The sequence below is a fragment of the Phenylobacterium sp. P4_E10 genome (assembly GCF_056401675.1).
In genome coordinates this window covers 1-112,672 of the sequence record NZ_JBFUIW010000013.1, presented here as the reverse complement: position 1 = coordinate 112,672, position 112,672 = coordinate 1, and the positions used below count along the sequence as shown (strand labels likewise).

Annotated in this window: 99 protein-coding genes and 1 tRNA gene (1 of these 100 cut by a window edge); 49 read left to right on the top strand and 51 right to left on the bottom strand. The window is 67.4% G+C overall.

The features are described from left to right. Nucleotides 1–296, bottom strand: the 5' end (the start) of a protein-coding gene (locus AC1DQJ_RS15800) for a flagellar hook assembly protein FlgD (RefSeq protein WP_477604965.1). It extends 463 nt beyond the left edge of the window; 296 of the gene's 759 nt are visible here — the first part of the coding sequence; its start codon is at nucleotides 294–296; its stop codon lies beyond the left edge, outside the window. A 10-nt stretch (nucleotides 297–306) separates the two neighbouring features. After that, nucleotides 307–1,752 (bottom strand): flagellar hook-length control protein FliK, encoded by a 1,446-nt coding sequence (locus tag AC1DQJ_RS15795; RefSeq protein ID WP_477604963.1) that lies wholly within the window; start codon nucleotides 1,750–1,752, stop codon nucleotides 307–309. A gap of 419 nt (nucleotides 1,753–2,171) precedes the next feature. On the opposite strand from AC1DQJ_RS15795, the gene flgK reads away from it, so the two are divergent. The 4 genes from flgK (at nucleotide 2,172) to AC1DQJ_RS15775 (ending at nucleotide 7,712) form a co-directional block, all read left to right on the top strand. Then, nucleotides 2,172–4,262 carry a flagellar hook-associated protein FlgK gene (flgK, locus tag AC1DQJ_RS15790; protein ID WP_477604961.1) on the top strand — a complete coding sequence of 697 codons (2,091 nt, stop codon included), beginning with the start codon at nucleotides 2,172–2,174 and terminating at the stop codon, nucleotides 4,260–4,262. A gap of 13 nt (nucleotides 4,263–4,275) precedes the next feature. Next, nucleotides 4,276–5,208 (top strand): flagellin, encoded by a 933-nt coding sequence (locus AC1DQJ_RS15785; RefSeq protein WP_477604959.1) that lies wholly within the window; start codon nucleotides 4,276–4,278, stop codon nucleotides 5,206–5,208. Between the two features lie 102 nt (nucleotides 5,209–5,310). Beyond that, on the top strand, nucleotides 5,311–6,468 hold the full coding sequence (mnmA, locus tag AC1DQJ_RS15780) for a tRNA 2-thiouridine(34) synthase MnmA (protein WP_477604957.1): 1,158 nt from the start codon (nucleotides 5,311–5,313) through the stop codon (nucleotides 6,466–6,468). 59 nt (nucleotides 6,469–6,527) lie between these two features. Continuing rightward, on the top strand, nucleotides 6,528–7,712 hold the full coding sequence (locus AC1DQJ_RS15775; protein ID WP_477604955.1) for an acetyl-CoA C-acyltransferase: 1,185 nt from the start codon (nucleotides 6,528–6,530) through the stop codon (nucleotides 7,710–7,712). Between the two features lie 48 nt (nucleotides 7,713–7,760). Here the strand turns inward: AC1DQJ_RS15775 and AC1DQJ_RS15770 are convergent, their stop codons facing one another. Next, nucleotides 7,761–8,384, bottom strand: a complete 624-nt coding sequence (locus AC1DQJ_RS15770) for a DUF3617 domain-containing protein (RefSeq protein ID WP_477604953.1) — start codon at nucleotides 8,382–8,384, stop codon at nucleotides 7,761–7,763. Nucleotides 8,385–8,456: 72 nt separating this feature from the next. Between AC1DQJ_RS15770 and AC1DQJ_RS15765 the strand changes: the two genes are divergently transcribed. After that, nucleotides 8,457–8,732, top strand: a complete 276-nt coding sequence (locus tag AC1DQJ_RS15765) for a GNAT family N-acetyltransferase (protein WP_477604951.1) — start codon at nucleotides 8,457–8,459, stop codon at nucleotides 8,730–8,732. Here AC1DQJ_RS15765 and AC1DQJ_RS15760 read toward each other — a convergent pair. The 4 genes from AC1DQJ_RS15760 to AC1DQJ_RS15745 form a co-directional block, all read right to left on the bottom strand. Next, entirely contained in the window at nucleotides 8,729–9,016 is a 288-nt protein-coding gene (locus AC1DQJ_RS15760; protein WP_477604949.1) for a hypothetical protein, read from the bottom strand. The two genes, AC1DQJ_RS15765 and AC1DQJ_RS15760, sit on opposite strands and share 4 nt — an antisense overlap. A 69-nt stretch (nucleotides 9,017–9,085) precedes the next feature. Then, nucleotides 9,086–9,370 carry a hypothetical protein gene (locus AC1DQJ_RS15755; RefSeq protein ID WP_477604948.1) on the bottom strand — a complete coding sequence of 95 codons (285 nt, stop codon included), beginning with the start codon at nucleotides 9,368–9,370 and terminating at the stop codon, nucleotides 9,086–9,088. A 247-nt stretch (nucleotides 9,371–9,617) separates the two neighbouring features. Next, a complete protein-coding gene (uvrB, locus tag AC1DQJ_RS15750) occupies nucleotides 9,618–11,861 on the bottom strand; it encodes an excinuclease ABC subunit UvrB (RefSeq protein ID WP_477604946.1) in 2,244 nt (747 codons plus the stop codon). A 33-nt stretch (nucleotides 11,862–11,894) separates the two neighbouring features. Then, nucleotides 11,895–12,992 carry an alpha/beta fold hydrolase gene (locus AC1DQJ_RS15745; protein ID WP_477604944.1) on the bottom strand — a complete coding sequence of 366 codons (1,098 nt, stop codon included), beginning with the start codon at nucleotides 12,990–12,992 and terminating at the stop codon, nucleotides 11,895–11,897. Between the two features lie 77 nt (nucleotides 12,993–13,069). Between AC1DQJ_RS15745 and AC1DQJ_RS15740 the strand changes: the two genes are divergently transcribed. Genes AC1DQJ_RS15740 through AC1DQJ_RS15730 form a run of 3 tightly spaced genes read left to right on the top strand, consistent with a single transcriptional unit; the run spans nucleotide 13,070 to nucleotide 15,782 of the window. Then, nucleotides 13,070–14,209 carry a beta-ketoacyl-ACP synthase III gene (locus AC1DQJ_RS15740; RefSeq protein WP_477604942.1) on the top strand — a complete coding sequence of 380 codons (1,140 nt, stop codon included), beginning with the start codon at nucleotides 13,070–13,072 and terminating at the stop codon, nucleotides 14,207–14,209. Next, entirely contained in the window at nucleotides 14,146–14,868 is a 723-nt protein-coding gene (locus AC1DQJ_RS15735; protein WP_477604940.1) for an iron-containing redox enzyme family protein, read from the top strand. The genes AC1DQJ_RS15740 and AC1DQJ_RS15735 overlap by 64 nt, the downstream gene beginning before the upstream one ends. Further along, nucleotides 14,865–15,782, top strand: coding sequence for a DUF6999 family protein (locus AC1DQJ_RS15730; protein WP_477604938.1), 918 nt, complete (start codon nucleotides 14,865–14,867; stop codon nucleotides 15,780–15,782). The genes AC1DQJ_RS15735 and AC1DQJ_RS15730 overlap by 4 nt, the downstream gene beginning before the upstream one ends. On the opposite strand, the gene AC1DQJ_RS15725 is transcribed toward AC1DQJ_RS15730, so the two are convergent. Continuing rightward, complete coding sequence (locus tag AC1DQJ_RS15725; RefSeq protein WP_477604936.1) at nucleotides 15,779–16,189, bottom strand: hypothetical protein; 411 nt, start codon at nucleotides 16,187–16,189, stop codon at nucleotides 15,779–15,781. The genes AC1DQJ_RS15730 and AC1DQJ_RS15725 overlap by 4 nt on opposite strands. 233 nt (nucleotides 16,190–16,422) lie before the next feature. Further along, entirely contained in the window at nucleotides 16,423–16,752 is a 330-nt protein-coding gene (locus AC1DQJ_RS15720; RefSeq protein WP_477604934.1) for a hypothetical protein, read from the bottom strand. 153 nt (nucleotides 16,753–16,905) lie between these two features. Here AC1DQJ_RS15720 and AC1DQJ_RS15715 point away from each other — a divergent pair, with 153 nt between their 5' ends. Continuing rightward, the gene (locus tag AC1DQJ_RS15715) at nucleotides 16,906–17,952 is read left to right on the top strand and encodes a cell wall hydrolase (protein WP_477604932.1); all 1,047 of its coding nucleotides are present in this window, start codon (nucleotides 16,906–16,908) and stop codon (nucleotides 17,950–17,952) included. 81 nt (nucleotides 17,953–18,033) lie between these two features. Further along, the gene (locus tag AC1DQJ_RS15710) at nucleotides 18,034–18,591 is read left to right on the top strand and encodes a DUF1003 domain-containing protein (protein ID WP_477604930.1); all 558 of its coding nucleotides are present in this window, start codon (nucleotides 18,034–18,036) and stop codon (nucleotides 18,589–18,591) included. On the opposite strand, the gene AC1DQJ_RS15705 is transcribed toward AC1DQJ_RS15710, so the two are convergent. Then, on the bottom strand, nucleotides 18,588–19,529 hold the full coding sequence (locus AC1DQJ_RS15705) for a GlxA family transcriptional regulator (RefSeq protein ID WP_477604928.1): 942 nt from the start codon (nucleotides 19,527–19,529) through the stop codon (nucleotides 18,588–18,590). The two genes, AC1DQJ_RS15710 and AC1DQJ_RS15705, sit on opposite strands and share 4 nt — an antisense overlap. A gap of 81 nt (nucleotides 19,530–19,610) precedes the next feature. Between AC1DQJ_RS15705 and AC1DQJ_RS15700 the strand changes: the two genes are divergently transcribed. Beyond that, the gene (locus AC1DQJ_RS15700) at nucleotides 19,611–20,303 is read left to right on the top strand and encodes a DJ-1/PfpI family protein (protein ID WP_477604926.1); all 693 of its coding nucleotides are present in this window, start codon (nucleotides 19,611–19,613) and stop codon (nucleotides 20,301–20,303) included. On the opposite strand, the gene AC1DQJ_RS15695 is transcribed toward AC1DQJ_RS15700, so the two are convergent. The 7 genes from AC1DQJ_RS15695 to AC1DQJ_RS15665 all read right to left on the bottom strand — a co-directional run bounded on the left by AC1DQJ_RS15695 (nucleotide 20,300) and on the right by AC1DQJ_RS15665 (nucleotide 28,431). Further along, entirely contained in the window at nucleotides 20,300–21,988 is a 1,689-nt protein-coding gene (locus AC1DQJ_RS15695) for an ATP-binding protein (RefSeq protein WP_477604924.1), read from the bottom strand. The genes AC1DQJ_RS15700 and AC1DQJ_RS15695 overlap by 4 nt on opposite strands. Before the next feature lie 69 nt (nucleotides 21,989–22,057). Beyond that, on the bottom strand, nucleotides 22,058–22,288 hold the full coding sequence (locus AC1DQJ_RS15690; RefSeq protein WP_477604922.1) for a hypothetical protein: 231 nt from the start codon (nucleotides 22,286–22,288) through the stop codon (nucleotides 22,058–22,060). A 3-nt stretch (nucleotides 22,289–22,291) separates the two neighbouring features. Continuing rightward, nucleotides 22,292–22,504, bottom strand: a complete 213-nt coding sequence (locus AC1DQJ_RS15685) for a hypothetical protein (protein WP_477604920.1) — start codon at nucleotides 22,502–22,504, stop codon at nucleotides 22,292–22,294. Nucleotides 22,505–22,562: 58 nt separating this feature from the next. After that, nucleotides 22,563–23,408, bottom strand: a complete 846-nt coding sequence (nadC, locus tag AC1DQJ_RS15680) for a carboxylating nicotinate-nucleotide diphosphorylase (RefSeq protein ID WP_477604918.1) — start codon at nucleotides 23,406–23,408, stop codon at nucleotides 22,563–22,565. After that, nucleotides 23,405–24,916, bottom strand: a complete 1,512-nt coding sequence (locus AC1DQJ_RS15675; protein ID WP_477604993.1) for an L-aspartate oxidase — start codon at nucleotides 24,914–24,916, stop codon at nucleotides 23,405–23,407. Before AC1DQJ_RS15675 ends, nadC begins: the two co-directional genes overlap by 4 nt. Then, nucleotides 24,913–25,995, bottom strand: coding sequence for a quinolinate synthase NadA (gene nadA, locus AC1DQJ_RS15670; protein WP_477604916.1), 1,083 nt, complete (start codon nucleotides 25,993–25,995; stop codon nucleotides 24,913–24,915). Before nadA ends, AC1DQJ_RS15675 begins: the two co-directional genes overlap by 4 nt. A gap of 174 nt (nucleotides 25,996–26,169) precedes the next feature. Beyond that, nucleotides 26,170–28,431 carry a PAS domain-containing protein gene (locus AC1DQJ_RS15665; RefSeq protein WP_477604914.1) on the bottom strand — a complete coding sequence of 754 codons (2,262 nt, stop codon included), beginning with the start codon at nucleotides 28,429–28,431 and terminating at the stop codon, nucleotides 26,170–26,172. Between the two features lie 242 nt (nucleotides 28,432–28,673). Between AC1DQJ_RS15665 and AC1DQJ_RS15660 the strand changes: the two genes are divergently transcribed. Continuing rightward, nucleotides 28,674–29,897 (top strand): cell wall hydrolase, encoded by a 1,224-nt coding sequence (locus tag AC1DQJ_RS15660; RefSeq protein WP_477604912.1) that lies wholly within the window; start codon nucleotides 28,674–28,676, stop codon nucleotides 29,895–29,897. Between the two features lie 10 nt (nucleotides 29,898–29,907). Beyond that, nucleotides 29,908–30,663, top strand: coding sequence for a PIG-L family deacetylase (locus tag AC1DQJ_RS15655; protein WP_477604910.1), 756 nt, complete (start codon nucleotides 29,908–29,910; stop codon nucleotides 30,661–30,663). Here AC1DQJ_RS15655 and AC1DQJ_RS15650 read toward each other — a convergent pair. Together AC1DQJ_RS15650 and AC1DQJ_RS15645 are read right to left on the bottom strand one after the other, a co-directional pair. Beyond that, nucleotides 30,660–31,817 (bottom strand): Gfo/Idh/MocA family protein, encoded by a 1,158-nt coding sequence (locus AC1DQJ_RS15650; RefSeq protein WP_477604908.1) that lies wholly within the window; start codon nucleotides 31,815–31,817, stop codon nucleotides 30,660–30,662. The two genes, AC1DQJ_RS15655 and AC1DQJ_RS15650, sit on opposite strands and share 4 nt — an antisense overlap. 5 nt (nucleotides 31,818–31,822) lie before the next feature. Then, nucleotides 31,823–32,308, bottom strand: a complete 486-nt coding sequence (locus AC1DQJ_RS15645; protein WP_477604906.1) for a GNAT family N-acetyltransferase — start codon at nucleotides 32,306–32,308, stop codon at nucleotides 31,823–31,825. Nucleotides 32,309–32,407: 99 nt separating this feature from the next. Here AC1DQJ_RS15645 and AC1DQJ_RS15640 point away from each other — a divergent pair, with 99 nt between their 5' ends. Next, a complete protein-coding gene (locus tag AC1DQJ_RS15640; RefSeq protein ID WP_477604904.1) occupies nucleotides 32,408–32,920 on the top strand; it encodes a hypothetical protein in 513 nt (170 codons plus the stop codon). A gap of 133 nt (nucleotides 32,921–33,053) precedes the next feature. Here the strand turns inward: AC1DQJ_RS15640 and AC1DQJ_RS15635 are convergent, their stop codons facing one another. Beyond that, complete coding sequence (locus AC1DQJ_RS15635; RefSeq protein WP_477604902.1) at nucleotides 33,054–34,352, bottom strand: UDP-N-acetylglucosamine 1-carboxyvinyltransferase; 1,299 nt, start codon at nucleotides 34,350–34,352, stop codon at nucleotides 33,054–33,056. Between the two features lie 132 nt (nucleotides 34,353–34,484). Then, nucleotides 34,485–35,711, bottom strand: a complete 1,227-nt coding sequence (locus tag AC1DQJ_RS15630; protein WP_477604901.1) for a serine hydrolase domain-containing protein — start codon at nucleotides 35,709–35,711, stop codon at nucleotides 34,485–34,487. 71 nt (nucleotides 35,712–35,782) lie between these two features. Here AC1DQJ_RS15630 and AC1DQJ_RS15625 point away from each other — a divergent pair, with 71 nt between their 5' ends. Then, nucleotides 35,783–36,388, top strand: coding sequence for a TetR/AcrR family transcriptional regulator (locus AC1DQJ_RS15625; RefSeq protein WP_477604899.1), 606 nt, complete (start codon nucleotides 35,783–35,785; stop codon nucleotides 36,386–36,388). A 7-nt stretch (nucleotides 36,389–36,395) separates the two neighbouring features. Here AC1DQJ_RS15625 and trxB read toward each other — a convergent pair whose 3' ends face one another. Continuing rightward, nucleotides 36,396–37,403: a thioredoxin-disulfide reductase gene (gene trxB, locus AC1DQJ_RS15620; protein WP_477604897.1), complete on the bottom strand. Its 1,008-nt coding sequence runs from the start codon at nucleotides 37,401–37,403 to the stop codon at nucleotides 36,396–36,398. 111 nt (nucleotides 37,404–37,514) lie between these two features. Here trxB and pseI point away from each other — a divergent pair, with 111 nt between their 5' ends. Together pseI and AC1DQJ_RS15610 are read left to right on the top strand one after the other, a co-directional pair. Continuing rightward, nucleotides 37,515–38,570, top strand: coding sequence for a pseudaminic acid synthase (gene pseI / locus AC1DQJ_RS15615; RefSeq protein WP_477604895.1), 1,056 nt, complete (start codon nucleotides 37,515–37,517; stop codon nucleotides 38,568–38,570). Next, nucleotides 38,570–39,238, top strand: a complete 669-nt coding sequence (locus tag AC1DQJ_RS15610; RefSeq protein WP_477604893.1) for a DNA alkylation repair protein — start codon at nucleotides 38,570–38,572, stop codon at nucleotides 39,236–39,238. Before pseI ends, AC1DQJ_RS15610 begins: the two co-directional genes overlap by 1 nt. Here the strand turns inward: AC1DQJ_RS15610 and AC1DQJ_RS15605 are convergent. The 12 genes from AC1DQJ_RS15605 to AC1DQJ_RS15550 all read right to left on the bottom strand — a co-directional run bounded on the left by AC1DQJ_RS15605 (nucleotide 39,198) and on the right by AC1DQJ_RS15550 (nucleotide 51,053). Beyond that, nucleotides 39,198–39,914, bottom strand: a complete 717-nt coding sequence (locus AC1DQJ_RS15605; RefSeq protein WP_477604891.1) for a WbqC family protein — start codon at nucleotides 39,912–39,914, stop codon at nucleotides 39,198–39,200. The genes AC1DQJ_RS15610 and AC1DQJ_RS15605 overlap by 41 nt on opposite strands. A 2-nt stretch (nucleotides 39,915–39,916) precedes the next feature. Next, nucleotides 39,917–41,128 carry a flagellin modification protein FlmF gene (locus AC1DQJ_RS15600; RefSeq protein WP_477604889.1) on the bottom strand — a complete coding sequence of 404 codons (1,212 nt, stop codon included), beginning with the start codon at nucleotides 41,126–41,128 and terminating at the stop codon, nucleotides 39,917–39,919. Then, the gene (locus tag AC1DQJ_RS15595; RefSeq protein WP_477604887.1) at nucleotides 41,125–41,769 is read right to left on the bottom strand and encodes a methyltransferase domain-containing protein; all 645 of its coding nucleotides are present in this window, start codon (nucleotides 41,767–41,769) and stop codon (nucleotides 41,125–41,127) included. The genes AC1DQJ_RS15600 and AC1DQJ_RS15595 overlap by 4 nt, the downstream gene beginning before the upstream one ends. A 73-nt stretch (nucleotides 41,770–41,842) precedes the next feature. Beyond that, nucleotides 41,843–42,889, bottom strand: a complete 1,047-nt coding sequence (gene pseG / locus AC1DQJ_RS15590; RefSeq protein ID WP_477604886.1) for a UDP-2,4-diacetamido-2,4,6-trideoxy-beta-L-altropyranose hydrolase — start codon at nucleotides 42,887–42,889, stop codon at nucleotides 41,843–41,845. 51 nt (nucleotides 42,890–42,940) lie between these two features. After that, entirely contained in the window at nucleotides 42,941–43,381 is a 441-nt protein-coding gene (locus AC1DQJ_RS15585; RefSeq protein ID WP_477604884.1) for an N-acetyltransferase family protein, read from the bottom strand. Continuing rightward, nucleotides 43,381–44,331: a mitochondrial fission ELM1 family protein gene (locus AC1DQJ_RS15580; protein WP_477604882.1), complete on the bottom strand. Its 951-nt coding sequence runs from the start codon at nucleotides 44,329–44,331 to the stop codon at nucleotides 43,381–43,383. Before AC1DQJ_RS15580 ends, AC1DQJ_RS15585 begins: the two co-directional genes overlap by 1 nt. Before the next feature lie 65 nt (nucleotides 44,332–44,396). Beyond that, nucleotides 44,397–44,870 carry a transcription elongation factor GreA gene (gene greA, locus AC1DQJ_RS15575; RefSeq protein ID WP_477604880.1) on the bottom strand — a complete coding sequence of 158 codons (474 nt, stop codon included), beginning with the start codon at nucleotides 44,868–44,870 and terminating at the stop codon, nucleotides 44,397–44,399. A gap of 172 nt (nucleotides 44,871–45,042) precedes the next feature. Continuing rightward, entirely contained in the window at nucleotides 45,043–45,543 is a 501-nt protein-coding gene (locus tag AC1DQJ_RS15570) for a P-loop nucleotide/nucleoside kinase family protein (protein ID WP_477604878.1), read from the bottom strand. 9 nt (nucleotides 45,544–45,552) lie between these two features. Next, nucleotides 45,553–46,344, bottom strand: coding sequence for an SDR family NAD(P)-dependent oxidoreductase (locus tag AC1DQJ_RS15565; RefSeq protein ID WP_477604876.1), 792 nt, complete (start codon nucleotides 46,342–46,344; stop codon nucleotides 45,553–45,555). Nucleotides 46,345–46,612: 268 nt separating this feature from the next. Beyond that, nucleotides 46,613–46,777, bottom strand: a complete 165-nt coding sequence (locus tag AC1DQJ_RS15560; protein WP_267233302.1) for a hypothetical protein — start codon at nucleotides 46,775–46,777, stop codon at nucleotides 46,613–46,615. A 541-nt stretch (nucleotides 46,778–47,318) separates the two neighbouring features. Continuing rightward, nucleotides 47,319–50,609: a carbamoyl-phosphate synthase large subunit gene (carB, locus tag AC1DQJ_RS15555; protein WP_477604874.1), complete on the bottom strand. Its 3,291-nt coding sequence runs from the start codon at nucleotides 50,607–50,609 to the stop codon at nucleotides 47,319–47,321. A gap of 237 nt (nucleotides 50,610–50,846) precedes the next feature. Continuing rightward, on the bottom strand, nucleotides 50,847–51,053 hold the full coding sequence (locus tag AC1DQJ_RS15550; RefSeq protein WP_183774102.1) for a cold-shock protein: 207 nt from the start codon (nucleotides 51,051–51,053) through the stop codon (nucleotides 50,847–50,849). 809 nt (nucleotides 51,054–51,862) lie between these two features. Between AC1DQJ_RS15550 and AC1DQJ_RS15545 the strand changes: the two genes are divergently transcribed. Together AC1DQJ_RS15545 and AC1DQJ_RS15540 are read left to right on the top strand one after the other, a co-directional pair. After that, complete coding sequence (locus tag AC1DQJ_RS15545; protein ID WP_477604872.1) at nucleotides 51,863–52,411, top strand: sigma-70 family RNA polymerase sigma factor; 549 nt, start codon at nucleotides 51,863–51,865, stop codon at nucleotides 52,409–52,411. Continuing rightward, nucleotides 52,408–53,130: an anti-sigma factor gene (locus tag AC1DQJ_RS15540; protein WP_477604870.1), complete on the top strand. Its 723-nt coding sequence runs from the start codon at nucleotides 52,408–52,410 to the stop codon at nucleotides 53,128–53,130. The genes AC1DQJ_RS15545 and AC1DQJ_RS15540 overlap by 4 nt, the downstream gene beginning before the upstream one ends. A 94-nt stretch (nucleotides 53,131–53,224) precedes the next feature. On the opposite strand, the gene carA is transcribed toward AC1DQJ_RS15540, so the two are convergent. Continuing rightward, complete coding sequence (gene carA / locus AC1DQJ_RS15535; protein ID WP_477604868.1) at nucleotides 53,225–54,400, bottom strand: glutamine-hydrolyzing carbamoyl-phosphate synthase small subunit; 1,176 nt, start codon at nucleotides 54,398–54,400, stop codon at nucleotides 53,225–53,227. Between the two features lie 158 nt (nucleotides 54,401–54,558). Here carA and AC1DQJ_RS15530 point away from each other — a divergent pair, with 158 nt between their 5' ends. Then, nucleotides 54,559–54,993: a DUF1330 domain-containing protein gene (locus AC1DQJ_RS15530; RefSeq protein WP_477604866.1), complete on the top strand. Its 435-nt coding sequence runs from the start codon at nucleotides 54,559–54,561 to the stop codon at nucleotides 54,991–54,993. Between the two features lie 3 nt (nucleotides 54,994–54,996). On the opposite strand, the gene AC1DQJ_RS15525 is transcribed toward AC1DQJ_RS15530, so the two are convergent. Further along, a complete protein-coding gene (locus tag AC1DQJ_RS15525) occupies nucleotides 54,997–56,070 on the bottom strand; it encodes a response regulator (RefSeq protein ID WP_477604864.1) in 1,074 nt (357 codons plus the stop codon). Between the two features lie 210 nt (nucleotides 56,071–56,280). On the opposite strand from AC1DQJ_RS15525, the gene AC1DQJ_RS15520 reads away from it, so the two are divergent. The 4 genes from AC1DQJ_RS15520 to AC1DQJ_RS15505 all read left to right on the top strand — a co-directional run bounded on the left by AC1DQJ_RS15520 (nucleotide 56,281) and on the right by AC1DQJ_RS15505 (nucleotide 58,860). Continuing rightward, nucleotides 56,281–56,976: an HAD family hydrolase gene (locus tag AC1DQJ_RS15520; protein WP_477604862.1), complete on the top strand. Its 696-nt coding sequence runs from the start codon at nucleotides 56,281–56,283 to the stop codon at nucleotides 56,974–56,976. A gap of 69 nt (nucleotides 56,977–57,045) precedes the next feature. Next, complete coding sequence (locus AC1DQJ_RS15515; protein WP_477604860.1) at nucleotides 57,046–57,435, top strand: hypothetical protein; 390 nt, start codon at nucleotides 57,046–57,048, stop codon at nucleotides 57,433–57,435. After that, nucleotides 57,428–57,979 carry a hypothetical protein gene (locus tag AC1DQJ_RS15510; protein ID WP_477604858.1) on the top strand — a complete coding sequence of 184 codons (552 nt, stop codon included), beginning with the start codon at nucleotides 57,428–57,430 and terminating at the stop codon, nucleotides 57,977–57,979. Before AC1DQJ_RS15515 ends, AC1DQJ_RS15510 begins: the two co-directional genes overlap by 8 nt. A 2-nt stretch (nucleotides 57,980–57,981) precedes the next feature. Next, nucleotides 57,982–58,860 (top strand): sigma-70 family RNA polymerase sigma factor, encoded by an 879-nt coding sequence (locus AC1DQJ_RS15505; protein ID WP_477604856.1) that lies wholly within the window; start codon nucleotides 57,982–57,984, stop codon nucleotides 58,858–58,860. 5 nt (nucleotides 58,861–58,865) lie between these two features. On the opposite strand, the gene AC1DQJ_RS15500 is transcribed toward AC1DQJ_RS15505, so the two are convergent. Then, nucleotides 58,866–59,807, bottom strand: a complete 942-nt coding sequence (locus tag AC1DQJ_RS15500) for a DUF808 domain-containing protein (RefSeq protein ID WP_477604854.1) — start codon at nucleotides 59,805–59,807, stop codon at nucleotides 58,866–58,868. A 187-nt stretch (nucleotides 59,808–59,994) separates the two neighbouring features. Here AC1DQJ_RS15500 and dnaG point away from each other — a divergent pair, with 187 nt between their 5' ends. The 4 genes from dnaG (at nucleotide 59,995) to AC1DQJ_RS15480 (ending at nucleotide 66,584) form a co-directional block, all read left to right on the top strand. Then, nucleotides 59,995–61,896 (top strand): DNA primase, encoded by a 1,902-nt coding sequence (gene dnaG / locus AC1DQJ_RS15495; RefSeq protein ID WP_477604852.1) that lies wholly within the window; start codon nucleotides 59,995–59,997, stop codon nucleotides 61,894–61,896. A gap of 79 nt (nucleotides 61,897–61,975) precedes the next feature. Further along, nucleotides 61,976–63,919, top strand: a complete 1,944-nt coding sequence (rpoD, locus tag AC1DQJ_RS15490) for an RNA polymerase sigma factor RpoD (RefSeq protein WP_477604850.1) — start codon at nucleotides 61,976–61,978, stop codon at nucleotides 63,917–63,919. Between the two features lie 92 nt (nucleotides 63,920–64,011). Continuing rightward, nucleotides 64,012–65,622 (top strand): M28 family metallopeptidase, encoded by a 1,611-nt coding sequence (locus AC1DQJ_RS15485; RefSeq protein ID WP_477604848.1) that lies wholly within the window; start codon nucleotides 64,012–64,014, stop codon nucleotides 65,620–65,622. A 68-nt stretch (nucleotides 65,623–65,690) separates the two neighbouring features. Next, nucleotides 65,691–66,584, top strand: coding sequence for a hypothetical protein (locus AC1DQJ_RS15480; RefSeq protein WP_477604846.1), 894 nt, complete (start codon nucleotides 65,691–65,693; stop codon nucleotides 66,582–66,584). Here AC1DQJ_RS15480 and AC1DQJ_RS15475 read toward each other — a convergent pair. Both AC1DQJ_RS15475 and AC1DQJ_RS15470 read right to left on the bottom strand, forming a co-directional pair. Then, the gene (locus tag AC1DQJ_RS15475; RefSeq protein WP_477604844.1) at nucleotides 66,581–67,201 is read right to left on the bottom strand and encodes a TIGR02466 family protein; all 621 of its coding nucleotides are present in this window, start codon (nucleotides 67,199–67,201) and stop codon (nucleotides 66,581–66,583) included. The genes AC1DQJ_RS15480 and AC1DQJ_RS15475 overlap by 4 nt on opposite strands. An 18-nt stretch (nucleotides 67,202–67,219) precedes the next feature. Then, entirely contained in the window at nucleotides 67,220–67,441 is a 222-nt protein-coding gene (locus AC1DQJ_RS15470; RefSeq protein WP_477604842.1) for a flagellar basal body rod C-terminal domain-containing protein, read from the bottom strand. A 142-nt stretch (nucleotides 67,442–67,583) separates the two neighbouring features. On the opposite strand from AC1DQJ_RS15470, the gene AC1DQJ_RS15465 reads away from it, so the two are divergent. After that, entirely contained in the window at nucleotides 67,584–67,943 is a 360-nt protein-coding gene (locus AC1DQJ_RS15465; protein WP_477604840.1) for a hypothetical protein, read from the top strand. Between the two features lies 1 nt (nucleotide 67,944). On the opposite strand, the gene AC1DQJ_RS15460 is transcribed toward AC1DQJ_RS15465, so the two are convergent. Continuing rightward, nucleotides 67,945–69,201, bottom strand: coding sequence for a serine hydrolase domain-containing protein (locus AC1DQJ_RS15460; protein WP_477604838.1), 1,257 nt, complete (start codon nucleotides 69,199–69,201; stop codon nucleotides 67,945–67,947). A 172-nt stretch (nucleotides 69,202–69,373) separates the two neighbouring features. Here AC1DQJ_RS15460 and AC1DQJ_RS15455 point away from each other — a divergent pair, with 172 nt between their 5' ends. From AC1DQJ_RS15455 to AC1DQJ_RS15445, 3 genes are all read left to right on the top strand, one after another. After that, nucleotides 69,374–70,252: an alpha/beta hydrolase gene (locus AC1DQJ_RS15455; protein ID WP_477604836.1), complete on the top strand. Its 879-nt coding sequence runs from the start codon at nucleotides 69,374–69,376 to the stop codon at nucleotides 70,250–70,252. A gap of 237 nt (nucleotides 70,253–70,489) precedes the next feature. Continuing rightward, nucleotides 70,490–70,846, top strand: coding sequence for an aspartate 1-decarboxylase (gene panD, locus AC1DQJ_RS15450; protein WP_477604834.1), 357 nt, complete (start codon nucleotides 70,490–70,492; stop codon nucleotides 70,844–70,846). After that, complete coding sequence (locus tag AC1DQJ_RS15445; protein WP_477604832.1) at nucleotides 70,843–71,304, top strand: hypothetical protein; 462 nt, start codon at nucleotides 70,843–70,845, stop codon at nucleotides 71,302–71,304. The genes panD and AC1DQJ_RS15445 overlap by 4 nt, the downstream gene beginning before the upstream one ends. A gap of 39 nt (nucleotides 71,305–71,343) precedes the next feature. On the opposite strand, the gene AC1DQJ_RS15440 is transcribed toward AC1DQJ_RS15445, so the two are convergent. Continuing rightward, nucleotides 71,344–72,087, bottom strand: coding sequence for an SIMPL domain-containing protein (locus AC1DQJ_RS15440; protein ID WP_477604830.1), 744 nt, complete (start codon nucleotides 72,085–72,087; stop codon nucleotides 71,344–71,346). Between the two features lie 149 nt (nucleotides 72,088–72,236). On the opposite strand from AC1DQJ_RS15440, the gene AC1DQJ_RS15435 reads away from it, so the two are divergent. The 5 genes from AC1DQJ_RS15435 (at nucleotide 72,237) to AC1DQJ_RS15415 (ending at nucleotide 76,254) form a co-directional block, all read left to right on the top strand. Beyond that, a tRNA-Ile gene (locus tag AC1DQJ_RS15435) sits at nucleotides 72,237–72,312 on the top strand. A gap of 174 nt (nucleotides 72,313–72,486) precedes the next feature. Then, nucleotides 72,487–73,467: a TauD/TfdA dioxygenase family protein gene (locus tag AC1DQJ_RS15430; protein ID WP_477604828.1), complete on the top strand. Its 981-nt coding sequence runs from the start codon at nucleotides 72,487–72,489 to the stop codon at nucleotides 73,465–73,467. Between the two features lie 92 nt (nucleotides 73,468–73,559). Then, nucleotides 73,560–74,663 (top strand): ABC transporter substrate-binding protein, encoded by a 1,104-nt coding sequence (locus AC1DQJ_RS15425; RefSeq protein WP_477604826.1) that lies wholly within the window; start codon nucleotides 73,560–73,562, stop codon nucleotides 74,661–74,663. Further along, nucleotides 74,660–75,517: an ABC transporter permease gene (locus AC1DQJ_RS15420; RefSeq protein ID WP_477604824.1), complete on the top strand. Its 858-nt coding sequence runs from the start codon at nucleotides 74,660–74,662 to the stop codon at nucleotides 75,515–75,517. The genes AC1DQJ_RS15425 and AC1DQJ_RS15420 overlap by 4 nt, the downstream gene beginning before the upstream one ends. After that, entirely contained in the window at nucleotides 75,514–76,254 is a 741-nt protein-coding gene (locus AC1DQJ_RS15415) for an ABC transporter ATP-binding protein (RefSeq protein WP_477604822.1), read from the top strand. The genes AC1DQJ_RS15420 and AC1DQJ_RS15415 overlap by 4 nt, the downstream gene beginning before the upstream one ends. A gap of 419 nt (nucleotides 76,255–76,673) precedes the next feature. Here the strand turns inward: AC1DQJ_RS15415 and AC1DQJ_RS15410 are convergent, their stop codons facing one another. The 6 genes from AC1DQJ_RS15410 to AC1DQJ_RS15385 all read right to left on the bottom strand — a co-directional run bounded on the left by AC1DQJ_RS15410 (nucleotide 76,674) and on the right by AC1DQJ_RS15385 (nucleotide 84,459). Then, nucleotides 76,674–79,238 carry a TonB-dependent receptor gene (locus tag AC1DQJ_RS15410; RefSeq protein WP_477604820.1) on the bottom strand — a complete coding sequence of 855 codons (2,565 nt, stop codon included), beginning with the start codon at nucleotides 79,236–79,238 and terminating at the stop codon, nucleotides 76,674–76,676. 251 nt (nucleotides 79,239–79,489) lie between these two features. Then, nucleotides 79,490–80,437, bottom strand: a complete 948-nt coding sequence (locus tag AC1DQJ_RS15405; protein ID WP_477604818.1) for an aldo/keto reductase — start codon at nucleotides 80,435–80,437, stop codon at nucleotides 79,490–79,492. 138 nt (nucleotides 80,438–80,575) lie between these two features. Further along, on the bottom strand, nucleotides 80,576–81,157 hold the full coding sequence (locus tag AC1DQJ_RS15400; protein WP_477604816.1) for a c-type cytochrome: 582 nt from the start codon (nucleotides 81,155–81,157) through the stop codon (nucleotides 80,576–80,578). Between the two features lie 52 nt (nucleotides 81,158–81,209). Further along, nucleotides 81,210–82,469 (bottom strand): sulfite dehydrogenase, encoded by a 1,260-nt coding sequence (gene soxC, locus AC1DQJ_RS15395; protein WP_477604814.1) that lies wholly within the window; start codon nucleotides 82,467–82,469, stop codon nucleotides 81,210–81,212. A 17-nt stretch (nucleotides 82,470–82,486) separates the two neighbouring features. Next, nucleotides 82,487–83,344 (bottom strand): NADPH-dependent oxidoreductase, encoded by an 858-nt coding sequence (locus AC1DQJ_RS15390; protein WP_477604812.1) that lies wholly within the window; start codon nucleotides 83,342–83,344, stop codon nucleotides 82,487–82,489. Nucleotides 83,345–83,346: 2 nt separating this feature from the next. Beyond that, nucleotides 83,347–84,459, bottom strand: a complete 1,113-nt coding sequence (locus tag AC1DQJ_RS15385; protein WP_477604810.1) for an LLM class flavin-dependent oxidoreductase — start codon at nucleotides 84,457–84,459, stop codon at nucleotides 83,347–83,349. A 367-nt stretch (nucleotides 84,460–84,826) separates the two neighbouring features. On the opposite strand from AC1DQJ_RS15385, the gene AC1DQJ_RS15380 reads away from it, so the two are divergent. The 5 genes from AC1DQJ_RS15380 (at nucleotide 84,827) to AC1DQJ_RS15360 (ending at nucleotide 90,410) form a co-directional block, all read left to right on the top strand. Next, the gene (locus tag AC1DQJ_RS15380) at nucleotides 84,827–85,453 is read left to right on the top strand and encodes a glutathione S-transferase family protein (protein ID WP_477604808.1); all 627 of its coding nucleotides are present in this window, start codon (nucleotides 84,827–84,829) and stop codon (nucleotides 85,451–85,453) included. 263 nt (nucleotides 85,454–85,716) lie between these two features. After that, complete coding sequence (locus AC1DQJ_RS15375) at nucleotides 85,717–86,373, top strand: helix-turn-helix transcriptional regulator (RefSeq protein WP_477604806.1); 657 nt, start codon at nucleotides 85,717–85,719, stop codon at nucleotides 86,371–86,373. A gap of 143 nt (nucleotides 86,374–86,516) precedes the next feature. After that, nucleotides 86,517–89,012, top strand: a complete 2,496-nt coding sequence (locus AC1DQJ_RS15370) for a BTAD domain-containing putative transcriptional regulator (protein WP_477604804.1) — start codon at nucleotides 86,517–86,519, stop codon at nucleotides 89,010–89,012. A gap of 294 nt (nucleotides 89,013–89,306) precedes the next feature. Beyond that, entirely contained in the window at nucleotides 89,307–89,834 is a 528-nt protein-coding gene (locus AC1DQJ_RS15365) for a DUF3617 domain-containing protein (RefSeq protein WP_477604803.1), read from the top strand. A 48-nt stretch (nucleotides 89,835–89,882) separates the two neighbouring features. Then, nucleotides 89,883–90,410 carry a hypothetical protein gene (locus AC1DQJ_RS15360; RefSeq protein ID WP_477604801.1) on the top strand — a complete coding sequence of 176 codons (528 nt, stop codon included), beginning with the start codon at nucleotides 89,883–89,885 and terminating at the stop codon, nucleotides 90,408–90,410. A 45-nt stretch (nucleotides 90,411–90,455) separates the two neighbouring features. Here the strand turns inward: AC1DQJ_RS15360 and AC1DQJ_RS15355 are convergent, their stop codons facing one another. Next, complete coding sequence (locus AC1DQJ_RS15355; protein ID WP_477604799.1) at nucleotides 90,456–91,364, bottom strand: hypothetical protein; 909 nt, start codon at nucleotides 91,362–91,364, stop codon at nucleotides 90,456–90,458. A 165-nt stretch (nucleotides 91,365–91,529) separates the two neighbouring features. Between AC1DQJ_RS15355 and AC1DQJ_RS15350 the strand changes: the two genes are divergently transcribed. From AC1DQJ_RS15350 to AC1DQJ_RS15340, 3 genes are all read left to right on the top strand, one after another. After that, nucleotides 91,530–91,934, top strand: coding sequence for a hypothetical protein (locus AC1DQJ_RS15350; protein WP_477604797.1), 405 nt, complete (start codon nucleotides 91,530–91,532; stop codon nucleotides 91,932–91,934). Between the two features lie 10 nt (nucleotides 91,935–91,944). After that, complete coding sequence (locus AC1DQJ_RS15345; RefSeq protein ID WP_477604795.1) at nucleotides 91,945–93,588, top strand: hypothetical protein; 1,644 nt, start codon at nucleotides 91,945–91,947, stop codon at nucleotides 93,586–93,588. A gap of 93 nt (nucleotides 93,589–93,681) precedes the next feature. Next, nucleotides 93,682–94,581, top strand: coding sequence for an OmpA family protein (locus tag AC1DQJ_RS15340; RefSeq protein WP_477604793.1), 900 nt, complete (start codon nucleotides 93,682–93,684; stop codon nucleotides 94,579–94,581). Between the two features lie 63 nt (nucleotides 94,582–94,644). On the opposite strand, the gene AC1DQJ_RS15335 is transcribed toward AC1DQJ_RS15340, so the two are convergent. Beyond that, nucleotides 94,645–95,229, bottom strand: coding sequence for a hypothetical protein (locus AC1DQJ_RS15335; protein ID WP_477604791.1), 585 nt, complete (start codon nucleotides 95,227–95,229; stop codon nucleotides 94,645–94,647). Between the two features lie 612 nt (nucleotides 95,230–95,841). Between AC1DQJ_RS15335 and AC1DQJ_RS15330 the strand changes: the two genes are divergently transcribed. From AC1DQJ_RS15330 to AC1DQJ_RS15320, 3 genes are all read left to right on the top strand, one after another. After that, nucleotides 95,842–100,290 (top strand): MupA/Atu3671 family FMN-dependent luciferase-like monooxygenase, encoded by a 4,449-nt coding sequence (locus tag AC1DQJ_RS15330; RefSeq protein ID WP_477604789.1) that lies wholly within the window; start codon nucleotides 95,842–95,844, stop codon nucleotides 100,288–100,290. After that, complete coding sequence (locus tag AC1DQJ_RS15325) at nucleotides 100,287–109,556, top strand: amino acid adenylation domain-containing protein (protein WP_477604787.1); 9,270 nt, start codon at nucleotides 100,287–100,289, stop codon at nucleotides 109,554–109,556. The genes AC1DQJ_RS15330 and AC1DQJ_RS15325 overlap by 4 nt, the downstream gene beginning before the upstream one ends. A gap of 119 nt (nucleotides 109,557–109,675) precedes the next feature. Continuing rightward, nucleotides 109,676–110,008 carry a hypothetical protein gene (locus tag AC1DQJ_RS15320; RefSeq protein WP_477604785.1) on the top strand — a complete coding sequence of 111 codons (333 nt, stop codon included), beginning with the start codon at nucleotides 109,676–109,678 and terminating at the stop codon, nucleotides 110,006–110,008. Nucleotides 110,009–110,020: 12 nt separating this feature from the next. Here the strand turns inward: AC1DQJ_RS15320 and AC1DQJ_RS15315 are convergent, their stop codons facing one another. Both AC1DQJ_RS15315 and AC1DQJ_RS15310 read right to left on the bottom strand, forming a co-directional pair. Beyond that, complete coding sequence (locus AC1DQJ_RS15315; protein ID WP_477604783.1) at nucleotides 110,021–110,698, bottom strand: nitroreductase; 678 nt, start codon at nucleotides 110,696–110,698, stop codon at nucleotides 110,021–110,023. A gap of 128 nt (nucleotides 110,699–110,826) precedes the next feature. Beyond that, nucleotides 110,827–112,251 (bottom strand): helix-turn-helix domain-containing protein, encoded by a 1,425-nt coding sequence (locus tag AC1DQJ_RS15310; protein ID WP_477604781.1) that lies wholly within the window; start codon nucleotides 112,249–112,251, stop codon nucleotides 110,827–110,829. Nucleotides 112,252–112,381: 130 nt separating this feature from the next. Here AC1DQJ_RS15310 and AC1DQJ_RS15305 point away from each other — a divergent pair. After that, nucleotides 112,382–112,672: carboxyl transferase domain-containing protein (locus tag AC1DQJ_RS15305; protein ID WP_477604779.1), on the top strand; the 291-nt coding region annotated here is incomplete at its 3' end.

The following is a 112,672-nucleotide window of genomic DNA, read 5'->3' as shown; positions in this document are numbered from 1 at the left end:
TCAAGCGCGCGAACCTCGCGGCCCAGTAGACTGACCGAAGTCTGGATGCCGGAGCTCGAGTTGGTCACCAACTTCCCCAGCAGGTCGTTGGTCAGCAGTTGCTGCTCGACGCCGGTCATCTGGACCAGCTGCTGAGTGAACTGGGTGGCGTCCATCGGCGACAGCGGATCCTGGTTCTTGATCTGCGCGGTCAGCAGATTCATGAAGGTCTCGTAGCTGTCGGCCATACGGGTGCGGCCCGTGGCGGTGGCCCCGGTGCTCGTACCTGCGGCTGCGGCGGTCGCATCAACGGCCATGGCGTTTCCCCTAGATCCGGATGTCGACGCCGGCATCGGACCGGCGGGCGTATTGAAGGGCGGCGCTGGCCGCGGTCTCAGCGGCCTCGCCGGCGGTGCCGAGCACCGCGTGGAAAGCCCGGCCGCGCCAGGCGGCGCCGTCGTTCTGCTGTTGCTGCTGCTGGGCCTGGCGGCCCTGGTCGCCGGCGACGTCGAAGGAGAGGCCGCCGGAGATGTCGAAGCCGGCCTGTTCCAGGGCCCGCTGCAGTTCGTGCGAACGGGCGCGCAGTTCGGCCGCCGCCTGCGGGGTGTCGAAGGACATGGCTGCGGTCATCTTGCCGCTGGCCGCGATCTCGACCGCAATGTTGACCTGTCCGAGCCCGGCGGGGGTCAGCTCAACGTCGAATTTCGTCGACCGGCCTTCCAGCTTCTTGCCGATCTGGGCGGTGAGGTTGGCGATCGTCTCGGAGGTGGCGCGAACCGGCGGACCGTGCGGGGCGGACGCGGCGTGCGCATGGGCCGTGGCCGAGGCCTGAGGCGGGAGCTGGAAGTCAGGGCTGTCCGCGGCCGGCGCGTCAGGCTTGGCCTCGCGAGCGGCGGGCGCGGCGACAGTCTCGGCCTCGAGAGCCGAAGCCGGCTCGGCGGCGGTCTCGACGCCCTGGGCCTGGGCGACTGCGGTCGGCAGGACGGAGTCGTCCGCAACGGGCGCGGCGGCCGCGTCAGTTCCGGTCTTGCGTGAAGCGTCGGCGTGCCGCGTCGCGCGCGGCGCGGCGTGCGGCTGAAGCGAAGGGGCTTCGGCCTCGGCCTCAGGCTCTGCGGCAAGGACGGCGGCTTCAGCCAGCGCCAGGCCCGATTGGTCGGCGGGCGCTTGTGGCGCTTCGGCCGGAGCGGCCTGCACCTGCGGCTGCGGCGCGGACGGCTGAAGCTGCTTGGGCTGAGCCTTTGTCGGCTGCGCGGCCGGCCTCGGCGCGTCGGCGGTCTTGTCTTCGGGGAGACCGGGGAGCTTGGGGGCGAGGTCGGCGACTTCGGTGGCGTCGCCGGTCGGCGCGGCCAGATTGGTCTGGTCGGCGGCGGCCTGGTCGGCGGTCAGCGGCGGCGTGGCGAAAGCGGGCGCGGCGTCCGTTGGGGCGGGCGTATCAGTCTTACCGCCCCCGAAGGCGGCATCGGCGGCGGCGACCGCGACGGCCACGGCGGCCACGGGGGCTGGCGTCGTGATCAGCATCGCGGCCAGGGCCAGAGGATCGGTCGGGGCGGTCTTGTCTTCGAGGTCGGACTTGGCCGGCTTGTCGCCCGCAGCCTCCGCATGGTCGCCGGCGGCGTCGCCGAACAGGCCCGCGGCCGCTTCGACGCCCTGTCCGCCGAAGAAAGCGGCCAGCAGAGCTTCGAAACCGCCCAGGGCGCCTTGGCCGGCATTGCCTGCGGCGGCGCCCCCGGTGATCGGGGCGGTGATCGGCAAATTGAACAGAGGCGCTGTCATGGCTTCCGATGGGTCCGCCCAGCGTTCGCCGGGCTTTCTCGATGGGAGCGCTTCTGCGCCACGTACATTCGACGGGTTCAGAGCAACCTTCGCGCCAACTCAAAAAACCCAGGAAAAATAAGGGAAAATGGCCGAGTGGCCCAACGCATGGCGCCCCCTCCCGGGGCCATTTTTGCCGAGCCGAAGCTGTACGATGGGTCGTCCCTGCCGCCCTGCCAGCTAGCTTTGGCGCCGGGGTCGGAAACGCGCGCCGCGATCTTGGCGCCGGTCTTGCGCCATCGAATCCAGCCTCGACGGCGTCCAGAACGGACATCGTTGAAATAATTGGATTTTTGCATGGCCCCCGCGCGGACGTTCACCATCATCCCGGCAGATTTGGCCGGGTCGCGCGTCAGGCTTTGCCGGGCGGAGGGTAAACCGTGTCACTGACGGCCACGCTGAAGACCGCGGCGTCGGGGCTCAACGCAGCCCAGATGAACCTGCGCGTAACGTCCGACAACATCGCCAACGTCAACACGTCCGGATACGTCCGCAAGCGCGTTGATCAGGCGCCGCTGGTGGTCGGCGGGCAGGGGATGGGCGTCGACATCCAGGGGGTGCGCCGGGTCACCGACCAGTACCTGCAGCTCGCGACCCTGACGGCCCAGTCCGACTCCAGCCGCTGGGGCGCGGTCTCGCAGTATCTGGACAACGCCCAGGCGCTGTTCGGCGATCCATCGAGCGAAAGCTTCTACTTCTCGCGGCTGGACGACATCTTCACCGCCTTCGGGGCCGCGGCCGACGATCCCTCGTCCAGCCTGCTGCGCAGCCAGGCGATCTCGAATGTCGAGGACTTCCTGGCCGAGACCTCGCGGATCAATGCGCAGTTCGCTGAACTCGGCGAAACCGTTGATGCGCGAATTTCGGCCGACATCGATCGGACCAACGACCTCCTGGGTCAGATCAACCGCCTGAACGCCGACATCAGCCGGGCCAAGCTCACCAACGGGGACGCGTCCGGCTCGGAGAACATCCAGAGCCAGCTGCTCGATGAGCTGTCGACGCTGATGAACGTGCAGGTGACGCTCCGGACCAATGGCGGGGTTACCGTCCGCTCCGCCGAGGGCCTGCTGCTGGCGGGCGACGGCAAGGCCGCCACCCTGACCTATAACCGCACCGATCCGACCAAGGGCTACATCGCGGTCGAACCGGAGACCCCGGGCGGCTTCGCCCAGCCGATTCAGATCCTGGGCGGCGAGATCCGCGGCCTGATGGACCTGCGCGACACCTCGCTGCCGGGCATGGCCGACCAACTGGGCGAGTTCATCTCGCGCGGGGTCGAGCAGATCAACGCCGCCCACAACAAGGCCACCTCCGCGCCGCCGCCGAAGGTTCTGAACGGCCGCGACACCGGCCTTGACCTGCCGACCGCGGTCGGCGGCTTCACGGGCAAGACCACCATCGCGGTGCTCGATAAGAACGGGATCGTCCAGCACAAGGTCGACGTCGACTTCGACGCGATGACGATGACGCCGGGCGGCGCCTTCACCTCCGCCAACTTCCTGACCGGCCTCAACACAGCGCTCGGCGGCACGGCCACCGCCAGCTTCAGCAACGGCGCGCTGAGCCTGACCGGGACTGGCGACAACCGCATCGCCATCGACGAAGGCACGTCGATGAAGTCGGGCCGCGCCTTCTCACACTTCTTCGGTCTGAACGACCTGGTCCGCTCGGACGGCATGATCAGCTACGAGACGGGGCTGAAGACCACCGATCCGCATGGCTTCACCGCCGGCGACACGATCAGCTTCCGACTGGCCCAGGCCGACGGAAAGCCGATCCGCGACGTGTCGATCGCGGTGCCGGCCGGCGCGACCATGGCCGACCTGCTGACCGCCCTCAACGACCCGGCTACCGGCGTCGGCCTGAACGGGCAGTTCTCGCTCGACGCCAAGGGCGGACTGACCTTCGCCGGAACGCCGCCGACGAACGCGACCTTATCGGTCACGCAGGACCAGACCTCGCGCGGGGCCGGCGGCCCTTCGATGAGCCAGCTGTTCGGCCTGGGGGTCATCGAGCGTAACGCCCGCGCCGGCCGACTGCATGTGGACGCCACGATCTCGCAAGACCCGATGAAGCTCGGCCTGGCGACCCTCGATCTCACGGTGGCGGCCGGCAAGCCGGCGGTGACCGCGGGCGACGGGCGCGGCGCCCGGATCCTGGCGGCCGCCGGCGACGTCACCACCGACTTCGCGGCGGCCGGCGCGCTCGGCAAGGTGTCGATGACGCTCACCCGCTACGCGGCGGAGTTCGGCGGCTCGATCGGTCGGCAAGCCCAAGCGGCCAGCACCCGCATGACCTCGTCCGAGGCCGTGGCCAACGAGGCCATGGGGCGCCGTCAGTCGGTCGAGGGCGTGAACGTCGACGAGGAACTCGTCAATCTCACCACTTATCAACAGGCCTTCAACGCTTCTGCCCGCATGATCCAGGCGGCCAAGGAGCTGTTCGACGTCCTGACGAACATGATCTAGCGGAGGCCGGGCAATGTATCGCGTCACCACGAACGGCAACTACAACCTCGTCCTCTCGAACATCATGCTCGCCCAGCAGAAGCAGATGGAGGCGGGCGACCGCGTCGCGACCCAGAAGAACGGGTCGAACCTCAAGGAGTATTCGCGCAGCGCCGAAATGCTGACCGCGATGCGTTCCGTCGAGGCGCGCCTGGGCGGCTATCTCGATCAGAACAAGATGATCGCCGACAAGCTGACCACCCAGGACTTCTCGCTGACCCAGCTGGGTGACGCCGCGGCCTCGACCAAGCAGGCCATCGAGGAGGCGATCGCGACCGGGCGCACCGACACGCTGATGCAGGAGATCGAGGCCCAGTTCCGCAACTCCATCGCGGCGATGAACTCGCGCTACGGCGGCAAGTACCTGTTCGGGGGCGGCAAGATCGACACCCAGCCGGTCAGCGCGCAGGCGCTGTCGGATCTGACCGATCCCCTGACGCCGCTGATCTCCGACTTCTTCCACAACGACGACTTCATCACCGAGCACAAGGTCGACGACGCGACCACGGTGAAGGCCGGTCTGCTGGCCGACAAGATGGGCACGGCCTTGATGGCCGCCTACAAGACCATGCAGGCCTTTGAAGAAGGCGGCAGCGGCCCGTTCGGCGGCAACCTCACCGACGCGCAGCGGACGTTCCTCGAAAGCCAGCTCTCGGTGTGGGACACCGTCGGCAGCGACCTGATCGACATCACCGCCCGCAACGGCATGATCCAGGCGCGGGTCGACGGGGTGAGGGAAGACCTAGTCACCCGTCAAAACAGCCTGAAGGGTATGATCGGCGACATCGTCGACGCCGACATGCCGGTCGCGTCGGTGGAGCTGGAAAAGGCCACGATCGCGCTGAACGCCTCGACCCAGGTATTCATCACCCTGCGGGACTCTTCACTGTTGAACGCCCTGAAATAGCGGCCGGAATGACCAGCGTGGCGGTCGCCGAAGCCGGCTTCCACTAGGGGCTGCCACGCCGTGGCCTCGCAAAGTCGGCCCTTAGCCGCTACATAGCGGCCCATGAACGCGCTTTTCGCAGATGCGGCCGTGGAAGCCGCGCGTGCCGCCGTAGGCCTGAAGCCCGGGACGCGGGTGATTGCGGCAATGTCCGGCGGGGTCGACTCCACCGTCACTGCCGCCCTGCTGGCGCGCGCCGGCTACGATGTGGTGGGCGTCACTCTGCAGCTCTACGATCACGGGGCGGCGATCCAGAAGAAGGGCGCCTGCTGCGCGGGCCAGGACATCCACGACGCGCGCACGGCGGCCGACATGATCGGCATCCCGCACTACGTGCTGGACTACGAAAGCCGCTTCAAACAGCAGGTCATCGAGGACTTCGCGGACGCCTATCTGCGCGGCGAGACGCCGGTGCCCTGCATTCGGTGCAACCAGACCGTCAAGTTCCGCGACCTGCTGGACGTGGCGCGCGATCTTGGCGCCGAGGCGATGGCGACCGGACACTATGTCCAGCGCGCCGAGGCGCCGGGCGGCCCGCAGCTGCTGCGGGCCCATGACCCGGCCCGCGACCAGAGCTACTTCCTGTTCGCGACCACCCGCGACCAGCTCGACTTCCTGCGCTTCCCGCTGGGTGGCCTGCCCAAGCCGGAAGTGCGGCGCGTGGCCGCCGAGCTCGGCCTGGCGGCGGCCGACAAGCCCGACAGTCAGGACATCTGCTTCGTGCCGGAAGGCCGCTACACGACCATCATCGACCGGCTGCGCCCGCATGGGGCTGAGGCGGGCGACGTGGTGCACATGGACGGCCGGATACTGGGTCGCCACGAGGGCGTGACCCGCTACACGATCGGCCAGCGCCGCGGCCTCAACATCGCGGTCGGCGATCCGCTGTTCGTGGTGAAGATCGACGCCGACAAGCGCCAGGTCATCGTCGGGCCGCGCGAGGCGCTGCTGACCCGCGCCCTGACCTTGAAAGAAACCAACTGGCTGGGCGAGGGCGACGAGATGGCCGCCGCCGCCGGGCGCCCGGTGTTGGCCCGCGTGCGCTCTACCCGCGAGCCTGTGCCGGGAAAGCTGGCCGTGCAAAACGGCCTGGTCGCGGTCGTGCTCGACACTCCGGAAGAGGGTGTGGCGCCGGGGCAGGCCTGCGTGCTCTACGCGCCGGAACAGCCTGATCGGGTGCTGGGCGGCGGCTTCATCGCCGGCGCCGAGCGCGCCGAATAGCGCAGGGCGAGCACAAGTTTGCCCTCCCCACCGGCGCGGGGAGCAATTATATCCTCGGTATGACCCATGATCCCGTCGTCATCGCCTCCTACGCTCGCACCCCGATGGGGGGCTTCCAGGGCTCGCTCAGCGCCGTAAAGGCCACCGAACTCGGGGCGGCCGCAGTTCGCGCCGCCGTCGAGCGCGCGGGAGTCTCGCCCGAGGCGGTCGAGCAGATCTTCATGGGCTGCGTGCTGCCGGCCGGGCTCGGCCAGGCCCCGGCTCGCCAGGCGGCGCTGGGAGCGGGTCTGCCCAAGTCGGTCGAGGCGACCACCGTCAACAAGATGTGCGGCTCGGGCATGCAGGCCGCGATCATGGCGCACGACGCGCTGGCGGCCGGCAGCGCCGACATCATCGTCGCCGGCGGCATGGAGAGCATGACCGGCGCGCCGTACCTGCTGAGCAAACACCGCGGCGGCGCCCGGATCGGCCACGACACCGCTTTCGACCACATGTACCTGGACGGGCTGGAAGACGCCTATGAGCCGGGCCGGCTGATGGGCTCGTTCGCCGACGAGACGGCTCGCGCCTATCAGTTCACGCGCGAGGCGATGGACGAGTTCGCGATTTCCTCCCTGGCTCGCGCCAAGGCGGCGACCGAGAGCGGCGGGTTCGCCCGCGAAATCGTCCCGGTGCAGGTGACCAGCCGCAAGGGGACTGAGACGGTCAGCCAGGACGAGCAGCCGCTGAAGGCCGATCCGGCCAAGATCCCGACCCTGAAGCCGGCCTTCGGCAAGGACGGGGCGATCACGGCGGCCAACGCTTCTTCGATTTCCGACGGGGCCGCGGCCCTGGTCATGACCCGCGCCTCGGTGGCCGAGAAGCTTGGGTTGAAGGTGGTGGCGCGGGTGGTGGCCCATGCGGCCCACGCCCATGAGCCGGCCCAATTCGCGACCGCCCCGGTCCCCGCCATGCAGAAGCTGCTTAAGAAGGCCGGCTGGAGCGTCGACGAGGTCGACCTGTTCGAGGTCAACGAAGCCTTCGCGGTGGTGGCGATGATCGCCGAGCGCGAACTGGGCATCGATCGCGCCAGGCTGAACGTCAACGGCGGGGCGTGCGCGCTCGGTCATCCGATCGGCGCCAGCGGCGCACGCATCCTGGCGACCCTGATCTCGGCGCTGGAAGCTCGCGGGGGCAAGCGCGGCGTCGCCAGCCTGTGCATTGGCGGCGGCGAAGCCACGGCGATGGCGGTGGAACTGGTCTAGCCTCTAGCAGGAACAAACACCGGTCATCCCGTTGATGGCCGGGAGCGGCTAGGGCCGAAGGGTGGTGTCCGCTTCAGTCGCCGGCTTCACTTCGGCCGCGAGCGGTGCGGCCTTGGCGGGGAGGCCGTCGCCGCCGATCGCCGCGGCGTTGTACTGGATGCCGCCGGGAACAGACATGTCGCCCGGATGCCAGTCCTTGGGGCAGATGCCGGTCCAGCGCGAGGCGACCTTCACCACACGGCTGCCGTTCATAATCGGCAGTTCGGCGCCGGTGGTGACTTGCAGGCCCTCGGCTTCGTAGCGCAGGGCGAAGTCGCCACTGGCGACGCCGGTCGTGACCACCTGGCCGCGGGCGCCCATGTCGCAGGTCGAGGAGAACTTCCACGAGCCGTTGTCCTGGCGCACGACCTTGTTTTCGCTGCAGTTATCGCGCGTGCCCTGAGCGCCCATCCAATCGACCTTCTTGTCGACCTTGTCGTCGATGCAGATGAGGGTGGTCTGGACAACGTCGCCGAGGGTGACCTGGGTCTCCCAGATGCCGGGCTGACGCGGCGGCGGACGCTTGAGGTTGGCGCGGGTGACGCCGTCGGAATCGACCACGGTCTTGGGCTGGCAAGCCGCCAGGCCGACGAACGCCAATGTGGCGACCAATACGTTCCGAACTACGTGCACTTCGCCCTTTCCCGACACGGCGTGGTTGAATTGTGGGGATCGATTCTCGAATGGAGAGGTTAAGATACGGCCATGAGCAATGCACTGCGTGATAACAAAGTTGATCAGCGGTTCGAAATGGTCGAGCAGGGCATGACCTCATGGGCCGATTATCGGCTCTCAGGCGAGCGCCTCTATATCGACCACGTCGAGAGCCCGCCGCCGCTGCGCGGAACCGGGGCCGCAGGCCGGTTGATGGCCGCCTTGGCCGCCGACGTGCGGGCGAGGGGGCTGAAGATCACCCCGATCTGCGGCTATGCCGCCGCCTGGCTGCGGCGTAGCCATGAGTTCCGCGACCTGCTGGTCTAGGCGCGACCGGCCAGGGCCTTGATGGTGTTGCCGCTGGTCTCGCACTCGCTCGCGAGCCGCCGGGCGATTTCTCGCACCCCGACCGGATAGGCCTCGCCGCCGTCGGCGATTTCGGCTGACAGCCGCTCGACATCGAGCAGCGCCGCTTCCAACGACTTTACATGTTCCCGGGCCAGATTCTTTGCCTGCGCCTGCAAGCGCTTGATCCGGTCCGCGACGCCAGGCGTCGCCGGAGAATGATTGTCGGCCACTACGCTTAGGGCCGCTGACGCACGCACCTTCATGTGATGCTCCCAAAGCTGCACAGATTGCTCCGTGCGCTGCAGGACTGGCGCCAACGCGAAGGATGCCGGTCAGACTCGCGAGGCGATGGCCTCGAGCGTCTGCACCTTCATCTCGCAATCCTCGGCCATACGGCGGGCGAGGTCGCGGACCCCGGCCGGATAGGCGTCGCCGCCGTCGGAGATCTCGGCCGAAAGGCGTTCGACCTCGATTAGGGCCAGTTCGAGCGCGTGGATGTGCTCGCGGGCCAGGGACTTGGCTTCCGCCTGAAGTCGGCGGATGCGTTCAGACAGCTCATTCGACGGTTTTGACTTAGCGGCCGAGTTGTCGGCCACCACAGAGAGCGGAGGCGTCATGGGGTCATCCCGGAGGAGCGTCACGCTCACGGCCCCCAGCGGACCGCGCCGGCGCTCCCCAATCGCCAACTCTACGCGCGAAGCGGGGCCATGGTTCCGGAACTGCAGCGCTTAACGATGTTGCCTCAAGGGACTGTGGAGTTTGGGTGACACGGCGCCGGACGTCCGGCGCCAGCTCAGGTTGTTTCGCCATTGCCGTCAAAGAGTTGCACGTCAGGTGGAACCCTGCGGCGGCTCTCAGGAGCGGCTAGCGCTTGCCCTTCCTGAATCGCTCCTGGCTCTCGGCCCGCGCCTCGGCCCTGACCCTCTTCACGACCTCGCGGTCGGCGGTTTCGCCCTCGCCGGTGAGGGCGTCGTTAGCGAACTCCAGGTCCAGCAGCTTCAGGCGCTTGATCTCGTCGCGCAGGCGAGCGGCGGTCTCGAACTCCAGGTCGGCGGCGGCTTGCCGCATCTTGGCCTCGAGGTCGCGCAGGGTGGCCTTGAAGTTGTCGCCCAGGAACGGCTTGCCGGCGTCCTCCGCGACCCCGACCGGGACCAGAACGCGGTCCTTCTCGTAGGGCGAGGCGAGGATTTCCTTGATCTGGCTCTTCACGCTCTCGGGCGTAATGCCATGCTCGAGGTTGTACTCCTCCTGCTTCTCGCGCCTGCGCGTGGTTTCAGCCATGGCTCGTTCCATCGAGCCGGTGATGTGATCGGCATAGAGGATGACCTTGCCGTCGACGTTCCGCGCCGCTCGCCCGATGGTCTGGATCAGCGAGGTCTCGGAGCGCAGGAAGCCCTCCTTGTCGGCGTCGAGGATGGCGACCAGTCCGACCTCGGGGATGTCGAGGCCCTCGCGCAGCAGGTTGATGCCGATCAACACGTCGAAGGCGCCGAGCCGCAGGTCGCGGATGATCTCGATGCGTTCCATGGTGTCGATGTCGGAGTGCATGTAGCGCACGCGCAGGCCCTGCTCGTGCATGTACTCGGTCAGGTCCTCGGCCATCTTCTTGGTGAGGACGGTGATCAGGGTGCGGTAGCCGCGGGTGATGGTGTCGCGCGCCTCGGCAATGACGTCGTCGACCTGGCTGTGATTGTCCTTAGAGACCGGGCGCACCTCGACCGGCGGGTCGATCAGGCCGGTCGGACGGATGACCTGCTCGGCGAACACGCCGCCGGCCCGCTCCAGCTCCCAGTTGGCCGGGGTGGCGGAAACCGAGACCGTCTGCGGACGCATGGCGTCCCACTCCTCGAACTTCAGCGGGCGGTTGTCGAGGCAGGAGGGGAGGCGGAAGCCGTATTCGGCCAGGGTGAACTTGCGTCGGTAGTCGCCGCGGTACATGGCGCCGATCTGCGGCACCGCCTGGTGGCTCTCGTCGATGAACAATAGAGCGTTTTCGGGAATGTACTCGAAGAAGGTCGGCGGCGGCTCGCCCGTGCGACGACCTGACAGGAATCGGCTGTAGTTCTCGATGCCGGCGCAGGAGCCTGTGGCCTGGATCATTTCCAGGTCGAAAGTGGTGCGCTGTTCCAGCCGCTGGGCTTCCAGCAGCTTGCCGTTGGCCACCAGCCAGTCGAGGCGCTCCTTCAATTCGTCGCGGATCTGGATGACCGCCTGGTTGAGGGTCGGGCGCGGCGTAACGTGGTGGCTGTTGGCGTAGATCTTGATGCCTTCGAGGTCGGCGGTCTTCTTGCCGGTCAGCGGGTCGAATTCGCTGATCGCCTCGACCTCGTCGCCGAAGAGGGAGATGCGCCAGGCGCGGTCTTCATAGTGGGCGGGGAACACCTCGATGGTGTCGCCGCGGCGTCGGAACGAGCCACGCTCGAAGGCGGCGTCGTTGCGCTTGTATTGGAGCGCCACCAGGTCGGCCATCAGCTGCTTCTCGTCCAGGCGCTGGCCCGGCTCGATGGTGAAGGTCATGGCCGTATAGGTCTCGACCGAGCCGATGCCGTAGATGCAGCTCACCGAGGCCACGACGATGACGTCGTCGCGTTCGAGGATCGCGCGGGTGGCCGAGTGGCGCATCCGGTCGATCTGCTCGTTAATCGACGAGTCCTTCTCGATGTAGGTGTCGGTCCGCGGCACGTAGGCCTCGGGCTGGTAGTAGTCGTAGTACGAGACGAAGAACTCGACCGCGTTTTCGGGGAAGAAGGCCTTGAACTCGGAATAGAGCTGGGCGGCCAGGGTCTTGTTGGGGGCGAGGATCAGCGCGGGGCGTTGGGTCTCCTCGATCACCTTGGCCATGGTGAAGGTCTTGCCCGAGCCGGTGACGCCCAGCAGCACCTGGTCCTGCTCGCGCCCTTCCAGGCCCGAAACCAGATCGGCGATGGCGGTCGGTTGGTCGCCGGCCGGCTGGAAGTCGCTGACCAGCTTGAACTTCTTGCCGCCTTCGGACTTCTGAGGGCGCGCAGGCCGGTGCGGCTTCCACAGCATCGGCATGGCGGATTCGTCGTAGTCGAAGCTCGCCGACATGTCGGCGACGCCAGGACCGGGATCGGCGGAACGGGGCATGGACGCCAAAGTAGGATCGATCATGCCCCGACGCTAGCGCGCGGGAGTGTCAGAAGCTGTCAGCAGAGTGGCGGGAGGTTCGGCCGGCAGCAACGGCAGGTTTGCCTCCAGGGCTTCCAGGAACCTGTCGGGCATGGCCAGGACGGCGTTATGGCCGCCGCCGGGAATGAGGACAAACCGCTTGGCGGGGGCCTGCAAGCGATCGAAATACTCGCGGGCGATCAACGTCGGGGTCTGGATGTCTTCGTCGCCCTGCAGGATCAACACCGGGACCGGGACGCTCGGGGCGGGGACATCGTCGCTGTAGTTCATGAGCTCCGGCAGCATCTTGCCGGTGCTGAACATCGCCGCGGCGTACCAGTCGTAGACGTCCTTCAGCCGATAGCCGGGGGCCAGCAACAGGCGTGCGAGCACGTTGCCGATGAAACCGGCTTCGCTGGCCGGGCCGTGCGCCATGAGCACCTTGCGTTCGGCCAGCAGGGACTTGCGGTCGGGGTAGGGCGGCGGGCCTATCGCCAGCAGCCGCGCCTCGGCCCTGGCGTCGCCGATGCGGCGGACCTTCTCCAGCAGGCTGGCGTAGCCGACCTCCTCGTTGCGGCGCATGTCCACCACCTGGCCGGCGCCGACGAAGGCGCTGAACAGGTCGGGCCTTGTGCGGGCCATGGCCAGTCCGAGGATCGAGCCCCAGGACACGCCGACCAGCAGGAGTTGGTCCTGCTCCAGCCGCCGGCGGACATGCTCGGCCACGGTGACGCCGTCACGGACGAAGCGCTCCAGCGAGAGGTCGCCCGCGCCTTTGGCGCCGTGCAGGCCGAAGGTGCGGCCGGCGCCGGGTTGGTCCCACTGGACGACGGTGTAGCGCCGCTCCCAGCCGCGCAGGGCGCGATAGGCGATGTGCAGGAAGCCGCTTCCCGGGCCGCCGTGGAGGAGCAGCAGAGCCGGATTGGCGCGGTCCTCGCCGCGGATCGACACCCACTGTCGCACGCCGTTGATCTCGACGAAGCCGGCCTCCTCGATGCCCGGAGGCGCAGCGATCCGCTGCCGCACAGCCTCCTGGCCCTGTTTCCAGGCGCGGGAGGCGAACACCACGCCGATGACCGCGGCGATCGTCAGGAGCAGGGCTAAGATCAAGGGAGCCTCCATGTCTCGCCCGCGCACTTCTATGCGAGACGCTCGACGCCGCACGCTACAGTAGCCATCGTGCATCCATGAGCGATTTGCGAGACGTCTACATCACCGGGACGGGCGCCTTCCTGCCCGGCGCGCCGGTGCCGTCCGAGCAGATGGAGGACCATCTGGGCCGGATTTGCGGCCGGGACAGCCTGCTCGGCCGTCGAGCCCTCCGGTGGAATGGCGTCGAGACACGGCACTACGCGCTCGACGCTCAAGGCAGGGCAAGCCACTCCAACGCCGGCATGTGCGCCCTTGCCGTACGGTCGGCGCTCGACGCGGCCGGGCTGAGCGTCCAGGACCTCGGTTTCCTCGCCGCGGCGACGACCCAGGGCGACTACCTGGTGCCCGGCCATGCGGCGAACGTGCATGGCGAACTGGGCGGCCGACCGATGGAGATCGCCAGCTTCCAATCGGTCTGCGGCGCGTCGCTGATGGCGGCAAAGTCCGCGTGGCTGTCCGTGCGGGCGGGCGAGCACCAGACCGCGGCGGCGGGGGCGAGCGAGTTTTCGTCGCGCTGGTTCCAGCCCGCCTTCTATGAGGGCACCGCCTTGGTCGACGCCAAGGGGCGGCTGCGCGCCGAGGCTGACTACTTGCGCTTCACCTTGTCGGACGGGGCAGGGGCGGTGGTGATGGAGCCAGCGCCGCGGCCGGGCGGACTCTCGCTGAAAGTGGAGTTCATTGACCTCGTCTCGCTGGCCGACCGCTTCGATCCCTGCATGTGGGCGGGCGCCTCAGTGGAGGGGCGCACAGACCCGCTCGCGACCTGGGCGTTCCAGGGCCCGGCGGCGGCGCACGCCGCAGGCGCCGTGGCGCTGCTGCAAGACTTCGAGCTCCTCAAGCGGGTGATCCGCGCCTGGGTCGGGGTCTATCTGCAGAAGGTGGACGAGGGCAGGATCGTCCCGGACAAGGTCGACCATCTGCTGTGCCACTATTCGGCGCGGTCGCTCCGCGAGGAGATCGTCTCGCTGCTGGAGGCGACGGCGGGCATGATCCCCGAGGAGAAGTGGTTCTCGAACCTGGCCAGCGTCGGCAATATCGGGGCGGCGTCGATCTGGGTGATGCTGGAGGGCTTTCTGCAGTCCGGGCGGCTGAAGCCTGGCGAGAAGGTGCTTTGCGTGGTGCCGGAAAGCGGTCGGGCGTTCGTGGGCTTCATGATGCTGGAGGCGGTGGAGTGAGCACGGTTTCCGATGTGCTGCGCCAGCTCACCGTAGTGTTCACCGAGTTCGAGGGACGGCTGGAACAAGCCCCGCTGATCCGCAAGCTGACGCGCGGCCGCTTCACCCTGGCCGACTACCACGCCTTCCTGATCGGGCTGCGCCAGCAGGTGAAGGACGGGGCGCTGTGGATGTCGCGCGCGGCCTCAAACATCGACGAGGATCACCTGGAATTGCGCTCGATCCTCATGCGCCACGCGGTGACCGAGCACCGGGATTTCCGCCTGCTCGAAGCGGATTTCGTGGCGTCGGGCGGAGCCTTGGCCGAAATTCAGAACGCCGAGAAGAACATTGGCTCCGAGGCGCTCTCGGCCTGGATGTTCCATGAGGCTTCCAAGCCCAATCCATTTGGCCTGCTGGGGGCCATGTGGATCATCGAGGGGCTGGGCTCGATCAAGGCGGCGGAGTGGGGCGGTTTGGCGCGCCAGCGGTTGGAGCTGCCCGAGCATGCCGTGCGGTTCCTGCTCTATCACGGCGAGAATGACGCCGAGCACATCAAGGAATTCGAGGAGATGCTGGGGCTGGTGCTGCCGGACGCCGCGACCGCCGAGCGGATCGTCAAGACCGCGCGGGTGACGGCGCGGCTCTACGCTCTGCAGATAGAGGAAATGACGTCGTGACCTCGGCGGACTTCGACCTCGGCAAGTACGACCCTCGCGATCCTGATCCATGGCTGGCGCTCTACCTGGACCAGGGGCTGCCGATCGATCCGGGCGCCAAGTTGGCGTTGCTGCGCGGCAACCGCTCGTGGTCGCGGCGCTGGCTGTTCCCAATCACGCGACCGGCGGTGTTCGCATTCTTTATCCTGGTGAAGATCCTGCGGGGGCTCTCGCCGCATCATCCGAACCTGAACCGCGCGCTGCACCGCCTTATCCATTGGGGCCTGCGGAACTTTGCGACGCCGGACGCCAACACGCTGATCCTGAGGCACTTCCACATCGGTACGGAGTTGCTAGCGTTCATCAAGGCGAATGCGGGCCCAGTGGAGGTCGAGACCGTCCCTCTGCGCCCGCGCTCCCTGAAGGACTTGGAGGACAATGTCTTCCTCCAGCATGACCTCAACATCTTCAACTTCATCATCCAGCTCAACGCCAGCCTGCGCGCGCAGGGGCGCGACCTCACCCCGGTGGAGAGGCCGGACTTCTCGATGATCTCGGACGCGCCATTCGACCTGGCTCCGCTGCCGAACAGGCGGCGCAACTTCGCCGACGTGCAGACGGCGATCGAGGCCTATACGCCGCTCTATGCGCTGATGCTGCCGAGGGCCGACTTCGTACGGGCGGCCCAGTCGCTGCAACTGGACGAGACCATCGCCATCTACATCGGCAAGATTTTGGGCACCGATTACCACATGGCGTTCGTGAAGAACGGACATCCGATGGTGCCGCTCTCGACCCTGACCGCCGGACACCGGCTGATGATGCACGGGCTGGACTGCGAGGCGTTCCATGGGTGGCTGCGGTTGCTCAAGCAGCGCCAGGCGATGGGCTTGAGCCTGGATCCGCGCAACCCGATCGGCGTGACGCCGAGCTAGCGTTCCGCGCTCTGAGTGGCGCGGCGCTCGAGGGCTTCGCACTTGGCGGGGGTGACCTGCGGCCAGGGCCCCGGGTCAGCGCCGATGCGCCGGAAGGCCTCCTGTTGCGAGATCCTCTCGCGCGCGGCCAACTGCTCGGCGGCGCGATCGGCGAAGGCGCGGCCGGAGCGCATGGCCGCGTCGAACTTGGCCCGCGCAGCGGTGTCCTCACGGCGGTTCAGGCTGGAGCGTGTTCCACCGAGCGAGACGTTGGAGGTTTCGCGGCCCCAGCTGTTGGTCGGAAATGCAGGTGTTGCGCGCAGATAGCGCTGCATCGCGCAAGCCTGCTCCACACGCCAGTGCGGAGCAGCCGCAGCCGGCGTCGCTACCATCGCCGCGACGGCGAACATGGTGGCGTGCTTCAGCATCGACGTCAGTGTGTCACCAGAAATAGGGCGCCCCCGTGGCGATTGCGGTCACCGCAATCATCACCGCCAGCGCTAAGGTGACATGGACCATGGCCGCTCCGCCAGACCTGTGTTCAGTGAACGCGAAATCTGGCGGAGGGCGCTTGGGCGTGCGTCGTGCCGATGGATTAGCTTATCGCGCGAGCACGGCCGAGTGACCCTCGCGCAGGAGGCGAGGATCCTGTTGCAATTCGCTACTTGTCGGCAGCCTTGCTGACGACGGTACCGGCTGCGGCGCCGGCGACGGCGCCCACCGGCCCGCCCAGGACAGCGCCGGTTGCGGCGCCAGTGGCGGCCCGCTGTTCGACGTTGTGGCCGCAGGCTGCGAGCATCGCGATCAGCCCGGTTACGGCCAGCAGACTAAGGGTCTTGCGCAAGGGGTATCTCCGCAATCGATGGGTCTGCGGCGTCAACGGTCCGGCACGGTGAAGGTTCCGGAACTTCCCGTAGGCGGTTAACGAAAACTGAAAAATATCCGTGCCGCGATGCAATGTAGCCTTGCGAATCCCATCGGCGACGGTCATAAACCACCTTAACTTCGCCGTAGCCTGTCACTCCACGTGTAATCGACAGGCTCTCAGCCACGCCGCCGCCAGCAAGAGCAGGGGCGAACCGTGGCGACGATGTCGGGGGGCGATATCGCCCTCGCCACACGGGACACGATCCTTTTGAATTCAGTGAGCAAGGCCCGCGCCGATTGGCGTGCGCCCACATGCGCCGCTTTGATCGGTTCGGGCATCGGCCTCGCCTTGGGCGCGGCCTATATGACCGGCGGCATGGCGCGCACAGCTACCGAGGAAGCCCGCAATTCGCGTATCGCGGAAGCGGCGGCCGGCGGCTTTTCCGAGTCCACCCTTCAACGTGAGACGGCGACCATGGACGCTGGCGTCGTTCGCATCGCCAGCCGACATGACCCGCTCAACGCCGGCGGCGCCGCCCAGCGCGACCGTCAGAACGCCCTCCTGGCCGCGCGCCTTCAGCGCGGCCCCGAGATTGCGCTGCGCGGTCCGATCACGGCCACGCTGCCGGTCGCCGCGCCGTTCCAGCTGGCCGGCGCGCTGGAAACCTCTCGCGAACTCGAATGCATGACCCAGGCGGTCTACTTCGAAGCGCGCGGCGAGACGCCGGCCGGCCAGGCGGCGGTCGCCCAGGTTGTCCTCAACCGGGTGCGCCATCCCGCCTTCCCCAAGAGTGTCTGCGGCGTCGTCTTCCAAGGCGCCGGCAAGCGCGTCGGGTGCCAGTTCAGCTTCGCCTGCGACGGCTCGATGCGCCGCGGCCGCGAGTCTGCGGCCTGGAACCGCGCCAAGAAGGTCGCCTCGCGCGCCCTTTCGGGAGCGGTGGTGGCCAGCGTCGGCAACGCGACCCACTTCCACACGACCAATGTCGCGCCCAACTGGGGACCACGCCTGATCCGCACGGCCGAAGTCGGTATGCACGTCTTCTATCGCCTGGGCCGCAACGTGGGCTCGGCGCCCAAGGCGTCGGAACGGGTGCAGTACGCCAGCTACACCGCCACGCCGCAGCCCAAGATCGAGGTCGAGGGCGACATGCGTCTGGCGATCGCCAAGGCTGAAGTGGCCCCCGCGGACGCGGCGGCCGAGGCCGGCAAACCCGCATCGGCGGTGGTCAAGGATGCCGACAAGTCCGCCGCGAAGCTGACGCCGATCGCCGTCAGCCCTGCGGCTCCCCGTGCCGCTACGGACGAGGCGCGCGTCGGCGACTGACCGCCGGGTTCTCCTTCGTGATAGCTTAGGCCATGCTCGCCTTGCGGCGGGCATGGCCGCAGCTTGTTCGGGACCCTGGACATGAGTGAAGTGACGGCGCGGGACGAGTTGGCCCGCGGGCTGCTGAACAGCGGCTATGACGACCTCAATCCCGTCCAGAAGAGCGTCATCGACCTGATCGTCAGCGAGACGCCGAGTCGTGCGCCAGGCCTGATCCACGACGATCGCACCTTCGGGCAGCGCCTGGCCGACCGGGTGGCTGCGTTCGGCGGGTCCTGGGTGTTCATCATCGGCTTCGCTGTGGTCCTGGCGGCCTGGGTCGGATGGAACCTGGCGGCAAAGCTGTTCGGCCTGGCCTTCGACCCTTATCCCTTCATTTTCCTGAACTTGGTGCTCTCGACCCTGGCGGCCCTACAGGCCCCGGTGATCATGATGAGCCAGAACCGGCAGGGCGTGACCGACCGCAAGGCCGCCGAGTACGACTATGTGGTCAACCTGCGCGCCGAGCTGGAGATTCTGCGGCTGCACGACAAGCTGGACGCGCTGCGCGGCGAGGAGCTGATGGCCCTGGTGCTCGAGCAGAACGCCCGCATCGAGCGGCTGACCGGCGAGATCGCTATGCTGAACGGGCGGCGTTAGGCGCGGGCCGAGCGTCGAAGCGCCTGCGGCGGCTGGCCGAAGGCGCGCAGAAAGGCGCGCCTCATCCGCTCGGGATCGCCGAAGCCGACGTTCTCGGCCACCCGGTCGATCGGTTCGGCCGACGACTCGACCCGCTCACGGGCGGTCTCCAGGCGCAGCCGCTCGACCGCCTTGGCCGGGGTCATGCCGGTCTCGGCGGCGAAGGCGCGGGCGAAGTGGCGCGGGCTCATCGCCGCCTGTTCAGCCAGGCGCTCGACGCCCAGCGGCTCGGCCAGCCGTTCGCGCATCCAGTCCAGCAGGGCGGCGAACCGGCCGCCCTGGCCGCCCATCTCCAGGAGGGCGGAGAACTGCGACTGGCCGCCGGGCCGGCGGTGGTAGACCACCAGCTGCTGGGCCACGCTGCGGGCGAGGTCATCGCCAAGGTCGTCGGCGATCAGCGCCAGAGCCAGGTCGATGCCGGCGGTGATCCCGGCGGAGGTCCAGATGTCGGCGTCGCGGACGAAGATCCGGTCCGGGTCCAGCCGCACCTTCGGGTAGCGCTTGGCGAACTCCGAGCAGCGCTGCCAATGGGTGGTGGCCCGCCGGCCGTCCAATAGGCCGGCCTCGGCCAGGATGTAGGCGCCCGAGCAGACGCTGGCGGTGCGCCGGGCGGCGGCCGAGGCGGCGCGTACCCAGCCCTTGGTGATTTCGCAGATCGCCGCCGGACGCGTGCCCTCTCCGCCCGAGATCAGCAGGGTGTCCAGCGGCTCGGCACAGAGCTCGCCGGCCAGCATCACCGCGCCGGATGAGGACGGCACGGGGCCGGGCGCGGTCGCCATGATCTGCAGCTCGTAGGCGCCGGGCGCGTAGCGGCTGGCGATCTCGAAGGCGGCGATAGGGCCGCTCGCGTCGAGGATCTGGAAGTCCGGAAACAGCAGGACGCCAAGCTTGCGAGTCATGTCGTAAAACGAGGGAAGAATGTCATTTCGGACGCAGGCTAGGGCGCGCACAATGGCGCCGTCAACCTATCGGAGACCGCCATGTCGACCCTTCAGATCGTCATCCCGCTCTATCCCGACGTGACTCACCTGGATTTCACCGGTCCGCACCAGGTGTTCTCTCGCCTTCCCAATGCGAAGGTCACGGTCGCGTCCATGGGCGGCGCCGACATCGTGGCCGACGGCCTGACATTCTCGAACCTGGCCGACCTGTCGAAGGTGGAGGCGTGCGATCTGCTCTGTGTGCCGGGCGGGTTCGGGACCACCGGCGCCATGCTCGACGAGGCCTTCATGGCGCAGATCCGCCGGTTGGGCGGCGGGGCGAAGTACCTGACCAGCGTCTGCACGGGCTCGCTGATCCTCGCGGCCGCTGGATTTCTCCAGGGCAAGCGGGCCGCGTGCCACTGGGCCTGGCGCGACCTGCTGACACCGTTCGGGGCGATCATCGACGAGGGCCGGGTGGCCCGCGACGGCGACATCATCACCGGCGGCGGCGTGACCGCGGGCCTGGACTTCGCCTTCGTGGTCGCCGCCGAGGTGGCGGGGGAGACGACGGCCAAGGCGATCCAACTGGCGCTCGAATACGCGCCATCCCCGCCGTTCCAGTCGGGCCGGCCGGAACTGGCCTCGCCGGAGGTGCTGGCGGCGGTGAAGGGCCGACTGGCGGCTGGGGCCGAGGCGCGGCGCGCGGCCGCCGAAACCGCCGCGGCGCGGCTGGACGCTGTGCGGATCTAGGCCGCCAGGGCCCTGATCAGGGCGGCCGGCTCGAGCGGCTTGCTGATGTAGTCGTTGAAGCCGAGCGCCAGCAGACGCTCGCGCTCGCCGGCCATGGCGTCGGCGGTGAGGGCGATGACCGGCAGGGTGTGGCCGGCAGAGCGGATCGCCGCCAGGGTCTCGATGCCGGTCATGCCCGGCATATGAATGTCCATCAGGACGACGTCGAACGGTTCGCGGGACACCAGGGCGATCCCCTCGGGCCCGCTGGAGGCGGTGACGACCTTGGCGCCGATGGCTTCCAGCAGGGCGCGGGCGACCGCCAGGTTGATCAGGTTGTCGTCGACGACCAGGACCCGCGCCTCGCCAGCCGCGCCGATGGCGGGCTCGTCCTGGCCTGATGGCGCCGGCTGGCCGGGGGGCAACGGCAGCAGAAGGGTGAAGCGCGCGCCATCGCCGAGGCGGCTCTCCACGCTCAGTTCGCCGTGCATCAGCCGCGCCAGCTTGCGCGAGATGGCCAGGCCAAGACCGGTGCCGCCGAAGCGCCTGGCGATGCTGGAATCGGCCTGGATGAAGCCCTGGAACAACCGCGACTGGGTGTCGTCATCCATGCCGGGGCCCGTGTCGGCGACGGTGAAGCTCACGCCCTGGGGCGTGGCGGCGACGGTCAGCCGGACCTCACCCCGTTCGGTGAATTTTACCGCGTTGGAAAGCAGGTTCTGCAGGATCTGGCGCAGGCGGGCGTCGTCGCCCATCAACCAATCGGGAACCTCGGCCTCGACCTTGGAGATCAGTTCCAGGCCTTTGTCGCGGGCGGCGGGCGCCCAGAGATCGGCAAGCCGGGCCACGGTCGGACGCAGTTCGAAAGAGCGTGTCTCGATGTCAAACTTGCCGGCCTCGATCTTCGCCAGGTCGAGGATGTCGTTGAGAATAGTCATCAGCCCGCCGCCCGAGCGCAGCAAGGTGCTGACATAGCTGGCTTGGCGCTCGGAGAGCTCGGTGCCGCCGAGGGCGTGGGCCATGCCCAGGACGCCGTTCATCGGCGTGCGTAGCTCGTGGCTCATCATCGCCAGGAAGTCGGACTTGGCCCGGCTCGCGGCCTGGGCGGCGCGGGTTTGTTCCTCGAGATCGCGTTGGACCTTGGCCAATGCGTTGGCGGCGCGCACGCCGCGCTCGGCCGACAGGACGGCGTAGCCGAAGAAGATCACCACGCCGAGCAGAACGAAGGCCTGATGGTAGCCCTCGAAGCGCGGCAGCACGAAGGGCGCGATCAGGATGCAGAGTGCGCTCGGCGCCCCGAACACCAGGCAGGCCAGGGACGAGCGGTAGGAATGGCTGACGCCGTTGACCAGCAAGGCCGACCAGAGCAACAGGGCGAAATATTCAGAGCCCGGAAAGCCGGCGATCCAGTAGGCGAGGCCGAGGCCGACCCAGACGGCGTTCACCGCCACGGCGGAGGTCAGATAGGCGACCCGATCACGACGGGTCAGCGCCTGACCCCTGGCGTGCGGGTTGGTCGCCAGCCAGGTCCAGAACTCGGCCAAGACGAAACATGCGGCCCAGACCGCAGCGAACTCGCGCGTGAGCGTGGCAGCGACCAGCAGCGAATAGATGGCGACGGTCAGCCATCGCGACGGCGCCATCTTGCGCGCCGAGCGCGCAACGCCATCGAAGCCCTCGTCGAACTCAAAAGCTGGAAACTTCATTACGCCGCCCGTTACTGCGGCGCAGTTTGGCGTTCAAAGGGCAAGATAGGCTTAACGGCGTAGATTACCCTATGGCTTGCGGCGCTCGGCGGAACTCTCCTGCGTCCGGCGTTTGGCCGTGACATCGTGACCGTGGTGGCGGTCGCGTTCGCCGCCGCCGCCGGAGACATGGCTGTACGGGGTGTTGGTGGGCTCGCCGGGGACGCGCAGATCGACGGGCGGCGGGGGCGGCTTGCTGGCGTTCTCGTGGCTCGCGCCAGGACCGCCCCAGCGCAGGGTGTTCGGGTGCTTGTCCGGCATGGCTCAGCGGTCCTGAGTCCTGGCGTGCACCGTGTCGACGTTCTGGTGGATGTTGCCCTGGCGGCCCTGGTTCTTGAGGTTCACGTCGCCATCGCCGTGATCGGCCGATTGCAGACCGGTCTTGGCGTCTCGGCGGTCGCGCTGGCCGCCCAAGATGTCGGGTCGTTCGCCGCGGAAGGACCGTTGTTCCTTCGGGATCGGGGGCGCCTTGCTCATGGGTAGCTCCTTCCGTTGACCAGGAAGGAACCGCCGGCGCGAGGCCTTGTTCCGAGCGCTAGACCGCGTCCAGCCCGATATCGAGCACTGCGGCCGAGTGGGTGAGGGCGCCGACGCTGATCACCTGGACCCCGGTCTGGGCGATGCCGCGGACGGTCTGCAGGTTCACGCCCCCCGAGGCTTCAAGGGTCGTGCGCCCACCGGCGATGCGCACCGCGGTCGCCAGGTCGTCGAGGCTGAAATTGTCAAGCATGATGACGTCGGGGCGATGAGGCAGAGCTTCTTCGAGCTGCTCCAGGCTGTCGACCTCGACCTCGATCTTCATCAGGTGCCCGGCCGCGGCTCGGGCGCGCTTGAGCGCTTCGCCGACCCCGCCGCACGCGGCGACGTGGTTGTCTTTGATCAGGATCGCGTCATCCAAGCCGAAGCGGTGGTTGAGGCCGCCGCCGCAGCGCACGGCGTACTTCTCCAGGTGACGCAGGYCGGGCGTGGTCTTACGGGTGTCGGCGATGCGCGCTCCGGTGCCGTCGACCGCCTCGACATAGGCGCGGGTCAGGCTGGCCACGCCGGAGAGCCGTCCCAGCAGGTTCAGGGCTGTGCGTTCGGCCGATAGCAAGGCGCGGGCGTTGGCCTCGACCTTGGCCAGCACCTCGCCGGACTGAACCTGATAGCCGTCCTCCACGCTCGTCTCGAACGAGGCGGTTGGGTCGAGCGCGAGCACCGCCAATCGCGCGCAGGCCAGTCCCGCCACCACGCCGCTCTGCCTGGCGGCGAAGACCGTGGTCAGGCGCGCATGAGCGTCGATGCAGGCCTGGGCGGTGACGTCGCCGGCGCGGCCGAGGTCCTCGGCCAGGGCGGCGGCGACGACGGGCTGGATGAGGATGTCGGGGATGGGGGCGATCATTCGGCGGCGAAGCGTGTCCGGGCGAGGGTAATGAAGGTGCGCGCGGGCGCTGCGTCGGCGGCGCCGTCGACGCGGAAGTGCGCCCCCAGGCTGGCCGGGCGGGCCAGCGCCGCCTCAGCGATCAGCCGCGCCGCCACCAGCGGCAGGGCCTGCCCATGGCGTGTTTCCAGGTCGTCGATCAGGGCGATCAGCCGGCGCAGGCCTTCGGCGTCGCGAACGACCCCGGCCTCGCGGCTCATGGCGGTTCGCAGTTCGGCCAGGGCCTTGGGCGGCAGGTCGGGGGCGGGCGAGGCGCGCAGCGCACGGGTGCCGGGATCGAACGCCTCGCGGGCGGCGCGACCGGCGCGGGCGCCGAACACCGCCGCTTCCAGCAGCGAGTTGGAGGCCAGGCGGTTGGCGCCGTGCACACCGGTCGAAGCGCACTCGCCGGCGGCGTAGAGGCCCGGCAGGCTGGTGGCGCCGTCGGCGTCAGTGACGATACCGCCCATGTGGTAGTGGCAGGCGGGCGCCACCGGGATCGGGGCGACGCGCGGATCGATCCCGCCGGACAGGCAGGCGGCGAACACGGCCGGGAACTCGTCGGGGAAATGGGCGCCGACCGCGGCGCGGGCGTCGAGGAAGGCTCCGCGCCCAGCTTCGCGCTCGGCGTGGATGGCGCGGGCCACCACGTCGCGCGGGGCCAGTTCGGCGTCGGCATGGTAGCGGGCCATGAAGGCCTCGCCCTGACCGTCGATCAGCTTGGCGCCTTCGCCGCGCAGGGCCTCGGTGGCCAACGGCGCGGGATCTCGGCCGATGTCGATGGCGGTCGGGTGGAACTGCACGAACTCAGGGTCTGCGATGGTGGCGCCGGCCAGGGCGGCCAGGGCCAGGCCTTCGCCCTTGAGTTCCGGCGGGGTGGTGGTGACGGCGTAGAGGCCGCCGACCCCGCCGGTCGCCAGGATGACGGCGGGCGCGACGAACTCGATCAGCTGACCGTTCTCTTCGGCCAGCACACCGCGCACTCGGCCCTCGGCGTCCTTCAGCAGACCGCGCAGCCGGCAGCCGGCGCGGACCTTGATGTGGCGCGCCGACAGCGCAGCGGCGATCACAGCGTCCATGATCGCCCGACCGGCCTGGTCGCCCTTCACCCGGGCGACGCGGGAGCGGGAGTGGGCGGCTTCCAGGCTGGTGGCGAACTCGCCCTCGGCGTCGCGGTCGAACGGCGCGCCCAACTGGGCCAGGCGGCGGACCGCCTCGGGACCTTCGGCAGCGAGGATCGCGGCCATGCCCGGATCGACCAGGCCGGCGCCGGCGCCAATGGTGTCGGCAGCGTGCAGTTCGGGCGTGTCGTCGCCGCCCAGGGCCGCGGCCATGCCACCTTGGGCCCAGGCCGACGAGCAGCCCTGGCTGAGCGGCGCGCCGCTCAGCACCAGCGCCTTGCGCGGCGCCGCGGCCAAGGCGGCCGACAGACCGGCCAGCCCCGCGCCGACGATCAGCACACCGTCGTGCTTGACCCTTTCCATGGTCAGATCAGCTCGACGTCCACGTGGTGGCGCGCCTTGACCAAGTCATAGCGAGCCGGGATCGCCGGCGGCGGCAGGTCGACCATGCGCTGGACGGCCAGGCGCGCACGCTCGGCGATGGCCGGATCGACGGTCACCTCGTAGCGGTTGTGCAGCAAGGCTTCGTAGATGTTCTGGAGGCTGATCTTCTTCATGTGCGGGCACAGGTTGCACGGGCGCACGAACTCGGTGCCGATCGCGTCGGCGGCGACGTTGTCGGCCATCGAGCACTCGGTGATCAGCACCACCTGCTTCGGCTTCCGCTGCAGCACGTAGTCGTTCATCGCGGCCGTCGAGCCGGCGAAGTCGGACACCTCCAGCACCTCGGCCGGGCATTCGGGGTGGGCCAGCACCTCGGCGTTCGGATAGGCGGCCTTGAGCTCAAGGATGTCCTCTGCGGTGAAGCGCTCGTGCACCTCGCAGCGGCCCTTCCACGCGATGATCTTCACGTCGGTCTGACGCGCGACGTTGCGGGCCAGGAACTCGTCGGGGATCAGGATCACCCGGTCGACGCCCCACTCCTTGGCGACGTGCTCGACGACCTGCACGGCGTTGGCGCTGGTGCAGCAGACATCGGTCTCGGCCTTCACGTCGGCCGTGGTGTTGACGTAGGTGACCACCGGGAGGCCCGGATAGCGCTGCTTGATCAGGCGCACGTCAGCGCCGGTGATCGACGAGGCCAGCGAGCAGCCGGCCGTCAGGTCGGGGATCAGGATGGTCTTTTCGGGCGACAGGATCTTCGAGGTCTCGGCCATGAAGTGCACGCCGGCCTGGACGATGATCGCCGCGTCCGACTTCGCCGCTTCCTTGGCCAGTCCAAGGCTGTCGCCGACATAGTCGCCGACCCCGTGGAAGATCTCGGGCGTCATGTAGTTGTGCGCCAGGATGACCGCGTTCTTCTCGCGCTTCAGGCGATTGATCTCGGCGATCAGCGGGGCGTGGAGGCGCCACTCCATCGGGGTGACGTGATGCTTCACCTTCTCCCACAGGGGCGAGGTGGCGGCTTCGACAGCGGGCGTGAACGCGAATTGCGAACCGTCAGCCATTGGCAATCCCTCCTTATGCTCAAATTGAGCATTTCGTCGGCCTCAAAAAACGCCGCGGGATGTCTGCAGCGCCCCGTCGGCGTCCGTGATTATGCTCAAAAGGAGCAAAACCGATAACCGATCATATAGACCCGCGTATGGGGCCGCACAACCCCACAATATCTTGAAGCCCGATCAGGCGGCTTGGATCTCAGGGTCGGCCGCCTCGGCCAGGACGCGGGCCAGTGCGTCGGCCGAATAGGGTTTGCGCAGCAGCGGCCAAGGGGCTTCGGTCGTCGCCTGCAGGGCTTCGCCGGTGTAGCCTGAGGATAGGATGATCGGCAGGCCGGGCCGCAGCTCGCACGCGATCTTCGCTAGGTCCAGGCCCGACCGCCCCCCCGGCATGATCAGATCGGTAAGCATCAGGTCCAGGTCGCCGGGGCGCCGGAGCACCTCAAGCGCCGGCTCGACGCCGTCGACGCGGGTGACCCTGTGGCCTAGCTCTTCGAGCATGGCGCTGACCATGTCTCCGACTTCGGCGTCGTCCTCGACCAGCAGCACGTCCAGCCCGCGGGTGGTGATCGGGGCCTGGTCGAAAGGCCGGTCGGTCGCGGGCGCGACAGCGCAGCGGGGCAGATAGAGGCTGACCGCCGCGCCCTTGCCCGGTGCGGTCTCGATGGCCACGCCGCCGCCGCTCTGGTGCGCGAAACCATATACCTGCGACAGGCCAAGGCCGGTCCCCTTGCCGATGTCCTTGGTGGTGAAGAATGGCTCGAACACCCTGGCCAGGATGTCGGGTTCCATGCCGACCCCATCGTCGCGCACGATGACGCGCACATAGTCTCCGGCGGCCATGTCCTGCACCTGACCATCGGTCAGCTGGCAGGTGTCGGTCTCGATGGTGATCGCGCCGCCTAGGGGCAGGGCGTCGCGAGCGTTGACCAGCAGGTTCATGATGGCGGCGTCGAACTGGCCGTGGTCGATCATCGCCACGGCGCCCGGAGCGCCCGGCTGCAGCTCGAAAGCCACGGCTTCGCCGATCGCGCGGCGCAGCAGGGGATCGCTCTCGGCCAGCAGGGCGTCGATCTGCACCGGTTCCGGCTTAAGGGCCTGGCGGCGGGAAAAGGCCAGGAGCTGGTGGGTCAGGCGCTCGCCGCGGCGTGCGGCGCCAAGGGCGGCGTCGATCATCCGCTCGCGCCGGTCGGCGTCCGCGGGGCGGCGCTGGATCAGGTCCAGGGCGCCGGTGATCACGGTCAGCAGATTGTTGAAGTCGTGCGCCACGCCGCCGGTCAGCTGGCCCACCGCCTCCATCTTCTGGGCGTGGTGCAGCCGGGCCTGGGCCTCGTCGCGCTCGGCGAGCGCCGCCTGCACCCGCTCGGCCAGCAGGTCATTGATGCGCATCAGGTCGCCTTCGGCCTGTTTCGCTTCGGTGACGTCCACCCCGATGCCGATAAAGCCTGAAAACCCGCCGCCGGGCCCTTGGCGCGGTTGCGCGACCGAGCGGAGCCAGCGCCAGGCGCCGTCTTCGCGCCGATAGCGGGCCTCGAGCACGAACAGCTTGCGCGCCGCCTCGCCGCTGACTTGTTCCTGCAGGACCCGCTGCAGGTCGTCCGTATGCAGCCGTTCGCGCCAGTCGAAGGTCAGGGCCTCCTCGTAGGGGCGGCCGAGGAAGTCGACATAGGCCTTGTTGACGAATTCGCGCGTGCCGTCGGCGCGGGCAACCCACAGCATCAACGGCGCGCTGTCGGCCAGGGCGCGGAATCGGCCGTCGCTTTCACGAACTTTTTCAAAGGCGTGGCGCCGCTCGGTAATGTCGATGCTGACGCCTACTGCGCGGACGATACGGCCGGCGCCGTTCTGCAGCATCTCGCCGCGGGACAGCAGCCAGCGGACTTCGCCGTCGGGGCGCACGATACGATATTCGGTGGGCGCCATCTTGCCTGTGCGCAGTGCGGAGACGTTGCTCTGGCGGACCCATTCGCGATCCTCCGGATGCACGACCTCCAGCAGTTTGCGGATGTTGGCGCGGTCGCCGGGCGGCAGGCCGAGATTGCGATAGAGGGTCGGGGACCAGTAGCCCTCGCCGGTCTCGGCGTCCCAGTCCCAGAGTCCCACCTCGCCGGCGTCCTGGGCCATCTGCAGTCGCGTCTCGCTGCGGTCCAGGGCCTCCTGGGCCTCGTCCAGCCGCAGGACGATCTCCCGCAGGGCGGCGGCGACGATGATCGTGACCGCGCTAGACAACATGTAGAGCGCCACTCCGGCCCGAGCTGACGGCTCGGTGGGCCAGCCGCCCCGCGCGGCCAGGGAGATCGCTACGGCGGCGGCCAAACTCGCCCAGCCCCAGCGCTGGCCGGCGAACAAGGTGGCGACGATGAAGGCCGGAAAGTGGGTCACCGACAACGCCAGGGAATTTTCCCAACCGGCGAAGATGCCGCGAATCGCTATGGCTGCGGCCATTGCGGTCAAGCTTATGGCGAGGGCCACGGGGAAGGGCGGCGAACGCCGTGGTATAAAGCGAAGTGGCGATCCGACGGGCGTCATTTTGAGGGACGCTCTCTCTCGACTCCGGTCTGGGGTGAACCGGTCAAGCTGAGCATGCGAGCGACCGTGCCGCAGCGCAACACTCGATATCCCGGCCATTGGCCCCTATTTTGCCAGGTTGCGGCTGCATGGAGCCCACGCTGAAACAGATTGAGACCTTGCCCCTGCCTGTCTCTCAGATCTTCTCCCAGCGTAATCTGATCGCGGCGATCGCCGGGTCGTGTGCGCTGGCGGCGATCCTGCTGGCCTGCGCCAACCCGCGCATGGCAAGCGTGGAGGACAGCAAGTCTCTGGGCCTGGCGAGCATCGTCCGCACCTTCTCCGACAAGGGGTTGAAGCGTCTGACGGCGGACATGGACCCGGCCATGCTGGCCCTCGCCCAGCGTCACGACCCGGTGGGGCGTCAAGCCGATCCCTGGGGCCGGACCGTAGGCTGGAGCAACCTCGACATCAGCCAGATTCCGGACCTGGGGTTGGACGCCTCGACCGCAGAGCAGGCCGAGGAAATCAACGCGCTGCGCAGCTTCTCCAAGCTGCCGATCCGGCCGATGCGGCCCTTCGTCCTGCACGCGGGCGGCCAGGATCGGGCGCGGGCGATGAAGTGTCTGTCCGAGGCGGTCTATTACGAGAGCGCCCGCGAGCCGCAGCTTGGCCAAGAGGCGGTGGCCCAGGTGGTCCTGAACCGGCTTCGCCATCCCGCCTATCCGAAATCGGTGTGCGCGGTGGTCTACCAGGGCTCGGCGCGACTGACCGGGTGCCAGTTCAGCTTCACCTGTGACGGCTCGCTGCGATATGCGCCCGAGCCCAGCCTCTGGCGCCGGGCCCAGCAGGTCGCCCGCAGCGCCCTCAACGGACATGTGGTCAAGGCGGTCGGCTCGGCGACCCACTATCACGCCAACTACGTGGCCCCATACTGGGCGCCGACGCTGGTGAAGATGAAGCAGGTCGGCCTGCACATCTTCTATCGCTGGACCGGCCCCTGGGGCGAACCGCCCGCCTTCACGGGCCGCTATGCCGGCGCCGAGTCCTATATCTCGCCCGCCATCCTTGGCAGCCTGGACGCGCGGACCAACGGCCTGCTCGATCCCGAGAGCCAGGGCATCGGCGGCGGGCGACAGGTGACGCTGGCGGTGGCCGGCGAGGTGCGGACCTACAATGTCGCCGACGCCAGCGCTTCAGGCGGCGAGCGGACCCGGGTGCTGGGCACGCTCTACGCCCCGCGCCGCAAGCCCACAGCCGACGAAGTCCGCGAGATCAACAGGGCGTTGGCGGCCATGGAGGGTTCCGAACCTGGCGCCCCGCCGCCGATCGTGCCGCTCGCGCCGCCGCCCGCCCCGGCGGCTGCGCCTGACGAGGGTGCGCAGGCTTCGCAGGGCAGCTAAGACTGAGGGCATGGCGACCATACTGGCGATCCACGCCCATCCGGACGACATCGAAACCTTGAGCGCCGGTACGCTGGCCCTGCTGGCCGCGGCCGGCCATCAGGTGCGCATCGCCACCGTCACTGGCGGCGACCTGGGCTCGGCCGAGACCGAGCCCCAGGAGACCTCTCGTATTCGCCAAGCCGAGGCAGCGCAGGCCGCGCGTATAATCGGGGCGGAGTATCGTTGCGGCGAAATTCCCGACCTGGGTGTCTTCAACGACGATCCGACCCGTCGGCTGGTCACCGAGCTGGTCCGCTGGTCACGCGCCGACATCGTGCTGACCGCGTCGCCAGCCGATTATCATCCCGACCATGAGGCGGTGAGCCAACTGGTGCGCGACGCCTGCTTCGCCGCCAGCGTGCCGAACTATCGGACAGGCGAGGCGCCGACCATGGCGGCGATCCCGCATCTCTACTTCATGGACCCGATCGGGGGCCGCGACCGTAACGGCGTCTGGCGGGCGCCGGACTTTGGCGCCAATGTGGCTTCGGTCTTCGAGACCAAGCAGGCGATGCTGGCCTGCCACGTCAGCCAGGACAGCTGGGTCGCGCGCCAGCACGACATTCCCAATCATCTGGCCTCGATGGAACAGTGGACCCGCCGATGCGCGCGCGGCTTCGGCGTAGATCTGGCCGAAGGCTTCCGGCAGTACCGGCACCATCCCTATCCGCGTACGCCGCTGCTGCAGGAACTGCTGGGCGAGGCGCTGCTCAAGCCACTCTAGTCGCCCCGCGCGGCGTCGAAGCGGGCCCACATCGGGGCGCAGTCGATCATCTCGCCGCGGGTCATCGCCTCGTCGATGGCCATGACCGTCAGGCCGGCCTCCATGGACTCGAATGGGGTCACCGGGAACGGCTGCTTGCCCTCCATGGTCGCCAGGAGATCGCGGGCCATGGCCTGGTCGGCCCCGTTGTGGCTGTCGGCGGTGAGGCCGCCGTAGTCGATGCGCTCGGGTTTGCCGCGGTCGAGGGCACGGCGGATCATCAGTTTGTTGCGGACCAGGTCGGCGATCAGCGTGCCCTCGGTCCCAGCCACGTACCAACGGCGCTCGGGCAGGGCGACGTGGCTGTTGGCGTGGAACGAGAGCCGCACGCCATTCTGGTACTGGACCAGGGCGTTCTGGTGGTCGGTGACGTCCATGTCGGAATGGAAGGCGTCGTTGGCGCTGGCCCAGCCGGCGTCGCGCAGGGCGTAGGCCGGTTGGCCGTCGCTGTAGGCGTACTCGCCGGCGCGCTGGGGCGTGAAAATGTCCCGGCCGCCGAAGCTGGCCACCTTGGCCGGCCGCGAACGGGCCAGCCGCCCAAAAATATCGAAGTCGTGGCAGACTTTGTCGAGCAGGTAGGAGCCGCCATAGGCCTGCTTGCGCCGCCAGTTGCGGGCCAGGTAGCCGCCATGCTCCGGGGGGAGGTGCTCGGTGGCGTCGATGGAGACCAGAGCGCCCAGCTCGCCGCGGTCAACGCGGGCGATGGTCTCGCGCACGATCGACATCGAACGCATGACCAGGCCGATGTAGAGGGGAGGGCCGCCGCCGCGTGCCAGGCGCTCCGCGAGCGCGGCGGTCTCGTCCTGCGTCCGCACGATCGGCTTCTCGGCGAAGATCGGCCAGCCGGCGTCGAGCGCCAGGTTGATGTGCCCGAAGTGCAGGTGGTTGGGCGACCCGATCATCACCAGGTCGAACGGGCCGGCGGCGAACAGATCGGCGGGGGTCTCGAAGGCGCGGCCCATTTCCAGGCGAGCATCGGCCATGATCGGCGCGCCGACCGGGGCCGGATCGACATAGCCAGCCACCTGCAGGCTCCAGCCGACCTCCTGCATGGCCGACAGCACATGGGCGATGCGCTGGCCAAGGCCGATGACGCCGATGCGATAGGTCTTCATGGCGCTTAGCCCGCGAAAGCGTTCGGATAGGCGACCAGCACCGGCTCATCGAGCGCCCCGGCTTCCAGCGCCAGGGCCATGAAGGCCGGGCTGCCGGAATAAGGTGACTTCACCTTTGCGGCGGCGTCGGTGGTGAAGCCGAACTTCGGGTAGTACTCCGGATGGCCAAGCACGATGACCGCTTGGGCCCCGAATTCCTTGGCCGCTTCGATCGAGGCGGCGGTCAGGCGCTTGCCGACCCCGTCGCGCTGGCGATCGGGGCGCACGGCCAGGGGCGCGAGCGCGGCGTAGAGGTTCACGCTGTCGGCCCACAGGCGGCTGTAGAGAATGTGGCCGACCACCTCGCCGGCGTCCTCCTCGACCAGTTCGAACATCACGTCGCCGTCGGCGCGCAGCTGCTCGACGAGGTCGGCTTCGTCGGGCTGGCCGAAGGCGGCTTCGACAATGGCGCGGATGGCGGGTTGGTCGGCGGGGCGTGCATGGCGGATCATGGCGGGCAGCTTAGGCCGGGCTGCGCGGCGCGCAATTGCTGAACCGACTACCCTTCGGGCGCGTTTCCTCAGACCTGCGCAACGCCAGAGAGGCCGCCGATGTCCATCAACAACCGCCGCGAGCTGAGCCTGCTGAACCACGACGAAGGCGAACTGGTTCGCGCCTCGCACCATCCGGCCCTGGCTCAGCTCGATGAGAAGGGGCTGGCGGAGGCCCGCACCCGGCTGCGCACTCTGCGAGACAAGGAGCGGACTTTGGCGCGGCAGAAGGTGCGCGAAACGCGCGGGAAGGCTGAGGCGCGCGGCGGCGGCACGGCCGAGCATCGCCAGGAGCGCAAGCAGGTGTTCGCCAGCGCCCTGCGCCGGGTGAACCGCCAGTCGACCCGTCTACGCGCCGAGGAGTCCCGCGCGGCGCACATCGAGGCGTCCAAGAAGGCGCTGGCTATGCGCCGGGCCAATGTCGCCAAGACCCACCCGGACGCCGGCCGCACTGCGAGCGAAGGCATGCAGGCGGTGGGCAGCCAGAAGACGCAGTCCAAGCTTGCGCCGGCCAAGGTGGGCAGCGTCTCGCAGGCGACCAAGAACGCTCAGGCCAAGCGGGACCGGCACTAGGAGGGCAATTGCTCCCCCCTCAGGGGGCTGTCAGTTGGCTGACTGAGGGGGCTTGCTGAGTCAGCAGTCCCCCTCCGTCCCTGCGCGCTGCGCTGGTCCGCCTCCCCCAGGAGGCGAGGAACGTAAAGCGAGATCAGTCTCCGGCCACCCAGCTGACGTCGGCGCCGAGGGCGTTGAGGTTCTCGACGAACTTGGGGTGGGCGCGTTGGATGGGCGCGGCGTTGAGGATGGTGCTCTCGCCCTCGATGCTGGCGGCCAGCATGAATAGCGCGATGGCCACGCGGATGATGTAGGGGCTTTCGACGACGGCAGGGGTCAGCGGCTTGCCGCCCCAGGTGATCAGGCGGTGCGGATCGCAGAGCAGGGCGTGGGCCCCGAACTTGCCGAGTTCCGCGTGCCAGCCGAGCGCGCCGTCATAGACCTTGTTCCAGAACATCACCTGGCCCTCGGCGCGGACGCCGAGCGCGATAAAGATCGGCAGCAGGTCGGCCGGGACATAGGGCCAGGGCGCAGCCTCGACCTTGGTCAGGATGTTCGAGGTGAAGGGCTCGCGGACCTTCAGCTTGCCGTCGACGCGGGCGCGGCTGAAGCCGTTCTCGTGGGTCACCTCGACACCGAACTTGGCGAAGGTGCGGTCCAGCAGCGGAAACTGCTCGACGGAGCCGTTCTGCACGGCGATCTCACCGCCGGTGATGGCGCCCATGGCCAGGAAGGTGGCGACCTCGTGGAAGTCGTCGGCGAAGGTGAATTCCAGGCCCCCGAGGCTGTCGACGCCGGCCACGGTGACCCGCGAGCCGCCGACGCCCTGGATGCGCGCGCCCATGCCGGCCAGGAACTCGCAGAACTCCTGAACGTGCGGCTCGCAGGCGGCGTTGGTCAGGCGTGAGGTGCCCTTGGCGGTCGCCGCGCAAAGCACGAAGTTCTCGGTCGTGGTGACGGACGCGTAGTCCAGCCAATGCTGGGTGGCGGTGAAGCCCTTGGCCGTGGTGATGACCGTCGCGCCCGGTTCACTGACGACGTCGGCCCCGAAGGCGCGGAACACCTCGATGTGAGGGTCGATCTCGCGCGAGCCCAGGGTGCAGCCAGTGACGTCTTCCTCAAGGCTGGCGCGGCCGAAGCGGTGCAGCAGCGCCGGGATCAGCATGATCGAGGAGCGCATGCCGAGGGGCAGGTGCGCGGCCTTGGGATCGAGCGCGCCGCCGTGGTGCAGGCGCAGAGTCCCGGTGGCGTAGTCCATGTCCACCGACGAGCCGAGCTTTCCGAAGAAATCCAGCAGCTTGCGGACGTCGGTGATGTCCGGGACGCGGTGCAGGACGATCGGCTCGTCACTCAGCAGGGTGGCGCAGAGCACCGGCAGGACGGCGTTCTTGTTGGCGGACGGCGTAATGGTCCCGCGCAAGGCGCGGCCGCCTCGCACAATTAGGTTCGTCATGGCGGCGGATCGCCTCGTCTCTTCGAGCGGGTCTGTGGAATGTGGTGCAGGAGATGGGATTCTCCGGCGCTTTGCTATGGGTTAGCTAGGGCGAAACAGCGCCCCGCGCCAGGGGGCGGTTTAACGCGGGGCTCACGCCCCGCCTGACGCCAGCGCGTGGAACTGGCTGATGCCCATGTAGACCCCGAGCCCGATCCCTTGGGCCGCCTGCTCCAGATCAAGCGCGTTCTGTGCGAGAAAGATCATCACCGAGCCATCGGTGGGGTCGGCCTGCCACCAGCCCCCATAAGCGCCCGGCCAGCCGACAGTGCCAACGCCGCCCTTGCAGCGGGTGGCGGAGGCCTTCTCAGGATCGAGCACCACGGCTACGCCGAGGCCGAAGCCCTGACCGGTGAAGGCCGGCAGGCCCATGATGGTCGCCGCCTGGATCTGTTGGTCGGTGAGGAAGTTGGCGGTCATCCGCTTCAGGGTCTCGAGCTTCAGGAGCCGCACGCCGTCGACCGCCCCGTCGCTGACGAAGATGCGGGCGAAGGTCAGGTAGTCGTCAAGCGTCGACCACAGCCCCGCGCCGCCCGAACAGAAGGCGAGGTCGGCCGGGCGCTCGGCAAGGAAGGCCGATGCTTGCGGCGGATGGAGGGGGCGGTGCTCAAGGGAGCCGTTCTCGCCGAAGCCGTACATCTTGGCCCGGCGGTCGTGCTTTTCGGCGGGCACGAAGAAGCCGGTGTCCTTCATGCCGAGCGGCCGGAAGATGCGCCGGGCCAGGAGCTCGTCCAGGCCGACGCCGGCGATACGGGCGACCAGCAGGCCGAGGAGGTCGGTGGAAGCGCCGTAATGGAAACCCGCGCCCGGCTGCTCGAGCAGCGGCAGGCTAGCGAGGCCGGCGATCCAGGCGTCGGGGGACAGGTGGCTGTCCAGGTCCATGCCGAGGGTCGCGGCATAGGCTGCGTCGATGGGGCCGGGGTGGAAAGCGCCATAGGTGAAGCCCGACCGGTGGGTCAGGAGGTCGAGGAAGGTGATCGGCCTTTCGGCCGGAACAGTGTCGTCCAGGGGGGAGACTGGCGAGCGCAGGACGCGCATCTGCGCGAACTCCGGCGCCCACGCGGTGATCGGATCGTCCAGCGCGAAGCGGCCTTCGTCATAGAGCATCAGCGCGGCGGTCGAGGTGATCGGCTTCGACATCGAGGCGATACGGAAGATGGTGTCGCGCTCGACGGGGAGGCGGGCTTCGCGGTCCCGCCAGCCGTAGCCGGCGGCCTGCACGACATGGCCGTCGCGCCAGACCAGGGTGGCGGCGCCCGCGATCTCGCCTTCCGCGACGAGGCCGTCGATGGTCGCGCTGATCTGATCAGGGAGGCCCATGACTGGCTCCATAATATTGTGAGATTATAAAATAGTATTCTTATGAAATGGCAATGGCGTATACGAGGGCCATGTCGATTCAGAGAGCCGAGTCGCCGCGCGGGCGTCCGAAGGGCGACAAGCGAGAGCGGACGCGGGCGACGCTGCTGGACGCCGCGCTCGAACTGACTCGGGAACGAGGCTTCGATCGAACGACCCTGCAGGACATCGCCGACCGGGCCGGGATGAGCACCGGGGCGATCTACGGGAATTTCAGGAACCGCGACGAGTTGTTCATGGCCCTGGCCGAGCGCCAGTGGGCCCCGATCCGGCCAGTGGTGGCGCCAGGCGCCAGCTTCGCCGAGATCATGGCCGCCGCCGCCGAGGCGGTGATCGCGGCCCTGCCGGAGCGCCGCTCAGCCGCGGTGGGCGCCTTGACCTTCCGGGCCTACGCTCTGGGCCACGAAGAGGTCCGAGAGAGCTTCCGGGACAAGATGGCGCCAGGCTACGCCCTCGGAGCGGAGTGGTTCAGCAGCATCTGCAACGAGGACGACTTGCCCATGTCGCCGGACATCCTCGTGCGAGTCATCAACAGCCTGATCGAAGGCCTTGTCTTTCAACATTTTTTGACGCCCGAGCTGACCACTCACGAGGTGATTCGCGCGGCGTTCGCCGCCCTTGCCGGAAGGAAGGGCTAGCGCCGCCCTACCAAGCGCCGATCCGTTGGGCCTCGTGGTGGGAGATCGGGTGGTGGGCCTTCTCGTGGTCTTCTTCGGCCAGCAGGCGCACGGCCTCCAGCGCGGCCATGCAGCCCATGCCCGCGGCAGTCACGGCCTGGCGGTAGACGTCGTCGGTGACGTCGCCGGCGGCGTAGACCCCCGTGATGGCGGTGGCGGCCGAACCGGCGACGACTTTCAGATAGCCCGAGCTGTCCATCTCAAGCTGGCCCTTGAAGAGCTCGGAGGCCGGGGCGTGGCCAATGGCGATGAACACGCCGTCGGCGGCGATCTCGCGGACCTCGCCGGTGTTGACGTCCTTCAGCTTCACGCCGGTGACGCCAAGCGGATCGGTCGAGCCGGTCACCTCGTCGATGGCGGCGTTCCAGATCACCTCGATCTTGGGATGGGCGAACAGCCGCTCCTGCAGGATCTTCTCGGCGCGGAATTCCTCGCGACGGTGCACGACCGTGACCTTGGCGGCGAAGTTGGTCAGGAACAGCGCTTCCTCGACCGCGGTGTTGCCGCCGCCGACGACCACGACCTCCTTGCCGCGATAGAAGAAGCCGTCGCAGGTGGCGCAGGCCGAGACGCCGAAGCCCTGGAATTTCTGCTCGGTCTCCAGGCCCAGCCACTTGGCCTGGGCGCCGGTGGCGATGATCAGGGTCTCGGCCAGCCAGACCTCGCCGCTGTCGCATTCCAGGCGGAACGGACGTTGCGACAGGTCGGCCTTCACGACGATGTCGTTGATGATCTCGGTGCCGACATGGGCGGCTTGGGCCTGCATCTGCTCCATCAGCCAGGGGCCCTGGATGACGTCGGCGAAGCCGGGATAATTCTCCACGTCGGTGGTGATGGTCAGCTGGCCGCCGGGCTGGATGCCGGCGATCAGCACGGGTTTCAACAGGGCGCGCGCGGCATAGATAGCGGCGGTATAGCCGGCCGGGCCGGAACCCAGGATCAGGCAGCGTGTGGTGCGAGGAGCAGCGTCGGACATGCCGCATACTTAGGTGAGATTCTGGCCAGTTGCGACAGGCAGCCGCCGCGGTTGGTTAACGCACGTTTCAATAGGCGCGATTAGGCTGGCCCGCGAACCTGTGAGGCGTGCATGTCCAAGTCCCCGGAAGTCATCATCGCCGGCCGCAAGATCGGCCCCGACCACGAGCCCTATGTGATCTGCGAGCTGTCGGGGAACCACAACGGCAGCCTGGACCGCGCGCTGCAGATGGTCGACGCGGCCGCAGACACCGGTTGCGACGCTATCAAGATCCAGACCTACACTGCTGACACCATCACCATGGACGTCGATCGGCCGGAGTTCCGGATTCACGGCGGGCTATGGGACGGGCGAAGCCTCTATGAGCTCTATGAGGAGGCTCACACGCCCTTCGAGTGGCACGCGGCGATCTTTGAGCGAGCCCGCAAGCGCGGGGTGACCATCTTCTCCAGCCCGTTCGACGAGACGGCGGTAGACCTGCTCGCGGGCCTGGAGGCGCCGGCTTACAAAATCGCATCCTTCGAGGCCGTGGACCTGCCGCTGATCCGCTACGCCGCGGCCAAAGGCAAGCCGCTGATCATCTCCACGGGCATGGCCAATCAGGCAGAAATGACCGCTGCGTGCGATGCCGCCCTGGCGGCTGGCGCGCCGGGGGTGATCCTGCTGCACTGCGTGTCCAGCTACCCGGCTGTCTTCGAAGACGCCAATGTCCGCACGGTCGCCGATATGGCTCAGCGGTTCGGGGTCCCGATCGGACTGTCCGACCACACGCCGGGGATCGCCGCCTCGGTCGCCGCGGTGGCCATGGGCGCCTGCGTGGTCGAGAAGCACTTCACCCTGGCGCGCGCCGATGGCGGCCCGGACGCGGCGTTTTCGCTGGAACCAGCCGAGTTCACCGCCCTGACCGCCGACTGCAAGAACGCCTGGAAGGCCTTGGGCCGGGCCCACTACGACACCCTGGGGTCGGAGCGCGGCTCGCTGCTGTTCCGCCGCTCGCTCTATGTCACCGCCAACGTGAAGGCCGGCGAGCCGCTGACCCGCGCCAATGTCCGCTCGATCCGCCCGGGCAACGGTCTGGCGCCGGCCCATCTGGACGAGGTGCTGGGCAAGGCCGCGTCGCGCGACATCGCCCGGGGCGAACCCCTGGCCTGGGACATGGTCGGCTAGTGGACGCCGCCGCACTCGCCGCCGAGATTAAGGCCGAGATCGCGGCGCTGCCACGGCGCGACACCCCCAATATCCGCAAGCTGCGCAGGCGCTGGTCGGCCTGCCTGGCGGGAGAGGCGCCGCTAGACCTGATCGCGCTCGGCCGGACGCTGGCCACGCGGATGCCCCAGGAGACCAAGTGGGTCGGCTACGAGCTTGTCCGCTTCCATCGCGGCGCCTACGAGGCCGTAGGTCAGGCGCAGCTGGAGGCTTTCGCCGAGGAGCTGGCCTCCTGGTATGCGGTCGATGGCTTCGGGACGATCCTGTCAGGCCCATTGTGGGCCAAGGGGCGTGTGGACGACGGGCTGATTGATGGTTGGGCGAGTTCGCCGAGCCGTTGGCTGCGGCGCTCGGCGCTGGTGGCCACGGTTGGGCTCAGCGCTCGCAGCAGCCGCGGCGCAGGCGACGCGGCGCGGACGTTGAAGGTCTGCCGCGCCCTAGCCGCCGACCGCGACGACATGGTGGAGAAGGCTTTGTCGTGGGCGTTGCGGGCGCTGTCGCCGCGAGATCGGTCGGCCGTAGAGGCGTTCATGGCGGAGCTGGGCGATCTGCTGCCGGCTCGCGATCGCCGCGAGGTTCGCAGCAAGCTCACGACGGGGAAGAAGACTCCTCGCGCATCCGGGCGATGAGTTGGGCAAGGCCGGCCCAGCCCAGGTTCATCAGCGCGTCGACGAAGGCCATGTACGGCTCGAACGGCTCACGCCCCTGTGGGTAGGGAATGTTGACGAAGCCCTGGAAGCGGACCGGAAAGCCGGCGGCGGCGAAAACCCCGTCGTCCTGCATGTAGTCGTGGGACCCCATGGGCGAGAGGTAGTCGGTTGCGCCGACCGCCTTGCAAATCGCGAGCAGGTGGTCGGAGCGGTGGCCAGGGCAGTCCAGGTCGCGGGCGTTCACGAACCGGGTCGTCAGGCCGATCTTGCAGGCGGCGCCTTCGATGATCGTGCGGTGAAGATCGGCCAGGAGGCCCGTGGTCGCCAGGGCCTGCTCCAGGAAGGCGAAGCCCTCAGCGAAGGCGGGGCGGCGAGCGTAGTTCAGGCTGATCGCCTTCAGGTGCCTATTACGCCAGGCTTCGCCCTCGCAGATCTCGATCTTGCTGATCGGGGTGTCGCGCTCGTGTTTCTTGACCGGGACGGTCAGCATGACCTCGCCGCCGGGGCCAAGGATACGGTTGCGCGATTGCCAGGAACGGCGGGCGAACTGAACGTCGTCTAGGAAGACGAAGACATCGCTGGCGGCGATGAGGTGGAAGTAGCCGAGATAGGGCAGGTAGGTCGGCTGCATGATCGCCGCCGTGAGAGCGGCCATGATTAGGCGACCGCGGAGATGGCGGAGGGGGCGAGCGCAGCGGCCAGCCGGGCGCGGAGTTGAGCAAATCCTTCGCCTGGGGCGTCGATTTCCCAGGCGCCAGGAACGAATGCTGCGCCATGGTCGCGGGTGAGCTGGACGCGCAGGGTCTTGAGCTTCTGCGGGGCGTCGACCGAGAGGTATTCCTGGCGCGGCCCGACATGGGCGCTGATCTGTTCGCCGAGGGTCAGGGAGGCGCCGCCGAAGCCCGCCATCAGCCGGACGATCTCGCTGCGTAGCTCAGTCTCGCCACGCTCCTCGACGCACTCAGCCAGGACCAGAAGCTGGCCGCGGCTCTCGTAGAGATAGAGCTGCGCGACGGCGCCCTGGGCCGTGAAATTGCGCACGCGGAACGGGACGTTCCCGACGTAGCTGGCCGTGACGATGTAGGTCGCCAGGCTCTTGCCGAGCTGGACCGGAGCTTCGAGGCCCAGCGGCTTGAAAAGCGGCGTCGGGTTGGCGGCCCAAACCACGGTCTCGCCCGGCTGGCGCGCGGCAAGGACGTGCTGCGGGGAGACCAGCGAATTGACGCATACGGTGACGCCGAGGGCTATGAGGCTGCGTTCGCACTGGGCGAACAGCGAGGCTAGCCCGCCTCGGGGCAGGCCGGCTATCGCGGCCGCTTGCGGGCCAGCGTAGAATTCGGGCTGCGCGCCGAGCTCCTCCGGAGCTTGGCCGAACGGCAGGACACGGTCGACCGCCAGGCCGACCGCGGCGCTTTCATGTACCTCGTTCAGCCACACGCCCAGACGCCACTGGCAGTATCGGGAAAGGGCGCGGCCGATCTCATCCGGATAGGCGCGCAACCGGTCGGATAGGCTGTGGCCGACCTGCGGGGCGATTGTCAGGCTGCGGGTGGGCAGGGCTGGGCCGTCCAGGTCCTCGCTCCAGACCAGATCGCCGCCACGGCTAGGGCTGACGGATCCGCAGTGGAGCTTGAAGTCCTCGAAGGCGACGCCATGGCTTTCCAGTACGGAGCGTACCGGATCGCCAGCGGCGCCGAAGTAGGTGCAGCGATCGCGCAGCTCAAGGCCGTGGGCCGTGCGCGGCAGGTCGAGGCCGCCGAGCTGACCGAAGCGCTCGTGCAGGACGATGTCGCGCGCGCCCAGGCGATGGGCCTCGAAGGCGGCGAGGATTCCGGTGAGGCCGCCGCCGACGATGGTCACTTGGCTCATGGCGAGACGCCCCACACCACCAAGTCGGAATTGCCAGGCACGCGGACGCCGGACTGCAGATTGTCGAACCGCACCGCCAACTCGCAGCGGTCGGTCAGGGCCAGGGTCTCGTCCATCAGGTCGACAAGCCCGCCCCAAGTGTAGAAGCGGTTGAAGAGGCCAGCCTCGCCGGTCTCGGGCGTCGCCAGACGGAAGCCGTCGGTTTCCTCGGTCGCGCCGCGACCATAGCGGTAGTCGTCGACCAGGCGTGTCCGCACGAAGACCTCGCAGTCCGGCGCCAGGCTGGGCTTCAACGCCGACAGCACGACGACCGCCTGTTCGCGGGTCAGGTAGCAGAGCAGATTGGGGATGATCAGGGCGTCGAACTTTCCCTGCAACGCCGGTAGTCCGCGCGACAGATCGGCCTGAATCAGGTCGGCCGCGCCTTCCAAGTTCCAGCGGGCGTCGTCCAGCGCCGCAGCGTCGTAGTCGACGCCGCAGAGGCTCCAGCCATATTCGCCGTAGAGCGCCAGGTTGTTGCCGACGCCGCAACCGAGCTCCAGAACCCGTCCGGTCTTGTTGTGGAGACCGCGCTTGTAGAAGTGCCGGACGACGAACTCGTCGGGAAACTTCAGACCGCGAATTTCGCCAAGCTTACGCATTCCGCCCCAGGGTGCACGCAGACTTGTCCACGCGAGCTACACCGGAGGGTTGCGGAAAGGTGCGAAGACATCGTTAACCCTGTGCGCGCCGCCCAGGGTTCGAGATCACCGCAAGAAAGGCTTCGGCCACCCGCTCGGCCCCCAGGCCGTCGCACAGCTCGAGGCTGGCGGCGGTGAGCCGGGCGCGGGCGGTGCTGTCGGTCAGGAGCCGCACCGCGGCGCGGTCGAAGGCCGTATCGAAGTTCCCGTCGGCGGCGTCCACCACCAGGGCTGCGTCGCGCTCGGCCAGCGCCTGAGCGGCGGCGCGCTGGTTCTCGGCCAGTACCACCAGCACCGAGGGCAGGCCCAGTGTGCAGCGCTCCCACGTGGTCGAGCCGCCGGCCCCGATGGCGACGTCGGCGTTGAGGGTCAACTCGGCCATGTCCTGTGCGTCGATGTGCAGCGTGACGCGCGGGTCATGGGCGGCCACGCGGGTCAGGCCCTTGAGGCTCGGCGCCCCGCCGCCCAGCACCACGTCGAACGCCAACTGACCGCTGCGTTGGCGCAACCGATCGACGACCTTGGCGGTGACGCCGCCGACGTCGGTGAGGCCGAGCGCCACCAGCACGCGCTGCACCGGCCCGCCTCGGCGGGCGATGGCGGCCTCCCGCAGGGCGGCGAACTCCGGCCGCAGCGGGGCGTAGCGCGGGCCGAGCAGCAGTTGGGCATCCTCGGTCAGCAGGGCGTAATCGGCTTCCGTACGGGCTGGGCCGGCGTCGAGCACCAGATCGGCGGCCAGCGGGCGGTCCGCCAGGTCGTCGATCACCAGGGTGGGGCGACCGTCGGCGACGGCCTCATGCTCGATGCGGGAGAGGTCGTAGTGGTCGAAGACCACCGCATCAAAGGGGATGCCCCTCACCGCGTCGGCGATGAAGTCCGGGGCGAGGGAGGCGCGCTCCTCCCGCGGCATCTGGGGGGCGAAGTTCTCCAGGATCGCGGCCGCGGCGGGAGGCGCGAGGAACACGCATTCGGCGCCATGCAGTTCCAGCGCGCGGGCCAGGCTCAGCGAGCGCATCACGTGGCCGCCGCCGACCGCCGGGCCGGCGTTGGCGATGAAGAGGATGCGAGGTCGCAGAATCATCTCTCGCCCATGGGAGACCCAAAGGGAGGCTTTGGAAAGGCCGAGCCAACCCTATTCGGGTAGTCGGGGCAGGCGGACAAAGAACAGCTCCGGATCGCCGGGGTCGAGATGATCGACCTGGCCGGCCGGAAGGTAGCCACGTCGCGGCAGCAGCGCGCGCATGACGGTGTTGGACACGTTGGTCGAGACGAACAGCTTCTGATCAGCGTGAGCGCGCTCGATGACGTCGAGCAGGGCGCTGGCGACGCCCTGCCTCTGGAAGTCGGGAGCTGTGACGATCAGGTTGAGAAACGGATTGCTGAAGAAGTGGCCCACGACGGCGAGGCCGGCGGGCTTGCCGTCAAGAAAGGCCAAGCGCGCGACGCGCTCTTGTTCCCCGGCGAAGGCTCGGCGCAGCCAGTCGCGGCGGTGGGTGTCTTCAATGGCTGTCGCGTCGATGGCGACGGCGGTCTCGGCGTCCTTGGCGTTGGCCATGCGGACGACGATCGCCATCAGCGCGGCTCCCTCGCATCGTAGCGGCGCAGCACCTCGGCGGCGGCGCGCTCGGTCTCGGCCAAGGGCTCGTAGCGCCAGCTGTGGAAGGCGCCCCCGAACGGTCGGGCCGCGCCCAACCGCTCCAGGTCCTCATGGAACAGACGGAATTTCAGGCTCTCGCCGTCCATCTTCAGCACGAAGACCGGCTTGCCGGTGGAGGCGGCGTCGGTGGCGAGGTTGGTGGAGTCCTCGGTGACCAGGATGTAGTCGGCCGCGGCCAGGTAGGCGAAATAGGGGTTGTCGCCCTCGCCGTCCCAGATGACGCCAGGCAGGTGCTTCAGCCGCGCGGCCAGGATGGCCTTCGCCGGCTCGGGCGTGCGGCGGGTGAAGCTGACCATCAGCGACCCGCCTTCCTCGACGACCGGCTGCTCGATCTCGCGGGCCATGGCTGAAGCCCGTTCGGGCGAGATGTCATGAGCCTTGGATTTGCCGCCGATGATCACCGCGACGCGAGGGCGGGGCAGGGCGTCGAGCTCGGCCTCGAACCGCTTGAGATCCTGCGCCATCCGTTCAGCGTTCACCCGGCCTGGCGAGCCGGTGATCGGAAAGACGTTGTCGCCCTCGAGCCGGTCGTGCCTGGGCGGGATCACCAGGTCGAACAGGCGGGTCGGCATGCGCGGGTCCTGGACCTGGACCACGTAGGACTTGCGAGCCGACCACCGCTTGATGCGGATCGAGAGCGGAAGAGTGGCGCGGCCCGCCGCGATCCAGATGTCGGGCCAGGGCGCTGCAAGATCGCTTTCCGGGGTCAGGAATCGGCGCGGGAACGGGGTCAGCCACCATGGCAGGCGGCCGATCCAGCTCTTCCAGCCGATACGCTTGACGATGACTGTCGCCGAGCGCTGGCGCGCGACGGAGTTGGCCAGACCGACGACCTGGGCCTCGATCCCGGCACGTCCGTCGGACACCGCCCAGATGACGAGCGGTGGTCCGACGGACGGCGTAGATGAGGCTGGCAAGGCGGCGCTCGGGCCTAGACCCACTCGACCTTGAGGATCTCGTAGGCTTTGCCGCCGCCGGGGGTGTTCACCTCGACGACATCGCCTCGTTCCTTGCCGATCATGGCGCGGGCGAGCGGCGAGACGATGGAGATTTTGCCCTGCTTCACGTCGGCTTCGTGTTCGCCGACGATCTGGTAACGGGCTTCTTCCTCGGTGTCCTCGTCGACCACCGAGACGGTGGCGCCGAACTTCACCTGGGAACCAGAAAGCTTGGATACGTCGATGACCTGGGCGCGCGCCATGCGGTCCTCAATCTCGGCGATCTGGCCTTCGATCCAGCCCTGGCGTTCTTTAGCTGCGTGGTATTCTGCGTTTTCCGAGAGGTCGCCATGCGAGCGCGCCTCCGCGATCGCAGCGATCACGGACGGGCGCTCGGCGGTCTTCAAACGCTTCAGTTCATCGTCGAGGGCCTGCCAGCCCTCGGCGGTCATCGGGACTTTTTCCATCGTGGGTGAGGACTCGGATTCGCCCTTTTAGGAGTTCGTTGCCGGCCGCGGGCGCAGGCGTCCGGGGGGAAGAGATTAGATGCGAAGGCGCAAAAACTCAAGGCCCGCGCCAACACCGGTACCTCGGTCGAGCTCTTCCGACCTGTTGAGCAATGCCTGAAAGGCTGTGTTATCAGGCGCTTTCGGAGACGATGGCACCTGCCAATTCGCTCGCGTCGGGGGCCTCATACACCCCCTCGATGAACTCGAACATCTCAGGCGTGACGCCAATGGCGAAGGTTTCGCCGCGCACTTCGTTGCGCTCCAGAACCCGGGCGCGGCGCACATCCTGGGGGGCGGTTACGAAGTGAAACTGCAGGGGCAACTCCACCGCCTGCGCGATCTCGGCGACCCGGGCGCGGTCGGATTTGCGCATCAGGCCGAGGTCCAGGACCACCGAGGTGCCTGCCGCGATGACCCCGGCGGCGGTGGACCAGATCTGCGTCTCGCAGCGCTCGACACGCTCCATCATCCACTCGAACTGGAGCGGTTCGGGCATGTCGGCGGCGAACAGGCGCGCCATCCAGTCATCGATGGCGAAGTGGACGGCCGGTTCGCGGCGCGCCAGTTCCTTGGCGTAGGTGGACTTGCCGGCCCCGGAAGGGCCGAAAATGACGTGAAGCGTAGCGGGCATGCGAGCCCGTTACTTCACCGAGAGGCCGCCGTCGATGACCAACTCGGCGCCCGTGACATAACGGCTCTCGTCCGAGGCCAGCCACAGCACGCCGTTGGCGATGTCTTCCGGATAGCCCTTCACGCCCAGCGGCACGCCATCGGCGCTCATGGCGTCCAGCACCGCCGGACGCGGCGGACGGGCGTTGTCGCCGACCTCGCCGGTGCCGATGATCGAGTCCCAGATCGGTGTTTCGATGATGCCGGGGTGCACGGAGTTCACGCGCACGCCGTCCTTGGCGGCGGCGCACTCCATGGCGACCGCCTTGGTGAACAGCCGCACGCCGCCCTTGGTGGCGCAGTAGCCGGCCAGGATCGCCGAGCCCTTCAGGCCGGCCACCGACGACATGTTGATGATCGAGCCGCCGCCGTTTTCGCGCATCAGCGGGATGGAGTGCTTCACGCCCAGGAACACCCCGTCGAGATTGACCGCGGTCTGCCGCTGGAAGTCGGCCAGGGTCATGGTCAGCACCGAGCCGCCGATGCCGATGCCGGCGTTGTTGACCAGGATGTCCAGCCGGCCGTGCTTGGCCTTGATGGCGGCGATCACGTCGATCCAGGGCTGCTCAGCGGTGACGTCGTGGTGCAGGTAGCTGGCCTTGCCGCCCATCGCGGTGATGGCCTCGACGGTCTGGGCGCCCTTGTCGTCCTGCAGGTCGGTGATGACGATGGTTGCGCCTTCCTGCGCCAGACGTTCTGCGCAGCCGCGGCCGATGCCGCTCGCGCCGCCCGTAATCAGCGCCACCTTACCTTCGACCCGCATGCCCGCTCCTCCCGTGAGTGATCGTTGTTTAGTTATGCCTAGGCCTAGCTTAGCTCACCGATGAGAGCCAGCCTTGAGCCTGATTGTCGAGATTTGGAGCGGGGCATCGCCGTTTTGGGGGCAACGGCTCTGGGGGCGGCGCAACCGCCTTCTACGGCCGCCGGGCATCGTCGAGGCGGGCGTCTATTCCGTGTCGGGCCAACGAGTACGGCGGCCTGATCTTGGCTCGATCGCTATGGGCCGCCGTACTCTAGATTGGCCTAGAGTCCTACCAGGTGACCTTGCCGTTGGCTGTGAGCAAGCCGATCAGCATGGCTGCACCGAGGGCTATGATCAGACCCACAACGATAAGGTCTGTGTACCCCTCAAAGCGTTCCAGCAAATGTTTGTTCTTGTGGTGGTGGACCTCACCCTCGTGGTGTCCGGATTGCATGGCGTTTCCTTCGCATACGGTTTTAGAGGACACGTCCTCCGCCACACCGCGACAGGCGCCCTTGTGGGCAAAACCGGCTGGTCATCAGGGGCCGCCGGAACGCACCCACTACGCGCCTGCAAGAGCATGGCGACGCTCTGAGGTTGCGCCCCCATTTTCAGGCGGTCAATCGAGAACTTCGAGCTAAGTGCTTCACAAGGCTGAGTTTGCGAGAGGTTCGCATAACGATGTGTTCGCGTTGAGGTGGAGCTGTGTCTCTCCATTCTTAAGCTAGGTGGGGCCAAGTGCGGGCCACCAGAGCCGCGCGAAGTGATCAGTCAATCATTCGCCGGCGACCTCGTGCAGATTCTCGCAATCGACAGCCCTGCGGCCTTCCAGTACGCCAGCAGCGAAACGCTGCGGGCGGTGGGATTGAGCGAAGATCAGGCTTGGGCGAGAGGCCTTGCGAACCTACCGGAGAGATCGGCCGCCTTGAGATCGGGCCCTTGGAAGAGATACGGGAACTCCGATGGGCGGCCGCAAAGCCGCCCACTGGAAGGCGTCAGGCGTAGCTTTGCAGCGGGCGGACGTCGAGGGTGTCCTCGACGGTCGCCACAATGGCCTGGGCGGCGGCGAGCGCCCCCGCAGCCGTGGTGAAGTACGGGGTCTTCATCATCAGCGCGGTGCGGCGGATCTCGAAGCTGTCGGCCAGGGACTGCTTGCCCTCGGTGGTGTTGAACACCAGCTGCACCTCGCCGTTCTTCATGGCGTCGACGATGTGCGGGCGGCCTTCCAGCACCTTCTTGACCAGCTCGACCTCAAGGCCCTGTTCGGCCAAGTAAGCGCCCGTGCCGGAGGTGGCGAGGATCTTGAAGCCCTGACCGATCAGCAGGCGCACCGCCTCCTGGATCCACGGCTTGTCGGCGTCGCGCACCGAGACGAAGACGCTGCCGGTCTTGGGCAGCTGCACACCGCCGCCGAGCTGGCTCTTGGCGAAGGCGCGGGCGAAGGCCGGAGCGGCGGTTTCGCCTTCCCGGATCCAGTCGAGGCCCATGACCTCGCCGGTCGAGCGCATTTCCGGGCCCAGCACCGTGTCGACGCCGGCGAAGCGGGCGAACGGGAAGACCGCCTCCTTCACCGCGATGTGGTCGTAGGGCTTTTCCACTAGGTCGAAGCTGGCGAGCTTCTCGCCGGCCATCAACTTGGCGGCGATCGAGGCCAGCGGCCGGCCGATGGTCTTGGCGACGAACGGCACAGTCCGGCTGGCGCGCGGGTTCACTTCCAGCACGTAGATGCGCGGATTCTCGGAGTGCGGCTCCTCGATGGCGAACTGCACGTTCATCAGGCCGCGCACTTTCAGGGCCCGGGCCATGGCCTCGGTCTGATGCTTGAGCTCCTCGATGGTCTCGGGCTTCAGCGAGAAGGGCGGCAGCGAACACGCGCTGTCGCCAGAGTGCACGCCGGCTTCCTCGATGTGCTCCATCACCCCGGCCACGAACACCTGGCCAGCGTCGTCGCAGAGGGCGTCGACGTCGACCTCGGTGGCGCGCGACAGGTACTGGTCGATCAGCACCGGGCTGTCGCCTGAGACCTGCACGGCGGTGTTGACGTAACGCTCGAGCTGCTCGTCGTCGCGAATGATCTCCATCGCGCGGCCGCCCAGCACGTAGGACGGGCGGATGACGATGGGGTAGCCGACCTTGTGCGCGCCCGCGAAAGCCTCGTCACGCGAGCGGGCGATGGCGTTGATCGGCTGGGCGATCTTCAGCTTGTGCAGCAGCTGCTGGAAGCGCTCGCGGTCCTCGGCCAGGTCGATGGCGTCCGGGCTGGTGCCCAGGATCGGGATGCCGGCGTCTTCCAGCGGCTTGGCCAGCTTCAGCGGCGTCTGGCCGCCGAACTGCACGATCACGCCCAGGAGCTCGCCGCGGGCCTGCTCGACGGCGATCAGCTCCAGAACGTCCTCGGCCGTCAGCGGCTCGAAGTACAGCCGGTCGGAGGTGTCGTAGTCGGTGGAGACGGTCTCGGGGTTGCAGTTGACCATGATCGACTCCACCCCGATGTCGTCGAGGGCGAAGGCGGCGTGGCAGCAGCAGTAATCGAACTCGATGCCCTGGCCGATCCGGTTGGGACCGCCGCCAAGGATGATCGCCTTCTTGCGATCGCTGGGCTCGCTCTCGCACTCGGGGATTTGGCCGAGCGCGCCGGTCTCGTAGGTCGAATACATGTACGGAGTGGCGGCGCGGAACTCGCCGGCGCAGCTGTCGATGCGCTTGAACACCGGGCGCACGCCATGAGCGCGGCGCTGCTCGCGCACCTCCGCCTCGGTGGTGTGGGTCAGCTTGGCCAGTCGGGCGTCGGAGAAGCCCTGGGCCTTGATGGCGCGGAATTCGGCGGCGGTGGCCGGCAGGCCTTTGTCGCGGATGCCCGCCTCCGCGGCGATCAGCGCCTCGATCTGGCGCAGGAACCACGGCTCGTAGAGGCAAGCCCCGGCGACCTCGTCGACCGTGAGGCCGTGACGGAAGGCCTGGGCGATGACCCGCAGACGGTCGGGGGTGGGCTGGCCAAGCGCGCGGATCACCGCGGCGCGGCCGGTCTCGGCGTCGTGTGCGCCTTCGATCTCGATTTCGTCCAGGCCGGTCAGGCCGGTCTCCAGGCCGCGCAGGGCCTTCTGCAGGCTCTCGGCGAAGGTGCGGCCGATGGCCATGACCTCGCCCACCGACTTCATGGCGGTGGTCAGGTAGGGCTCCGAGCCCGGATACTTCTCGAACGCGAAGCGCGGGATCTTGGTGACGACGTAGTCGATGCTCGGCTCGAACGAGGCCGGCGTGGCGCCGGTGATGTCGTTCATCAGCTCGTCGAGCGTGTAGCCGACGGCCAGGCGCGCGGCGACCTTGGCGATCGGGAAGCCGGTGGCCTTCGAGGCCAGGGCCGAGGAGCGCGACACCCGCGGGTTCATCTCGATGACGACCATGCGGCCGTCGGCGGGGTTCACCGCGAACTGCACGTTCGAGCCGCCGGTCTCGACGCCGATCTCACGCAGCACGGCGATCGAGGCCGCCCGCATGCGCTGGTATTCCTTGTCGGTCAGGGTCAGGGCGGGGGCGACGGTGATCGAGTCGCCGGTGTGCACGCCCATCGGATCGATGTTCTCGATCGAACAGACGATGATGCAGTTGTCCGCCTTGTCGCGGACGACTTCCATTTCGTATTCCTTCCAGCCCAGGACGCTCTCTTCGATGAGCACCTCGGTGGTCGGCGAGAGATCAAGGCCGCGCTCGACGATCTCTTTGAACTCTTCGACATTGTAAGCGATGCCGCCGCCGGTGCCCGCGAGGGTGAAGGACGGGCGGATGATCGCCGGCAGGCCGACGAACTCCAGGCCTTCCATGGCCTCGTCCATCGAGTGGGCGGCTTTGGACTTCGGGCTCTCAAGGCCCAGCTTGTCCATGGCGTCGCGGAATTTCTGGCGATCCTCGGCCTTGTCGATCACCTCGGCCTTCGCGCCGATCATCTCGACGCCGTACTTGGCCAGCGCGCCTGAGGCTTCGAGGGCGAGGGCGGTGTTCAGCGCGGTCTGGCCGCCCATGGTCGGCAGCAGGGCGTCAGGACGTTCCTTGGCGATGATCTTCTCGACCATCTCGGGCGTGATCGGCTCGATATAGGTCGCATCCGCCACGTCCGGGTCGGTCATGATCGTGGCCGGGTTCGAGTTGACCAGGACGATGCGGTAGCCCTCGGCGCGCAGCGCCTTGCAGGCCTGGACGCCCGAATAGTCGAACTCGCAGGCCTGTCCGATCACGATCGGCCCGGCGCCGATGATGAGGATCGAGGAGATGTCTGTGCGTTTCGGCATGTCCACTCGCGCGCATGGGCGGTCGCACATTGAAGCGCGCCCGGTCCCGATCAAACTGCAGGTTAAGCGGGCCGTTTAGAGGCGGAGTCGCTTGGGCGCAAGCAGTGATCGGCCTGATATCGGCGGCCTCGCGCCGCGGCGCATGATTGGGGCCTTTGGCCCAACGAAAACGGGCCGGCGTTTCCGCCGGCCCGCAGCCGTTTCGATGCAAGGGCTTTGGACCCTTTGCGGAACTGCTTAGACTTGCAGGTTGCCAGCGGCCATCTTGCCGCTGCGACGGTCCTGCTCGAGTTCATAGGTGATCTTCTGGCCTTCGTTCAGGCTGCGAAGCCCGGCGCGTTCAACGGCCGAGATATGGACAAAGATGTCGGCGCCGCCATCGTCCGGTTGGATGAAGCCATAGCCCTTGGTTCCGTTGAACCATTTAACAGTGCCGGTAGCCATAGAAGTGTCGTCCCTGGATAAGTCGTTCCGCAACCCAAGCCTTTTGAGCCACGCATCAAATTTCGGGAGGGTCGGGGAGCAGGTTCGGTGCGCCGGAAGTGTGGAGCGTCGAAAATCAGCCGAACCATACGAGTTTGACGATCGAACCGTAGCGCGCTTCAGAATGGCCTGCAAGACGGCCGCGCGAGGCCTCCCAACAGCCCGCAACCGCCGCCGCAGCCTGCCTTGGCGGTGCAAGAACTGTTCAGGATAATCGCCAGAATTGACGCATCTGCGCTCGGCGATCGAAAAGATATCCACAAGCTAACACGGCGCGTCGTCCAGGTCTGCGCCGTCCGTGGGGCGCGATGTGGCGGATGCTATGACGACACAATTCCTCGCCACGCGAGCTCCTGGCCGGCATGACCGCCCGTCACTCGGCATTTCCAAGAGATATCAATAGTCTATGTCTCATTGAGGCCACGCCTCCGCCACCTGACGGTGGCGAAAATGTCACATTCACTTCGCCCCTGACGCGAGCGAGGAGCGGAAATCGCCTCGCTTTATTACTTGCGCGGAAGTAGGGCAAAAACCTGGGAGCGAGATTGGCCTACAGCCCCCCGCTCACTGACCTGTAGCGGGGAAAATCTCACGAAATACTCGAAGGTTAGGCTGCTCGCCTCGACGCTGCTTGGCGCCGCCGTAGCTCTACTTTGATCGCCGCTCGCCGCCCTGATCGAGCGGGCGGGGGGATCCGCCGCCAACCCTCTTCCACTCGGCCAGGAACTGGGGCAGCGTCACTCGCCGTCCTGGCCAATGACAGAGCGCCCTTGTCCGCAACCGTAGACCCCTTGGCCGTCCTGCTGCCGCGCATCGCGTCCGGCGACCGCCTGGCGTTGCGGGAGCTCTATCAGGCGACCTCTGCGAAGCTATTCGGCGTCTGCCTTCGTATCCTCTCTGACCGCGATGAGAGCGAAGACGTGCTGCAAGAGGTCTACCTGACGATCTGGCGACGGGCGGACCGCTACGATGCGGGCCGGGCCAGCGTCATGGCGTGGATCTCGACCATCGCCCGCAACCGCGCCATCGACCGGCTGCGCGCGCGCGGCCCTCTCGCCTATGCTGAGCAGGTCGACGAACTGGAGATCGAGGACGCCGCGCCGCGCGCCGAGGCGCTGCTCAGCTCTGCGCAGGATGCGGAGGCGTTGGGCCGTTGCCTGTCCGAGCTCGACGAGCGCACGCAGAAGGCGATCCGCACAGCCTTCTATGAGGGCGTGACCTATGAGGCCCTGGCCCTTCGCCTGGGCGCGCCGCTCGGGACGGTGAAGAGCTGGATCCGGCGCGGCCTTATGAAGCTGAAGGGGTGTCTGGAGCGATGAGCGACATCGGTCCCGAACTGCCTGAAGACGAAGCCCTGGCGGCCGAACACGCGCTGGGCGTGCTGACGGCGCGCGAGCGGGCGCAGGCCGAACGCCGCATGGCCGCCGATCCGGCCTTCGCCAACGACGTCGCCGCCTGGCGCGTCCGGCTCGCGCCGTTGGCCGAGGATGTGGAGCCGGTCGCGCCGCCGGCGGGGCTGTGGGCGGCGATCGAGCGCATGCTGGCCGCCAACGACAACACCGGGGTCCTGCGCCGCCTGCGCTTCTGGCGTTCGGCCACGCTGGGCTCGATGGCCTTGGCGGCGGCCAGCCTGGCTGCGGTGGCGTTCCTGGCCGCGCGGCCTCCGGAGGTCATCACCCAGCCGCGACCGCCGATGCGCCCGATGATGGACGCGCGCCTCGTCAGCGATGGCGGCCAGCCGCTGTTCCTGGCCGCTTACGATCCGATGCGGAAATCGATCCTGGTCGCCTCTCTGGTGCCGCCCGGCGCCGATCCGAACCACAGTCATGAACTGTGGCTGATCCCCGCCGACGGCAAGCCGCGCTCGCTGGGTCTGATCGAACCCGGCGCGTCCAAGGCCATGCCGATGTCCGAGCCGATGGCGGCCATGACGGTGGAAGGGGCCTCTCTGGCCGTGTCGGTTGAGCCGCTCGGCGGCTCCAGGCAGGATGGCCCATCCGGTCCGGTCGCCGCCGTCGGCACGCTCGCGCGGCTCTAGTCGGCGCGTCCTGGCGCCCGGGCCGCGAAGCGGCCTGTGGTCACGGTGAGTTCGTCGTTTGAGCCGCGTTCGTGCTTTTCGTGCGGCTCGTGGTTCACCCCTTGCGGGTCGCGTCCATATTCTCGGCGAAGCGCTCGAACAGGTAGAGCGAGTCCGTCGGGCCGGGCGAGGCTTCCGGGTGGTGCTGGACCGAGAACACCGGCCGGTTCTTCAGGGCGATGCCGGCGTTGGTGCCGTCGAACAGCGAGACGTGCGTTTCCACGACCGGCTCGGGCAGACTGTCGCGGTCGACCGTGAAGCCGTGGTTCATCGAGACGATCTCAACCTTGCCGGTGGTGACGTCCTTGACCGGATGGTTCGCGCCGTGGTGGCCCTGTTCCATCTTCACCGTCTGGGCGCCCAGCGCGCGGGCCATCATCTGGTGGCCCAGGCAGATCCCGAACACCGGCACGCCGCTGTCGATCAGCTTGCGGATCTCGGGCACGGCGTACTCGCCGGTCGCCGCCGGGTCGCCGGGGCCGTTGGACAGCAGCACACCGTCCGGCTTGCGGGCCAGGACGTCCTCGGCGCTGGTCGAGGCCGGCACCACGGTGGCGCGGGCGCCGATCGAGGTCAGGGCGCGCAGGATGTTACGCTTGACGCCGTAGTCCATGACCACGACCTCGTACTTCGGTTGCGGCGCCGGCTTGGCGTAGCCTTCCGGCCAGTTCCACAGGCCCTCGTCATAGACGAACGGCTGCAGGCAGGAGGCGTCCTTGGCGAGGTCCAGGCCTTCCAGGCCGGCCCAAGCCTTGGCCTTCTCGATCAGGGCGGGGATGTCGAACTTGCCGTCCGGGGCGTGGGCGATGACGCCATGCGGCATGCCGGTTTCGCGGATCGAGCGGGTGAGGGCGCGGGTGTCGACGCCGGCCAGGCCGACGACGCCGCGACGCTTCATCCAGGTGTCGAGGTCGCCGTCGGCGCGCCAGTTGGCCGGGGCAGTGGGCACGTCGCGGAAGATCGCGCCGCGCGCCGCGGTCTCGGCCGAGCCGGACATCTGCTCGATGTCGTCCACGTTCACGCCGACATTGCCCATGTGCGGGAAGGTGAAGGCGACGATCTGCGACATGTACGAGGGGTCGGTCAGGATCTCCTGATAGCCGGTCATGGCGGTGTTGAAGCACACCTCGCCAACGGCGTCGCCGACAGCGCCCACGCCCAAGCCCTGCAGGACGGTTCCGTTCGCGAGCACCAGAACGCCGGTGACACCAGGGAGAAGTTCAGTGGTCATCTCGGCGTCTCCAATGAATGGTCATATGCTCGCAAAAAGACCGGCCGGGGTGAACCCCGTCCGTTTTTACCTGCCTGCTTGTCCTGCAAACGGCCGCGTACCTACTGACTCGTAGGGGGCGGGTCAATGCGGCGTGACCAACGAGGGAGGAATAGGCCTTGGACTTATACGTCGATCCCGATCGCGAAGCCTGGACGATCTTCAAGTCGCTGCCGCGCGACCAGCCGATTCACATGCTCAACCTCGTGCGGTTGAGACAGCTGGCGGAGTATGCCGCCGACCATCCCGACCACGGCAAGGGGCTCAGCGGCCTGGAGGCCTACCGCGCCTATGGCCGCACCACTGCCCCGATCTTCGCTCGGTTGGGCGGACGGCAGGTCTGGGCGGGCAGGCCCGAGGTGATGGTGACCGGCCCGCAGGCAGAGGCCTGGGACCTGGCCTTCATCGCCGAGTACCCGAACGCGGCGGCGTTCCTGGCGATGGTGTCCGACCCGGAGTACCGCGAGTTCGTCAAGCACCGCACGGCCGGCGTGGCCGACAGTCGGCTGCTGCGCCTGGCGCCGCTGGAACCCGGCGCTGGCTTTGGCGAGTAGCCTCTAGGCCAGGACGCCAGAGATCGCTTCGAACAGGGCCTCGGCGCGGATCGGCTTGCCGATGTGCCCGTCGGCGCCCGCTGCGGCGGACGACTGCACGTCTTCAGGCGAGGTGTTGGCGCTGATGACGATGATCGGCGCCCGCGGTAGGCCCGATCCTTCGGCCTTGCGGATGGCGCGGATGGCGTCCAGCCCGTCCATCACCGGCATGCGCAGGTCCATCAACACCAGGTCGAAGCCGCCGGCGCGCCAGGCCTCCACGGCCTCCTGGCCGTTCTCGACGCTGACCACGTCGGCCCCGGCTGCGCCCAGCATCAGCTCCAGCACCTTTCGGTTCGTCGGATTGTCGTCGGCGGCCAGCACGCGCAGGGGCGGGGCCTCGGCGTCGTGGATCGGCGCGGCCGCGGTGCTGTCGGCCTCATGGGCGGCGTCGCCGTAGTCCAGCAGGCCGCCGACCAGCCTGTCGAGCTGGCGGGCCGAGCCGAGGATGTCGCCGACCAAAGCGCGCTGCTCGCCGGTCAGCTCGGTTCGTTCCAGCGCCTGGATCAACCCCATGACCCCGTTCAGCGGCGTGCGCAGTTCGTGGCTCATATCGGCGACAAACTCGGTCTTGGCCCGGCTAGCGGTCTCGGCGCGATGCAGGACGTCCTCCAACGCTGCCGCCTGACGCTTCATCTCGGTGATGTCGACACGCAGGCCGATCACCCCGCCATCCGTCGTCCGACGTTCCTCGATCATCAGCCAGCGGCCGTCCGAGAGCCGCTGTTCGTGTCGCTCGCCACTGGGGTTCTTCAGCTTCTCCAAACGGGCGTCGAGCCACTCCTCCTCGCGGCCGATCGCATCGGGATAGTCGCCGCGCAGCACCCCGGTGCGCAGGGTGTCTTCCAACCGAACGTCAGACGAGAACAGATCGGCCGAGCGGTGGTAGATCTCGGCGTAACGCTTGTTCCAGAGGATGTAGCGGCCGTCGGCGTCCAGGAAGACGATGCCTTCGGGCAGCAGGTCCAGCGCCTCGCGCAGGCGGTCCCCGGCGGCGCGCGCCTCCGCCTCGGCCGCCGCCAGGGTGCGGCCGCCCATCAAGCGCGCCAGCCGGCGCGTCGCGCGTTTCCGAAGCCCTGACTTCGGCATCCCCCACCCCAACGAATCGCCCTGTCGGGCGTGCATCAGATGACCCCGCCCAGGTTGCCGCCGCGATGCCGGCGCCCCTAGGACCAGCGATTTGCGCCAACAGCCTAGCTCTTGGGCGCCAGGGCTCGCTTTTCGCGCACGAGCGGCTATTCAGCGGCCATGAGCATCACCACGGTCGGCTTGGACGCCGACGACACCCTCTGGCACAACGAGACCATCTTTCGGCTGACGCACGATCGGTTCTGCGACCTGCTGGCCGATGTCGCCGACAAGCACGAGCTGGAACAGCGCCTAGCCACGGTCGAGAAGCGCAACCTGCGGCTCTACGGCTATGGCGTGAAGGGCTTCACCCTCTCGATGATCGAGACCGCCATGGAGCTGACCGGGGGCGAGGCGCCCAGCCGGGTGATCCGCGAGATCCTCGCTGTCGGCCGCGAGATGCTGACCGAGCCCGTCGAACCGCTGCCCGGGGTCGACGACACCCTGGCCGAGCTCTCCAAGCGCTATCGTCTGTTGCTGATCACCAAGGGCGACCTCCTGCATCAGGAGCAGAAGCTGGCCGCCTCAGGCCTGGGCGACCTATTCGCCGCCGTGGAGATCGTCAGCGAGAAGGACGCCTCGACCTATTCGCGGGTCTTCGCCCGCTACGGCACCGGAGCGGAGGAGGCGGTGATGTGCGGCAACTCCATGCGCTCCGACATCCTGCCGGCCATCGAGGCCGGAGCCTACGCCGCCCACGTGCCCTATCCGCTGACCTGGGCGCACGAGATGGCCGACGCGCCGGAGGGCCATCCGCGCTTCGGCGAACTGGCCAGTATCCGCGAGCTGCCGGCCTGGATCGAACGGCTCGGCTGATTTTTCGCAGGCCATGTCACAGGCCCGCCTTCCGAACCGTCCTTCGCGCAGATGGTTCGGAGAAATCACGTGTCGCGCATTCTCGCCGCTGCCCTGGCCCTGATCCTCGGGCTCAATGGCCTCGCCATGCTGGGGGCGTCGTTCTGGTGGTACAACGCCGTGCCCGGCGTCATCGCTACCGGCGCCTTCAACCCTCACTTCGTCCGTGACATTGGCGCGACCTACCTGGTCTGCGCAGGCGGCTTGGCTTGGTTCGCCGCGCGCCCCGTACAGGGCTGGCCGGCCCTGGTCGCGGCGGCCGCCTTCCTGCTCTTGCACGCCGCCATCCATGTCTTCGACGCCAGCTGCGCGACCGACCCGGCCGCCAATCTGATCCGCGATCTGCCGGGCGTATTCGCGCCCGCAATCCTCGCCGCCGCCATCGCCGTGGTCCGCCGCCCAGGAGCCCGTCATGCTTAGAGCCGTCCTTGCCCGCCAGATCGACCGCCTCGAACGCCGATGGGGCTACGACGCCGGCTACATGCGCCGCATGCTGCGGGCCGCCCCGGCCAGTTTCGTGAAGTTCGGGCTCGTCGCCGGGATGGTCGACGCCAAGGCCGCGCCGGCCGCGGCGCTAGCCGCCGCCAAGCTGGTCGGGACCCTGGCCGAGGACTGCGGCCCGTGCACCCAGATCGTCGTCGACATGGCTGCGGCCGAAGGCGTCGATGCGGCGATCCTCCGCGCTGTCCTCGCCGGCGATGAGAGCGCTATGGGACCAGACGCGGCCCTGGCCTGGCGGTTCGCGCGCGCCAGCCTGGCCCGCGACCTCGAGCGCGCCGATCTACTGCGCGAGGAAATCGTCCGCCGCTGGGGCGATAGCGGTCTGGTCGCCATCAGCCTGGCGCTGACCACCGGCCGCATGTACCCGACGCTGAAATACGCCCTCGGCTACGGCAGGGCCTGCTCGAAAGTCATGGTCGACGGCCGCGCCGCTCCGGTAGCTCCTCAGTCTTTGGCGGCCTAGATATGAGCGCCATGGCGGCCGACATCGACATCTTCGAAGCCCAGCGTCCGCGCCTGACGCGGCTGGCCTACCGCATGCTCGGCTCGGTCGCCGAGGCCGAGGACGCGGTGCAGGACGCCTGGCTGCGCTGGACGCGCGCCGACGAGGACATCCGGGACCCGGTCGGTTGGCTGGTCCGCGTGACCAGCCGCCTGTGCATCGACCGCCTGCGCTCGGCCAAGGTCCAGCGCGAGGCCTATCGCGGCCCCTGGCTGCCCGAGCCGCTGATCGAGGAGATGAGCGTCGATCCGGTAGAACGGGCGGAGGACGTTTCGGTCGCGTTCCTGCTGGCCCTGGAGCGCCTCTCGCCGCTGGAGCGGGCGGTGTTCCTGCTGCACGACGTCTTCGACGAGGACTACGCCTCGGTGGCCGAGACCCTGGGGCGCAACGAGCCGGCGGTCCGGCAATTGGCGGCCCGGGCGCGCGCCCATGTGAAGGACAGCCGCCCGCGCTTCACGGTCAGCCAGGAGAAGGCCGCCGAGCTGGCCGCCGCCTTCATGGCCGCCGCGGCCCAGGGCGACATGACCGCGCTATCCTCGGTGCTGGCCGAGGATGCGGTGATGGTGACGGACGGCGGCGGCAAGCGCAGCGCCTCGCTACGGCCACTGATCGGCCGCGAGGACATCATTCGGCTGCTGGAGGGCATCGCTTGGCGGGCCGGCGGCGGGGCCATGGCCTGGCCGCTCAGCTTCCGCGCCGTGCGCATCAACGGCTATCCGGGGGTGATCATGGAGCGCGAGGACGGTCCGATGACCATCGCCTTCGAGCCGGGCGAGGATGGCAAGCTGGCCGGCATCTATCTGGTCCGCAATCCTGACAAGCTGGGGCATCTGCCCCACTAGGCCGGTCAGTGCGCCTTCTTGCCCCGCTTGGGCAGGAAGTGGATCACCGCGACAATAATCCCGCCGATCACCAGGCCGACTAGGGCCGAACCCACAGCGAAGGCCAGCCAGCCGGTGACCGGGCCGATCATCGGAACCTTCGCCGCCCAGTGCGAGAGGCCCTCGACCCAGACCGGGATCGGCCCGAAGTGATAGCGCTCTAGGCCGTGGACGATGATGCCGCCGCCGACCCACAGCATGGCCGCGGTGCCGATCACGGTCAGCCAGCTCATCACAACCGGCATTCCGCGCACCAGCATCCGGCCGGTGGCGCGGGTGGCGGCGATCTTGCGCTCGGCCATGTGCAGGCCGATGTCGTCCATCTTCACGATCAGCCCGACCACGCCGTAGACCACCGCGGTGATCGCCACCCCGACCAGGGCCAGGGCCGCGGCCTGGATGCCGAGCGGCTGGTCGGAGACGTCGGCCAGGGCGATGGCCATGATCTCGGCCGAGAGGATCAGGTCGGTGCGGATCGCGCCGGCGACCTTCTGGTCCTCCAATTCCTTCCCCCCGAGCGCCAATTCGTCCGGTTCGTCGGCTTCGTCGTGGCCTGCGAAGGCCTCGACAATCTTCTCGGTCGCCTCGAAGCAGAGGTAGGCGCCGCCGAGCATCAACAGCGGCGTCACCAGCCAGGGGGCGAACGCGCTCAGCAGCAGCGCGCCGGGCAGCAGGAACAGCAGCTTGTTGCGCAGCGAGCCGATGGCGATCTTCAGGACGATCGGCAACTCGCGGTCGGGCGTGAAGCCCATGGCGTAGCCAGGCGTCACCGCCGTGTCGTCGACCACCACCCCGACGGCCTTGGTTCCGGCCTTGCCGGCGGCGCCGGCCACATCGTCCAACGAGGCGGCGGCGATCTTGGCGATGCCGGCGACGTCGTCGAGCAGGGCGACAAGACCCGAAGCCATCTGGAAACCCTTGGAGTTATGAGCCTTCTTCGTCGGTACGGGGTCGCGCGGACCGCGTAAAGTCTCCATGGCGCAATCGAGCCGACATCCTGGGGGGCAGCGAAGGATGTAGTCGACATTGTCGACATTTGATCGACTATGCCGCACAGGGCGCAGCCCCTCCGGCGATATCGGTTCGAAAGCTCACTTGCGCGTCGACGAACACTTCCTTGACGAGATCAAATCCCGGCTTCGCCCCTCTGACGTGATCGGGCGGACCGTGAAGCTGCGCAAGCAGGGCCGCGAGTATGTCGGCCTGTCGCCCTTCAACAAGGAAAAGACCCCCTCCTTCTATGTGAACGACGAGAAGGGCCAGTTCTTCGATTTCTCGTCGGGCAAGAACGGCGACCTGATCACCTTCCTGCAGGAAACAGAGCGCCTGACGTTCATGGAGGCGGTCGAGCGGCTGGCCGCCGAGGCCGGACTGCCGATGCCGGTGGCCGATCCGCGCTCGGCCGAGCAGGAGCGCCAGCGTCAGGGCCTGTCCGACTGGATGGACACCGCCGCCCAGTGGTTCGAGGCCGCGCTGCGCCGCCCCGAGGGCAAGGAGGCCCGCGCCTATCTGGAGCGCCGCGGCCTGCCCGAAAGCGAATGGGCCAGGTTCAAGCTCGGCTTCTCCCCAGCCTCCCGAACTGCGCTGAAGGACTATCTGATCACCAAGGGCGCGCGGCCCGGCGAACTGGTCGAGGCCGGCCTGCTGATCGCGCCGGAGGAGGGCGGCGCGCCCTACGACCGCTTCCGCGACCGGATCATCTTCCCGATCGCCGATCATCGGGGACGCATCCTGTCCTTCGGTGGCCGGGCGATGGACCCCCAGGCCCGCGCCAAGTACCTGAACGGTCCGGAAAGCCCGCTCTTCCACAAGGGCCGGACGCTCTATGGCGTGGGCGAAGCGCGCAAGATCCTGGCTGCCGCGCCGAGCGGCGAGACGCCGTCGTTGGTGGTTGTCGAGGGCTATATGGACGCCATCGCCTGTCATCGGGCCGGGGTCGCGGCGGTCGCGCCGCTCGGCACGGCGCTGACCGAGGAGCAGATGGAGATGCTCTGGCGGCTGCATCCGGAGCCGACCCTCTGCTTCGACGGCGACCGCGCCGGACGCCAGGCGGCGTCGCGGTCCATCGACCGGGCGCTGCCGCTGCTGAAGCCCGGCAAGAGTTTCCGATTCGCCATCGTCGATGGCGGCAAGGATCCGGACGAAGTCTTGCGCGAACAGGGTGCGCCGGCGCTCCGCGCCCAACTGTCGCAGACGACGCCGTTCGTGGACGCTCTGTTCACCCGCGAACATGACCTGGAGCCCCTGGACACCCCAGAGCGCCGGGCTGGTTTCAAGAACCGCCTGCGCAACGCCGCCGGCCTGATCGCCGACAAGGACCTGCAGCAAGCCTACAAGGAAGCACTGCTGCAGCGGTTCGACGCCAGCGGTCCAAAGGGGCGACCTGCGGCTGAACAGGGCGCCCGGCCACAACGCGGAAATGCCGGCGGTTCAAGGGGTTGGCGCGGCGGCGGCCGAGAATGGATCGACCCTGCGCCGACCGAGGCAGGCCGCGCCGCGGCGCGCCGCCTGGCCCAGTCCCTCGACCCAGTGGCCGCCGCCTTGGCCAAGCACGCCCTGGCCGATCCGAGCGTCCTGGACGAGCATCTGGAGAACTCTTTCATCTCCAAAGGCTTCGGCGATCCGGCGCTTGTGGGCTTGACGGCGGAAATCATCCGATTCCGTTTGGACGCCGATCATCTTGACACCGGGGTCCTTGCACGCCATCTGGCGTCTTGCGGGTTTAATGCGCTGTTGACAGACATCGACCGGGCCGCTGCGAAATCGGGCGCGCCCATTTTGAAACCGGATGTCTCCCTCGAAGTCGCTAAATCCCAGTGGTCGCAAGCTTTTGCGGGTCTTTCGAGGCTCGCGGCGCTCGACGAGGCTATTGCGTCCGCCAAGGGGAACCTTAGCGGTCGTTCCGATATGGAAGCACTCGAGCGATTGAAAGGCGAACGCGACGCACTGAAGCGCGCGATCAGAACGGGAACGATTTGGGCGGGAGAAGGGTCGTAAGGAAGTACGACCGTCTGACCGCTATTTATGCATCTTCGGCGCGGTCCTTGCATGGGCCCGCCGAAATCCGGAGACCTAGATGAGCACGAACACGGCTGAAGCGGAAACCACGGAAACGACAGGCGGCGATGGTCCGCTGCTCGACCTTACCGACGCCGGCGTAAAGAAGTTCATCAAGCAGGCCAAAGCCCGTGGTTACGTCACCATGGACGAGCTGAACAAGGTGCTGCCTTCTGAGGAAGTCACCTCCGAGGCCATCGAAGACACGCTGGCGATGCTCTCGGAGATGGGCGTCAACGTCGTCGAGGCCGAAGAGGACGCCGAAGGCGGCGAAGTCGCGGTCCGCGAAGAGACGGCTGTGGTCGAGACGGCGAAAGAGCCGGCCTACGACCGCACCGACGACCCGGTGCGCATGTACCTGCGCGAAATGGGTTCGGTGGAGCTGCTTTCGCGCGAAGGCGAAATCGCCATCGCCAAGCGCATCGAAGCCGGCCGCGACACGATGATCCGCGGCCTGTGCGAAAGCGCCCTGACCTTCGAAGCCATCATGGTGTGGCGCGAGGAGCTGGGTTCGGGCCGCATCCTGCTGCGCGAAGTCATCGACCTCGAGCAGACCTACGGCGGCGCCAACGCCGCGGCCGCCGAGCTGGCGGGCGCAGCCGAAGCCGAGGCTGAGGAAGAAGAAGTCACCGAAGACGGCGAAGCCGTGGCCAAGGCCGAGGGCGCCGAGGACGACGACGACTTCGACGACGGCGCCGGCCCGACCATCAGCGCGATGGAAGGCGAACTGCGTGAAGGCGTCATGGCGACGCTGGACGCCATCGCCGCCGAGTTCGACTCGTTCCGCGCCTTGCAGGAGAAGCTGGTCGGCAAGCGGCTGAAGGGTGAAGACCTCTCGGACGCGGACCGCAAGGCTTACACCACTGCCTCGCTGACCATCGTCCAGCACCTGAAGACGCTGAAGCTGAACAACAACCGCATCGAGGCGCTGGTCGAACAGCTCTATGCGATCAACAAGCGCCTGATGGGTCTGGAAGGGCGCCTGCTGCGCCTGGCCGACAGCTACGGCATCTCCCGCTCGGAGTTCCTGAAGGCCTACTTCGGCCAGGAACTGTCGCCGAACTGGGGCGATCAGGTGAAGCCGCTCGGCGTGCGCTGGACCAAGTTCGTCGAGAACGACGCCGGCCAGATCGGGGACATCCGTTCGGAGATCGCCGCCCTGGCGACCGAGACCGGCGTGCCGATCGACGACTACCGCCGCATCGTCCAGACCGTTCAGAAGGGCGAACGCGAAGCCCGTCAGGCCAAGAAGGAAATGGTCGAGGCCAACCTGCGCCTCGTGATCTCCATCGCCAAGAAATACACCAATCGCGGCCTGCAATTCCTTGATCTCATTCAGGAAGGCAACATCGGCCTGATGAAGGCGGTCGATAAGTTCGAGTACCGCCGCGGCTACAAGTTCTCGACCTACGCCACCTGGTGGATCCGTCAGGCGATCACCCGCTCGATCGCCGATCAGGCGCGGACCATCCGGATTCCGGTGCACATGATCGAGACGATCAACAAGATCGTCCGCACCAGCCGCCAGATGCTGCACGAGATCGGCCGCGAGCCGACCCCGGAAGAACTGGCCGAAAAGCTGGCCATGCCGCTGGAGAAGGTCCGCAAGGTCCTGAAGATCGCCAAGGAGCCGATCTCCCTCGAAACCCCGATCGGGGACGAAGAGGACTCGCACCTGGGCGACTTCATCGAGGACAAGAACGCGATCCTGCCGATCGACGCGGCGATCCAGTCGAACCTGCGCGAGACCACCACCCGCGTGCTGGCGTCGTTGACGCCGCGCGAGGAGCGCGTCCTGCGCATGCGCTTCGGCATCGGCATGAACACCGACCACACTCTGGAAGAGGTCGGCCAGCAGTTCAGCGTCACCCGTGAGCGGATCCGTCAGATCGAGGCCAAGGCGCTTCGCAAGCTGAAGCATCCGTCGCGGTCGCGGAAGCTGCGTTCGTTCCTCGACAGCTGAGGCGCGACCTTACGCGAAAGTAATGCGGGCGCGCTGGCCGCGCCCCAACGCCCTCGACTAAGCTCGCCAAAAGCTTAGTCGAGGGCGTTTTCGTGAGTCTTTCCAGGAATTTGGCGGCGGCGCTGGTCGGCGCTGTCAGCTTTGCGGCGCTGGCGTCCTCAGCGCTCGCTGCACCGGACGCCGGCTCTGCCGAGCGCATCAAGGCGCACATGATGTTCCTGGCCGACGACCTCCTGCAGGGGCGCGAGGCGGGAACGCCCGGCTTCGACATCGCTGCGGCCTATGTCGCCTCGCAACTGGCGCAACTGGGCGTGAAGCCCGGCGCCGCCGACGGGACCTATTTTCAACGCGTGCCGATGGCGGGCTTCCGGGCCGCCGATCAAGGCAAGCTGATCCTGACTTCCAAGGGTGGCGGGAACACGCCGCTCACGTTCGGAGAGGACTACCTGCCGGGCCGCAATCCGGGGGCGGAGGTCACCCATGTCGCCGCGCAGCTGGTTTTTGTCGGCTACGGAGTCGTGGCGGACGGTCGAGACGACTATGCGGGCCTGGACGTGCAGGGGAAGATCGTGGTCGCCCTGCAGGGCGCGCCAGCCTCGTTCCAGACCGAAGAGCGCGCCTACTATGGCAGCAGCCGGACCAAGCGGCAGGCGGCGGAGGCGCGCGGCGCAGTCGGGTTCGTCACCATCTCAACTCCCGCTGACGAGCAGCGCCGGCCGTTCGCCAACAGCGCGCGCCAGTGGCGAAGCTGGAGCATGACGTGGCGCGACGCCGCCGGGATAGCCTCGGCGCCGGCCGCCACGACGCCGGACCTGGCCAGCCTCAGCGCCAAGGGCTCGGCCAAGCTGTTCGTAGGCGCTCCCGCCTCGTACGACGAAGTGGTGAAGGCTGCTGAGGGAGGAGCGCCGCCGCGCTTCGCGCTCCCGGCCAGCATGGATGCGACCATCAACACCGAGCTGAAGGCGGTGCAGAGCGCTAATGTGGTCGGCAAGATCGAAGGCGTCGATCCGAAGCTGAAAGACGAGGTGGTGGTGCTCTCGGCTCACCTCGACCACATCGGCGTCACCCCGCCAGTCAACGGCGACAGCATCAACAACGGCGCTCTCGACAACGCCAGCGGCGTAGCCACCACCTTGGAGGTGGCGCGCGCCTTCATGCAGGGCAAGCCGCCGCGTCGCACGCTGCTGTTCCTGCTCAACACCGGCGAAGAGAAGGGGCTGGTCGGGGCCGACTATTTCGCCCGCAACCCGCCGACGGCCCTGCCGATCGTCGCCGACGTCAATCTGGACATGCCGATCCTCACCTACGACTTCGTCGACGTGGTGGCGTTCGGGGCCGAGCGCTCCAGTCTCGGTCCGGCGGTGCAGCGCGCCGCGGCGCGGATGAACATCAAGCTCTCGCCCGACCCGTTGCCGGAGGAGGGGCTGTTCACCCGCAGCGACCATTTCCGTTTCGTCGAGCAGGGGGTGCCGTCGGTGTTCCTGATGACCGGCTTCGGCAATGGCGGCGAGGCGGCGTTCACGAGCTTCCTGCGTGACCACTACCACAAGCCCAGTGACGACCTCTCGCTTCCAATCAGCTACGCCGCCGGGGCCAAGTTCGCCGCGATCAACTACGAGATCGCCCGCGAGGTGGCCGACGCCGACGCCCGCCCGGCCTGGAACAAGGGCGACTTCTTCGGGACCCTGTTCGGCAAGAAGTGACGCCGCCCGGCAAGGGTGACAGAACGCCGATATGCGAGCAGGCTGCGCCGGTTCAGGAGGCGACGCAGATGCTGAGGGCGTGCGCTTTGGCGCTGGGTTTGGCGGTTTGCTCGGGAGCGGCGGCGCAGACCGTCGTCCCGCCGCCAGCGAAGATGACTGTGGCCGAGGGCGTGCAACTGGCCGATGCGGCCGGCTTTCGCATCAGCGCCAATGGGCTGGTCAACATCTGCAGCACGCCGGCCAAGCCGAAGGTCACCTATTCCGACCTCAACGCCGACGGCCAGCCTGAGGCCATCGCCCGGGACAACAATCCGTCCTGCTACGGCGGAACCGGCGACTGGTTCACTGTCGTGGCCAAGGGGCCCGACGGTCGTTGGCGCGGTATCATGAGGAATGTTGGAACCTTGGGGTTCGAAACCTCACGAACGGCGGGCTGGCTGGACGCGCGCGTCACCGACGAATGCCCACGTATCTGGAAGTATGCCGGCGATGGCTATCGCCGGCCCGCCTCCTGCGTGGCGGAAGCCTTCACAAAGACCGCGGCGGCTGGCGTGACCGCCGCCGATCGCACCGCGGCCATGCGAGCGGCGGGTTTCGTCTCCAAGCGCGGCAAATGGCTGGGCGGCGACGGCGAGTGTGAGGCTGCCATTGAGCCGAAAGACGTCCGCGATCTCAACGGCGACGGACGTCAGGAGATCGTCATCACCGAGACCGGGACCTTCTGCTACGGCAATACCGGTCAGGGATTTTACATCATGGAACGGACGCCGGCGGGGCCCTGGAGGACCTTCTTCGCCTCGCAAGGCATCCCCGAGTTCCAGGCGACCAAGGGCTCGGGCGGCTGGCCGGACATCGAGCTTGGCGGCCCAGGCTTCTGCTTTCCCGTCGTCCGCTACAACGGCAAGGACTACGTGAAGAACCGCAACAAGGAATACCAGCCCGGCGCCTGCGCCCGGCGCTAGCGCCAAGCGTAGTTGAAACTGACTGAGATCCGTTCTTCCTGGGCGGCGTTGGCCGGCACCTCATGGCGCAGCCAGCTTTCCCACATCAGCACCGTGCCGGCCTGGGGCTGTAGGTAGACGAAGCTGCGCTCGGCCTCCGGCGCCTCGGCCGAGCGGGGCGGGGCGGCCATCATCAGCGGCAGCCGCGGGTCTTCCAGCTTCAGTGCGCTGGCCCCGTCCGGGATCGACACATAGACGGTGCCGGAGAGGACGCTGTGCGGGTGGATGTGGCCCGAATGCGCCGCGCCGGGGTCGAGGATGTTGACCCACAGGCTGTCCAGCTTAAGCCGCCGCCGGCCGAGATCCAGGTGCAGCGCCTTGGCGTAGGCGCTCGCGTGCTTGTCGAGCTTGCGTTTCAGATCCTCGAACACGCTGGCCCGCATCGGCAGGTCGTCCAGCGAGGCGTAGGAGGTGTAGCCGCCATATCCGTGATCGACGCACCAGGCCTGGCCGGCCTCGTCCTCGTCGGCCAGCATCCGGCAGGCGTCATCCAGTTCGGCGTTGAACTCGGCGAAGCCGCGGTCTCCGGCCAGCGTGGCCTCATAGATCTGAGTGACGAAGAGCGGGCGCAGTGTCATGCCCGCGCCTATAGGGCCTCAGGCCAGGATGTCCAGCAACTCGCCGGTCATGTCCTGGGCGGTGCGGATCACCGAAGCGTTGGCGGCGAACTCGGTCCGGGCGGTGATCTGCTCGACCACCTCCATCGGCAGGTCGACGTTCTCGCCTTCGACGCCCATGCGGGCGACGCGCCCGGCTGAGGCGTCGAACCGGCGGCTGGCGGCGAACATTCCGTACTGGGCGGTAGCGATAGGATCCATGGCGGGCCTCCCCGAACCCACCATGGCCCAGCTCGGTTAAGCCATCGCGCAGGGGCGTGGTGAACGTCCGTAAAGCTTTGTACGGCCCGAAATGCGCCACGCTTTGGGCGTGCTATGGTCAAGTCGATTGGGAGTACCTTCGATGATCCGCAAAGTACTGATCACCGTCGCCGCGTTTGTCGCCTCCGCCGGGCTCGCAGCGGCCCAGGCGCCGCTGGGGCAGAACCCGCCGACTCAGACTGTCATCTGTATCGACGTGGGAGGCCAGAGCCTGCCCGCCGTCTGTACGGTCCCAGGCAGCCGGCTCGATAAGCGCGAGGACATGTGCATCTGCCACACAGGCGTCCGGGTCGACGTGCCGATCTGCCCGGCCGGGGTAAGGCCGCCGGCCGAGAGCCTCACCTTCGAGCGGGCCCGCCGGGAGGCTGCCCGGGATGGCAGCCTGATTGGCGACCTCTTTGATGGCCAGCCGATGTGCGTGACCGGGCGGCTGGAGAACTAGGCTAGAGCGACCGCCCCAGCGCTGCATAGGTCAGCTTCTGGAAGAACGGCAGGGCCGCGCGCCCGCCCATCCGCTGGCCGGTGGCGAGCTGCGACGCAGCCTCCGGCCCCAGCGGCATGGAATTCTGGATCAGGTAGATCATCACCATGTCCTCCTGCGGGTCGGCCTGCCACCAGGTGCCGAACGCGCCCGGCCAGCCGAACGAGCCGGTCGAACCGGCCCCCATCCAAGCCTGCTTCTCAGGGTCGGTGATGACCGAGACGCCGAGGCCGAAGCCCTGGCCGAGCCAGAAGGGGATGCCCATGAACGGGATCTCTCGCTGCGCCGGGGTCAGCCGGTTCTCACGCATCAGTTCCAGCGTCTCACGCTTCAGATAGCGAACGCCGTCCAACTCGCCGCCGGCCAGCATCATGCGGGCAAAGCGCAGATAGTCGTCGGCGGTGGAGATCAGGCCGCCACCGCCGGCGCAGAACTCAGGCGGGCCGGAGAGGTGGGGGAAGGAAATGTCCTCCATGGCGTCGGTCGTCGGATTAATCCGGTAGAGCTTGGCCATCCGGTCGCGCTTCTCGGGCGGGCACCAGAAGTCGGTGTCGTTCATGCCGAGCGGCTTCAAGATCTTGTCCATGATGAACTGGCGGTAGCCCACGCCGGACACCCGCTCGACCAGGAAGCCCAGCACGTCGGTGGCGTGGCTGTAGTGGAAGCGATCGCCCGGCTGGTAGGACAGCGGCAGAGTGCCCAGCGCCTTCAGCCATTCATCGGGGGTGAGGTGGCCGCCCAGCGGAGAGCCCAATACCTTGTCGTAGGCGTGGGCGATCGGACCGATCGAGGTGAAGGCGTAGGCCAGACCCGAGCGGTGGGTCATCAGGTCGTCGACGGTGACGTCGCGCGTGGCCGGGACCGTGTCCTCCAGCGCGCCGGTCGCCGACTTCAGCACCCGCATGCCGGCGAATTCCGGCATCCACTTGGTGATCGGGTCATCGAGCTGGAGCTTGCCTTCCTCCAGCAGCATCAAGGTCGCGACCGAGGTGATCGGCTTGGTCATTGAGGCGATCCGGAACAGCGTATCGCGCGTCATCGGCAACCCGGTCTCGACGTCACGATGGCCAAGCGTGTTGACCTGCGCCACCTCGCCTTTGCGCCACAGCAGCGTGACGAAGCCCGAGAGGTCGCCGGCCTCGACCACCGGTTTCAGCGCGGCGGGGATCGCCGCCAGACCTTCGGAAGAAAAGCCGCCCAGTGCCTGATCGCCGTCCATGTCGCCCCCGCCCGATGATGTGCGCCGACGCTGCTGGTCCGGCCATTGAACCACGATATGCCCGAGATGACGCGGGTCGCGTCAAGCGTACTTTTTGTTCGAAGGCGGCTACGGCCGATCAAAGGCCGCGACCTTGGTTGCAGCCGATAGGAAAAGCCCGTAGCGCAGTTTGATGCGTCGCCGGTTCCGCCGCTTTCCTGGTCTTCTGCGTCCGGCGCTGGTGACGGTGATGGCGAGCCTAGTCGCGGCCTGTACGCCGCTTGGGGTGTTCGCCACCTTCACGCCGCGCGATCCGGCCATCCTGCGGGCCTCCGATCAGGCCTATGGACCGCAGCCGCGCCAGACGCTCGACGTCTATGCACCGACTCGCATGGCCGCCGCCCGGCCGGTGGCGGTCTTCCTCTATGGCGGCGGCTGGGAAAAGGGCCGCAAGTGGGACTATGGCTGGGTCGGCCAAGCGCTCGCCGCCCGCGGCTTTGTGGTGGTGGTGCCTGACTATCGACTCTACCCGCAAGTTCGCTTTCCTGCTTTCCTCGATGACAGCGCCCAGGCCGTGCGCTGGGCGGTCGACCATGCCGGCGCCTATGGCGGCGATCCCTCCCGCATCGTGCTGCTCGGGCATTCGGCTGGCGCCTACAACGCGGTGATGCTGGGGCTCGACCCGCGCTACCTGCAGGCGGCGGGAGTCGATCTCGCCAGGGTCCGCGGCGTGGTGGGCATCGCCGGCCCCTATGACTTTCTACCGCTCAGGGGGCACATGGCGGAGGTGTTCGGCCCCGCAGTCGATCCGGCCTCCACCCAGCCCGTCGACCAGGTCCGAACCGGCGCTCCGCCCATGATGCTGGTCACCGGCACGGCCGACGTTGTGGTCGATCCGGCCAACACGGCCAGCCTTGCGGCGTCCCTCGTCAAGGCCGGCGTTCCGGTGGAGACGCGGACCTATGAAGGGGTGGGGCACAACGAGATCATGGCCGCCATCTCACGGCCGTTCCGCGACCGCATCAGCGTGCTGGACGACATCACTGCTTTCCTGAACGAAATTGCAAACTGACGTCGCTCACGCCTTTGTCAGCTTGGCTGTAAGATTCGCGCGTTGCGCGAGTTTATACGGTTATACCATTGAAAAATAAAACTATTATTATCTGTCCGCGCCCCTCTTGTTGCGCGACATATTGACGTTAGGTCAATCTTGCTGCGCCGCCGCAATTGTGGTCCTGAGCTTTCAACGCTATATCCGGCGGCCCTTGAGTTTCGGGGGCTTTGTGCGACGCACTTACAAGGACCGCCTATGCTGGTGACCCTGATGAAGGCCAAGCTGCACCGCGCGACGGTGACCCAGGCCGATCTCGAGTACGAAGGCTCCATCGCGATCGATCGCGATCTGCTCGACGCCTCGGGAATTTTTCCGCACGAGCAGGTCGACGTGCTGAACATCACCACGGGCGCTCGCTTCACCACCTACGCCATCGAGGCGCCGCGTGGATCCAAGGTGATCGGCGTGAACGGCGCCGCAGCTCGCCTTGTGCAGAAGGGCGACAAGGTCATCGTCGTGACCTACGGCATGCTGCCCTCGGAAGAAGCCCGCAACTACTCGCCGAACGTCGTGCTGCTCGACGACGGCAACGAGATCAAGCAAGCCGCGTGAGGTTCACGCTCGCAGCCGCTGGACTGTCGGCGGCGCTGTTGGGCGCCTGTTCGCCGTCGGCGCCTCCGGGCGTCGACAAGGCGGCGCTCGACGAGGCTATCTCCGAGGCCATCGGCGATCCGGGCACCTGTGTGCTGGTCGCGGACCAGGCCCGCAAACTGCTCTATCAGTATGGCACGCACATGGTCTGCGGCCGCAAACTGCCGGCATGTGACGGCCCCGGCGATCGCACTTTGGAACAACTGCTGAAGACTGCGCCGACCTCTGGGAGAGCGCAGACCGCCAGCTGCCGTAGCAACGCTGACGGCTCGCGATTGGTCGCCTGGGCCGCCGGCCCGGTGGAAGGCAAGGCCATGGTATTCGCCGCGGTGATGGAGGGCGACCTGGTGCCCCCGGGCATCGTCGTCGCCGACAAGCTGAAGGGCGCCTTCGCCCGCGCCGGCCTGAGCGGGAAGTAGCCCTTCCCCCGCAAGCAGGGAAGGGCCTGATCCAACGGCCTATTTCGTCAGTTCGTAGAGACCGGTGATGTCGATCCGGATGTTCAGCTCGCCAGCCGAGACCGGAACGCTGTCGCCGCGCTTCTCCATGCCCGCATAGGCGGCCATCGGGGCCGGCATGGGCGGCATGGGCGAGTAGCCGCCGCCCTCGCTCAGATTGACCAGCCGGCTGACGCGGTGACCTGTGGCCCGGGCGTAGAGCTCGGCCTTGGCGCTCAGCGAGCGCACAGCGTCCTGGCGGGCGGCGTTTTCGGCCGCGGTCGGATCCTTCAAGCCGAACGAGATGCCGTTCACCTGGTTGGCTCCGGCCTTGACCGTCGCGTCGACCGCCGTGCCCAGCTTGGCCAGGTCGTTGACCGTGACCGTCACCTGGTTCGAGGCCTGGTAGCCGCGCAGTTTCGGCGGTTCGTTCTGCACATAGTCGTACTGCGGGCTGAGGTTCAGTCCGGAGGTCTGGATGTCCTTGTCGGCGATGCCGGCCTTGCGCAGGGCGGCGATGACCGTGGCCATTCGCTCGCTGTTGGCGGTCAGCGCGCCCGCGGCGGTCGGCGCCTCGGTCACCACGCCCAAACTGATGATGGCCTTGTCGGGGGCGACGCGGGCCTCGCCATAGGCAGAGAGGTTCAGGGTCGTTGTCTGGAACATCGAGTCGGCCGTGCTCCTTGCGGATTGGGCGAAAGCGGCGGGCGCGGCGGCGGTCGCGAGCATCAGGGCCAAGGCGCCGGCGCGGACTAGGGTCTTCATCGAGATCTCCAGGAACGCCCGTCGCCGGGCGGGATTGAGGTCTCCGAACGCCGAACGACGAGCGGAGGTTGCAGTTCTGACAAAGCCAAGCTGAACGGCAGCTTTAAGGCGCGTGCAGGTCGTGGTAACCCGCGACTGCATCGCTGCAGGGGCCTGTAGCTCAATGGTTAGAGCCGACCGCTCATAACGGTCTGGTTGTAGGTTCGAGTCCTACCGGGCCCACCAGCGCGCTTCCATGGACGTCCGTGGACATCCGGCGGGGATCGCCCGTTCCCAGGCTTTCTCTGTGCGCTTGTTAGAAATCATCGGGCGCGGTGCTGACCCTCACCTCGGCGTGGCGATTGACAATTCCTATTTGATTGGTGGGAATACGGGGTCGCCGCCAGTCGAGGAGCTCTCATGTCGCACGCCGCCCTTCGTCCCGCCAATGAGAGCTCGGCCCCCAGCCGCATCGTTGTCAACCCGGTCACGCCGCTGATCGGCGCCGAGATCTCCGGCATCGACCTCCGGCAGCCGCTGGACCCCGAAACCTTCGCGGAGATCCGGGCAGCCATCAATCAGTGGCGGGTGGTGTTCTTCCGCGACCAGGACATCAGCAATGATGAGCTGAAGGCCTTCGGCCGCAACTTCGGTCCGCTCACGCCGGCCCACCCGATCTCGGAGGGTCTCGACGACCATCCGGAGATCTGGGAGCGGCATGTGGCCGAATACCGCGAGCGCCGGGACAAGAACGAGCAGGACATCCGCATCCCCACCGCCCGGCCGCCGCGGGACTACAAGGGCTGGCACATTGACATCACCTTCGTAGCTAACCCGAACAGCTATTCCCTGCTGCACGGGACCGAGATCCCGGCCTATGGGGGCGACACCTTGTTCGCCAACCTGATCGCCGCCTATCAGGGCCTCTCTCCCAAGATCCAGCGGCTGATCGACGACCTACAGGCGGTCCACCAGACCTCGAGCTACGACTCCGGCGGCCCCGAGCGAAAGCCGCGCAAGGACGGCCGCTCTGCGGGCCCGTTCGTCTCCCTGCATCCGCTGGTGCGCGTTCACCCGGAGACCGGCGAGAAGCTCTTGTTTCTCAATCCCGGCACCACCACCCACATCGTGGGTCTGAAGGAGCGCGAGAGCTCGGCCCTGCTGGACCTGCTCTATGGCGAGCTGACTCGGCCGGAATATCAGGTGCGCTTCCGCTGGTCGCCCAAGGCCCTGGTGGTCTGGGACAACCAGGCCGTCGCTCACGCTGGGCCCATCGACTACGCCCATTTCAACCTGGGCCGCACGGTGCGGCGCATCACCGTCGCCGGCGAGCTGCCCACCGGCCCGGACGGCTTTCGTTCGCAGGCCCTGGAAGGCCCCCTGTTCAACGTCCTCGGCTGATCCCCATCCGAGACGCCTGAGACCCGGGCGCGATGCGGGAGAGCGCCGCGCCCGGGTCTCCCCCCCTTTTTTCGATTTGAGAGCGAGTTCCCGTGATCCGGTTGAAGGCCATTCCAATCCTGGCGGTCACCTTGGTAGCGAGCCTGATGCTCGCCGCCTGTGGCAAGGACGCCGCCCCGGCCGGGCCGAGGCTCGCCCTCGACGCCCCCCTGCCGGAGGTGATCCCGCCTGGCACCAAGCTGGTGATCGGCGATCCCACCACCCAGCGTGTGCTGGAACATACCGGCTGGGACAAGGAGCTGCCCTTCGAGGTGGAGTGGGCCCAGATCAGCGGCGGCCCCGCGGTGACCGAGGCCTTCCACGCCAAGGCGCTGGACGTGGGTTCGGCGGCCAACATCCCGCCCATCCACGCTATCTGGGTCGGCATCCCGGTGAAGATGATCGCTGTGCGCCTGCGCAAGGATCCTGAGAACTTCCCGCTGTACGAGCTCGGGATCGCGCCCAAGTCCGGGATCAACGGCCTGGCGGACCTGCGCGGTAAGAAGTTCGCCTTCAGCCCGGGCCAGGTGCAGGGCGAGGTGGTGCTGCGCACCCTCGCCGCCGTGGGTCTGACCCGCAAGGACGTGACCCTCGTTGAGCTGCCCTCCACCGGCGACGTCTATCCCAACGCCCTGGTCAGCGGCCTGGTGGACGTGGCCCCCCTGGCCGCCGGCGTCGCCACCAAGCGCTATCTCGACAACTACGCCAAGGACGGCGCGAAGGTTCTGCGCCATCCGCCCTATCGCGACGACCTGACCGACCTCTATGTCCGCACCGAGACCCTGCAGGATCCGGCCAAGGCCGCCGCCCTGCGCGCCTATGTGAAATTCTGGGCCCGGGCCACCGAGTGGCAGGCCACCCACAAGGCCGAGTGGCAAGACATCTACTACGTGAAGAACCAGGGCCTCTCGCCCGAGGACGCCGCGTTCGTGGTCAAGGCCGCCGGCGACGCCGTCATCCCTCGCGACTGGACCCTGGCCATCGGCCTGCAGCAGTCCTCCATCGACTTCCTCGCCAAGGAGGGTGGCCAGAAGCGCTTCGAGGCCACCGAAATCTTCGACCGCCGGTTCGAGGCCCTGGCAGCCGAGGCCGCGCCCAAGATCGCCGTCGGGCCTCAGCCCCAACTCGCCCAAGCTCAAGGGAAGACCAACCCATGACCGCCGTCCCCGTTCAGAGCCTGCCGGCCGAGCGCATCCGGCCCGCCCACGTGGCGGAAAGCCGTCCGGCCAAGCGCAAGCGCCGGCTCGGGCTGGGAGAGCCGCTCTCCTACGGGTGGCTGCTTGGGCCGGGCCTGCTGCTGGCCTTCTGGAGCCTCGGCGCCGCTGTGGGGTTCATCGACCCGCGCACGCTTCCGGCGCCCTGGGTGGCGCTGCACACCGGCTGGGACCTCATCGAGCAGGGCCGCCTGCAGGAGCACCTGGCGATCTCCGCCTTCCGCGCCGGCCAGGGCCTGGTCTGGGGCGTCGGCATCGGGGTTGTCGTGGCCCTGCTGTCGGGCCTGACCCTGCTGGGCGGCTACCTGATCGACGGGGTCGTCCAGCTCAAGCGCGCCATTCCGACCCTTGCGCTCATCCCGCTGTTCATCCTGTGGTTCGGGATCGGGGAGGGGATGAAGGTCATCGTCATCGCGCTCTCGGTGTTCATCCCTATCTACGTCCACACCCACAACGCCCTGCGCGCCATCGACATCAAGCATGTGGAGTTGGCCGAGACGCTGGGCCTCTCGCCGCTGGCCTTTGTGCGCCACGTGGTGCTGCCTGGCGCGCTGCCCGGCTTCATGCTGGGCCTGAGGTTCGGTGTGATGGGCGCCTGGCTGGCCCTGGTTGTGGTGGAGCAGCTGAACGCCACCTCTGGCATCGGCTACATGATCAACCTCGCCCGCACCTATGCGCAGTCAGACGTGATCCTGCTCGGCCTTGTGGTCTACGCGATCCTCGGCGTCTCCTCGGACGCCGCTGTCCGACTGCTAGAAAGCAAAGTCCTCTCTTACCGCAGGACCCTGGCCAAATGACCGCGACCGTCCGCATCCGCGATCTCGTCCGCCGCTTCACGCTCAAGGGCGTGCTGAACGGCATCGACCTCGACATCCAACGCGGTGAGTTTGTCGCCCTGCTGGGGCGTTCGGGTTCCGGCAAGAGCACCCTGCTGCGGGCACTCGCCGACCTCGATCGGGAGGCCACCGGCTCTGGCGAGATCGCCGTTCCCGACAAGATCTCCGTGGTGTTCCAGGACGCCCGCCTGCTGCCCTGGAAGCGCGTCCTCGAGAACGTCATCCTCGGCCTCGAAGGCCCCGACATCCGCCAGCGAGGCGAGCGAGCCCTGGCCGAGGTGGAGCTTGCGGGGCGGGAAAATTCCTGGCCCTACGAGCTCTCGGGGGGAGAGCAGCAGCGGGTGGCGCTGGCCCGCTCCCTGGTGCGCGAACCCGAGCTGCTTCTGGCCGACGAGCCGTTTGGCGCGCTGGACGCGCTCACACGTATCCGCATGCACGTGCTGCTGCGGCGGCTGTCGGAGCTGCACAATCCGGCGGTCCTGCTAGTCACCCACGACGTGGACGAGGCTATCGAACTGGCCGATCGGGTGGTGGTCCTGGACGATGGCAAGATCGCTGCGGACCTGGCCATCGACCTGCCCAAGGCCGGCGAGGCGCGCCGCGCCCAGGTCGCCGCCCTGCGCCGCGAACTGCTGGGCTACCTCGGTGTAGAGGGCGTTATCGACGGTCCGCCTACCGCTGCTCTACACGGCGTCTAACGCTCCGAACTTCCGGCTGCTCCCTGAGTTTGAACCGCCAGATCAAGCTCGCGCCGTCTTCCAGGCTACGGCCACCCCGCATCCGCCGGATTCACCCCGACGCCGGGATCAATCTGGAGTCTAACCGGCTTGGCGGTGAGGCCCAGCGCGGGAAAGTGAAACCTGATCTTCCTCGTCGTCAGCCCCAGCGGCTACGCCAGCCTCGTCGAGAACGGCGGGCGATAGGCGGCAAGACGCTAGGGCCTGGCGCCGGGCTGGTTTGCTTGCGCGAGAGGCCAGGGCCTCGACGATACTGACGATGCAGATCGGAGACCTGAGGGGCCGATGCCGAAGAGGCCAAAAGGCCCATGTCTAAAAGGGTCGCCGCCGACGTTGCGGAAAAACGTCGGCGGCTAAATCTCCTCAGCGGCGCGGTGGCGTCAGAATTCCGCCCTCAATGTGACGCCGTACCTAGCCGGCTGGTTGTAGTTGACGGTCCGCCCGAGGTAGGCCGTCACCCCGGCGCCTGATGGCGCGGCCAGCAGGGCTTGGGAGATGACGTTCTCTTCATTGGTGGCGTTGTTCGCATAGACCGAGACGTCGTACTTGCCGTCGTGCAGTCGCACCCCGGCTCGTAGGTTGAGGTTAAACTGCGACGGCACCTGCGTGTAGATCGACTGGGTCACCCCCGTCCCGTACTCGCTGGTGTAGGAATATTCCGCATAGCTGTAGAATTCGGTTCCCGGCCCGATCTGGGTTTCCCAGGAGGGGGTGATGGAGAGCGCCCACTTGGGGGCATAGGGCGCCGTCTGACCCTTCGCGTCGACGGTCGCTACGCCATTGTAGCTCAGCTCGGGCGGAGCTGGGAGAGAGGGCGCCCGGGTGTAGACGGCGTCGTTGTAGTTCCCGTCGAAGGTCAGCCGCAGTCCGTGATCCAAGATGGCGGCCGCGCTCCACTCGACACCGCGGGCGCGGATGTCGCCGACATTGGTGGCGCCCCGCTGGGGCGTTCCGTTGGGCAGGATATAGGAGATCGAGGTCTGGAAGCCCTCAAGGGTCGACTGATAGGCCGCGAGATTGAGCGTCAGGCGATGGTCGAACAGGTAGGCTTTGACCCCGACCTCCAGGTTGTCCGTTGTCGTCGGCGCTACGGCGGGCGCCGAGGGATCGAGCGAGCGGTTGTTTAGGTCCAACCCGCCTGCCTGGAATCCCGTGGCGTAGGTGGCGTAGGTCGTGATGTCGGGCGTGACCTTGTAGGACAGGCTGACCGTGCCTGAGATGTTGTCGGCTGAGGTGGCCAGGTTGAGCGCATAGCCGGTGGTCGCGGGCGTCGTGGGATAGCCGGGCGTCGTATAGACCACCCCCGGATTGCGCTGAACGGCGTCAATGGCGTTGTAGAACGCCGTCAACTGGGCGTTCGTCACGCCTGTGGGGAGCGAGGTCGGGAGTAGGCTGGTGTCGACCGGGCTGCTGCCCGTCTTGCGGTCATAGGTGTAGCGAAGGCCGCCGGTCAGTTCGAAGACGTCGTTGATATGCCAAGTCGCCTGCGCATAGGCGGCCGCATTCCGGTTCTCCACATATGTGTTTTCAATGATCTGAGCGCCGGTCAACTGGGACCTGAACGACAACGGAATGGGCGTGAAGGCCGTCCCGGCTACAGTGTTGTAGGCGTTGTACCAGGGAATGACGTCAGCCCCGAACTGGTGGACCACATAGTGGTCCTTCAGCTTGGAATAGTAGAGGAACGCCCCAACCTGCCACTCGAAGGGGCCGGGGTGCTTGGAGGCCAGACGGAACTCCTGGCTCAGTTGTTCGCTGCGGCTGATCGCCATGTTCTGGTAGATGTCGAGGGGCGATGAATCGCTGTCCTGGGGCGGATCAAACGTCCACAGACGCCAAGCGCTGATCGAGGTCAGGGTCGCCCAATCGAAATCATAGTCGACCGTGACCGACACCCCGGCGTTCTCGGTGTGCATGTGGTTGTAGTTGTTGGTGATGTTGGACTCTGGATCCACCGTCGGGTTCCAGTTTTGCACCCCGCCGAAGTTCGCAAGTTGGCTGAGCGCGTTCCGCGCGTTCGTGACCCGCGTCTGCTGGGCCGCGGTGGTGTTGATGCCCCAATTGCCCGGACCGTAGAGCTCCACGATCCCGCCACCCGAGCTGAAGCCCGAGGAGCTGTCGCTCTCCACGTTCAGGTCGCCCGAAATGTTGATGCTCAGGTCGCCGGTTGCGATGAGAAACTGCTGGCGGACCCCCCAACGCTCCGTGCCGGCGGTCTTAGTGTCGTCGGTGGCAGTGGGAGCGTAGATGCCCTTCTGCTCAGCGGCGGCCTTGAAGCCGGGCCGTAGCGGCGTAGAGACCCAGCCGTCAGCCTTGGTCGCGAACACCGCCGTGCGGAAGGCGATGATGTCGTTGATCGGGCCGGTGATGGTCGCCTTGCCCTGGCGGAAGTTGTAGTTGCCGAGCGAGGCCTCGAAAAACTGGCTGGGTGTGAAGCTCGGCTTATTGAAGGTGACGTTTAGCGCCCCGGCCGCAGCGTTGCGCCCGAACAGGGTGCCCTGGGGGCCGCGCAGGATCTCGAAGCTTTTGACGTCTACCAAGTCCTGCAGGACCTGGCCCGGACGGGCCTGATAGACGCCGTCGAAGTAGACGCCGATCGCGTTGTCGAGGCCGTCGGCGGCAGTTGGCGCATAGCCGATGCCGCGGATCGTCACCGAAAAATTGCGTGGATTGCCGCCGGTCGAATTCAGGCCCGGGGTCTGGGTGATCAGGTTCTGCAGATCGATCGTACCCTTGGCCGCCAGGGTCTCGCCGCTGATGGCCTGCACTGAGACTGGAACATCCTGGAGCTTTTCCGAGCGGCGGCGCGCCGTCACCAAAACCTCGCCCACGTCGGCGGCGGCGCTTGCCGCCGCCTCGTCGGCCCAGGCCAATGACGGCGCGGATGGAACCGCGAAAAGAGCCGTGGTGGCGAGCAGCGCCCGCAAGTAAGTCAAACGTTTCACTCTAGAAAGCCCCATCCCATGCGCGTGTCTAAGGCGCAAATAGTGAGGTCACTACGGTGAAATCGTCACATCAGAATTTGTAATATACTTGGAAAGGAAAGCTCTGACACATATTGCATGGCGCAATATGCAGGTATTTATAAGGCTAATACTTTCCATGACGCCATGACGCCATGCCATGACATTGGATTGTGTCGGTGCGTTTATGATCAATTCGGCCGGGGGGCTTGGTATCGCCTTCGCACCGCCGCCTAGACCGCGATAGGCTCTGCGGGAACCAGGCGCAGGGCGTCGGCGGGATAGCGCTCGCCGACCGTAGAGCCCGGTATGAAAACCGCCTCGAGTTCAGCAATCGTAGCGGCGTCCAGGACGAGGTCGTTGGCGGCCCAGTTCGCTTCGAGGTGCGGGATGCGTCGGGTTCCGGGGATCGGCACGACCCCCTTCGAGAGCACCCATGCAAGGCTGACCTGGCCGATGCTGACGCCGAGCCGCTTCGCCACGCCTTCGATGGCCTCGCGCCGTCGGCTGTTGGCCGCAACGGCTTCGGGCTGGAAGCGGGGGTGGATGTGCCGTCGGTCGTCGGCGTCGATCACCTCCGAGCCCGCCAAGAACCCGCGGCCCAGAGGGCTGTAGGACACGAAGCCGATGCCCAACTCGCGGGTCACTGGCAGGATTTCGGCCTCCACACCGCGGGTCCATAGCGAGTACTCGCTCTGGAGCGCGGTGATCGGATAGGTGGCGTGAGCGCGGCGGAGGCCATCGGCGCTGGCTTCGGAGACGCCGACGCCGCCGATCTTTCCCTCATCCTTCAGCCGGCCGAGTTCGCCCACGGAGTCCTCGATCGGGACCTGCGGGTCGACCCGATGGAGGTAGTAGAGATCGATCTGATCGACTGCCAGGCGCTTCAGGCTGGCCTCCACCGCGTCCCGGGCGCGGACCGGCGCGCCGCCCGCGGTGTTGTGGGTGAATTTGCTGGCGATGACCAGGCCGGGCTGGCGGCCTTTGATGGCCTGACCCAGCAGGGTCTCGTTGTGACCGTTCCCATAGCCTGTGGCGGTGTCGAAGAAGGTGACGCCGAGCTCGATGGCGCGATGGATGGTCTGGATCGACGCTTCGTCCTCCGCCGCGCCATAGACGCCGGAAAGGCCCATCGCGCCAAATCCCTGACGGCTGACGGTGAGATGACCGAGCTTCGGCATGATGATGTCTCCAGGGACGGATGGGGAAGTTTAGCTGTGGTCGCCGCTCACCAACGACTGGATGACGAGGCTATCGTCGCTGCGGAGTGGTCGCCATCTTTATTTCCTACGAAACCACTAGGATTTTCTAATAGCCAGTCACATGGGCGGAGGTCGCGGCCGACCGTTCGCAGACGGATCACTGACGGGCTTGGCGCGGGCCGCGCCGGCGACCCGCTCGAGGTTTCCATCGAAGCCACGCGCCTCCAGGCTGACGAAACCGTCGCGATTTGGCATGACCACCTTGCGTAACGCGGCGGCGTCGAGGACCGCGTCTGGCCGCACCACACCGTCAACGGCGAGCAGGTAGGCCACGACGGCGTAGGTCTGGTCGGCGGTCAGCGACTGCGGCGCGTCGTGCGGCATGGCGCGGCGGATGTAGTCGAACAAGGGGGGAGCGTAGGGCCAGTAGCTGGCTGGGGTGCGGATCGGTTGGGACCCGGCCAGGGAGCCCACCCCACCGGTGAGACGGTCGGCGGGACCGCCTACGCCGCGCTCGCCATGGCAGGCCTGGCAGCGTTCGGCGAACACCACGGCGCCCTGGGCGGCCGCGCCCGAGCCGGCGGGAAGTCCGTCGCCATCGGCGGTGACCGTGAGCTCCCAGCGCGCGATCTCCTCTGCACTCGCTTTGCGTCCCAGGCTAGGCCGTTGGGGCGCTGGCGCCTCTTTGGCGCTGAGCACGGCAAACCCTCCCAGCCCGGCCCCGATAAGCGCAGCAATCGCGATCAGGCGCCTAGGCGTAGACATTGCTGACCCGGCCATGCCGATCCACGCCCCAGGCCTGGATGCTGTTGTTGTGATACCCGCGTCCGCCCTTGTACTTGGCCTGCCAGTCGCTTCGCGTGGGCTGAGCACCGCCGGTATCGTCTGTGGCCCGGCTCATCAGCACCGCCGGCCCGCCGCTCCAGGCCCAGGGGATGGTGAAGCGGGTCAAAGCCTTGGAGAGGACCGGCTCGGTCAGCGCCGCCTCCGCCCAGCTCTTCCCGCCGTCGGCCGAGACCTCGACCTTGCGGATGCGCCCGCGGCCGGACCAGGCCAGGCCACTGATCTGATGATAGCCACGATCCCGCATGTCCAGGCCGAGGGACGGCTGCAGGATCACTGACTTCACCCCCATGGTCAGGGAGAACATCTCGGCTCGGCCATCTGGAAGCAGGTCAGTGTATTTGGACGTCTCCTCCCGGGAGAAGGCAGGGTTGGCCATGACCTTCAGGCGCCGCAGCCACTTGATTGAGGTATTGCCTTCGTAGCCCGGCAGCAGCAGCCGCATGGGATAGCCCTGCTCGGGACGCAGGGGTTCGCCGTTCTGGTAGAGGGCGATCAGCGCGTCATCCAAGCATTTGGCCAGGGGCACGCTGCGGGCCATGGCCGCTGCATCAGCGCCCTCAGCCTGGACCCAGCGGGCGTCGGACGACACTTGAGCCTCGTCGAGGAGGGTTGAAAGGGGGATTCCCGTCCATTCCGTCCCGGACACCAGGCCGTGTAGGGCGCCGGCGCTAACCTGTTCCGGCTTTTCCGCGCCTAGCGCGCCGCTGTTGCCGGAGCATTCCAGGAACAGAATCCTCGTCTCCGTCGGATAGCGCAGAAGGTCCTCAAACCGGAAGATCAGCGGCCGCTTCACCAGGCCGTGGATCAGCAGTTCGTGGCGCGTGGGATCGATGGCTGGGACGCCGCCATGGTGGCGTTCGAAGTGGAGACTGCTCGGCGTGATTGTTCCCGCAAGGAGTTGCAACGGCGTGCGTGACGAACCGGAGCTTGGAAACGCCGGGTCACCGACAATCCGCTCGATCTTCTCGGCGGCCGGCGCCCGTCCGCCATAGCCGCTGAGCGGTGCGCCCTGGGTCTTCATCCAGGCCGGGGCCGCCGAACCGCCGCTCTCCCGCGCGGTAACCTCGACTGCGCCCAGCGAAAAGCCGCCGGCCACCAGCAGGGCGCGGCGATGCAGCAGTCCGCCGCCGGCGACGGGCTCATGATCGGGATTGCGCGACCTCATCTTCGTTCTATGCCCTGCTACTTTAGCTCGAACCCCAGGTCAGCCAGCACCTGGCGCAGCTCGTGCCGACCGGCCATGGACTCCGGCCCTCGTGTCCGGTTCCCAGCCTGCTCGGTCCAGTCGATCTCGGGCATGGCTTGCTCCTTCTGGAAGCTGCGCAGGACCTCGTTGTAGTCCCATGCGGCTTCCGTTTGGTCCTCGCCCCACCGGTAGCGCTCCCGGTGTAGCACCGAGGCCTGGGGCAGGCGCGGCTTCACCGAGGCCGGCCGCGCCGCGTCGGGCCAGCCGAGGGCCAGGCCCAGCAGCGGGAACACCCGGGGAGGCAGGCCCAGTTCGGCGGCCACTTCCCGCGGCTTGTTGCGTATGCCGCCGATATAGACGGCGCCAAGCCCCTGGGACTCCAGCGCCACCACCGCGTTCTGCGCCGCCAGCGCGGTGTCCACGGACCCCAGGAGAAAGGTCTCCAGATAGTCCAGGGCTCCGCTGGGTGACTGGCGCAGCCCCGCCAGCGCCCACAGCCGGTGCAGGTCGACCAGCCAGACCAGGAGGACCGGCGCCTCGAGGATGTGCCGCTGGTGTCCGGCCAGGGCCGCCAGCCGGGCCTTGCGCTCCGGGTCCTCCACCGCCACCAGGCTCCAGACCTGCAGGTTGGAGGATGAGGCCGCCGACTGCGCCGCGGTGACCAGGGTTTCCAGAGTGCCTTCCGGAAGGGGGGCGGGACGAAACGCCCGCACCGACCGGTGAGCGACCAGCACCTCCAGGGTCTGGTTCCAGCCCTCCGGCGATGGGGCGTCGTCGCGGCGGTAGCGCTGGATGGTCAACTCGTCGGCCGGCCCGGGGCGGCCGCTGGAGAGGTCGGGAGCCGTCTGCGCCACCGTCAGGCCCCCGTCAGGACTTTGTCGCGCAGCAGCGGGAGTAGGTCTCTGCCCTGGCGCTTGATCTCCGCGAGATACGGGGTGTCCGACAGCACAAAGTGACGGATGCCCAAGTCCCGATACTTCTGCAGGGAGCGCGCCACATCCTGTGCCGAGCCGACCAGCCAGGTGGTGCCCGCGCCGCCGCCGCCGAACTTGCCCGGCGCGGTGTAGAGATTGTCGTCCAGGACCTCGCCGCGCGCATGCAGGTCCAGCAGTCGTTGCTGGCCGACGGCCTTGGCCCGGCGGTGGTCGCCCCAGCCCTGGCCCTGACGCTTGGCCATCTCGGCGACCTTGGCCTCGGCGTCAGCCCAGGCTTCCTCGGTGGTGTCGCGCACAAGAGTAGTGATGCGCAGGCCGAACTCCAGGGGCGGCAGGTCACGGTCGAGATCCCGGCTCAGCGCCTTCAGCCGCGCGATCCGCTCGCTCACCCCGTCCAGGGGCTCGCCCCAGAACAATTGTACGTCTGCCTCCGTGGCCGAGGTGCGCTCTGCAGCCTCCGACGCTCCGCCGAAATAGAGTTTCGGGTGGCGCCGCTCGCCGCGCGGCGTGATCCGGGGCGCTACCGTGGAGCCCTTCACCTGGAAGTGTTCGCCTTCGAAGGTCACGTCCTCTTCCGTCCACAACCGGCGGGTCAGTCGCATGAACTCCTTGGTCCGGTCATATCGCTGGGCCTGATCGCCCTCTGAATCGCCGTAGGCTGGCAGATTGTCCTGACCCGAAACGATGTTGATCCGCACCCGGCCACCGGTCAGCTCGTCCAGGGTGGCGGCGCTGGTGGCGAAGTTTGCCGGCCGCCAATAGCCCGGCCGGATGGCGATCAGCGGCTCGAAGGTGGTGGTTCGCGCGCTAAGGGCCGCGGCTACCGTGAAGGTGTCCGGCCGGCCCCACCCGGACCCTAGCAAGGCCCCACGCCAGCCGTGGTCCTCCAGCGCCCGCGCTTGGGCGGTCAAGGTCTCCAGGCTGCTGGGATGCTCTTCGGCATCATCGCCCCGGTGGCCGGGGGCGACGGTGTTGGGGATGTACCAGAGGAATTCCGAGCTGCCGTCTATAGCCAAGTGTCCGTCAGCACTCATGGGATGTCTCCTGTCGCCCCGCCAAGCCGTGGGGCCGGAAATTCCTATGAGTTGGATAGGAGTTTAAGTCCCCTCAGTTTTTCTACCGTGGCGACGCGGTTGGCTAATCTGCCGGACTCGGCCCCTCAGCTCGGCCAGACCGCGGAGCTCCACCGGTGAGGGTCAGGTCGATGAGCTGCGCGCTCTCGCAAGCAGGTCCATGCCAACCCCTCCTGTGCCCCGGCCGAGAATATCTGCCTTTGAGCGTGGTGCGGAGCCGATTGCGGTAGTCGGGACGTTGGCCTCGCTAAAACTAAGCATGGCGTGAGTGCCAGTGTCATATGAGGTCCGCTACAGTCCCTCAGTCACACAGGGAAAGGGCCGGCGCATGATCAATGTTTGGGGCGGACAGACCTCGCGATCGATCCGGGTCGTCTGGGTGCTGGAGGAGATGGGCCTTCCCTACCGAGTGCGGCAGGTGGACATGTTGGCCGCCGAGCAGGACCCCGAGTTCCTGGCGGTCAACCCCGCCGACTACATTCCCGCGATCCAGGACGGCGACGTCGTCATGGTCGAGTCGATCGCGATCATGGAGTACTTGATGGCCCGCTACGGGACGACGCCGCTGGCGCCCGCGCCGCAGGATCCATCCTATCCCGCCTACCAGCAGTTTCTGCATCTAGGAGAAGCCGGCCTCGCGACCCTGATGATGCCCGTGGTCGTCAGCCGCTTCATCGCGCCCGCGGCCGAGCGGGAGAACTGGGGCGCGGCCTGGTGTCTGCAGTCGTTCCAGAAGCGGCTGAAGCTGGTCAGCCAACGGCTTGCCAGCTCGCCCTACCTCGCCGGTGAGGCTTTCACCGCCGCCGACATCTCGGTGACCTACGCCCTAAATCTCGGCCAACGGAACTGCGGCATCAACCTCGGGGACGCCGAACAGGCTTACCTGGCCCGCACCACCGGCCGCGACGCCTACAAGCGCGCAATGGAGCGTTCGCACGAGGGGGTGAACGCCTAAGCGTCTCCCGGCGAAGCGACACACGAGAAGCCAGCACTCAAGGTCCGGAATGAGCTCAGGCATTCCACCGGGCATCTCCATCTATTCCGCGATGGCGCTGTGCCAGTTCGAGCCTGACGAGATCGCTCAATTCCCCTCCAGCCGCCAGCGGAACATGTAGCGCAGCTCGTCGAGTTGCGATTTCACGGTCGTTTCACGCTTGGCGCCACAGCCCGCGACCCGGCCGCCTCCGAAACCTCCCTGCCTGAAGAGGGAGGCGCACAATGGCTGTACAGCTACGAACCTGGTCGCAATGGAATACCACCGCCGACGAACAACCAGATCCCGCCGACTTCATCGCCAGCGCGTTGAGCCAAGCCCTCGGCCATGCCCGGATCGCCGTCCTGGTCACCGACCTGCGGGGCCAGCTGCGCTTCGCGAACGGCGCAGGGGAGGCCCTCATCGGAACCAAGTTCCGGACGATTGGCGGTCGGTTGATGGCGACTGATGACCGTGCGACTCCCGCGCTTCGCGGGGCCATCGAGGCCGCCGCGGGGCCTGAGCGGCGATCGCAGGAGGTGCTGATTGACACCCAGGCAAGCGCCGGAGAGGCGCTGCGCATCGTCGTGGCGCCCCTCGACTGGGCCGGCGGCCATGGCCTCGCCATGCTGCTGGCGATCGGCGTCCCGCTGGCCGTCGATTGCGGTCGCCTGCAGAAGGCCTTCGATCTCACGCCGGCTGAGGCGCGCCTGCTGCGGGCGCTGATCGACGGCGTTCGGGTCGCCGACCATGCAGTGCGGTTCGGCATCAAGCTGACCACCGCCAAGACTCACCTGCGCCAGCTGTTCCTGAAGTTCGGAGAGAGTCGTCAGGCCGACCTTGTGCGCAGGGCCCTGAACGATCCCGCGCTGCGGCTAGAGCTCGACCCGACCCGCTGCTGACCGCGCCTCACGGGCGCAAATTGGGCGTGAGTTTCGGCATATGCGCGTGTAGCCTTGCCTCACTAAACGGGCGGGGCGGCTTGGATCACTGGCGATTGCAATTGTTGGGGCGCTGCGAACTCCGCAGCCCCCAAGGAACGCCCGTGTCGCCGCCGACGCGCAAGGCGCTGGCGCTACTCGCCTATCTCGCCATGCAGCCCGGACGCCGCGCCTCACGCGAGCGCCTCGCCGCCCTGTTGTGGCCCGACGCTGACTCCGCCCAGGGCCGGCTCAATCTGCGCAAGGCGTTGTCCATGTTGCGCAAGGCGTCCACCGACGCGGGCGGCGACGACCTGCTCCTGGTCCTGGGCGAGCAGATTGAACTCTCGGCCGACGCGATCGACTGCGACGTCGATGCCCTAACGGCCGCCGTCCAGGCCCCCGGCCCGCCGTCGCCCGATGTCCTAATCAATGATCTGATGGGAGAGTTCCTGCAGGACTTCAACGTCCGCGACGCCCACGAGTTCGAGGCCTGGGCCCGACTGGAACGCCGGCGTCTGATCGAGCAGCAGCTGGCGCTGCTGACACGGCGACTGGAGGTCGAGACGGCGTCCGCCGCCGGCGGCGAAGCCGCGGTGCAGACGGCCCTGCGCATTGTCCAGATCGATCCCTTCCAGGAGCGGGCGGTAAGGACCCTGATGACCCTGCACGCACGTCAGGGCCGCCCCGCCGCCGCACTCGAACAGTATCGGGAACTCGCCGCACGGCTGGACCGCGAACTGGGCGCTATGCCGGAAGAGGACACGCGCGCTCTGTATCGTGAAATCTCCGAACGTCGGCGAGTCCGGCACGCGCCAGCGAAGCTCCAAACGACTCCCGCGAAAGATGCGGAGCCGCCGCCGCCGCGACCGCGTCGATGGCCCGTTGTAATCGGCGCTGTCGTGGTGCTCCTACTGCTGCTGGTCGGCGGTACAGGCGGCGTTAGGGAGCGGCGTCTCCTGGTTTCTGACGAACCTCCTGAGCTGGGTCCGCTGGTCGCTATTCTGGCCGGCCAGCCGGATGCGACCCACCCGGCGCTGTCACCCGACGGCTCTCAGGTGGCGCACACCTCGCGCCGTGAGACGCCCGGCAACAGCGACCTCTACCTGCGTGCTCTGGCTGGCGGCGATCCGGTGCGGCTGACCACCGATCCGGCGGTAGACGACAAGCCAGCCTGGTCGCCGGACGGCCGACAGATCGCCTTCATCCGGGCCTCGGCGACGGGCGATGTACCCTGCCGCGTCGTCGTGATGGCCCCACCCAACGGCTACGAGCGGGTCGTCGGCGCCTGCCGGGTGGCGATCACCTCCCATCTTGCCTGGTCTGGGGACGGTAAGGCGATATATTTCGTGGACAAGGCTTCTCCCGGCCTGGCGACAGGGCTGTTCCGCCTCGATCTCGAGACCGGCCGCACCCAGGTCCTGACCACCAGTCCGGCGGAGATCGATGGGGACGACCTGCCGGCGACTTCGCCCGACGGGAAGTCTCTGGCGTTCCTGCGCCGCAACAGCTGGACCTCGGCCGACGTGCATGTGCTGGATCTCGCGCGTGGCCGGACGACCCGCTTGACGGTAGACGGGAGCCGAATCTGGGGACTGGCCTGGGATCGCGCGGGCAAGGGCCTCTATTTTTCCTCGAACCGGGGCGGCGACACCGGCTTGTGGTGGGTGCGGGCCCGAGGCGGGGAGGCGGAACGTATCTCGGCAGGGGTGCTCGACTTCCGCAGCCTGTCCTCCGCGCGCGAGCAGGACCTGCTGGCCTTCGAGGTCCTGTCCGACCGCACGGATCTCGTCGAGGCCGACCCCGGCGTCGGACGCCGGCCCATCGCCGGAGTCGCCTCTCCGGCCGCGCGCTACTCCGACTGGTTTCCAGCAGTGGCGCGAGATGGGACCCTGGCCATGGTCTCCGATCGAGAGGGGGGAGAAAGGCTCTGGTTCCAGACAGGCGGCCATCCAACCGGCGTCGCGGCCATCCCGGGCGCCGTCATCAGCGAGCCGCGATGGTCGCCTGACAGCTGGCGGGTGGTCTTCGTGGCGACGCGCGCCGGCGCATCGGACCTCTATATCGCGGATCGGCGAGGGGGCCGAGCGACGCCGCTGACCCAGGACGCGCCGGACGACGCGTCGCCCGCCTGGACCGTCGACGGCAAGGCCCTCTACTTCACCTCCCGACGCGGCGGCGCCTGGCGGATCTGGCGGATCAACGCCGACCGCTCGGGTATGGCGCCGGTCAGCGCGCCAGGTCCGAAGGCGGTGCGCGTCGGCGCCGATGGGACAATCTACGCGGTGCTGGACGGCAGCCCCGGCATTTGGCGGATTCCGATCGTGGACGGCCGCGAAATCGGCCTGCGGACGCGCATTCTTCTCGACCAACAGTCTTGGGACTGGATGAATTGGGATGTTGAGGGTGGCTCTGTGTTCCACCTTCGCCGCTCCGCCGACGGCCTCGGCGGAGAGGTCCGACGCCTGACCCTTGCGACCGGTCGGGACACGGTGGTCGCAGACGCCTCGGGCCTGCTGTTCCTCGCCGGCTTCGCCGTCCGCCCGAACGGCAGCCTGATCCTTACCCGGCGGACCATCGAAACACGCCTCATGGCCGCCGAGGTGACCCAACGGCCTTGAGGGCTCGGTCAGCCCGGATCACGCGACCCATTCGGGCGGCATGACGAACAGAGGCTCACAGATCGGCAAGGCGAACTGGCAGGTCATCGGCGACTGATGTCTGCCCCGCGGCCTCCACCGAACGGAGGAGGCGCGCCCGTAGAGTGGCGACTAGAGAGACGTCCAAGTCTCCGCTCAGCTGGACGGGAAGCCTGCGTAGATCGTGGTCGCAAGCGCCTTGGCGTCTGTCGGGGCGGTCTCTGCTTGCCGTCCGGCGCCCGTCCCTGAGTCCAACCTTCACTCTTCGAGATCGTGATGCGCAAAACCGCCCTGCTTTTCGTCATCCCGTTGGTGGCGCTCGCCGCCTGCTCTGGCCCCGCAGAGCCGGAGCGCGAGGCCCCCGCCGCGCCCGGCGCCGGTCTCTCGCTCGACGGACCCATGATGGCTACGCCGGGGCTCTGGATGACCACGACCACTGCCAATGGGCGCAAAGCGTTTGGAGTGAACCGGACCTGCGTTGATGCGGCGAGCCAGAAAGCCGACCCGCTGGGCCAGGAGGGCGCGTCCGGCGCGGGCTGCAAGCCGCCGCAGCGGCGTCCGATCGCCGGCGGCTTCGCCTACGACCTGGTCTGCGAGCAACAGGGTCTGAAGACCATTGTCTCAGGCGAGGTGAAGGGCGACTCCAAGCATGTCGTCATGACCTCGACGACACGCATGATCGATCCGCAAGGCGGTGACGCGATGCCGCCCGCCACCGTCGTGGTCCAGAGCGACTACGTCGGACCTTGTCCGGCGGGCATGAAGCCCGGCGACTTCGTACAGGACGGCGTGGCCGCGCAGTAGCGCCCCGTCCATCGACCATCCTCGCCCCGTCCCGTCGGAAAGCCCCTCATGTCCCATCGTCTCGCCCCCTGGGTCGCCACTGTGGCGACCCTGACCGCTGGCCTCGCGCTCGCCCTGTCGGTCCAGCCCGCCCACGCCGAGTCTGAACTCCGCAGCGGCATGACCCCCTTCCTGCCGCCGGTTCCCGCGGGCTGGGAGTCGCCAATGGGGCCGAATGTGGTCGAGGACGAGAATGGCTTGGAGCCTTCGGTCTCGCAGGGCTATGGCCCCTCTTCGCCCAACGTCAGGGGCTTTTTCGCCGTGACCATCACCCATCCCAGCCCCCACGACCTAGCCGTCGCCTTCCCGGCATCGCGGCCGCTCGGGCCAAACGCCATGGCGCCGTGGCAGGTCACTTCGCGGGAAAAGGTGAACGGGCTGGACGCCTACCTGCACTACAACGCGGAAGGCAAAGGTGGGATTCTGCAGATGAAGGTCGGCCGCGTGCTGGTCGGCATCCAAGGCGGCGAACGCACGGCGGAAGAGATCGTCGCCTTCGCGGCCAGCATGGATACCGCCGGGCTGCAGAAGTACTGAGGCCGGCTCTGCCGGGAAGGACCGATTTTCCTGGCGGCCCGGCCATCAGTCGCGTTCCAGCCGCCAGCGGAGCTGGTAGCGTAGACCCTTGACCTCGATCGTCTTGGCGCCCGCGTAATCGCCCGCGCTGCCGGCGGTGGGCTGCAGCCCGAGGTCCACTGAGCTGGAGAACGGCAGCCCCACGCGCCGCACGCCCGGCGCGCCGACCAGCGGTTCCACGTCCACCACGTGCAGGCCGTTGTGAACCAGGCCCACCATGATGCTGAGCGCCACGGAGCCGTCGCGCCGGTCCAGCACGACGATGTTGCCAACGGGCAAGTTCTCGCTGCCCGGCAAGGCGGGGTCGGGAAAGCGCATCACGCCCTTGCGGCCGCCGTGGTCGTAGGTGGCCTCGACGGTGGGGACCGGCCCGACACCGGCCCGCTGTGCGCCGGCCATCAAGATCAGGAAGCGGTGGTCGTCTTCGTCCCGCCGTCTGACCTGGGCCTGCTGGGCGGCGACGGTCGCGCCGTGGTTGCTGACGAGCTGCTCATGGGCCTGCCAGCGCGCCCGCGCCTCGGCGCAGCCCATCGATGCTTCATTGGGCATGCACACCCCCGCCATGGCCTCGATCAGCCGACTTCCTTCGATCGCCAGCGCCTCGGCGTCGCCCTCGCGCTCGCCGGGGGCGAAGGCGGCCGCGCCCATCGCCTGGAATTCGGCGTTCTGGCTTTCGGTGAAGCCGTCGCCCAGCGGGTTCAGAGGGCCGCTCTCGGCGGCGAACACCGGGGTGCGCACGCTCACCCGGTCGTGGACGCTCTGGCCGTGCAGCTTGCCAGTGAGTTCGACCTCGTAACTCAAGATCGCCAGCTGGTTCTTCAGCGGCGCCTCGAGCGGGGCGGCCGAGGCGCGGGCGGCGAGGGCGCCCAGGGCGGCCACGGCGCAGAGCGGCAAGGAGAAGATGGGGTGGAACATCGGCGGGACCTTGCTGGCGGCGGGCTTCGGCGGCCCGAACGGCCCTGACTAGGCCTGTTGCGTGCGCGCAACCTCCATCGAACGGAGGAGGCAGCCTCCCCGTGTAGACCGATAGGACGGCGCAGGTTCGCCGCTCCCGATGCGGGGTGGCCGGAAGGGACAGCCATGTACAAGCCCGCGACCTTCGTCGCCGTTATCGCCTTGAGCCTGCCGACGGCAGGCCTGGCCGCCGACCAGACCGCCATCCCCGCGTCGCCGAAGTGCGCCGCCCTCACCAGCGAAGCCGCCAAGCTGCAGGACCGCGCCGGCGCGGCCTCGGCCAAAAGGGCGGCGGGCCTCCTGGCGGGCGTCGCCGGCCGGGCGCTCGCCTATGCGCCGCCGGTCAACCTCGGCGACGGTGCGGTGGCGCGGGCGACCGGCTATGCGGTGCAGAGCGCGGCTTACGACGGGGCCTATTCGGGTCTGGATTCGGTGCGCCAGAGCGGGGCCGCCGCCGACACCAAGGCGGACCGAGCGCGATTGAAGCAGGTCCGCAAGGAAGCCGCCGACCTGAACTGCCCGAAGGCCTAGGCGTACGCCCATGTTCTCTCGTACGCTTGCCGCGATGGTGGTGTTGGCGACGCTGTGGCCGGGAATGGCCACCGCGCAGGAAACGCCCTCGCTCGCCCAACTGATCGTCGATTCAGGCGAGTTCTCGGGCGCGGACCAGGACTTCTGGGTCGGAATCGCCAGGCTCGATCGCGACCGCGCGGAGTTCCGTAAGATCGTGGAGCGCGAGACCCGGCGCATGGAGGCCGAACGGGCCGCCGCAGCGCCGCAGGAGCCCGTGATCGATCCCAAGCTGAACGCGATCAGCGGCCCGCTGAAGGATTACCTGGAACGCATGGCGGCGCTGGAGCAGGTCGCCGATCCCAAGCTGAACGCGATCAGCGGCCCGCTGAAGGATTACCTGGAACGCATGGCGGCGCTGGAGCAGGTCGCCGATCCCAAGTTGAACGCCATCAGCGGCCCGCTGAAGGACTATCTTGAGAAGCAGGCGCGGATGAGCGCCCTGGTGGAAGCCCGCGCCCAATCGGTGGGCGGCGGGCTGAAGACGGCGCAGGCAGTCGAACGCTGGACGCGTGTGGTCGTCGACAGCACCGGCGAGGTGATCGAGAACGATCCGGTCGACGTCGCTCACGCTAGGCTGGAGGACCTCTCCCGCCGCTGGGATGAGGTGGCGCGGCCGAGGCCGCAGTCCTCCGCGGCCGAGTTCCGCGAAACGATCGCCGAGCTGTCCAGGATCGACGCGCAGATCAACGGCGCCCTGACCCAGATCGCCGGCGTCGTCTGGCGTAAACGCGCGGCCCTGCGCGGGATCTGCCACCCGCATCCGGAGAAGGGCCAGCCGGTCGCGTGGTACAACTGCGAATACTGGGCGACGGGCCTGCCGAAGACCCTGGGCGGCGGACAGATTATCCTGGATCGGGTGAAGTTGGAGATCGACGAAGACGCGACCGACGCCCCTTACCAGGCGCACATCCACTACTACTGGCACTACTCTAGCGAGGCGCCGAAGGACGAGCCCGCGTCGGGCGGTGTTGGCGAGGTTCGTCACGGGCCGAAGGGCGGGCTGTCGCTGGCGTTCACGGAGACGGACGAGGACGGCGAGCTGCGGGAGAGACTGGGCACGCTGGCGCTAGCGACGGGAGCGGCGGTGGCCAGGGTTCCCGGTTTCGACGGCTATGGTCCGCTCGTGCTCAAATTCCGACGCGATCCGAGCAACTACATGCCTTGGGCGGACTACCAGGCGACGCTGGAGGGCAGGCCACCTGAGCGGCGCTCGGACTGGAGCGACAGCGATCTAATCGACATATCCAAGGCAGCCGCACAGGACGAGGTCGAGTTGATCGACATCTCTAAGTCTGACGGGTGGGGCGACGACGACCTGATCGACATCAACAATCCGCCGCCGCTCACCAAGCCGCCCGCACCGGGCGACGACGACCTGATCGACATCAACAATCCGCCGCCGCTCACCAAGCCGCCCGCACCGGGCGACGACGACCTGATCGACATCAACAATCCGCTGCCGCTCACCAAGCCGCCCGCACCGGGCGACGACGACCTGATCGACATCAACAACCCGCCGCCGCTCACCAAACCGCCCGCGTCGGGCGACGACGACTTGTTCGACATCAACAATCCGCCCGCCAAGGGCTCGCCCCGGGCGGAGCCGAAATAGCGATAAAGCCCTGGCCGTCCTCCGTTCGAACGAGGTCGCCGGCGCGGCGAGGTTCTATCCGAAGGGCTTTGTTCCCCCAGCCCACGAGACATCATGACTTTTCGTCGCCTCTTCGCCGCGACTGCAGCCGGCGCGCTTCTGTTCGCCGCCGGGCCTGCGCTCGCCCAGATGGATCCCAGCGAGGTCAGGGAGCACCCTGTCGTCCGGCACTATCCCGGCGCCTTGATCGACAGCTTCCAGGAAAAGGAGTTCGACTCGGTCAATCTCGTGGTCGGCTACGCGGCGACCCCGAAGCCGAAGGTCACCCGCAAGGACGTCGAAGGTCACTTCTACAAATACTTCTACATCCACAAGGGCAACGTCTCGGCGCTACAGGTCATCCGCAACTTCGAGACCGCCCTGAAGACCGCGGGCTTCACGACGGTGGTGGTCGGCAAGGTCGCGTCCCTGCCGTCGATGGACGACGCGCGCGACGGCTCTTACTTCGGCGCCTTCCAGATGCTGAAGAACGGCCAGCCGGCCCTTTACGTGAACATCGTCATCGATCCGAACGTCGGCGAGCCCGTTTCGGCGGTGACCATTGTCGAGCCGCAGCAGATGGAGCAGGTCTACGCCGTCGATGCGTCCTCGCTGTATGCCGGCCTGAACGCCGATGGCCGCGTGGCGGTCTATGGGATCAACTTCGAGACCAACAAAGCGGCGATCGGCGCGGACTCGGAGGCGGTCCTGACTCAGGTGCGCGAGCTCCTCGGCGCCCACCCGGAGCTGAAGCTGAAGATCGAGGGGCACACCGACAATGTTGGCGGGGCGGCCACCAATCTTACGCTGTCGCAACAGCGCGCCGCGGCGGTGAAGGCTTGGCTGGTGCGAAACGGGATCGACGGCATGCGCCTGACGACCGAAGGCCTCGGCGACAGCCGTCCGGTGGGCGGCAACGACACCGACCAAGGGCGAGCGAAGAACCGCCGCGTGGAGCTCGTGCGCGCGCCGTAACGCTCCGGGGTTCTCGACGGATCGGTGGAGGATGGGGCCGACTGCCCGATCCTCCCCTGGTCGTCAGAGCGCCGACAACTTGACCATATCGATCCGGGCCGCCAGCGCGGTGAGGGCAGCGGGAGCCACTTCGCGGCCCTCGACCAGCACCTGGTGGCGCCCGACGCTGAGGCTGAGTTTTCCGGACTTGGACGCGGCGTTCCAGGCCAGGTAGCCGGTGCGACCGCCGACCGAGACCTGCGAGGTCACGAACCCGCTGTATTTGTCTGCCCCCAGCTTGGGTGCGCCGCCGCCGATGGTGGTGCTATGCGCGAGCAGGGTGACCTCGAGCGAGGGACCGCTGGCGCCGTTCAGTTGAACGTAGTCCACCGAGGCCTGCTGCGACAGGTCGATCAGGCCGTGACCGTCGTCGAACGGGCTTCGACGCATCTTCCAGCCGCTGGGTGCGCTCGGCAGGTAGGTCGCCAGCGACGGGCCCGAGCGCCGGGGCGCGGCGGGCGGCGGCGGCGGGGCCTTGGCGCGTTCGGCTTCGTGCTTCCTGGCGGCGGCCCTAAGCCGTTCGAACTCGGCGTCCTGCGCGACGGCGGGGACTGTCGCCGCGGCGAGCGCGACGAAGGTGGTGGAAACGAGGAGAAGGTGCAGGCGCATCGGAAGTCTCCGGCCGGAGGGGAGGCTCTGCCTTAGGCGGCCGGCAAGGTGTTGCGCCTCCTTCAAAAGGAGGAGGCATCGTTCGGCCAGGCGAGCACGCGTCGGTTCTCACTCGCCCGTGTTGGTTGGCTACGCCGCCGTGTCATCCGCTCGCTACAAAAGCCTCAACGCGACGACATCAAGCTTCACTAGTTAGCCGCGTCCGTTGCCAGGTGCGCGACGCCTAGGGCGGTGTGGTGCGGCCATGCCAAAACGTCAGAGTTGGATGCCGCTCCAACGATTGCACCGGTCTCAGTGGCCGAGCACCCACATCCAGGAAGCGAGCCCCGTCCGGCATCCAAGTTGATCTTTCCGGTCCGATCACGACTGGGCTTTGCAGCATGTCCTTCGCTGATGAATTCGCCGGGGCGCGATCCTGTCGTTTCGATCAGTTTACGACGGCGGAATCTGATGGCGCGCGCTGCGCATCGAGGTGTCCCGGTTAACTATCTGACGTGAGCAGCCTCTGTATATTCATCGCACAAGCTGTTCTACTCGGCGTGCAGCTAGATCCGCTCACCTATCGTAGGAAATCCCTATCGGCCTGAATGGCCGAACCCCGGACGGTTCCAAATGTCGACGAAAACCGCCTATTTTGTGGGAGACGGCACGCTTCTGATCCGCTGTGCGGAGGCGTTCCTTCAGGCAGGCGGGCAGGTAGCGGGCATTGTCACGGCGGCCCCCCAGATCGTCGCGTGGGCGCGGGAGCAGGGCCATTGCCTGCGCGGCGTCCCCGGCAGGCCGGAACTGGAGCAAGGCGGGGCGGACTACCTTTTCAGCGTGGCGAACCTCACCGTGCTGGGGCCTGAAACGCTCGCCGCCGCGCGGGTTATGGCGATCAACTTCCACGACGGCCCACTTCCTGGGCGCGGCGGCCTGAACGCGCCCGCCTGGGCGATCCTCGAAGGCGCCAATGAGCATGCCGTGACCTGGCATGAGATGGTCGAGGCGGTCGATGCGGGCCGTGCGCTGAAGTCGCGCCGCTTTGCGATGGCGCCATATGAGACGGCGTTCAGCCTGAACCTCCGCTGCTATGAGGCGGGCGAAGAAACCTTCCGCGAACTGCTAGTCGATCTTATCGCCGGGCGGCTGGACCCCGCGCCGTTGAGCGGGGAGCGCGGCTGGTATGCGCGTGCCAAACGTCCTGCCAATTTCGGTGTTCTGGACTTCACGCGGCCCGCGACGGAGCTTTGCCGGATGGTGCGGGCCCTGGACTTCGGGGCGTGGCGCAATCCTCTGGCCTTGCCCAAGGTGCTGGTGGGCGACAGGCTGCTGGCGGTCCGCAAGTTGGAACGCGTGGGCGAGGCCAGCGGCGAGCCGGGCCAGGTTCTCGCTCTCGACGAGAGGTCAGTCACGCTCATGGCTGGGGATGGCGCGATTGCGCTGACCGGCCTCACTGGCATGGACGGCGGGGACGTCGACCCCAGGGAGCTTGGCGTCTCGGTGGGCGGGGTGCTGACGCCGCTCGTCCCGGTCGACGCCGCGACGCTGCGCAGCGTCGGCTTATCGGAAGCATTCTGGGAGGGCGCGCTTGAAAGCGCCAACGCCCTGCTTCCTCCCTATCCCCGCGATCATGCGGCCGAGGCCGGGCAGGCCGCGCTCGCCATTGAGCAGGTGTCGGCGGGCGCTCTTGGCGCGGCATGGGCCGCGTGGCTGGCGTCCACTACCGGCCAGCCGCGCGTCACGCTCGCGATGGCGGCTGAACCGGCATGTTCCGCCTTGTCGCGGCGTTTCCCGATCACGGTGGACCTCGACCCTGCCGACACGGCGCAGTCCGCGTTCGACGCCTATGCGGACGCCTTGCGCCGGGCGCAGGCGCAAGCGCCGATGGCGGCCGACCTGCCCTTGCGGCTTGAGCAAGCGGTGGCGCGAGAGCCCCTTTCCGCCCTTGGCACGGTCGTCGCCGGCCAGCTGAGCGTCGCGGAAGCCGACATGGCGCTCTGCGCCGCCCCGGCAGCGCTCAGCATCCGCGCCGGCCTCTATCCGCCCAAAGTATTGAGTGCGATCGCTGCGGACTTCAGCGCCTTCTGCAACGCATTTCTCGGTTCGCCGCAGGCGGTGTTGTCCTCCCTTCCATTGGGTAGCGACATCTCCTTCTCCTCCGCAGACGGACCGGCCGAGAATCCGGACACGATCCATGCGCTGATCGCCAAGACGGCGCAGGACATGCCGGAAACCATCGCCATCGAAGATGGCGGCAGCAAACTCACCTACCACGAGCTTGAGGAGAGGGCGGCGCGTCTGGCGGGCGCTTTGGCCGCGCGCGGCGCGAGACCGGGCTCGGTGGTCGGCCTCTATCTCGACCGCAGCGCCGATCTTGTGGTTGCCATGCTGGCCATTCTCAAGACGGGCGCGGCCTATCTACCGCTCGACCCTTCGTACCCGCCAGGTCGCATCGCCTTCATGGTCGAAGATTCCGGGGCCGCGCTTGTAGTGGCGGATACGGGCGCAACCCTGCCCGCCTTTCTTGACGCCGCGCGCGTGGTGTCACACGAGGCCGGGCAGGATTTCGCAGGCTTGCAGGGCATGCCTGCCGACATGGCCTACCTGATCTACACGTCCGGTTCGACCGGCAGGCCGAAAGGCGTGATGATCGAGCATCGCAATGTCACGAATTTCTTTGCGGGCATGGACCGTGCGGCGCCGCTCGAACCCGGGGCGCGGCTTTTGGCGGTCACGTCCATGTCGTTCGACATATCCGTGCTGGAGCTTCTGTGGACGCTGACGCGCGGCGCGACCATCGTGTTGCAGGGCCGGGGCGGCAAGGCTGACATTCCCGCCTTTTCGCTATTCTATTTCGCGGCGCAATCGGGTGCGGCGGGCGCCGACGACTATCGCGTCTTGTTCGAAGGCGCGCGTTTTGCTGATCAAAACGGCTTCGAGGCGATCTGGACGCCAGAGCGTCATTTCCACGCCTTCGGCGGGTTGTACCCGAACCCGGCGATCAGCGCCGCTGCGCTGGCGGGCATGACGAAGAACATCAAGCTGCGGGCCGGTTCGGTGGTCGCGCCGCTGCATCATCCGGTTTCCATCGCCGAGAGCTGGGCGCTGGTCGACAACCTGTCAGGGGGGCGCGCAGGTATCGCGATCGCCTCTGGCTGGCAGCCCGACGATTTCATCCTGCGTCCCGAAAACTTCGCCGAGCGGAAGTCGATTGCGCTGGGCACGGTCGAAACGCTTCGCCGCTTGTGGGCGGGCGAGGCGGTGGAGTTTCCCGGCCATGACGGCAAGCCGGTTGCGGTGAACATCCATCCGCGCCCCGTGCAGAAGGAATTCCCGGTCTGGATCACGGCGGCGGGAAGTCTCGAAACTTTCGTCGAGGCCGGCCGTCTGGGATGTGGCGTGCTCACCCATCTGCTCGGGCAGTCCATCGAGGAGCTGAAGGACAAGATCGCCGCCTATCGTCAGGCGCGCGCCGCGGCGGGCTTCGAAGGCGACGGTCACGTCGTCCTGATGCTGCACACGTTCGTTTCCGACGATGAGGAAACCGTGCTGGAAACCGCGCGCCAGCCGATGAAGTCCTATCTGAACAGCGCCGTCGATCTGGTGCGCCGCGCGTCGTGGACTTTCCCGACCTTCGTTTCGCGGGCCGAAGCCACGGGCCGCAGCCCGCAGCAGGTGTTCGAGAGCGAGGGCCTGAAACCGGAAGAGCTCGATGCGCTGCTGGATCACGCTTTCGAGCGGTACTACCGGCGGTCGGGCCTGTTCGGCACGCCGGAGACGGGAAAGGAAATCGTGCGCGACGTGGCGGCGGCGGGCGTCGATGAGATCGCCTGCCTGATCGACTTCGGCATCGAGCCCGAAACCGTGCTGGCGAACCTCAAGCACATTCGCACTCTGATGAGCGAACTCGAAAGGGAAGGCGGCGTCGGCCACAAGAGTTCGGTGGCCGAAGACATTGTCCAGAACGGCGTCACCCATCTGCAATGCACGCCGTCGATGGCCGCCTATCTCACCGCCGATGCGTGGGGAAAGCGCGCCCTCCAACAGCTCGACTGCCTAATGGTCGGCGGAGAGGCGCTGGCGCCCGACCTCGCCCGCGATCTGCGCGCCAGCATCGCGGGCCGCCTGCTCAACATGTACGGTCCGACCGAGACGACGATCTGGTCGTCGGTCGCTGCGCTCGATGAGGTGGGCGAGCGGGTTCCGCTCGGCCAGCCGATCGCCAATACCGACTTGAGCGTGCGCGCGCCCGGCGGGCAGGTCGCGCCCCGCATGATGGAAGGCGAGCTGTGGATCTCTGGCGCGGGCGTTTCGCGGGGCTATTGGAAGCGGCCCGAGCTGACGGCGGATCGTTTCGTCGAGCGCGACGGCCAGCGCTGGTATCGCACGGGCGATCTTGTGCGGATGCAGCGCGATGGCGCGCTGGAATTTCTTGGGCGGATCGACAATCAGGTGAAGGTCCGAGGCCATCGCATCGAGCTTGGCGAGATCGAGGCGGTCATCGCCGAAACCGATACGGTCCGGCAGGCGGCGGTCAAGGTGGTGGAGTTCGGCGCAAGCGACATGCGGCTTGTCGCCTACATCACGGCGGACGCGTCGCCGCCTTACGAGCGCGACCTGCGGGCGCGTCTGGCGGAAAAGCTGCCGGAGTTCATGCGGCCCTCGCAGATCGTCTTTCTCGACCGAATGCCGATGACGCCGAACGGCAAGATCGATCGGCAGGCCCTGCCGCTTCCCAAGGCCGTTTCGGGACGTGGTGAAATGGTCGCGGCTGCGGGCGACACGGAAGCGGCGGTGGCGGTGATCTGGAAGGAGGCCCTTGGCCTTGATGAGATCTCGGTAACCGAAAATGTCTTCGATCTCGGTGCGCACTCATTGCTGGCCGTGCAGATGCAGCGACGCATGAAGGAGCATTTTGCGCGCGACATCGCGATCACGGACATCTTCCGGTTCCCGACGGTTCGCGCGATCGCGGCGCATCTTTCAAGCGACGCCGGCCAGGCCAACACCGCAGCCGACAGAGGAGCTGCGCGCGCCGCCGCGCGGCTGGCCAGAATGGGCCGCAGGCAAGATCAATGATCGGGGACGGGGATCGACACGATGCCGGCGCGGCGCCTGGCAATCGAATAGCCATCGTCGGACGGGCGGGCCGGTTTCCCTCGGCGCGCAATGTCGATGAATTCTGGGCGATGCTGAGAGATGCGCGCGGCGCCGCGCAGCGGCTCACCGACGCCGAGCTACTGGCGCGTGGCGTCAGCCGTCGCCAGCTTGCCGACCCGAACTATGTGCGCGTGGCCAACATCCTGCCGGACATGGAATACTTCGATGCAGGGTTCTTCGGTTTTTCCCCGCGCGAGGCCTCGATCCTCGACCCCCAGCATCGGCATTTTCTGGAGTGCGGCTGGGAGGCCCTTGAGGACGCCGGCTACGTGCCGGAAAAGTTCGACGGCCGCATCGGCGTGTTCGCCGGCTCGGGGATGCAGGCCTATCTGCCGTTCAACCTGCTGAGCAATCCCGATCTGGTCGAGGAAATCGGCCTGTTCCTGTTGCGCCACACCGGCAATGACAAGGATTTTCTCACCACCCGCCTGTCTTACCTGCTGAACCTCACCGGTCCGTCCGTCGCAGTACAGACCGCCTGTTCGACGTCGCTGGTGGCCGTGCATACGGCCATTTCTTCGCTGCTCAACATGGAATGCGACATGGCCATCGCGGGCGGTGTGACCATCGAACTGCCGCACCGCATCGGCTACGCCTACAGCGAAGGCGAAATCCTGTCCCCGGACGGGCTTTGCCGCGCCTTTGACGACGACAGCAAGGGTACGGTGTTCGGCTCCGGCGCGGCGCTGGTGGTGCTGCGCCGCTACGAGGACGCGGTGGCCGATGGCGACGACATCAAGGCCGTGATCCTCGCCAGCGCGGTCAACAATGACGGATCGGGCAAGGCCAGCTATCTCGCCCCGTCGGTGGACGGGCAGGCGGAAGCGGCGGCGGAGGCGCTGGCGCTGTCGGGTCTGCGTCCCGGCGACATTTCCTATATCGAGACGCATGGGACGGGAACGCCGATTGGCGACCCGATCGAGCTTGCCGCGCTCCAGCAGGTCTATGGCGGCGTGCAAAAGGCCGGCATCGGCATCGGTTCGGTCAAAACCAATATCGGTCATCTCGACACCGCCGCAGGGTGCGCCAGCCTAATCAAGGTCGTCGAGGCGATGCGTCACCGCACGCTGCCCGCCAGCCTGAATTTCGCGAAGCCCAACAGCCGGTTCGACTTTGACGGCAGCCCGTTTCGCGTAGTCGCGCAAGGCAGCGCATGGGACCGTAGCGGCCCGCTGCGCGCCGCGGTCAATTCGCTTGGCGTCGGCGGCACCAACGCGCACGTGATCGTGGAGGAAGCGCAGCGCCGCGAGGCGCAGCCAGATGATGGTGCGTGGAGGCTGTTTCCCTTCAGCGCCCGCACGAAGGCCGATCTCGATCGGACCCGCGAGCGCTGGACCGCCTGGCTTGGCGGCGACGTTCCGGGGTTGCGCGACATTGCCTTCACGCTGCGCGAGGGCCGCCGTGCCTTCGGCGAGCGCTTCGCCATCGCCGCCCGCGATGCGCAGGAATTGGAGGCGGCGATCAGTGCGCGCAGCTCCGCCTATCGGCAGCAGGGCAGCGCCGGGGACAGCGCTCCGCGCATCGTGTTTCTCTATCCGGGCGGCGGCGCGCAATATCCCGGCGCCGGCGCGGGAATGCTGGCGGCCTTTCCGGCCTTTGCCGAAGCCGTGCGCGCGTGCTTCGCCGTCCTGCCGCCGAGCGCCCCCGCAGACCTCTATGAGATCATGTTCCGCCGCGAGCGCGACGACACGGAAGCGAAGGCGAAGCTCGAACGCTCAGGTTATGCGATACCGGCGCTGTTCATTCTCGAATACGCCTATACGGAGCTCTGGCGTTCCTGGGGCGTGAAGCCAGACGCCGTTCTTGCCCATTCCGTTGGCGAGTATGCGGGCGCGGTCGCCGCGGGCGCCATGCGGCTTGCAGATGCGCTGAAGATCGTCACGCTGCGCGGCAGGGTGATGGACGAAGCGCCCGAGGGCGCCATGACGTCCGTGCCGCTGTCGGTGGACCGCGTGCGGCCCTATCTCGGCGACAAGCTGGATATTGCGGCCATCAACTCCGACGAAACGACTGTGCTCTCCGGCCAGACCGCCGACATCGAGCGGCTGGAAGAAGACCTGGCTAAGGCCAGTGTGGAAGCGCGACGCATCCACATCGAGGTCGCGGCTCACTCGCGGCAACTGGACGGCCAGCTGGAGACGTTCCGCGCCGGGTTCGCTGGCGTGGCCTTTGAAAGGCCGACCGTGCCGATGGCGTCGTCGATGCGCGGCGACTGGGCCGAGGGCGACGATCTCTGCTCGTCTGAATACTGGGTGCAGCATCTGCGCAGTACAGTGCGCTTCGCCGATGCCGCGCGCACGGTTCTGGACGCTCAGCCGAGCATCGTCATCGAGGTTGGACCGGGCCAGACGCTCGGTCCCCTGCTGGAAGCCTGCAACGCGCCGGTTCCACCGCGCGCAGTGCTTTATTCCTCGCCGCGTCCGCGCGACGCGAATGACGAAGCCGGCGTTGCGCTCGCCGCGCTTGGCGGAGTTTGGGCCAACGGCGTGGATGTGGACTGGTCGCTGGCCGTCCCGGCGGATGGCGCGCGCGTTTCGCTGCCGACCTATACGTTTGCAAAGGAGCGGCACTGGGTCGAGCCGGGGCGTGGCGCGGCCCGCGAAGACGCGGAGGAAGCGCCGCTGCTGGTGCGCCGGCCAGAGCTTCTGCAATGGTTCGAGAAACTCGGCTGGAGCGAACAGGCGCGCAACGACGCAGGACCGAGGCTGGACGGCGACTGGTTGGTTTTCGCCGGCGGCGACGCCCTTTCCGAGGCCGTGCTGGCGCGACTGGGAGCGAATGGCGCGCGCATCGTTACTGTTCGCACCGGCGCCGGCTTTGGCCAAAGCGACCACGGTTTCACCGTGCGCCCCGACGCGCAGGAAGATTTCGACGCGCTGTCCAATACGCTGCAGTCTGCTCCTGCTCGTATCCTCTATCTGTGGGGCGTTGATCCCAGCCTTACCGGCAAGGCGTTTTCCGGCGCATATCTCCTCGCTCGCCTGCTGCAACAGGCGGGCTTGGGGGGCGAAACGCATCTGAGTTTCGTCGTGCAGGGCTCGGCGAGCATTGCGGGCGAGCCGGCCCCCAACCCGCAGGCTGGCGCGCTGCTCGGCCCGGTCCGGGTCGCCCCGCGCGAAATTCCAGGTCTGACCTCCGTGCTGGTCGATTTCGGCGAAGGCGCCGACCTGGACGCCCTTCTGGCGGAAGCGGCCGCCCCCGGCGAGGCTGACCATGTGGCGCTGCGCAAGAGCCGTTTCGTTCGGTCGCGCACCTCCGCCCCGGTCGTCAAGCCGCGGGATTTGCCGCGGCGCCTGCGCAAGAACGGCGCCTATCTGATCACGGGCGGCACGGGCGCGATTGGCCGCGAAATGGTCCGCTGGCTGGCAGAAGCGGCGCAGGCGCGGCTGATCGTGCTGTCGCGCAACGCCAGTGAGGACGCCTCCCTCCGCGCCGAAATCGAGGCGCATGGCGGTGAGGTCATGTTCGTCGCGGCCGATCTTGCCGACTTCGATGCAACCGCGCTGGCGCTGGACGCCGCCGCCGAACGCTTCGGCGCGCTGAACGGAATCGTTCACGCGGCTGGCGTTCTGGACGATGCGCCGCTGGCCCTCCAGCCGCTTGAAGCGGCGCTTGCGGTCATGGCGCCGAAGCTGACCGGCGCGCGCACTCTCGATCGACTCTACCCCGAGGGCAGCCTCGATTTCTTCGCGGTCATTTCCTCGACCTCGGTTCTGCTGGGCGGCGCAGGGCAGGCGTCCTACGCAGGGGCCAATGCCGCGCTGGAAGCCATCGCGGCCAGCCGCAAGGATGGATTCTCGATCGCGTGGGGGGCGTGGCGCGACATCGGCATGGCCGCGCGCGCCTATGGCGCGGGCTCGGTCGCGGACGGAGACGGCCTGCTCGGCAGCCGCAAGGATGTCGTGGACGGCTCGATCCTGTTCGAGACCGTCATCGACCCGGAAGCGGATTGGCGCGTCGCCGAACATGTCGTGGACGGTGCGCCGGTTCTGCCCGGCTCAGCCTATATGGAGCTTGCACATGCCGCCGGGCGCGCGGTGATGGCGCAGCGTCCATTCGCGCTCGACGCGCTGCAGTTCACCTCCGCCATGACCTTCGAGCGCTTGCCGCGCCGCGTTGTGTTGCGGCTCGTTCCCGCGCCGGACGGCTATGAACTGGTGATCGAAAGCCGCGCCGGAATGAGCGCGGAGCCGGTCGAGCACATGCGCGCGCGCCTCGTTGCGCTGGACGCCCCGACTGCCCGCCCGGACCCGCTGAGCGTTTCCGATTGGCCGGTTTCCGCCGCCAGTGGCCAGCCCCTGCAGAACAGGCTGATTGGCTTCGGCCCGCGTTGGAACTGCGTAGGCGAGATCCGCGTGGCGCAGAACCATGTCGCGGCCGAGTTCGCGCTGGCCGAGGCCTTCCATGGCGACCTTGCCGTTCACCCGATGCATCCTGCCCTGCTCGACATGGCGGCGACGATCGGCCTGGCATTGGTTCCCCTGAACGGCAACCTCTATGCGCCGATGTCGGCGGGCCGGATGCAGGTGTTCGCGCCGCTGGCCGACCACATCGTCGCTCATGCCGAATTGATCGCGAGCGAGGCGGGGCGGTTTGCGTCGTTCAGGGTGGCCATCTGCGACATGGACGGCGCCGTGCTGGTGCAGCTCGACGATTTCGCCCTGCGCGCAATCGCCGCCGGCGGGCTCGCTGCGGCCCAGCCGCGCCAGAGCGTCAGCAGCCAGATTCTCTCCACCGGCATCCGGCGTTTGGAAGCGCCCGAGCTGTTCGCCCGAGTGTTCGACCATACAGCGCGTCAGATCGTGGTGTCGCCGGTCTCGATCGACCTAGTCCGGCTTGCCATGCTCGAGACCGCCGACGCCGGCAAGCCGCACCGCCAGAACAGGCCGGAGCAGGAAATCGCCGATCCGGTGACCGCACGCCTGGCCGCCATATGGAGTGATATCCTGGGTGTGTCCGGCATTGCGCCCGAGGACGACTTCTTCGCGCTAGGCGGCCATTCGCTGAACGCGGTCCGAATGATTGCGCGGGTGCGCAAGGATTTTGGCGTGTCGCTGCCGCTCGGTAAGCTGTTCGAAGCGCCGCGCCTCGAAGTCTTCGCCGCCCTGCTTGGAGCCGGCGCGGCCCTGCCACACCAGGCTGCGAACGTTCCGGCGATGCTCCCCGGCAGAAATGGGAGCTTAGAACCGCGACAGATCGGGATGACCGAAGGCCAGCGCGAAATTGCCGGCAGCATCCTCGTCGATCGTTCGACGCTCATCGCCTACAACCTGTCCTATTCCATGCACATTGCAGGCGGGATCGAACTTCCTGCCTTACGCTCTGCGCTCAACGCGCTGATCGACCGACATGAGGTGCTGCGCGCTTCCTTCGATCTCGAAGGCGCGACGCTCACCATCGGGCCGCAGGGCGGCTTCGAATTGAGTGAGAACGATCTGTCCCGGCTCGGCGAGAAGGCTGAGGCGCAGCGCGATACGCTTCTGCGCGAGGCGGCTGGCGCACCGTTCGACCTGTCGAGCGGCCGACTGCTGCGCGTACTTTCGCTACGTCTGCCGGAAGGGCGCTCGGAACTCATACTGATCGTGCATCACATGGTCTGTGATGGCTGGTCGGCTGGTGTTCTCATGCGCGACCTCGCCGCGCTCTACACGGCGGCGCTGCAAGGCAAGCCCGCCATTCTGCCGCCGGCTCAGGGCATCAGCGATCTGGTCGAGGCCGAAGCGCAATGGATCGGCTCCGCCGAGGCCGAAGCGCATCGCCGGTTCTGGCTGGAAAAATATTCCGGCTCGCTGCCGGTCATGGATCTGACCTTCGACAAGCCGCATTCGGCGACGCCGACGACCGCGGCCGCGAGCGTGGTCACCCGACTCGACGGCGATCTGGAAGCGGCGTTGCGCCGCTTTGCCCAACGGGCGGATACGCCGCTGCGCAACCTGATCTTCGCCAGCTTTCGCTATTACCTGTCGCTGATGGTGGGCTCACCCGACGTGGCCGTCGGGATTCCGGTCGCAGGACAGGTCGGACACGGTCTGGAAAACGTTGTCGCACATGGCGTCAGCTTCCTGCCGGTACGCGCTGCCATCGACCGCGACGCCTCGCTGCGCGACCTGCTGAACCAGGCGCGCCGGGACATGCTCGAGGCGGTGGAGCACCAGAACTACACCCATGGCGCGCTGATGCGCGACCTGCAGGCTCCGCGCAATTCTGCGCGCCATCTGCTAGCGCCAGTCGTGGTCAACATCGACGGTTTGGCCGATCTGGAAAGCATCGCCCTAGGCGCCGCTCCCGCCCGCATCGAAGTTAACTCGACCGGGCACGAGTTCTTCGACCTGTTCTTCAATCAGTTTGATGCGCCCGGCCGCGTGGAGCTGACCTGGAACTACAAGACCGATCTCTTCCAGGAAGCCACCATCCGGCTTCATGCAGGCAATGTGCTGAGGCTCCTTCGGACCATCGCCGAAACGCCGGACGCGATGGACCGGCCCATCGCCGCCCTGCTGTCGCATGGTCGCGAAATCGGCCCAGCCAGCGGCGCCCATGCCGATCCCGGAGCGGCAGCGCCGCAGACGGTCACCGAAGTCTTCGGCGGCGTCGCAGGCCGGTATTCAGACAAGATCGCCGTGCGTTTCGGCGATCAGGTCATGACCTATGCCGAGCTTGACCAGCGGTCCGACGCGCTGGCTGCGATGCTGGCCGCATCGGGCGTTCGCCCGGGCCAGCTGGTCGGGATTTCATCCAACCGCTCGTTGTTGCTGGTGGTTGCGGTGCTGGGCGTCATGAAAGCCGGCGCAGGCTACGTGCCCTTCGATGTCAGTCTGCCGGAAGACCGGCTGCGCTTCATGGCTCGCGATACGGGCATCGCCATCCTGCTCGGCGACTGCCCTCCGGCGGCGCTGGAAGGCGTGCGCATCGTCCACTGGAGGGAGTTCCCGCAGGCGCCCGCCGCCGCGCCCGCCGTGGAAATCAACGGCGAGTCTATCGCCTATGTGATGTTCACCTCCGGCACGACCGGCGTGCCGAAGGGTGTCGTGCTGCCGCATCGATCGATTATCCGGATGTTGCGCGACACCGACTGGCTGGAGCTGTCGGACGAGACGGTGACGCTGCACTCCTCGTCCTTCGCCTTCGATACGTCGATCATCGATCTGTTCGCATCGCTGTTGCATGGTGGAACGCTGGTGGTTCCGCCGGACGGAACGCTCTCCATTTCGCAGCTTGCCGACGCCATCCAGAGCCACGGCGTCAACACGCTTTGGCTGACATCTGGTCTGTTCCATGCCGTCGCAGACGTTCGTCCAAAGACATTCGCCGGCGTGAAGCAAGTCATAGTCGGTGGCGACGTCGTCTCGCCCGCCCATGTCAGGCGTGTCGTGGCCACCTGCCCGAACGTCACCGTCATCAACGGCTACGGACCGACTGAAAGCGCCGTGACCAACGCGCACAAGGTCACCCAAGCCGATCTGTCACGCGGCATGCCGCTGCCCATAGGCCGCGCAATCCCCGGCACGCAATCCTACATTCTCGACGAGAACTTGAATCCGGTCCCGGACGGCATCATCGGCGAATTGTGCATAGCCGGGCGCGGCCTTGCGCTGGGCTATTGGGATCGACCCGAACTGACGGCGGAGAAATTCGTCACGGCGCCCTGGGACCCGACGCTGAAACTCTACCGTTCGGGCGACCTTGTGCTGAACCCCGGCGATGGTGTCCTGCGCTTCTTCGGACGGGCAGATACGCAGGTGAAAATTCGGGGCTTCCGTGTCGAGCTGACCGAAGTTGAGCAAGCGCTGGACGCCCATCCGGCCATTCGCCAGTCCGTCGCAGTGGCCACCGTGCCGCAAGGCCAGTCGGACAAGGTGCTGGTGGCCTATTTCGTGGCGCAGGGGCCCGCGCCCCAGGCCGCCGACCTGCGGCGCTTCCTTGCCTTGCGCCTGCCGGACTTTTCCATCCCGTCCTTCTTCGTGGCGGCGGACGAAATCCCGCTCAACGCCAACGGCAAGCCAGACCGGCGCGCGCTACCCGCCCTGCGCAGCCAGAGCGCAGACGACGACGCCGACACGACGCTGCGCGGCGAAATCGAAATGCGGTTGGCCGATATCTGGTCCGGAGTATTGGGCGCGAAGGTGACTTCGGCCTGCACCAACTTCTTCCAGATGGGCGGGCACTCGCTGCTGGCGGTGCGGCTGTTTGATCGCATCCGCAGCGAATTCGGGCACGACTTGCCGCTCTCGACCTTGTTCAGCAACCAAACGCTGCGCGAGCTTGCTGCATTGCTGGAAACTTCCAGCCCGGCTCCCGTCCACGCTAATCCAGACGCCGATTGGGATACGAGCACTGTAATCCATCCCGGACCCGATCTCGGCGAGCGCCCACTGTTCATCGCTGGCGGCGTAGGCGGCAACGTCAACAATCTGATGGAATTGGGAGCGCAACTGGGGCGGCGCCGCGCGGTGGTGGGCTTCCAGACGCGTGGCGTGCTCGGCCACGCGCCGCACGAAACCATCGAGGAAATGGCCGCTGCGAATATTCGATACATGCGCCGGCATCAGCCCAAGGGACCATATCTGCTGGCCGGCTACTCGGGCGGCTCATTCGCAGCTTTCGAAATGACCCGTCAGCTTGAGGCGGCGGGTGAAGAGGTCGAAAGGCTGTTCGTGCTCGACACCTATGCGCCGGGCTTCGCAAAGGATTTCCAGCCAATGGTAAAGCTGGGAATGGGCGAGCGGCTGCTCGATGAACTTCAGTTGCTGAGGCATGAGGGCCTGCCTCTCTTTTTCGAAAGGCTCACCAACGCTGCGCGCAACAAGATCATGCGCGGCTGGATGCTTCATCTGTTCAGGAATTCCAGCCTGTCGCATTATCGCTATCGGGTGATGAGGGACATCTGGATGGCCGCAGCCCGCAAGTATGAAGGCGGCAAGATCAGCGCGCCTGTAACGCTCCTCCGCACTCGACCTCGGCGCCTGCTGGCGCGCCGAACCCTGGAACTCGATCCGACCCTCGGTTGGGGGACAGTGTCCAATCCTTCGACAGTCGAGACGCCGTGGGTCGATGGCGACCATCTTGGAATGCTGAGAGACCCAAATGTCGGCCCGCTGGCGAAAATGATCGAGAGCTGCATCACGCCTGAGGATGAGGACGCGACAGACCTGGATATGAAGGAAACCATTGCAGCGGCCGGCTAGAACTGGGCGCACGGATACGCGCTAAGGCAGCGAAGCTGCCATTGGGCGTCAACGCCAACCGAGCGAGGGGCTTGCGCGGCCATGGGAGGCCTTCCCATTTAGAGGAGGAGGAGATCGTCATGGATGTCTCGCCCGCCTTCCTGGGTTACCTCGTCGGCTTACTGAGCGTAGGCGTGGTGTCGCTGGTCGTTGGACTTTGGCTTGGGGCTCGAGCCCAGATTGCTGCACCTCCCTCGGAAGAGGAGCAGGTTGCGGCGGCGTTTGGCGTTCTGAAGCGGCATTTCGAGAAGAAGGCGCTGGCTGAGATGCAGTCCTCTGGCGCAGCGCTCTGGACGCCGGACCCGGCCCGCGTCGCAGAGCTGTGCCATGGTTCAGACCTCGATTCGCCGGTGCCGGTGGGGCGTAACTTGAAGGCCAGCCCGCCGCCGCGCCCACCAGGCTATCCGGGCTAGTCGAGCGCGCGCCTATTCCTCGAAACCGACGAACACGGTCGCCTCGGCCACCGCCTTGCGCTCGGAGACTACGGCATTCGCCGGGAAGCTCTCGTCGGGCCAGCCCAGCGCGATGCTTTTCATGATGACCTGGTCGTCGGCGATGCCGGCGTGCTCTCGGACCACGGGGGACTGCATGATGCCCTGGCTGTTGATAACGGCGCCCAGGCCGCGGGACCAGGCGGCGTTGACCAGGGCGGTAGTCACCGCGCCGCAGTCGAAGGGCGTGTCGTCGCTGCCGTCCAGGGCCCGGTCGTAGGTCACGATCACGCAGACGGGGGCGTCGAACTGACGGAAGCCGCGCAGCACCCAGTCCTGGCGCATCTCCTTGTCTTCGCGGGCGATGCCCATGGCGGCGAACAACTGCTTGGCGACGCCGACCTGGCGGTCGCGGTGCGGGCCTTCGAATGCCTGGCCGGTGCGGAACTCGCGCGATTGCGGGACGCCGGCGATCATCCGCTCGGTGTTGCCTGCGCGGATCCGATCCAGCGGTTCGCCGGTGACGATGTAGAAGTTCCACGGCTGGGTGTTCATTGACGACGGCGCCCGCATCGCCAGACCGATAATCTCCTCGATCAGCGCTCTGGGAACAGGATCGGGCTTGTAACCACGGATGCTTCGGCGACCGAGGATGACGTCGTCAAACTGCATGAACGGGACCTGGAATTCGCGGTTTCTGTTGGTGGAGATCTGTCAGCTTTCGGCCGAGAAGCCAACCTCGGCTGTTGGTGCGAAGCCGCTGTTCGAGTGAGTCCTACCGGGCCCACCAGCTCCTTTTTTCAGACCTTCGTAGAGCGCAGCGTGAACGGGACGATCGAGCGTTCCGAGCGCGAGACGCTGAACTCACGATCCACCGGCGGGAAGGCGCGCTGGGTGCAGTCGTCGCGCTCGCAGATGCGGCAGCTGACGCCGATCCGGGCAGGGGGGCCATTCAAGTCCACCCCGTCGGAATAGACGAGGCTCTCGGCGTACCGGATCTCGCAGCCCAGGGCCAAGGCGTAGCGGCGATCTGGGGCCCCGTGGCTGGCCGAGCGCTTGAGCACGCTCCAGGCCAGGGAGAGGTAGCGGGCGCCGTCCGGCATCTCGGCCACCTGGATCTGGATCTGGCCGTCGCGGCCGAACGCTTCGTGCACGTTCCATAGCGGGCAGGTGCCACCGAACCGCGCGAACTGAAACCGCGTGGCGCTGTGGCGTTTGGTGATGTTGCCGGCTGGGTCGACCCGCACGAAGTAAAAAGGCACGCCCCGCAGGCCCGGTCGCTGCAGCGTGCTGAGCCGGTGGCAGGTCTGCTCGAAGCTGGTCTGGAACTTCAGGCAAAGGCGATCGATGTCGTGGCGCATGTCCTGCGCCGCTCGGCGGAAGGCCTCGTAGGGCAGTAGCAGGGCGCCGGCCGCGTAGTTGGTCAGGCTGATCCGGCAGATTTCCACCGCTGACGCGCTGCGCAGCTCTGAGGCTGCAAGCTCGGCCTCGATGAGCTCGCCGAGCTCTTCACCGACGATGTGGCAGGCTATCTGGAATGAGCGAGTCTCCGCTGGCTGGGCGGCGTTGACAGTCAGTTCGCGGGTCTGGGCGTCGAAGCGGCGCATCAGCTCGCCGCCGGCCGTCCAGCGCACCTGCACGCCCAGCCGCTCGCGCAGGTAGTCCTCGAGCACGGCCTCCATCGGCCGCTGGGCCGCCCCCGCCGCGCAGCGTTCGTGCAGCTGCTCGGCTGCGACGTCGAGGGCGTGGACATAGTTGTTCTTGTAGTGGAAGTAGTCGCGCACCTCCTCGTAGGGCAGCAGGGCGCTGGCGGCCGCGGTCTCGTCCAACGAAAGGGCCTGATCTGTGACGTTCAGCCGTTCCTCGAGCCGCCGATGCGCCCGGTGGAGGTTGAGGTAGTGGCGGGCGAAGGCCGGGGCCGTGGTCGCGATCTGCTTCAGTTCAGGGAGGGGCGGGGAGGCGCCGTCCCCGCTCCATTCGGCAGCCGCCTCGCGCAGGTCGGCGATCAGGCGCTGCTCGTCGTCGGCGTCCAGCTCGGCCGCGTCGACCCCGAACACCCGCATCAACGATATCAGCACCCGGGCGGTCACTGGCCGCTGGTTGGCCTCGATCTGTGAGAGGTAGCTGACCGAGAGGCCGAGCTGGGCGGCGCAGGGCTCCAGCTTCCAGCCCTGCGTCTCGCGCAGGCGCCGAACCTTGGGGCCAATGAAGAGCTTTCCAGTCATTTGCAATTTCGCAGTTTGTGGAATTGTGAAGGGCAAATTTTACAATAGCGCTTCTATTCACGTGACGTCACCATCCAGGCTGACTATCGCGTCAAGGCGTCCATGCCGGGCGTTGGACGGAGGCCGGAACGTGACTCAGCCGCTTCACAATTTTCCCTCGGCGGGCGCCCGCCACATCCTGGAAGAGCTAGAGAAGCGTCGTGGGGAGGCTCGGCTTGGGGGCGGCGAGCGGCGGATTGCGAGCCAGCACGCCAAGGGCAAGCTGACGGCGCGCGAGCGGCTGGACCTGCTGCTGGACGAGGGCTCGTTCGAGGAGTTCGACATGTTCGTCGAGCACCGGGCGGTGGACTTCGGGATGGCCGACAACCGGGTGCCGGGCGACGGGGTGGTGACCGGCTGGGGCCGGATCAACGGCCGGCTG

Coding starts and splice junctions, on each gene's coding strand:
- AC1DQJ_RS15625 (WP_477604899.1), top strand. CDS start 35,783: ATGTCGATTCAGAGAGCCGAGTCGCCGCGCGGGCGTCCGAAGGGCGAC.
- AC1DQJ_RS15755 (WP_477604948.1), bottom strand. CDS start 9,370: ATGACGCCTCCGCTCTCTGTGGTGGCCGACAACTCGGCCGCTAAGTCA.
- AC1DQJ_RS15385 (WP_477604810.1), bottom strand. CDS start 84,459: ATGAGTGCTGACGGACACTTGGCTATAGACGGCAGCTCGGAATTCCTC.
- trxB (WP_477604897.1), bottom strand. CDS start 37,403: ATGTCCGACGCTGCTCCTCGCACCACACGCTGCCTGATCCTGGGTTCC.
- AC1DQJ_RS15695 (WP_477604924.1), bottom strand. CDS start 21,988: ATGAAGTTTCCAGCTTTTGAGTTCGACGAGGGCTTCGATGGCGTTGCG.
- AC1DQJ_RS15315 (WP_477604783.1), bottom strand. CDS start 110,698: ATGCAGTTTGACGACGTCATCCTCGGTCGCCGAAGCATCCGTGGTTAC.
- AC1DQJ_RS15420 (WP_477604824.1), top strand. CDS start 74,660: ATGACCGCCGTCCCCGTTCAGAGCCTGCCGGCCGAGCGCATCCGGCCC.
- AC1DQJ_RS15355 (WP_477604799.1), bottom strand. CDS start 91,364: ATGTTCCACCCCATCTTCTCCTTGCCGCTCTGCGCCGTGGCCGCCCTG.
- nadA (WP_477604916.1), bottom strand. CDS start 25,995: ATGGCTGACGGTTCGCAATTCGCGTTCACGCCCGCTGTCGAAGCCGCC.
- AC1DQJ_RS15710 (WP_477604930.1), top strand. CDS start 18,034: ATGAGTGAAGTGACGGCGCGGGACGAGTTGGCCCGCGGGCTGCTGAAC.
- AC1DQJ_RS15650 (WP_477604908.1), bottom strand. CDS start 31,817: ATGAAGACCTATCGCATCGGCGTCATCGGCCTTGGCCAGCGCATCGCC.
- AC1DQJ_RS15540 (WP_477604870.1), top strand. CDS start 52,408: ATGAGCGACATCGGTCCCGAACTGCCTGAAGACGAAGCCCTGGCGGCC.
- AC1DQJ_RS15635 (WP_477604902.1), bottom strand. CDS start 34,352: ATGACGAACCTAATTGTGCGAGGCGGCCGCGCCTTGCGCGGGACCATT.
- AC1DQJ_RS15415 (WP_477604822.1), top strand. CDS start 75,514: ATGACCGCGACCGTCCGCATCCGCGATCTCGTCCGCCGCTTCACGCTC.
- AC1DQJ_RS15560 (WP_267233302.1), bottom strand. CDS start 46,777: ATGCAATCCGGACACCACGAGGGTGAGGTCCACCACCACAAGAACAAA.
- AC1DQJ_RS15430 (WP_477604828.1), top strand. CDS start 72,487: ATGTCGCACGCCGCCCTTCGTCCCGCCAATGAGAGCTCGGCCCCCAGC.
- AC1DQJ_RS15405 (WP_477604818.1), bottom strand. CDS start 80,437: ATGCCGAAGCTCGGTCATCTCACCGTCAGCCGTCAGGGATTTGGCGCG.
- AC1DQJ_RS15600 (WP_477604889.1), bottom strand. CDS start 41,128: ATGAGCCAAGTGACCATCGTCGGCGGCGGCCTCACCGGAATCCTCGCC.
- AC1DQJ_RS15340 (WP_477604793.1), top strand. CDS start 93,682: ATGACTTTTCGTCGCCTCTTCGCCGCGACTGCAGCCGGCGCGCTTCTG.
- AC1DQJ_RS15585 (WP_477604884.1), bottom strand. CDS start 43,381: ATGGCGATCGTCGTCCGCATGGCCAACGCCAAGGACGCCGAGACCGCC.
- AC1DQJ_RS15500 (WP_477604854.1), bottom strand. CDS start 59,807: ATGGCTTCGGGTCTTGTCGCCCTGCTCGACGACGTCGCCGGCATCGCC.
- AC1DQJ_RS15460 (WP_477604838.1), bottom strand. CDS start 69,201: ATGGACGGCGATCAGGCACTGGGCGGCTTTTCTTCCGAAGGTCTGGCG.
- AC1DQJ_RS15795 (WP_477604963.1), bottom strand. CDS start 1,752: ATGACAGCGCCTCTGTTCAATTTGCCGATCACCGCCCCGATCACCGGG.
- AC1DQJ_RS15480 (WP_477604846.1), top strand. CDS start 65,691: ATGCTGAGGGCGTGCGCTTTGGCGCTGGGTTTGGCGGTTTGCTCGGGA.
- soxC (WP_477604814.1), bottom strand. CDS start 82,469: ATGAGGTCGCGCAATCCCGATCATGAGCCCGTCGCCGGCGGCGGACTG.
- AC1DQJ_RS15465 (WP_477604840.1), top strand. CDS start 67,584: ATGATCCGCAAAGTACTGATCACCGTCGCCGCGTTTGTCGCCTCCGCC.
- uvrB (WP_477604946.1), bottom strand. CDS start 11,861: ATGCCCCGTTCCGCCGATCCCGGTCCTGGCGTCGCCGACATGTCGGCG.
- AC1DQJ_RS15380 (WP_477604808.1), top strand. CDS start 84,827: ATGATCAATGTTTGGGGCGGACAGACCTCGCGATCGATCCGGGTCGTC.
- AC1DQJ_RS15685 (WP_477604920.1), bottom strand. CDS start 22,504: ATGAGCAAGGCGCCCCCGATCCCGAAGGAACAACGGTCCTTCCGCGGC.
- AC1DQJ_RS15365 (WP_477604803.1), top strand. CDS start 89,307: ATGCGCAAAACCGCCCTGCTTTTCGTCATCCCGTTGGTGGCGCTCGCC.
- AC1DQJ_RS15700 (WP_477604926.1), top strand. CDS start 19,611: ATGTCGACCCTTCAGATCGTCATCCCGCTCTATCCCGACGTGACTCAC.
- panD (WP_477604834.1), top strand. CDS start 70,490: ATGCTGGTGACCCTGATGAAGGCCAAGCTGCACCGCGCGACGGTGACC.
- AC1DQJ_RS15605 (WP_477604891.1), bottom strand. CDS start 39,914: ATGGCCGCTCTCACGGCGGCGATCATGCAGCCGACCTACCTGCCCTAT.
- AC1DQJ_RS15740 (WP_477604942.1), top strand. CDS start 13,070: ATGAGCGATTTGCGAGACGTCTACATCACCGGGACGGGCGCCTTCCTG.
- AC1DQJ_RS15570 (WP_477604878.1), bottom strand. CDS start 45,543: ATGCCCGCTACGCTTCACGTCATTTTCGGCCCTTCCGGGGCCGGCAAG.
- AC1DQJ_RS15520 (WP_477604862.1), top strand. CDS start 56,281: ATGAGCATCACCACGGTCGGCTTGGACGCCGACGACACCCTCTGGCAC.
- AC1DQJ_RS15475 (WP_477604844.1), bottom strand. CDS start 67,201: ATGACACTGCGCCCGCTCTTCGTCACTCAGATCTATGAGGCCACGCTG.
- AC1DQJ_RS15310 (WP_477604781.1), bottom strand. CDS start 112,251: ATGACTGGAAAGCTCTTCATTGGCCCCAAGGTTCGGCGCCTGCGCGAG.
- AC1DQJ_RS15510 (WP_477604858.1), top strand. CDS start 57,428: ATGCTTAGAGCCGTCCTTGCCCGCCAGATCGACCGCCTCGAACGCCGA.
- AC1DQJ_RS15630 (WP_477604901.1), bottom strand. CDS start 35,711: ATGGGCCTCCCTGATCAGATCAGCGCGACCATCGACGGCCTCGTCGCG.
- mnmA (WP_477604957.1), top strand. CDS start 5,311: ATGAACGCGCTTTTCGCAGATGCGGCCGTGGAAGCCGCGCGTGCCGCC.
- AC1DQJ_RS15725 (WP_477604936.1), bottom strand. CDS start 16,189: ATGCTGAAGCACGCCACCATGTTCGCCGTCGCGGCGATGGTAGCGACG.
- AC1DQJ_RS15330 (WP_477604789.1), top strand. CDS start 95,842: ATGTCGACGAAAACCGCCTATTTTGTGGGAGACGGCACGCTTCTGATC.
- carB (WP_477604874.1), bottom strand. CDS start 50,609: ATGCCGAAACGCACAGACATCTCCTCGATCCTCATCATCGGCGCCGGG.
- AC1DQJ_RS15550 (WP_183774102.1), bottom strand. CDS start 51,053: ATGGCTACCGGCACTGTTAAATGGTTCAACGGAACCAAGGGCTATGGC.
- AC1DQJ_RS15470 (WP_477604842.1), bottom strand. CDS start 67,441: ATGGATCCTATCGCTACCGCCCAGTACGGAATGTTCGCCGCCAGCCGC.
- AC1DQJ_RS15775 (WP_477604955.1), top strand. CDS start 6,528: ATGACCCATGATCCCGTCGTCATCGCCTCCTACGCTCGCACCCCGATG.
- AC1DQJ_RS15655 (WP_477604910.1), top strand. CDS start 29,908: ATGGCGACCATACTGGCGATCCACGCCCATCCGGACGACATCGAAACC.
- greA (WP_477604880.1), bottom strand. CDS start 44,870: ATGGAAAAAGTCCCGATGACCGCCGAGGGCTGGCAGGCCCTCGACGAT.
- AC1DQJ_RS15760 (WP_477604949.1), bottom strand. CDS start 9,016: ATGAAGGTGCGTGCGTCAGCGGCCCTAAGCGTAGTGGCCGACAATCAT.
- AC1DQJ_RS15335 (WP_477604791.1), bottom strand. CDS start 95,229: ATGCGCCTGCACCTTCTCCTCGTTTCCACCACCTTCGTCGCGCTCGCC.
- AC1DQJ_RS15595 (WP_477604887.1), bottom strand. CDS start 41,769: ATGCGTAAGCTTGGCGAAATTCGCGGTCTGAAGTTTCCCGACGAGTTC.
- AC1DQJ_RS15455 (WP_477604836.1), top strand. CDS start 69,374: ATGCGTCGCCGGTTCCGCCGCTTTCCTGGTCTTCTGCGTCCGGCGCTG.
- rpoD (WP_477604850.1), top strand. CDS start 61,976: ATGAGCACGAACACGGCTGAAGCGGAAACCACGGAAACGACAGGCGGC.
- AC1DQJ_RS15640 (WP_477604904.1), top strand. CDS start 32,408: ATGTCCATCAACAACCGCCGCGAGCTGAGCCTGCTGAACCACGACGAA.
- AC1DQJ_RS15375 (WP_477604806.1), top strand. CDS start 85,717: ATGGCTGTACAGCTACGAACCTGGTCGCAATGGAATACCACCGCCGAC.
- pseG (WP_477604886.1), bottom strand. CDS start 42,889: ATGATTCTGCGACCTCGCATCCTCTTCATCGCCAACGCCGGCCCGGCG.
- AC1DQJ_RS15665 (WP_477604914.1), bottom strand. CDS start 28,431: ATGGCCGCAGCCATAGCGATTCGCGGCATCTTCGCCGGTTGGGAAAAT.
- AC1DQJ_RS15765 (WP_477604951.1), top strand. CDS start 8,457: ATGAGCAATGCACTGCGTGATAACAAAGTTGATCAGCGGTTCGAAATG.
- pseI (WP_477604895.1), top strand. CDS start 37,515: ATGTCCAAGTCCCCGGAAGTCATCATCGCCGGCCGCAAGATCGGCCCC.
- AC1DQJ_RS15785 (WP_477604959.1), top strand. CDS start 4,276: ATGTATCGCGTCACCACGAACGGCAACTACAACCTCGTCCTCTCGAAC.
- AC1DQJ_RS15360 (WP_477604801.1), top strand. CDS start 89,883: ATGTCCCATCGTCTCGCCCCCTGGGTCGCCACTGTGGCGACCCTGACC.
- AC1DQJ_RS15720 (WP_477604934.1), bottom strand. CDS start 16,752: ATGACCGTCGCCGATGGGATTCGCAAGGCTACATTGCATCGCGGCACG.
- AC1DQJ_RS15325 (WP_477604787.1), top strand. CDS start 100,287: ATGATCGGGGACGGGGATCGACACGATGCCGGCGCGGCGCCTGGCAAT.
- AC1DQJ_RS15565 (WP_477604876.1), bottom strand. CDS start 46,344: ATGCGGGTCGAAGGTAAGGTGGCGCTGATTACGGGCGGCGCGAGCGGC.
- AC1DQJ_RS15705 (WP_477604928.1), bottom strand. CDS start 19,529: ATGACTCGCAAGCTTGGCGTCCTGCTGTTTCCGGACTTCCAGATCCTC.
- AC1DQJ_RS15505 (WP_477604856.1), top strand. CDS start 57,982: ATGAGCGCCATGGCGGCCGACATCGACATCTTCGAAGCCCAGCGTCCG.
- AC1DQJ_RS15690 (WP_477604922.1), bottom strand. CDS start 22,288: ATGCCGGACAAGCACCCGAACACCCTGCGCTGGGGCGGTCCTGGCGCG.
- AC1DQJ_RS15345 (WP_477604795.1), top strand. CDS start 91,945: ATGTTCTCTCGTACGCTTGCCGCGATGGTGGTGTTGGCGACGCTGTGG.
- AC1DQJ_RS15320 (WP_477604785.1), top strand. CDS start 109,676: ATGGATGTCTCGCCCGCCTTCCTGGGTTACCTCGTCGGCTTACTGAGC.
- AC1DQJ_RS15350 (WP_477604797.1), top strand. CDS start 91,530: ATGTACAAGCCCGCGACCTTCGTCGCCGTTATCGCCTTGAGCCTGCCG.
- AC1DQJ_RS15440 (WP_477604830.1), bottom strand. CDS start 72,087: ATGAAGACCCTAGTCCGCGCCGGCGCCTTGGCCCTGATGCTCGCGACC.
- AC1DQJ_RS15525 (WP_477604864.1), bottom strand. CDS start 56,070: ATGGGCGGCCGCACCCTGGCGGCGGCCGAGGCGGAGGCGCGCGCCGCC.
- carA (WP_477604868.1), bottom strand. CDS start 54,400: ATGACCACTGAACTTCTCCCTGGTGTCACCGGCGTTCTGGTGCTCGCG.
- AC1DQJ_RS15645 (WP_477604906.1), bottom strand. CDS start 32,308: ATGATCCGCCATGCACGCCCCGCCGACCAACCCGCCATCCGCGCCATT.